127 protein-coding genes, 1 tRNA gene, 1 pseudogene and 1 riboswitch (1 of these 130 only partly in view) are annotated in these 110197 nt (G+C 61.7%); of the genes and pseudogenes, 53 read left to right on the forward strand and 76 right to left on the reverse strand.

Annotated elements, in window-relative coordinates; all coding sequences use genetic code 11:
- The 5 genes in view from HV670_RS08790 to HV670_RS08810 are tightly spaced (at most 6 nt apart) and all read right to left on the reverse strand, a layout consistent with a single transcriptional unit that may run on beyond the window.
- Positions 1–139: the start of a baseplate J/gp47 family protein gene (locus HV670_RS08790; protein ID WP_175104388.1), read on the reverse strand. It extends 995 nt beyond the left edge of the window; the window shows 139 of its 1134 coding nt (coding positions 1–139); it begins with the start codon at positions 137–139; its stop codon lies off the left edge, out of view.
- Positions 140–547 carry a phage tail protein gene (locus HV670_RS08795; RefSeq protein WP_175104389.1) on the reverse strand — a complete coding sequence of 136 codons (408 nt, stop codon included), beginning with the start codon at positions 545–547 and terminating at the stop codon, positions 140–142. It abuts the gene before it with no gap.
- The gene (locus tag HV670_RS08800; protein ID WP_175104390.1) at positions 547–1236 is read right to left on the reverse strand and encodes a phage baseplate assembly protein V; all 690 of its coding nucleotides are present in this window, start codon (positions 1234–1236) and stop codon (positions 547–549) included. Before HV670_RS08800 ends, HV670_RS08795 begins: the two co-directional genes overlap by 1 nt.
- Positions 1237–1238: 2 nt before the next feature.
- Positions 1239–2387, reverse strand: a complete 1149-nt coding sequence (locus HV670_RS08805; RefSeq protein WP_175104391.1) for a hypothetical protein — start codon at positions 2385–2387, stop codon at positions 1239–1241.
- A gap of 6 nt (positions 2388–2393) precedes the next feature.
- Positions 2394–3359: a LysM peptidoglycan-binding domain-containing protein gene (locus tag HV670_RS08810; protein WP_175104392.1), complete on the reverse strand. Its 966-nt coding sequence runs from the start codon at positions 3357–3359 to the stop codon at positions 2394–2396.
- A 29-nt stretch (positions 3360–3388) separates the two neighbouring features.
- On the opposite strand from HV670_RS08810, the gene HV670_RS08815 reads away from it, so the two are divergent.
- Complete coding sequence (locus tag HV670_RS08815) at positions 3389–3745, forward strand: hypothetical protein (protein ID WP_217478392.1); 357 nt, start codon at positions 3389–3391, stop codon at positions 3743–3745.
- On the opposite strand, the gene HV670_RS08820 is transcribed toward HV670_RS08815, so the two are convergent.
- The 16 genes from HV670_RS08820 to HV670_RS08890 all read right to left on the reverse strand — a co-directional run bounded on the left by HV670_RS08820 (position 3742) and on the right by HV670_RS08890 (position 17414).
- A complete protein-coding gene (locus tag HV670_RS08820) occupies positions 3742–5553 on the reverse strand; it encodes a phage tail tape measure protein (protein WP_175104394.1) in 1812 nt (603 codons plus the stop codon). The two genes, HV670_RS08815 and HV670_RS08820, sit on opposite strands and share 4 nt — an antisense overlap.
- Positions 5554–5951: 398 nt before the next feature.
- Entirely contained in the window at positions 5952–6434 is a 483-nt protein-coding gene (locus HV670_RS08825) for a hypothetical protein (RefSeq protein WP_175104395.1), read from the reverse strand.
- Entirely contained in the window at positions 6431–6577 is a 147-nt protein-coding gene (locus tag HV670_RS30545; RefSeq protein ID WP_217478393.1) for a hypothetical protein, read from the reverse strand. The genes HV670_RS08825 and HV670_RS30545 overlap by 4 nt, the downstream gene beginning before the upstream one ends.
- A 26-nt stretch (positions 6578–6603) precedes the next feature.
- Positions 6604–6996: a hypothetical protein gene (locus HV670_RS08830; RefSeq protein WP_175104396.1), complete on the reverse strand. Its 393-nt coding sequence runs from the start codon at positions 6994–6996 to the stop codon at positions 6604–6606.
- Complete coding sequence (locus HV670_RS08835) at positions 6996–7433, reverse strand: hypothetical protein (protein ID WP_175104397.1); 438 nt, start codon at positions 7431–7433, stop codon at positions 6996–6998. The genes HV670_RS08830 and HV670_RS08835 overlap by 1 nt, the downstream gene beginning before the upstream one ends.
- Before the next feature lie 60 nt (positions 7434–7493).
- Positions 7494–9491 (reverse strand): hypothetical protein, encoded by a 1998-nt coding sequence (locus HV670_RS08840; protein ID WP_175104398.1) that lies wholly within the window; start codon positions 9489–9491, stop codon positions 7494–7496.
- A 59-nt stretch (positions 9492–9550) separates the two neighbouring features.
- Positions 9551–9721: a hypothetical protein gene (locus tag HV670_RS08845; RefSeq protein ID WP_175104399.1), complete on the reverse strand. Its 171-nt coding sequence runs from the start codon at positions 9719–9721 to the stop codon at positions 9551–9553.
- Positions 9722–9730: 9 nt separating this feature from the next.
- Positions 9731–10573, reverse strand: coding sequence for a hypothetical protein (locus HV670_RS08850; protein ID WP_175104400.1), 843 nt, complete (start codon positions 10571–10573; stop codon positions 9731–9733).
- A 12-nt stretch (positions 10574–10585) separates the two neighbouring features.
- A complete protein-coding gene (locus tag HV670_RS08855) occupies positions 10586–11227 on the reverse strand; it encodes a hypothetical protein (protein WP_175104401.1) in 642 nt (213 codons plus the stop codon).
- A gap of 2 nt (positions 11228–11229) precedes the next feature.
- Positions 11230–11625 carry a hypothetical protein gene (locus HV670_RS08860; RefSeq protein WP_175104402.1) on the reverse strand — a complete coding sequence of 132 codons (396 nt, stop codon included), beginning with the start codon at positions 11623–11625 and terminating at the stop codon, positions 11230–11232.
- Between the two features lies 1 nt (position 11626).
- The gene (locus HV670_RS08865) at positions 11627–11818 is read right to left on the reverse strand and encodes a hypothetical protein (RefSeq protein WP_175104403.1); all 192 of its coding nucleotides are present in this window, start codon (positions 11816–11818) and stop codon (positions 11627–11629) included.
- A gap of 54 nt (positions 11819–11872) precedes the next feature.
- On the reverse strand, positions 11873–13144 hold the full coding sequence (locus HV670_RS08870) for a major capsid protein (protein ID WP_246257171.1): 1272 nt from the start codon (positions 13142–13144) through the stop codon (positions 11873–11875).
- A gap of 112 nt (positions 13145–13256) precedes the next feature.
- Entirely contained in the window at positions 13257–14066 is an 810-nt protein-coding gene (locus tag HV670_RS08875; RefSeq protein WP_175104404.1) for a DUF6651 domain-containing protein, read from the reverse strand.
- Positions 14067–14196: 130 nt separating this feature from the next.
- The gene (locus tag HV670_RS08880) at positions 14197–15594 is read right to left on the reverse strand and encodes a DUF4055 domain-containing protein (RefSeq protein ID WP_246257173.1); all 1398 of its coding nucleotides are present in this window, start codon (positions 15592–15594) and stop codon (positions 14197–14199) included.
- Between the two features lie 16 nt (positions 15595–15610).
- Entirely contained in the window at positions 15611–16858 is a 1248-nt protein-coding gene (locus tag HV670_RS08885; RefSeq protein WP_175104405.1) for a terminase large subunit domain-containing protein, read from the reverse strand.
- Positions 16839–17414, reverse strand: coding sequence for an HGGxSTG domain-containing protein (locus HV670_RS08890; protein WP_175104406.1), 576 nt, complete (start codon positions 17412–17414; stop codon positions 16839–16841). The genes HV670_RS08885 and HV670_RS08890 overlap by 20 nt, the downstream gene beginning before the upstream one ends.
- Before the next feature lie 149 nt (positions 17415–17563).
- Between HV670_RS08890 and HV670_RS08895 the strand changes: the two genes are divergently transcribed.
- Positions 17564–17878 (forward strand): hypothetical protein, encoded by a 315-nt coding sequence (locus HV670_RS08895; RefSeq protein ID WP_175104407.1) that lies wholly within the window; start codon positions 17564–17566, stop codon positions 17876–17878.
- On the opposite strand, the gene HV670_RS08900 is transcribed toward HV670_RS08895, so the two are convergent.
- Both HV670_RS08900 and HV670_RS08905 read right to left on the reverse strand, forming a co-directional pair.
- The gene (locus HV670_RS08900) at positions 17872–18237 is read right to left on the reverse strand and encodes a hypothetical protein (RefSeq protein ID WP_175104408.1); all 366 of its coding nucleotides are present in this window, start codon (positions 18235–18237) and stop codon (positions 17872–17874) included. The genes HV670_RS08895 and HV670_RS08900 overlap by 7 nt on opposite strands.
- Positions 18238–18396: 159 nt before the next feature.
- The gene (locus HV670_RS08905) at positions 18397–18813 is read right to left on the reverse strand and encodes a hypothetical protein (protein ID WP_175104409.1); all 417 of its coding nucleotides are present in this window, start codon (positions 18811–18813) and stop codon (positions 18397–18399) included.
- Between HV670_RS08905 and HV670_RS08910 the strand changes: the two genes are divergently transcribed.
- Positions 18812–18985: a hypothetical protein gene (locus tag HV670_RS08910; RefSeq protein WP_175104410.1), complete on the forward strand. Its 174-nt coding sequence runs from the start codon at positions 18812–18814 to the stop codon at positions 18983–18985. The genes HV670_RS08905 and HV670_RS08910 overlap by 2 nt on opposite strands.
- On the opposite strand, the gene HV670_RS31850 is transcribed toward HV670_RS08910, so the two are convergent.
- The 22 genes from HV670_RS31850 to HV670_RS09020 form a co-directional block, all read right to left on the reverse strand.
- Positions 18982–19110 carry a hypothetical protein gene (locus HV670_RS31850; RefSeq protein WP_281362379.1) on the reverse strand — a complete coding sequence of 43 codons (129 nt, stop codon included), beginning with the start codon at positions 19108–19110 and terminating at the stop codon, positions 18982–18984. The two genes, HV670_RS08910 and HV670_RS31850, sit on opposite strands and share 4 nt — an antisense overlap.
- A complete protein-coding gene (locus tag HV670_RS08915) occupies positions 19107–19259 on the reverse strand; it encodes a hypothetical protein (protein WP_175104411.1) in 153 nt (50 codons plus the stop codon). The genes HV670_RS31850 and HV670_RS08915 overlap by 4 nt, the downstream gene beginning before the upstream one ends.
- A 428-nt stretch (positions 19260–19687) precedes the next feature.
- On the reverse strand, positions 19688–20149 hold the full coding sequence (locus HV670_RS08920) for a hypothetical protein (protein ID WP_175104412.1): 462 nt from the start codon (positions 20147–20149) through the stop codon (positions 19688–19690).
- 450 nt (positions 20150–20599) lie between these two features.
- The gene (locus tag HV670_RS08930; RefSeq protein WP_175104414.1) at positions 20600–21064 is read right to left on the reverse strand and encodes a hypothetical protein; all 465 of its coding nucleotides are present in this window, start codon (positions 21062–21064) and stop codon (positions 20600–20602) included.
- Positions 21065–21077: 13 nt separating this feature from the next.
- Positions 21078–21350, reverse strand: coding sequence for a Y16D family protein (locus tag HV670_RS08935; RefSeq protein ID WP_175104415.1), 273 nt, complete (start codon positions 21348–21350; stop codon positions 21078–21080).
- Between the two features lie 165 nt (positions 21351–21515).
- The gene (locus HV670_RS08940; RefSeq protein ID WP_175104416.1) at positions 21516–21677 is read right to left on the reverse strand and encodes a hypothetical protein; all 162 of its coding nucleotides are present in this window, start codon (positions 21675–21677) and stop codon (positions 21516–21518) included.
- Entirely contained in the window at positions 21674–22807 is a 1134-nt protein-coding gene (locus HV670_RS08945; RefSeq protein WP_175104417.1) for a DNA cytosine methyltransferase, read from the reverse strand. Before HV670_RS08945 ends, HV670_RS08940 begins: the two co-directional genes overlap by 4 nt.
- Positions 22804–23235 carry a nuclease domain-containing protein gene (locus tag HV670_RS08950; protein WP_175104418.1) on the reverse strand — a complete coding sequence of 144 codons (432 nt, stop codon included), beginning with the start codon at positions 23233–23235 and terminating at the stop codon, positions 22804–22806. The genes HV670_RS08945 and HV670_RS08950 overlap by 4 nt, the downstream gene beginning before the upstream one ends.
- Entirely contained in the window at positions 23232–23516 is a 285-nt protein-coding gene (locus HV670_RS08955; protein ID WP_175104419.1) for a hypothetical protein, read from the reverse strand. The genes HV670_RS08950 and HV670_RS08955 overlap by 4 nt, the downstream gene beginning before the upstream one ends.
- 336 nt (positions 23517–23852) lie before the next feature.
- Complete coding sequence (locus HV670_RS08960; protein ID WP_175104420.1) at positions 23853–24311, reverse strand: DUF1367 family protein; 459 nt, start codon at positions 24309–24311, stop codon at positions 23853–23855.
- 202 nt (positions 24312–24513) lie between these two features.
- Positions 24514–24861, reverse strand: coding sequence for a hypothetical protein (locus tag HV670_RS08965; protein WP_175104421.1), 348 nt, complete (start codon positions 24859–24861; stop codon positions 24514–24516).
- Entirely contained in the window at positions 24858–25175 is a 318-nt protein-coding gene (locus tag HV670_RS08970; protein ID WP_175104422.1) for a hypothetical protein, read from the reverse strand. Before HV670_RS08970 ends, HV670_RS08965 begins: the two co-directional genes overlap by 4 nt.
- Positions 25172–25510, reverse strand: a complete 339-nt coding sequence (locus HV670_RS08975) for a PDDEXK family nuclease (protein WP_175104423.1) — start codon at positions 25508–25510, stop codon at positions 25172–25174. Before HV670_RS08975 ends, HV670_RS08970 begins: the two co-directional genes overlap by 4 nt.
- Complete coding sequence (locus HV670_RS08980; protein WP_175104424.1) at positions 25510–25764, reverse strand: hypothetical protein; 255 nt, start codon at positions 25762–25764, stop codon at positions 25510–25512. The genes HV670_RS08975 and HV670_RS08980 overlap by 1 nt, the downstream gene beginning before the upstream one ends.
- A complete protein-coding gene (locus HV670_RS08985) occupies positions 25764–26723 on the reverse strand; it encodes an AAA family ATPase (protein WP_246257175.1) in 960 nt (319 codons plus the stop codon). Before HV670_RS08985 ends, HV670_RS08980 begins: the two co-directional genes overlap by 1 nt.
- A 1-nt stretch (position 26724) precedes the next feature.
- Positions 26725–27132 (reverse strand): hypothetical protein, encoded by a 408-nt coding sequence (locus HV670_RS08990; RefSeq protein WP_175104425.1) that lies wholly within the window; start codon positions 27130–27132, stop codon positions 26725–26727.
- Positions 27132–27854: a hypothetical protein gene (locus HV670_RS08995; RefSeq protein WP_175104426.1), complete on the reverse strand. Its 723-nt coding sequence runs from the start codon at positions 27852–27854 to the stop codon at positions 27132–27134. Before HV670_RS08995 ends, HV670_RS08990 begins: the two co-directional genes overlap by 1 nt.
- A 15-nt stretch (positions 27855–27869) precedes the next feature.
- A complete protein-coding gene (locus HV670_RS09000; RefSeq protein WP_175104427.1) occupies positions 27870–28049 on the reverse strand; it encodes a hypothetical protein in 180 nt (59 codons plus the stop codon).
- On the reverse strand, positions 28046–28222 hold the full coding sequence (locus HV670_RS09005; protein WP_175104428.1) for a hypothetical protein: 177 nt from the start codon (positions 28220–28222) through the stop codon (positions 28046–28048). Before HV670_RS09005 ends, HV670_RS09000 begins: the two co-directional genes overlap by 4 nt.
- Positions 28219–28938, reverse strand: coding sequence for a hypothetical protein (locus HV670_RS09010; protein WP_175104429.1), 720 nt, complete (start codon positions 28936–28938; stop codon positions 28219–28221). The genes HV670_RS09005 and HV670_RS09010 overlap by 4 nt, the downstream gene beginning before the upstream one ends.
- Before the next feature lie 338 nt (positions 28939–29276).
- Positions 29277–29651 (reverse strand): XRE family transcriptional regulator, encoded by a 375-nt coding sequence (locus tag HV670_RS09015; RefSeq protein WP_175104430.1) that lies wholly within the window; start codon positions 29649–29651, stop codon positions 29277–29279.
- A gap of 173 nt (positions 29652–29824) precedes the next feature.
- Entirely contained in the window at positions 29825–30112 is a 288-nt protein-coding gene (locus HV670_RS09020) for a helix-turn-helix domain-containing protein (RefSeq protein WP_175104431.1), read from the reverse strand.
- Between the two features lie 83 nt (positions 30113–30195).
- On the opposite strand from HV670_RS09020, the gene HV670_RS09025 reads away from it, so the two are divergent.
- Together HV670_RS09025 and HV670_RS09030 are read left to right on the forward strand one after the other, a co-directional pair.
- Complete coding sequence (locus tag HV670_RS09025) at positions 30196–31059, forward strand: LexA family transcriptional regulator (protein ID WP_246257179.1); 864 nt, start codon at positions 30196–30198, stop codon at positions 31057–31059.
- A 10-nt stretch (positions 31060–31069) separates the two neighbouring features.
- Positions 31070–31372, forward strand: coding sequence for a hypothetical protein (locus HV670_RS09030; protein ID WP_175104432.1), 303 nt, complete (start codon positions 31070–31072; stop codon positions 31370–31372).
- Positions 31373–31406: 34 nt separating this feature from the next.
- On the opposite strand, the gene HV670_RS09035 is transcribed toward HV670_RS09030, so the two are convergent.
- Entirely contained in the window at positions 31407–31664 is a 258-nt protein-coding gene (locus HV670_RS09035) for a hypothetical protein (protein WP_175104433.1), read from the reverse strand.
- 151 nt (positions 31665–31815) lie between these two features.
- Between HV670_RS09035 and HV670_RS09040 the strand changes: the two genes are divergently transcribed.
- The 30 genes from HV670_RS09040 to HV670_RS09175 all read left to right on the forward strand — a co-directional run bounded on the left by HV670_RS09040 (position 31816) and on the right by HV670_RS09175 (position 45231).
- A complete protein-coding gene (locus tag HV670_RS09040) occupies positions 31816–32601 on the forward strand; it encodes a phage antirepressor KilAC domain-containing protein (protein WP_175104434.1) in 786 nt (261 codons plus the stop codon).
- Between the two features lie 42 nt (positions 32602–32643).
- A complete protein-coding gene (locus HV670_RS09045) occupies positions 32644–32967 on the forward strand; it encodes a hypothetical protein (protein ID WP_175104435.1) in 324 nt (107 codons plus the stop codon).
- A 401-nt stretch (positions 32968–33368) separates the two neighbouring features.
- Positions 33369–33488 (forward strand) — tRNA-OTHER (locus HV670_RS09050).
- Positions 33489–33695: 207 nt separating this feature from the next.
- Complete coding sequence (locus HV670_RS09055; RefSeq protein ID WP_175104436.1) at positions 33696–34034, forward strand: hypothetical protein; 339 nt, start codon at positions 33696–33698, stop codon at positions 34032–34034.
- Between the two features lie 157 nt (positions 34035–34191).
- Positions 34192–34368: a hypothetical protein gene (locus tag HV670_RS09060; RefSeq protein ID WP_175104437.1), complete on the forward strand. Its 177-nt coding sequence runs from the start codon at positions 34192–34194 to the stop codon at positions 34366–34368.
- A 70-nt stretch (positions 34369–34438) separates the two neighbouring features.
- Entirely contained in the window at positions 34439–34813 is a 375-nt protein-coding gene (locus HV670_RS09065) for a hypothetical protein (protein WP_175104438.1), read from the forward strand.
- Between the two features lies 1 nt (position 34814).
- Positions 34815–35111 carry a hypothetical protein gene (locus tag HV670_RS09070; protein ID WP_175104439.1) on the forward strand — a complete coding sequence of 99 codons (297 nt, stop codon included), beginning with the start codon at positions 34815–34817 and terminating at the stop codon, positions 35109–35111.
- Positions 35108–35341 (forward strand): hypothetical protein, encoded by a 234-nt coding sequence (locus HV670_RS09075; RefSeq protein WP_175104440.1) that lies wholly within the window; start codon positions 35108–35110, stop codon positions 35339–35341. The genes HV670_RS09070 and HV670_RS09075 overlap by 4 nt, the downstream gene beginning before the upstream one ends.
- Positions 35338–35544: a hypothetical protein gene (locus tag HV670_RS09080; RefSeq protein WP_175104441.1), complete on the forward strand. Its 207-nt coding sequence runs from the start codon at positions 35338–35340 to the stop codon at positions 35542–35544. Before HV670_RS09075 ends, HV670_RS09080 begins: the two co-directional genes overlap by 4 nt.
- The gene (locus tag HV670_RS09085) at positions 35541–35813 is read left to right on the forward strand and encodes a hypothetical protein (protein ID WP_175104442.1); all 273 of its coding nucleotides are present in this window, start codon (positions 35541–35543) and stop codon (positions 35811–35813) included. Before HV670_RS09080 ends, HV670_RS09085 begins: the two co-directional genes overlap by 4 nt.
- Complete coding sequence (locus tag HV670_RS09090; protein WP_175104443.1) at positions 35810–36013, forward strand: ribosome modulation factor; 204 nt, start codon at positions 35810–35812, stop codon at positions 36011–36013. Before HV670_RS09085 ends, HV670_RS09090 begins: the two co-directional genes overlap by 4 nt.
- A complete protein-coding gene (locus HV670_RS09095; protein ID WP_175104444.1) occupies positions 36010–36402 on the forward strand; it encodes a hypothetical protein in 393 nt (130 codons plus the stop codon). Before HV670_RS09090 ends, HV670_RS09095 begins: the two co-directional genes overlap by 4 nt.
- 690 nt (positions 36403–37092) lie before the next feature.
- Positions 37093–37230, forward strand: a complete 138-nt coding sequence (locus HV670_RS09100; RefSeq protein ID WP_175104445.1) for a hypothetical protein — start codon at positions 37093–37095, stop codon at positions 37228–37230.
- Positions 37218–37340, forward strand: a complete 123-nt coding sequence (locus tag HV670_RS31855) for a hypothetical protein (RefSeq protein WP_281362380.1) — start codon at positions 37218–37220, stop codon at positions 37338–37340. The genes HV670_RS09100 and HV670_RS31855 overlap by 13 nt, the downstream gene beginning before the upstream one ends.
- Before the next feature lie 10 nt (positions 37341–37350).
- Positions 37351–38304, forward strand: a complete 954-nt coding sequence (locus HV670_RS09105; RefSeq protein WP_175104446.1) for a YqaJ viral recombinase family nuclease — start codon at positions 37351–37353, stop codon at positions 38302–38304.
- A gap of 24 nt (positions 38305–38328) precedes the next feature.
- Positions 38329–39285 (forward strand): recombinase RecT, encoded by a 957-nt coding sequence (locus HV670_RS09110; protein ID WP_175104447.1) that lies wholly within the window; start codon positions 38329–38331, stop codon positions 39283–39285.
- 88 nt (positions 39286–39373) lie between these two features.
- Entirely contained in the window at positions 39374–39859 is a 486-nt protein-coding gene (gene ssb, locus HV670_RS09115; protein WP_175104448.1) for a single-stranded DNA-binding protein, read from the forward strand.
- 92 nt (positions 39860–39951) lie between these two features.
- Positions 39952–40362, forward strand: coding sequence for a hypothetical protein (locus tag HV670_RS09120; protein ID WP_175104449.1), 411 nt, complete (start codon positions 39952–39954; stop codon positions 40360–40362).
- 190 nt (positions 40363–40552) lie between these two features.
- Positions 40553–41905: a hypothetical protein gene (locus HV670_RS09125; protein ID WP_175104450.1), complete on the forward strand. Its 1353-nt coding sequence runs from the start codon at positions 40553–40555 to the stop codon at positions 41903–41905.
- Positions 41902–42426 (forward strand): hypothetical protein, encoded by a 525-nt coding sequence (locus tag HV670_RS09130; protein ID WP_175104451.1) that lies wholly within the window; start codon positions 41902–41904, stop codon positions 42424–42426. Before HV670_RS09125 ends, HV670_RS09130 begins: the two co-directional genes overlap by 4 nt.
- The gene (locus HV670_RS09135) at positions 42423–42767 is read left to right on the forward strand and encodes a hypothetical protein (RefSeq protein ID WP_217478395.1); all 345 of its coding nucleotides are present in this window, start codon (positions 42423–42425) and stop codon (positions 42765–42767) included. The genes HV670_RS09130 and HV670_RS09135 overlap by 4 nt, the downstream gene beginning before the upstream one ends.
- The gene (locus HV670_RS30550) at positions 42760–43038 is read left to right on the forward strand and encodes a hypothetical protein (RefSeq protein ID WP_217478396.1); all 279 of its coding nucleotides are present in this window, start codon (positions 42760–42762) and stop codon (positions 43036–43038) included. The genes HV670_RS09135 and HV670_RS30550 overlap by 8 nt, the downstream gene beginning before the upstream one ends.
- Before the next feature lie 27 nt (positions 43039–43065).
- Positions 43066–43302 carry a hypothetical protein gene (locus HV670_RS09140; RefSeq protein WP_175104452.1) on the forward strand — a complete coding sequence of 79 codons (237 nt, stop codon included), beginning with the start codon at positions 43066–43068 and terminating at the stop codon, positions 43300–43302.
- Positions 43295–43552, forward strand: coding sequence for a hypothetical protein (locus HV670_RS09145; RefSeq protein ID WP_175104453.1), 258 nt, complete (start codon positions 43295–43297; stop codon positions 43550–43552). Before HV670_RS09140 ends, HV670_RS09145 begins: the two co-directional genes overlap by 8 nt.
- The gene (locus HV670_RS09150; protein ID WP_175104454.1) at positions 43549–43686 is read left to right on the forward strand and encodes a hypothetical protein; all 138 of its coding nucleotides are present in this window, start codon (positions 43549–43551) and stop codon (positions 43684–43686) included. The genes HV670_RS09145 and HV670_RS09150 overlap by 4 nt, the downstream gene beginning before the upstream one ends.
- The gene (locus HV670_RS09155; RefSeq protein WP_175104455.1) at positions 43683–44126 is read left to right on the forward strand and encodes a hypothetical protein; all 444 of its coding nucleotides are present in this window, start codon (positions 43683–43685) and stop codon (positions 44124–44126) included. The genes HV670_RS09150 and HV670_RS09155 overlap by 4 nt, the downstream gene beginning before the upstream one ends.
- On the forward strand, positions 44123–44371 hold the full coding sequence (locus tag HV670_RS09160) for a hypothetical protein (protein WP_175104456.1): 249 nt from the start codon (positions 44123–44125) through the stop codon (positions 44369–44371). Before HV670_RS09155 ends, HV670_RS09160 begins: the two co-directional genes overlap by 4 nt.
- The gene (locus tag HV670_RS09165) at positions 44368–44577 is read left to right on the forward strand and encodes a hypothetical protein (RefSeq protein WP_175104457.1); all 210 of its coding nucleotides are present in this window, start codon (positions 44368–44370) and stop codon (positions 44575–44577) included. The genes HV670_RS09160 and HV670_RS09165 overlap by 4 nt, the downstream gene beginning before the upstream one ends.
- Positions 44574–44915 carry a DUF6283 family protein gene (locus tag HV670_RS09170; protein WP_175104458.1) on the forward strand — a complete coding sequence of 114 codons (342 nt, stop codon included), beginning with the start codon at positions 44574–44576 and terminating at the stop codon, positions 44913–44915. Before HV670_RS09165 ends, HV670_RS09170 begins: the two co-directional genes overlap by 4 nt.
- Before the next feature lie 70 nt (positions 44916–44985).
- Entirely contained in the window at positions 44986–45231 is a 246-nt protein-coding gene (locus HV670_RS09175) for a hypothetical protein (protein ID WP_175104459.1), read from the forward strand.
- Here HV670_RS09175 and HV670_RS09180 read toward each other — a convergent pair.
- Positions 45216–46259 carry a tyrosine-type recombinase/integrase gene (locus HV670_RS09180; protein ID WP_175104460.1) on the reverse strand — a complete coding sequence of 348 codons (1044 nt, stop codon included), beginning with the start codon at positions 46257–46259 and terminating at the stop codon, positions 45216–45218. The two genes, HV670_RS09175 and HV670_RS09180, sit on opposite strands and share 16 nt — an antisense overlap.
- A gap of 722 nt (positions 46260–46981) precedes the next feature.
- Between HV670_RS09180 and HV670_RS09185 the strand changes: the two genes are divergently transcribed.
- Positions 46982–47782 (forward strand): phosphodiesterase, encoded by an 801-nt coding sequence (locus tag HV670_RS09185; RefSeq protein ID WP_175104461.1) that lies wholly within the window; start codon positions 46982–46984, stop codon positions 47780–47782.
- Between the two features lie 197 nt (positions 47783–47979).
- The gene (locus tag HV670_RS09190; RefSeq protein ID WP_175104462.1) at positions 47980–49155 is read left to right on the forward strand and encodes an MFS transporter; all 1176 of its coding nucleotides are present in this window, start codon (positions 47980–47982) and stop codon (positions 49153–49155) included.
- On the opposite strand, the gene HV670_RS09195 is transcribed toward HV670_RS09190, so the two are convergent.
- The 5 genes from HV670_RS09195 to HV670_RS09215 all read right to left on the reverse strand — a co-directional run bounded on the left by HV670_RS09195 (position 49128) and on the right by HV670_RS09215 (position 51492).
- Positions 49128–49535 (reverse strand): response regulator, encoded by a 408-nt coding sequence (locus HV670_RS09195; protein WP_175104463.1) that lies wholly within the window; start codon positions 49533–49535, stop codon positions 49128–49130. The two genes, HV670_RS09190 and HV670_RS09195, sit on opposite strands and share 28 nt — an antisense overlap.
- 23 nt (positions 49536–49558) lie before the next feature.
- Positions 49559–50191 carry a response regulator gene (locus HV670_RS09200; RefSeq protein ID WP_175104464.1) on the reverse strand — a complete coding sequence of 211 codons (633 nt, stop codon included), beginning with the start codon at positions 50189–50191 and terminating at the stop codon, positions 49559–49561.
- 145 nt (positions 50192–50336) lie between these two features.
- Positions 50337–50870 carry a ferritin-like domain-containing protein gene (locus tag HV670_RS09205; protein ID WP_175104590.1) on the reverse strand — a complete coding sequence of 178 codons (534 nt, stop codon included), beginning with the start codon at positions 50868–50870 and terminating at the stop codon, positions 50337–50339.
- Between the two features lie 256 nt (positions 50871–51126).
- The gene (locus HV670_RS09210) at positions 51127–51288 is read right to left on the reverse strand and encodes a DUF1328 domain-containing protein (RefSeq protein ID WP_175104465.1); all 162 of its coding nucleotides are present in this window, start codon (positions 51286–51288) and stop codon (positions 51127–51129) included.
- Between the two features lie 27 nt (positions 51289–51315).
- Positions 51316–51492, reverse strand: coding sequence for a DUF1328 family protein (locus HV670_RS09215; RefSeq protein ID WP_175104466.1), 177 nt, complete (start codon positions 51490–51492; stop codon positions 51316–51318).
- Between the two features lie 158 nt (positions 51493–51650).
- Between HV670_RS09215 and HV670_RS09220 the strand changes: the two genes are divergently transcribed.
- From HV670_RS09220 to arfB, 7 genes are all read left to right on the forward strand, one after another.
- Positions 51651–53045, forward strand: coding sequence for a histidine kinase (locus tag HV670_RS09220; protein WP_175104467.1), 1395 nt, complete (start codon positions 51651–51653; stop codon positions 53043–53045).
- 269 nt (positions 53046–53314) lie between these two features.
- Positions 53315–53449 carry an entericidin A/B family lipoprotein gene (locus HV670_RS09225; protein WP_175104468.1) on the forward strand — a complete coding sequence of 45 codons (135 nt, stop codon included), beginning with the start codon at positions 53315–53317 and terminating at the stop codon, positions 53447–53449.
- A gap of 340 nt (positions 53450–53789) precedes the next feature.
- Positions 53790–53892, forward strand: a riboswitch (TPP riboswitch).
- Between the two features lie 70 nt (positions 53893–53962).
- On the forward strand, positions 53963–55879 hold the full coding sequence (gene thiC / locus HV670_RS09230; protein WP_175104469.1) for a phosphomethylpyrimidine synthase ThiC: 1917 nt from the start codon (positions 53963–53965) through the stop codon (positions 55877–55879).
- Positions 55880–56090: 211 nt separating this feature from the next.
- On the forward strand, positions 56091–56603 hold the full coding sequence (locus tag HV670_RS09235; RefSeq protein ID WP_175104470.1) for a hypothetical protein: 513 nt from the start codon (positions 56091–56093) through the stop codon (positions 56601–56603).
- A gap of 203 nt (positions 56604–56806) precedes the next feature.
- Positions 56807–58429 (forward strand): L-lactate permease, encoded by a 1623-nt coding sequence (locus HV670_RS09240; protein WP_175104471.1) that lies wholly within the window; start codon positions 56807–56809, stop codon positions 58427–58429.
- Positions 58430–58836: 407 nt separating this feature from the next.
- Positions 58837–60159, forward strand: a complete 1323-nt coding sequence (locus HV670_RS09245) for an EAL domain-containing protein (protein ID WP_175104472.1) — start codon at positions 58837–58839, stop codon at positions 60157–60159.
- 158 nt (positions 60160–60317) lie between these two features.
- Complete coding sequence (gene arfB / locus HV670_RS09250) at positions 60318–60725, forward strand: alternative ribosome rescue aminoacyl-tRNA hydrolase ArfB (protein ID WP_425511403.1); 408 nt, start codon at positions 60318–60320, stop codon at positions 60723–60725.
- Here arfB and HV670_RS30940 read toward each other — a convergent pair.
- The 3 genes from HV670_RS30940 to HV670_RS09270 are packed head-to-tail and all read right to left on the reverse strand — an operon-like array spanning position 60722 to position 70682.
- Positions 60722–63031: an AAA family ATPase gene (locus HV670_RS30940; RefSeq protein ID WP_246257181.1), complete on the reverse strand. Its 2310-nt coding sequence runs from the start codon at positions 63029–63031 to the stop codon at positions 60722–60724. The two genes, arfB and HV670_RS30940, sit on opposite strands and share 4 nt — an antisense overlap.
- Positions 63028–67029 (reverse strand): UvrD-helicase domain-containing protein, encoded by a 4002-nt coding sequence (locus tag HV670_RS09265; protein WP_175104473.1) that lies wholly within the window; start codon positions 67027–67029, stop codon positions 63028–63030. The genes HV670_RS30940 and HV670_RS09265 overlap by 4 nt, the downstream gene beginning before the upstream one ends.
- A complete protein-coding gene (locus tag HV670_RS09270) occupies positions 67026–70682 on the reverse strand; it encodes an exodeoxyribonuclease V subunit gamma (protein ID WP_175104474.1) in 3657 nt (1218 codons plus the stop codon). The genes HV670_RS09265 and HV670_RS09270 overlap by 4 nt, the downstream gene beginning before the upstream one ends.
- Before the next feature lie 191 nt (positions 70683–70873).
- Here HV670_RS09270 and HV670_RS09275 point away from each other — a divergent pair, with 191 nt between their 5' ends.
- Positions 70874–73261: an FUSC family protein gene (locus HV670_RS09275; protein WP_175104475.1), complete on the forward strand. Its 2388-nt coding sequence runs from the start codon at positions 70874–70876 to the stop codon at positions 73259–73261.
- A 53-nt stretch (positions 73262–73314) separates the two neighbouring features.
- Here HV670_RS09275 and HV670_RS09280 read toward each other — a convergent pair whose 3' ends face one another.
- Positions 73315–73557, reverse strand: a complete 243-nt coding sequence (locus HV670_RS09280; protein ID WP_175104476.1) for a hypothetical protein — start codon at positions 73555–73557, stop codon at positions 73315–73317.
- Positions 73558–73736: 179 nt separating this feature from the next.
- Here HV670_RS09280 and HV670_RS09285 point away from each other — a divergent pair, with 179 nt between their 5' ends.
- The gene (locus tag HV670_RS09285) at positions 73737–73910 is read left to right on the forward strand and encodes a type II toxin-antitoxin system HicA family toxin (protein WP_175104477.1); all 174 of its coding nucleotides are present in this window, start codon (positions 73737–73739) and stop codon (positions 73908–73910) included.
- Between the two features lie 94 nt (positions 73911–74004).
- The gene (locus tag HV670_RS09290) at positions 74005–74424 is read left to right on the forward strand and encodes a type II toxin-antitoxin system HicB family antitoxin (RefSeq protein WP_175104478.1); all 420 of its coding nucleotides are present in this window, start codon (positions 74005–74007) and stop codon (positions 74422–74424) included.
- Positions 74425–74550: 126 nt separating this feature from the next.
- Here HV670_RS09290 and HV670_RS09295 read toward each other — a convergent pair whose 3' ends face one another.
- Complete coding sequence (locus tag HV670_RS09295; protein ID WP_175104479.1) at positions 74551–75015, reverse strand: Lrp/AsnC family transcriptional regulator; 465 nt, start codon at positions 75013–75015, stop codon at positions 74551–74553.
- Positions 75016–75145: 130 nt separating this feature from the next.
- On the opposite strand from HV670_RS09295, the gene HV670_RS09300 reads away from it, so the two are divergent.
- Positions 75146–75745 carry a cysteine dioxygenase family protein gene (locus HV670_RS09300; RefSeq protein ID WP_175104480.1) on the forward strand — a complete coding sequence of 200 codons (600 nt, stop codon included), beginning with the start codon at positions 75146–75148 and terminating at the stop codon, positions 75743–75745.
- Here HV670_RS09300 and HV670_RS09305 read toward each other — a convergent pair.
- The 4 genes and pseudogenes from HV670_RS09305 to HV670_RS09320 all read right to left on the reverse strand — a co-directional run.
- Positions 75742–78441, reverse strand: a complete 2700-nt coding sequence (locus tag HV670_RS09305; RefSeq protein WP_175104481.1) for a mechanosensitive ion channel family protein — start codon at positions 78439–78441, stop codon at positions 75742–75744. The two genes, HV670_RS09300 and HV670_RS09305, sit on opposite strands and share 4 nt — an antisense overlap.
- Before the next feature lie 225 nt (positions 78442–78666).
- On the reverse strand, positions 78667–79131 hold the full coding sequence (locus HV670_RS09310; protein WP_175104482.1) for an Rrf2 family transcriptional regulator: 465 nt from the start codon (positions 79129–79131) through the stop codon (positions 78667–78669).
- Between the two features lie 192 nt (positions 79132–79323).
- Entirely contained in the window at positions 79324–79833 is a 510-nt protein-coding gene (locus HV670_RS09315; protein WP_175104483.1) for a hypothetical protein, read from the reverse strand.
- A gap of 176 nt (positions 79834–80009) precedes the next feature.
- Positions 80010–80324: pseudogene (locus tag HV670_RS09320) on the reverse strand (helix-turn-helix domain-containing protein); the annotation flags it as partial.
- Between the two features lie 529 nt (positions 80325–80853).
- Between HV670_RS09320 and HV670_RS09325 the strand changes: the two are divergent.
- Positions 80854–81375 carry a DUF2147 domain-containing protein gene (locus HV670_RS09325; RefSeq protein WP_425511404.1) on the forward strand — a complete coding sequence of 174 codons (522 nt, stop codon included), beginning with the start codon at positions 80854–80856 and terminating at the stop codon, positions 81373–81375.
- A 151-nt stretch (positions 81376–81526) separates the two neighbouring features.
- Here HV670_RS09325 and HV670_RS09330 read toward each other — a convergent pair whose 3' ends face one another.
- The 6 genes from HV670_RS09330 to typA all read right to left on the reverse strand — a co-directional run bounded on the left by HV670_RS09330 (position 81527) and on the right by typA (position 91360).
- On the reverse strand, positions 81527–82051 hold the full coding sequence (locus HV670_RS09330) for a transposase (protein WP_175104484.1): 525 nt from the start codon (positions 82049–82051) through the stop codon (positions 81527–81529).
- Between the two features lie 143 nt (positions 82052–82194).
- Positions 82195–83292, reverse strand: coding sequence for a cell division protein ZapE (zapE, locus tag HV670_RS09335; RefSeq protein WP_175104485.1), 1098 nt, complete (start codon positions 83290–83292; stop codon positions 82195–82197).
- A gap of 121 nt (positions 83293–83413) precedes the next feature.
- On the reverse strand, positions 83414–84844 hold the full coding sequence (gene lpdA / locus HV670_RS09340) for a dihydrolipoyl dehydrogenase (protein ID WP_175104486.1): 1431 nt from the start codon (positions 84842–84844) through the stop codon (positions 83414–83416).
- A gap of 21 nt (positions 84845–84865) precedes the next feature.
- On the reverse strand, positions 84866–86131 hold the full coding sequence (odhB, locus tag HV670_RS09345; RefSeq protein ID WP_175104487.1) for a 2-oxoglutarate dehydrogenase complex dihydrolipoyllysine-residue succinyltransferase: 1266 nt from the start codon (positions 86129–86131) through the stop codon (positions 84866–84868).
- A gap of 98 nt (positions 86132–86229) precedes the next feature.
- Positions 86230–89085 (reverse strand): 2-oxoglutarate dehydrogenase E1 component, encoded by a 2856-nt coding sequence (locus tag HV670_RS09350; protein ID WP_175104488.1) that lies wholly within the window; start codon positions 89083–89085, stop codon positions 86230–86232.
- Positions 89086–89533: 448 nt separating this feature from the next.
- Complete coding sequence (typA, locus tag HV670_RS09355) at positions 89534–91360, reverse strand: translational GTPase TypA (RefSeq protein WP_175104489.1); 1827 nt, start codon at positions 91358–91360, stop codon at positions 89534–89536.
- A 225-nt stretch (positions 91361–91585) separates the two neighbouring features.
- Here typA and HV670_RS09360 point away from each other — a divergent pair, with 225 nt between their 5' ends.
- The 4 genes from HV670_RS09360 (at position 91586) to HV670_RS09375 (ending at position 96685) form a co-directional block, all read left to right on the forward strand.
- Positions 91586–92074, forward strand: coding sequence for a MarR family winged helix-turn-helix transcriptional regulator (locus HV670_RS09360; RefSeq protein ID WP_175104490.1), 489 nt, complete (start codon positions 91586–91588; stop codon positions 92072–92074).
- 181 nt (positions 92075–92255) lie between these two features.
- Positions 92256–93836 carry an efflux transporter outer membrane subunit gene (locus HV670_RS09365; protein ID WP_425511406.1) on the forward strand — a complete coding sequence of 527 codons (1581 nt, stop codon included), beginning with the start codon at positions 92256–92258 and terminating at the stop codon, positions 93834–93836.
- Between the two features lie 76 nt (positions 93837–93912).
- Complete coding sequence (locus HV670_RS09370; protein WP_175104492.1) at positions 93913–95094, forward strand: HlyD/EmrA/EmrK family protein; 1182 nt, start codon at positions 93913–93915, stop codon at positions 95092–95094.
- Positions 95095–95128: 34 nt separating this feature from the next.
- The gene (locus HV670_RS09375) at positions 95129–96685 is read left to right on the forward strand and encodes a DHA2 family efflux MFS transporter permease subunit (protein WP_175104493.1); all 1557 of its coding nucleotides are present in this window, start codon (positions 95129–95131) and stop codon (positions 96683–96685) included.
- Positions 96686–96738: 53 nt separating this feature from the next.
- Here HV670_RS09375 and truB read toward each other — a convergent pair whose 3' ends face one another.
- The 9 genes from truB to HV670_RS09420 form a co-directional block, all read right to left on the reverse strand.
- Positions 96739–97650 (reverse strand): tRNA pseudouridine(55) synthase TruB, encoded by a 912-nt coding sequence (gene truB / locus HV670_RS09380; RefSeq protein ID WP_175104494.1) that lies wholly within the window; start codon positions 97648–97650, stop codon positions 96739–96741.
- Between the two features lie 103 nt (positions 97651–97753).
- Positions 97754–98143, reverse strand: a complete 390-nt coding sequence (rbfA, locus tag HV670_RS09385; protein WP_175104495.1) for a 30S ribosome-binding factor RbfA — start codon at positions 98141–98143, stop codon at positions 97754–97756.
- A 138-nt stretch (positions 98144–98281) separates the two neighbouring features.
- Complete coding sequence (gene infB / locus HV670_RS09390; protein WP_175104496.1) at positions 98282–101251, reverse strand: translation initiation factor IF-2; 2970 nt, start codon at positions 101249–101251, stop codon at positions 98282–98284.
- 81 nt (positions 101252–101332) lie between these two features.
- Positions 101333–102805: a transcription termination factor NusA gene (nusA, locus tag HV670_RS09395; RefSeq protein ID WP_175104497.1), complete on the reverse strand. Its 1473-nt coding sequence runs from the start codon at positions 102803–102805 to the stop codon at positions 101333–101335.
- Entirely contained in the window at positions 102802–103260 is a 459-nt protein-coding gene (rimP, locus tag HV670_RS09400) for a ribosome maturation factor RimP (protein WP_175104498.1), read from the reverse strand. Before rimP ends, nusA begins: the two co-directional genes overlap by 4 nt.
- Positions 103261–103679: 419 nt before the next feature.
- A complete protein-coding gene (gene rluB / locus HV670_RS09405) occupies positions 103680–105455 on the reverse strand; it encodes a 23S rRNA pseudouridine(2605) synthase RluB (RefSeq protein WP_217478401.1) in 1776 nt (591 codons plus the stop codon).
- A gap of 834 nt (positions 105456–106289) precedes the next feature.
- A complete protein-coding gene (gene scpB / locus HV670_RS09410; protein WP_175104499.1) occupies positions 106290–107291 on the reverse strand; it encodes an SMC-Scp complex subunit ScpB in 1002 nt (333 codons plus the stop codon).
- A 333-nt stretch (positions 107292–107624) separates the two neighbouring features.
- Positions 107625–108830, reverse strand: coding sequence for a pyridoxal phosphate-dependent aminotransferase (locus HV670_RS09415; protein WP_175104500.1), 1206 nt, complete (start codon positions 108828–108830; stop codon positions 107625–107627).
- Positions 108831–108980: 150 nt separating this feature from the next.
- Entirely contained in the window at positions 108981–109895 is a 915-nt protein-coding gene (locus HV670_RS09420; RefSeq protein ID WP_175104501.1) for a LysR family transcriptional regulator, read from the reverse strand.
- Positions 109896–110197 lie beyond the last annotated feature (302 nt).

The following is a 110197-nucleotide window of genomic DNA, read 5'->3' on the forward strand; positions in this document are numbered from 1 at the left end:
CTACGCCGGCCGTCGCTTCGTCAATCGCAAGCAGGACGGCGCCAACCGTAAAGTCGACCAGCGACGCCGCAGCGCCCTGTACTGCTGTCGCGAAATTCGAGACTAGCGAGCTAAAGGATTGGGTATTGAGGTTCGCCATTTATGGTTCTTGCGAAGTGTCGAACTGGACAAACTGCGGCGTCGCCGTGTTGGCGTCCGTGTACTGAATCGTTGCGCTAACTGCGTTGTTGGTTTGCGTCAGGCCGATCTGCGGTGCGGGCTGCCTGGCGACCGCCTGCTCGAGCAACATCTGGCCGCGGATCAATGCGGTCGTCGCCGGCACGTTCCCGGGCGAGCCCACCTTGCGCGGAACGCCTGCGCCGTAGGTTGGATGCCATGTGTAGTCGGGCGATGCGACAACGCCGCCCGCCGTATTCAGCAATTGAGGATTGGTGAGAAGGCGCCGATAGACGCGCTGCACGCCTGTCGTCGGCTGATCGGCAAGCAATAGATCGCCCGAGGCAGAGACACTTAAGTCGCCACCCCAATAATGATTCAGGTCTGTCATCAGCCGCCCTTAACCGTGCTCGTGAGTTGCGCGCCCGACATCTGCTGCGTAGGGGGCAAGGAATTGCCGCCTTGGGGGTCCGGGTGCGTGTGACCGTTGAACAGAGCGACAAACGCAGATGTCACGAACTGAAGGAGCGTTTGACCGGTCGCGCCAAGGCTGATTGAAGGAGCCGTGACGGTCGCTGTGCCTGTGGCCGTCACCGATGCGTTTGCAGCGGTCGTGCTGGCGTTTCCTGTCACGCTTGCCGTCATATCCCCGGCTACGATTGCATTCAGGTTGCCCGCGGTATTCACGTCGACATCGCCACTCGTGACTAGCTTGACGAAGCTGCCGGTGGAATGAAGCGCCCAAATCTCGCCGCTCGGCACAGGAATCGCCTGTTGCGCGACTGAGAAAATGCGCGCGACGATCGTGCCGGAACTGAAATCGCCGTGCTCATAGATGACGAGCACCTGATCGCCAATCTGCGGGCCGACAGCCACGCCCCAGCCGTTGCCAATACCGATCGCGCCCATCGGCATCCAGTTCGATTCGGTGTTTTCCTCGCCCGGGTCGGTCGGCTCGAGTGTGACCTTGACCGAATGCGTCGACGCGTCGTAGCTGCTGACCGTGGCGAACCGCGGTGCGGACTTGTCGTTGCCGACCATGCTGGCTTGCTGGCGGATCGCATTTGCAAGTCGAGCCATACTCATACGATCACCGTCGAGTCAGGTGCGTGATTTTTAGCGCTGATGGTCATCTCATATCCGCCGTCGAAGTTCATCGAGCGACTGATGCTGTCGGGGAAATACTGCTGATCGAATGCCGTTCCCGTCCCGCCGAACTGAATGATTGAGGTGATATCGAGATTGTTGTCGCCGGGCATCGTCAGCCCTTCGATCTTCATCTCATGCGCGACGAGCTGGTCATACCAACTCTTTGCGCGCTGAATCGCCTGCTCTTGCGTGAGGTTCGGGATCGTCTTCGAGTAGATCTGGCCGCCTGCCCCGACAGATGAGGATCCGACCTTGATCGTCCTTACGTTCGACGGATACGAGACCACGTACCCCTTGGCGAACTTCTTGTTCCACGAGCGGATCTTGACCTGAATGCCACGGGAAACCGTCAGTGCGCGGGTCAACTTGATCGACTCGAAATTCGCCTTCGGGCCGGAAGTCGTCGATACCGGCTGCCACACGATTTGATACGGCATGGTCGCGGTCGGGTCCGGCGCAGGTTGAAAGTAAAGCGTCTGCCCGCGGACCCAGACTTTGAAGTTCTCGAGATCGGCCAAATAGTTGAGCAAGTCCCATTCGGACCGCTCGTCGGCCACGTTGACGTGATCAATCTCGTAATACTTGCCTACCTGCGTGGTCGTTGCTGTGATCGCTGAGCTCAGCCCGTGCGCCCGCGCCAACTGCGCGGCGATCTGGCTCGACGTCTGATTCGGCCACTTCTGCGTGGTCTTGGTATCGATGAATACCCGCGTGAGGTCGCGGCCCGTCACTTCGATAGTGTTCGTGACCGGGTCAATCTCGATCGCATCTACCTGCCCATAGATCCAGCTTTCGAGGTCGGCCGCGCTGTACAGCAATGGGTTGCTCGGAAAGCCGATGAACAACTCCACGAACATGTCCTGCTGATTTGAAAACCAGATGGCATTGCGGTCCGATGGCAACAACGCCCCAGCAAACTTGCAGCGGAACGTGTCGGCCGAATAGAACGAATTGTTTTCGAGCTCAAACTCGACCCACCCTGTAATCAGCGCACCACTATCTCGGTTCCCGTTGGCATCGACCGAATACACCTTCACCGCCCCGCGCGGCTGTCGCCCGGTCGGCTGGAGAAAAGAAGTCATGGTGAATTACGAGGCGAGAATGCCGCCAGTCGTCTTCGGGTTGTATGGCGGGATGACGAGCGTGTTGATGCCAACCAGTGTCGGATCCGTGAAGCCGTTCGCGTTTGCGATCTGCGTCCACGCGGTCGGATCGCCATATTCTTTCGCGGCGATGTCGTACAGGTTGCCGCCGCCGACCGTGACCGTGCGCACGCTCGAATTGACCTGGCCGAGGTTCGTTTGCATGCGGCCGAGTAGCGCGCCAATCGAGATGTAGTTCACCTGTAGCGTCGTGGCGTTCACGATGGATGAAAACACGCCCACGTTCTGCAGCACCGGCAACGAAGGCAGGACACCGCCTGGAACGCCCACACTCGCCAGTATTTGATCAACCCCACCGATGGCGGACGTCAGATACGAGACCGCCTGATGAATCGGCCCCAGCACAGACGCGATCGTGCTCAACGAGGCGCCGACGAACGTCTTGACGCTTGCCGCCGCCGACGAGACATTTGCCATCAATCCCGAGAGCGCGCTGTCCCCCGTCGCAGCGGTCAGCGTGTTGGCTGAGTTCAGGTCGCCATTGATCAAGTCGTCCGCATTCGGCTGCGGGTCGATGTAGACGGGCGCCGTGAGGTCTTGCAGCACCTCGCAGGTGATCCGGTACGGGATCCGCGCGAATCGATAATCGGGCTCGAAACTGCTGATGTAGACGAGCAGGTAAACCTGATCGAACGACAGTGCGACCGGTACGCCGGCATCCTTCATCTGCTGGATGGCCTGTGCTCGATCAAACGGCGACTGACCGTCCTGCGTCGGAAAGAAGATGCCCGACCATTCAGCCGGCCGCGGGTCGGCGCCCATCGCGTCGATGACGCGCACGCCGCCGACCAGTTTTTTAACCGAAAGTCTCTGCGAGCCACCGAACGGGATGGACTCCGGAATCTCCATGTCCTGAAAGGTGAAGTCTCCAAGGGCGAGGGTGATGCTCATAGAAGCTCCGGCGAATTCGATGGAGATGTATGCGGGCGCGCTATCATTCAGTTATTTCGTCCGATATCGCCATGAAAATGAGAGACGTTTTCGGCTTTTTGCTTTGCATTTCGGCCATTCCGGCAAATGCCAAACCCGCTCTACTCCCCAATTACGTCGCCTGCCAGTCGCAGGAAGCGTTGCGGCAGATGGGACAGGCCATACGCAATCACGATGACAACGGTATTCGGTACCTGTCGCGTCAATGCACGCTGACAACGTCTCTCAAAGGAAGGCCGTTTTCAGTGATCGATTCGACTTTGCTCGGCGAGACCCGAATCCGTGTTTATGACGGGAGTGCTGCGACCGAGCTATGGACGCCGAGCGAGGCTGTTGAAGGGCGCTAGTACTTCAGACCCGGCATAGGCAGGCTTACGCCCGGATCGATGCCGCCAGTGTTGGTGGAAAGGCCGGTTTGTTGCGCCAGATAGCCAGCGACGTGCTTGCCGACCTTCTTGCCGTCGAGATAGACGTCGCCAACGGTGCCGCCGCCAGCGTTGCCCCCGCCACTCGCAACAGAGCTATCGGCGTGCCCCGGAGTCTTGGAGCCGGTGAAGTGGCTCCAAGCTTGCTTCGTGAGATCAACAATCATGCCGCCTGGGTCGACCACTCCGCCGTCGTGCGCCGCGATAGTCCCGAGCGCCTTGATTAGATCGGGGTGGTCGGAGGCGAAGCTGTTAATGCTCCGCAAGAGGGCGGTGCCGCCATTCAGCATGTCCGTTATCGCGGGCAGCATATGCTGGCCGAATTCGTTCTTGAAGTCGGTCCATGCGGCAGTAAAGTTATCTTCTGCTCCGCTAGCTGACTTCTTATACGTGCCGATCACGTCATCCGAGCCCATCGCACCCTGGGCGAGCTTGTAGTCCCGTATCAGCTGAAACTGCTGCGTCGTCATGATCGACGCTTGATTCGACGCGGTGCGGTTCGACAAAACGTCGTTGACGACCTTCAGGACCTGATCCTGCGATGTGATGCCTTTCTTGGCGAGCGCTGGCAGCAGCACTTCGTCCATCCACTTGGCCGGATCGCTTTGCAATAGCGAACTGCCTTGGATATCCGTCATCACCAGCGACTTCATCGGCTTGCCGCCAACGGATCCGTGTTCCTGCATCTGCAGCGTAGCGAGACCTAGATCCTGCAACAGACCCATCGTCTTCTTCGGCGTGCGGCCGGCGACGAGGTTCTGGTAGATGCTCATCATCGAGGTTGCGGCACGCGCGCCGCCCTGCTCGATCATCAGCCCTTCCATGTGCATCAAGCCCTCGTCGCTCAAGCTTCGAAATGCCGTGCCGCCTTGCTGCGAGAAGTTTCCGAGATCCTGAAACTTCAGGAATCCGCCCGATCCCGTCACCAGCCTTTCAGCCAGATTCAGGTTCCGAGTGAACGACGCCTCATCCTTGGTGCCACCGCGCCGGTCGATGAATTTCATCAGGCTCTTGAGCCCTTCATCATCCATTCCGCCGAGCTTGTCGCCGTAAATCGCTGCGTTCGCCTTGCCGAGCGTCACCAACTGCGGCGTGAACCGTTTCACCTCGTCGAAGTTGTTGAACAGGCCGGCCGATTCGGCCATCGCGCTCATCAACTCAGTCTGCGAGACGCCATACGCCTGAGTCGCATGAGCGAACTTCTCCGCCTCTGCGTTGACTGCATCCCCAAGGTTCAGCGCCTTGAAACGCATGGTCGCGTCTTGGTAGTCCTTGGCGCTCTCGTAAAACTGGTGCCCGACATACGCAGCAACGAAGCCGGCTGCGGCTGGCACCATTAGGCTATCGGCCAAACCCATGCCGACGCCGCCGATGCCAATACCGTGCGATCCTGCGTGGATGTTGCCGCCATGAAGACCGCCGCGTCGACCGCCATGCCCGCCACCTCCGCCACCACCACCCCCGGGAGGAAGCATCGGAGGTATCACACCGCCACCGCCCGGAACCCGTGACCAGCGCATGGCGTTAAGACGAGATTCGAGCCGGACCGCTTCCGCATTGGCTGCGATCAACTCCTTCTCGATGCCCAGACCGCCAGCCGGAATCGAGCCTTTGATGCTGCCGAGCGCTTTTTCGGCCAGCAATGCTTGATCCTTAACGCCCTTCAAGCCGATATCGAGCTTGCCGGCAGCCGCAGCCAGATTCCTGACGCCCACGACTTCCGCGCCCATCTTTTGCAGGCGCTTGTTGACCTGAAGCGCGAGCGCGTCGACCTTCTCGAACTGCTCCGACAGCTTCATCAACTGCGGCGTGATGAGGTCGGTCAGCTTGAGCGTGGTGCCAATCGAATAGACGTCAATCATTTGGCGTTACACTCATGTTCTGGAGGTCAATATGGATTTCATCTACCGCGCACACGAATGGCTGGCAGACCGGATTTCATGGGTTCAATACCCGAAACCGCGTGTGCGGAGCGTCAGCGGCCACGCGCTCGGGTTTAAAGCGCGGTGGCAAACGAGGCCGCCGATGAACAAGGCGTTCGCCATATGTCTACCGACGTTGCTGCTGTTCGTCTCGGATATCGGCGTCTATCTGTCGATCGCCAGCGTGATATTCCTGTTCGCCTACTTCAATCGCCGCTGGTAATGCGCGGCTTGCGCCATCCCATGCCGGCGAGCCATGCAAACATCGTCTTACCGATGATGGCTCCGACGCGCTCCCGGCTGTGAAGTGCGGCAGCACCCAATACCGCGCGAGGCGGCTGCTTGCTGGTTCCGATATCGAACCAAACGAGATTCTGATCGTTTGAGCCGATCGCAGCCTCGGCATCAATCACCGTGCGCTCGACCGACTTCTGCATCTCGCCCGTGCGAAACCCGGGGTCGTTCTCCGAGAATCCAAGCCGCGCGCGCTCCTGCTGCGTCCTGTCGGCCAATTCTTCCCATGCCGGGTAAGGGCCGATCGCGCCTTGGTACTCGCCTATCATCCCCTTCGCGGTCTTCTGGATCTCTTCAGCCGCCTTGTCCGCAATGTGATGCGTGACTTCCGGGCCAGCAATGGCAAGACGCTCAAGGTGCGCCGCGAAGGCAGCGAAGCTCTTGAATTCCGTCATGTGCTGGCCTCGAAGGTGCGCGATGCGAAGTTGTACTTCTTGCCGGTCGCCATCTCCGAGAAGATGATTGACCAAGCTGTACGCTTCACGTTATCGACGGAAAACGCCACATCAAACGGCACGTTGTTTTGGACGAGCCACAACGACTGCCGAATCGGTGTGGCGTTAACTATTTTTTTACGGCTTCATCGCCCTCGCCGTCTTCGTCTTGCGGGAAGCGTTCGGCAATCCCCTTTTTGATGGCTGCAAAGCCTTCTTCACCAAGACGGGAGATCAATGCCCGCATCTGCGCCTTGTTGCTCGGCGCAGGAGCGATGACGCCGTCGATCGAGACGACATAGATCGCGGGGATGCACATAATCCGGTACACATCGTTCTTCGCCAGATCGCCCAATGCCTCGATCAGGTCGAACTGAGCCAGCACATCGGGCTTTTTCAGCACGAGAGTTCGTCCGCGCTCGTCCTGCACCGAAAACTCTGCCTGCACGTCCTGTATGACGCGCTCGGACGGCGTCATGGCCTGCAATTCGCCGCCATGCGGCTTGACTGTAACTTTGGTCATTAGCTGATCTTGATCCGTGTGCCAGCGTCAAACGTGAAACGCTGGGTTACCTTGTCCTGCCCCTTGTACGTGCCGGAATCTTCCGGATACAGCGCCACGTCGAGGAACTGGAACTGCGACACCGAGCCATCGAGCTCATTGATAGTCTGGGTGATGATGACGGCAGTCGGCGGCAACTGCGCGTAGTAGCTCGCCTCAGCATCAGCGAAATACGCGTCGAATGATGCGTCCTGACGGTCGATTTCGAACGTGCCCGAGTGGCCATCCGGAACCGGACGATGCTTGATGCGCCCGTTGATATCGACGCTCTTGAGCTTGACCATTCCCGGCTTCGATTCGAAGCTGGTAATGCCATTGATCGTGACCTGGCCGACGCTCGAGTCGAAAACCGTGACCTGCGCGCCGTCGCGGCCTACGTTAAAGCTATTGATGCCCATTTACGGCTCCAGAAATGAAAACGCCCGCGCGAGGCGGGCATTGGATGCGGTAGAAGCCGTTTAGGCCGGCTGGACGGTGACGTTGACGGTCGATCCGCCTTGCAGCGAGATCACGAATACACGGACGATCGACAGGTACTTGACCTTGACGAGGGTTTGCATCAAACCCAGCGCCACTTGCGGGTCCGGATTGTTTGCTCCGTTCGTCTGCACCGAGAATGGAATCGACTTCGGGTTGTTGACGTCGCCGATGTACTGCAGCGTCGGGTTCTTCCAGAGGTTCATCAGGAAGCCGGTAATGGCGTCGTTCACTTCGCCGCGGAGGTCTGTCGTCTGCGGATTGCCCACGACCCAGCCGAAGTTCGACGCCAGCGTCAGCGCCAGGAAGTTCGTCATGGTCGTGTACGCCTCACTGTTCGTCGCGGCGAACGAGGACGTATTCATGTCCGTCTGGAACGAGAAGTAATTGCCTCCCGGCGACGGGTTTGCGAGGTAATCGACGCGACCCTGCGTTGCTGCGAGCGCTTCGGGGCTCGAGTACACCAGACTCTGAATGGAGCGCTGCGTGCCGATGATGCCGTTGACCGGCTTGTTGAGCGTCGACTGGTTAGGCGAAAGGTTCGCGCGCATCGGCGCCCAGAACGTGGCCGGCCCGAGCAGGCGTTGCACGCCGTTGACCGTATCGTTCCAATACACCCAGTCGCCGACCAGATCCTTGAAGCTGTAGTTGTCGACGCCGGCCGTGGCGAGGTTCGCCGCGACCGTAGCGATCGACTGGCCCGGCGAACCCTGGCCGGCACCGAAGATGCCGTACGTGATGCCGAACTGCGCCATCGTAGACCACTGGGACGAGGTCGAGTGGTCGACTAGATTCATCGTCAGCACGCCGGCGTTTTGTAGGGCAGACATGCCTGTCGGTGGCGTCGTGTTCGCGCCGACCAGCGTTGCATCGGTCACGCCGGCTGCGCCATCCGTACCGCCGCTGAATGCGGTCGTCGCCAACGCAGGAGCTGCAGCCGAAGTGCCGAGCGTTGCGACCACGTACTGCGACGGGCCGCGCACGCCGGACTGGCCGTTATTGATAGCGCTGACGAGGTTGGTCCAGCAGCCGGTTCCGAGGGTGTACGCGCCGCCCGTGCCAGCGCCACCGCCTGAGAGCGTCGCGGTGGCCGAGGTATAGCCTGCGCCGGGCTGAATCACGGCCGGAGCGCCGAGACCCCATACGAGGTTGATGATCGCGCCCGCACCGACGCCGGAGGTCTGGATGGGAACGTTGCCTGCTGTCGGGGCCGAGCCGCCGCCGAGTGAGCCGGCGTTCGTGACGGACAGCGCGGTAATGACACCGGCCGATGCAGTGGCCGTCAGCACAACGCCATTCGCAAGCGTGAGCGTGTCACCAGTCACGTAACCAGTGCCGCCCGTTGCGCCTCCACCCGTGACATTGGCCGACAGCACCTTGAGCGTGGCCTGCATAACAGCCTGCGTGCCGCCAGCGGTCTGCGGAGCCGAGACCGCGACGCTCGGAACTGAGGTGTAGCCGGTGCCCGGCGTGGTCGAGCCAGGGATAATGCCGACACCCAGGTTGTCGTACACCTCCGACGTGAAGCCGGGAAGCGCGACCGTGCACTTGAAAGTGTTCGGTTTCGTGCCGGCCGCTGGCGTAGCGGTTAGGCCATTTCCCACGACGCCCGTATAGAAGCCGGTCAGGGTGGCGCCCGTCGTGCCCGAGCCGTCCTTGAGTGCGCAGGTTGCGGCAGTATCGCTGCCGTCAGTCACGCGAACCGTCGTGTTGTTCGTTTGCTTGAGACCAAAGGCAACCGCGATCGCAGTGGCGAGATCGGATTTACGCACAGTGACAGGGCCAAGCATCAGCGCAGCCATTTGCGGCGATCCGACCGGCACCGGGCTATTGACCGGGCCCCACGAGGCGACGCCGACGTGCCCGAGACCGTTGGTCGATACGCCAGCGACGACCGCGGGTGGCGCGACGACTTGCGTGTAGACGCCCGGGGCGAGCGTGCCGGCCAAATTGAGCTGGTCAAATTGAAAAATGGGCATCTACGAGCTCCAAACGAAAAAAGCGCCCGTAGGCGCCTTTGAAGGAATGAGAAAGTGGGTTACTGCGGGAAGGTCTTGCGACAGAAGTGCGCGTTTTCGCCAGCCATCACCGCGGCGATCTCTGCCGCATCCGTGATTTGCTTGCCGCGTGCGTAGTCGCCAAACGGATGCACCACGATCAGGTTGAAATCGGGCTTGCCCGGAGCGACCGGCAGTTTCTCGTCAGCCATTGCGGCTCCTTAATATGTGCGCGAGGCGATCACATCGCCCTGCATGTCTTCGAAAATTACTTGAGCAGCCACGACCGTTGCGACTGTCTGGCTTACCGTCGTTGCGTACTCGACGCAGTAGAACAAGTCATGCCGGTACAGCTTTTCCTTCTGCATCGAATCCAGAGGGATGCTGCGCTGGTACTTGATGTTTGCCCCAAAGCCATCGGCCATCGTCAGATCGTGGATCTGCGAGAGTGCATTGCGGATCGTGCTGCCGATCGCCTTACGCGAGGCCGGATCGTTCGCCCACACGATGATCTGAAAGGACTGTTCCTGCCGCTCCCATTCGGTCGTCACGGTGCCGGTCGTGCCGACGCGTGCCGCGGTGACGCTTACGCCAGCGGGCAGCGTGATAACCGGCCCTGCGCTCGTCGTGCCGGGATATTTCGCCGCGATGAGCGTTGCCAGCCCCGTTGCGATGCTCGTCAGCGTGTCATTCGACTGCGCGGGGTAGATAAACGCGACCCCCGCAATCAGTGCGGCCACGTTGTGCGGCGTGAACGGCGAGGGCATTGCGCCGCCGACCGTCAGTTTTGAGCCTGCTGACGTCAACGTGATCGTCGCGGGCTTGATCGACATCACATGCTGTTTCGGGGCGTAGCGCGTCGTGTTGCGCTCTTCCGGTCGCGGGTAGACGGTGATGTGCGCTTTGCCGATTCTCAGGTCGTCATCGAGTTGCGATTCGGTTGGCCATCCCGGATATACCTTGCAAACATTCCCGACAATCGATGGTTGACCGGTTCCGTTCGGATAAAGCGCCGAGTTCACACGCCCAGCCAGCACATCAGCAACATCCCATACGCTTGCCATCGGGCATCTCTCTCATGTCTGAGCCTGCTGCGAAGTGCACCGCCACCCCAAATCCGTGAGTTCAGCGCTCGAGATCACATAGCGGCGATCCAGATCATCCGTGATGATGTCCGCGGTGCGCAGGTTGACGCCCAGGAAAGCCGGGAAAAGCATCTGCCACCAAGGATTGCGCACGTCACCAGGCAAATTCACTTCGCCCTTCTCACCCTTCGTGCCCTGAAGCACCGAAGCAGGCCAGCCCGTCATCAACGGCGTCTCGTTTGCATCCGTGTCGCCACCATATCCGAGCAAACCTTCGCCCGTTTGTTGCTGCGGGCGAAGCACATTGATCGTGCGATTACAGTCGACCGCCAGAATCGGCAGGATCGGCTGCATCGCAGCGATGAAAAACGTCTGCGAATCGTTGATCAGGTAGTCACCGACCTGGGTTTGCGTGCCGTCGACCAGACAGAACCACGTCGGCTTGCCGTACTTGTTCGGCCGGCCGTAGGTCATGTCCTCGGCGTTGAAACTGGCGTTCAGCGAGGCGACAGGTCCGTACTGAAACGGGTTGATAGGCGATGAGGGGCGGTATAGGTCGAAGACAGGGCCGATGCGGAGGGCCGCCTTGCCATACCCGGCATATACCTTCTGCTGAAGCTTGGTGGAGTCCAATTTCAGCCCCGCACTAGCGAGATGCCGCCGTTACCGAGCCCCGGACCCGGTGCGAACCCGATAAACCCGCACATGCGACGGCGCCACGAATCGAACAGCCGATCGCGGTCAGCCAGTTCGCGCGCGTTGTGTTTCCAGACCGCGGCTTGATCGGTATCGAGGTTGGCGCTCACTGCGGGAATTGCCGTCTCAAGCGCGTAGAGATTCGTCAGATACGTGTTGATGAGGACGGATTCCTCGCTCGCGGAAAGCGTCGTCAATCGCGCGTACAGCGACATGATGACCATCCCGAAGCGGCCATAGACGAGATCCTGACTGCCCGTAATAGGCATTGTTGTACCGACGAGCTGATAACCCATGAATCGGCGCACGTCCGTCATTTGGGCATCAGTCAACATTTCACTTGTCCGTTTTCTTCGTGTATTTACGCTTTGCGGGTACCTCGCCAGCCGGCTCGCCGTCCGACGTTTCGGATGCGGCTTCCTCAAACACTTCGTGATCTTCGGTCAAGTCCGACTCGTTGATCACGATGTAGCCATGCGGGTTATCGTCTGAAACTGGCGACGCCACTTTTACTGTCGGACATTCCATGGAAGCTCCAATAGAAAAGGGCGGCCAAAAAAGCGCCGCCCCGATACCGCCAGTTTATCCAAGCAACGTGGCGATGTGATTGCTCTTGATCGCCTGTGTGCCCCAAGCCAAGCGAACATGGTAGACAAGTTGCATGAACTGGCGATACACGGCCACGTCGAACACCAGACCGCTAACCGGGTCCGTGATCTGCGCCACGTCGTCGGCCATATCCATCGCCTTGCCATCCGGACCGACCGGCATTTTCGGCGCGCGCGTGATCAACTGAATCGCGGAGCGGCTGAAGCCGATGTTCGGGGTTGCAGTCGCGCCGACCGTCGCAGCGGTTGCCGACGTGGCGATAGCGACTTTCAGGCCCGGCGCCGCGATGGTGATCGCGCCCGGAGCAGCAATGCCCCCCGTCACGACGTATTTGTTCGTGTCGCCCGCGAACGTGACCGTATCGCCAGCCAGCACAGTGCCCGTACCGGTGATCAGGTTGATCATGGTCGCGCCGACAGCATAACCAGCGGTGTCGGTCGTGTAGCTCGCACCCGTACCCTTCGTGACTGCCTGAATGGCGTTCGAGTTGTGGAGCATCTGGCCTTCCAACTCGCCGATAACGCCGCGGCGCAGGAGTTCGTCCGTGCCCGCTTCGTTCACCTTGAACAGCACGTTCTGCTTACCACGCAGGTTCGCGATTGCAGCCGAGCCAAGCACCAGTTGCAGATCGGTTTGCGGCGCGCCGTTGTCGTCCAGGATCTTGCGCTGCTGGGCGATGTCCGACAGATCACCAGCAACGCCGAACGGTGCTGTGCCGGGCGTACCGTAAGCGCGCGAGGCGTTCTGATACGCGGTCGTGAACAGATCCACTTCGACTGCGTTACAGATCGTGCGGAACGCTTGCGCGAACTGATTCATCAGCAGGCCGCCGTAACTGCCGGCGTTGATCAGGCCCGTTTGCTCTTCGCCGTTCCAGCGAATCGGGTAGTGCTTCGACTTGCTGATCGTCATCGTGACGTTGCCAACCGTTTCGTCGCCTTCGTTCGGCGCAGTAACAGCAGGCGTGTTGTCGGCCAAGCTGGCTTGCGGCGCGATCGGGATCATGATCGTCTGGTTGAGAGCCGCGCGTTCGCCCGAGCTATTGCGGGAGACCGCGGGGATGAAGCCGACCTGTTCGCGCGAAACGACATCGAGCGCTTCGTAAATGGTCGGAATCAGGCCAGTCAGGGTATTGGCGCCGAGAACGAGGCCTTGGCGCGCCATGAAGTCGAACAGATGAGCATGCGCGATCAGCGCATAGGCATGAATGCGCAACTTGGCTTTGGAAAGGAAAGACGTTTTCACAGGAATTAATCCTATAGGTGAGTGAAGTGAATTAGCGAAACAGGTAGGCCATCCAGCCCGAAGCGCCTTTCCTCATCCAAGGTCTGGCTATGGGTAATGCGGTAATGCGTGTTCAATCGGCGAGCGATGCTTTGCCGGTTCTCACTTCAGCAGCAACAGAGGCCTGCCTGGCGGGGTCGAAGGCATTGAATTCGGCGCGCGAATAGGCTTTCTTGCCCCCCGAGCCGGCGCCACCGCTCGCACCCGAACCGCTCGCACCCGAACCTTTCATGATCTGGTCGCGATGCGGGTAGCTTTCAACGAGCGTTTCAAGCGCTTCATCGAAGTTGGCGAGTTCGCCGATGCGCGTGCGGGAGAAAATCTTGTTGCCAGTGGCGTCATAGGCCACCGTCTTGCCGTCCTCGATCTTGAATGCGCGACCGAAGGCGGCCTTGGCCATGTCGCCCGGGATTGCCAACTTCTCGGCGATAAACTTCGAGCGGTCGAAACTGCCGCCGATCTTTTCGTCGTAAAGCTGGTTTTGCAGCGTGTCGCGCTCACCCTTGGTCTTGGCGAGTTCGGAGACGAACTGCTTGTTGGCTGCCTCGACCTGTTCTTCCGCTGTGCGCCTCGCTGCTGCCTTGATTTCCTCGACCTTGCCGGCCGCGATCAGGTCGCCGTCCTTGATGTTCTTCACGGTCTCGAGCGCTTTGCGTGCTGCTTCAGCGTCCTCGATGCCTTCGAACGCTTTTGCGATCTTCTCGGCTGCTTCTGCGCGCTCGCGATGACCCTTTGCCTCGCCATTGAGGCGCGTAATCGTGCCGATCGTGCCGTCCCCGTCGAAGGGTGATTCTTTGCCGTCCGCGTGAACGAAAACGGGCAACTTCGAACCGTTGACCTCCTGAACAACAATGCGACCTTCAGCGTCGTACTTAAATGGCATGGTGTTTCCCTGGTCATCCGACCGTTTTGCGAGCCATCCGGCTCAAGACGCCGTGCCTATCCAGGCGAGCGGCAATAAAAAAGCCGCAGGACCGTGAGGCCGTGCGGCTTGCGACTGCATATGAAGCGAATTACGTGTCTTTGATCTGAACCTGGGCGGCCGTAACCTTGACGGCGTTCTGCTTGATGCGCAACTTCTCGTCTTCCCACTTGCGCTCTGGACTGATCACGCCGCGGCGCTGCGCCTCGGCAAAGAGTGACTCATCTGAGAATGTGCCGTCGACGTTCATGTCGCGCAGCAGCTCAAGGGATGCCTCAGCTAGGGATGCAACACCGAAATCGTTGAATATCTCGATGTGGCCGCCTTCGGGCTCCTTCACCCATTCAGCGGCCAGTGCGAGCGCCGCGTCAGTCGCGTCCTCCAGATCCTGGATGATCCGCTGCAGCGTGCACATACCGGCTTCGTTGTCGGCAACCGTGTGCGCGACGGTCATGTTGCCGGGCTTGATCACCAGCAACTCGGCGCCAACCTGGCGCATACGGTCTTCGAGGGCCAGTAACTCGTCAGATCCGGCTTTGATTGCCTGCCCGGTATGCTCGACGAATTTCAGATCACCTTCCGGATCATCCGACTTCACTGCAGTTGCGGCGCCGACCGTGATCGGGTTGTCGCCAAGCATCTTCGCGAACAGGATTGGCACACGCGCAATGTGCAGGATCGTCTGTTGATCAGATTTGCTCTGCCAGTGCTCCACGTTCATGTGGGCGAGCTCGACGAGGGGCGGCGCAGCCTGCATGAAACCAGTTCGTCGTCCATACACCGGCACGAATGGGATTTTCTGCAGAGTGGTCTCGCCTTCGTCATACAGAACCCAGTCTTTCTTGCCTGATGCATCGGCTTTTTCGGACTCACGCCAGACCTGCCACCTGCCAGGGTATAGCACGCGAACCTGCTCAACCTCTTTCTCGCCGAATTCGCCATCCGGCTCAGAGACGACCTCGAGGAACCGGAATTGCGTTAGCGTCTGGACACCGTTAATCCGTTCCGCGCGCCAGCCAAGAATGCTTTGGGCGTGAATGTGGACGAAGTAGGGGCGCACGCCGGCCGCGACTTCCTCGGCTTTTGTGCGCAGGGCGCCTGCATTCGGGAAATCGACCAGAATGCCGCACATACCGTATGAAATCACATGAAAACAGACGGCCGCGGCGAACGCATGCAGGTTATGCCCCTGCAGATCAATGTCGTCGCACCACTCAACAATGCGCGGCGGAACATCTTCTCCCAGCGTGACTGGCTTCGAAAACGGCTTCCCAGTCAAAACCTCACAAGTGCGCCCGAAGGCAGGGAAAAGCGTGGCCGTCTTCACGCGGTTGGCGTAGGCGTCGTCGTCCTCGTTGGGCCACTGAGGCAGATAGGTTGATCCAGCCTTGCGCATGGCCGTCGTACCACCAAGCAGCGCTGCGACGATCGGATAGTCTTCCGCCATCGTCTCGACTGCAGGCGTTTGATCTCGTACGGTCGATGTCATGCGGGTTTGGCTCTTGCTAGGCGTTGAGGCTGGTTACGGTGGCGGTGCGCTTGACGATCGGCCACCGCTTCACGATGAAATAGCCGTTGGCGTCGTTCGGGTGGTCATGGCCGCTCGTCTTGTCGGGCTTGCCATCGGGCGCCCAAACCTGCTGCTCGAGCGCCTCGGTCGTAACCGGGCAGGCATCCGTGTTGATGAGAAAGCGGCGCTCACCAGCGGCATTCAGGATCATCGCGCTGTAGGCGTTGACCCGATCTTTCACCGCTGGATTGGCTGGGTTCACTTCGACCTTGAATCCGGCTTGCTTGAGAATCGACAGGTCTGATTCGCTGGCATTCTTGCTTGTCGTATTGCCGCCCGATGCGTCGGGGTAGATCACGACTTGATGCCCTGCGTCGACAAAGTCTTCCTTCAGAATCTTCGCCATTGCCGGCGTGTCGCGCACCTTCACGCGCTCCGCAAGCGTCCTCGGCAAGCCGTTGCGGACCACATTGACTGTGGCCGTCATGTTCAGGACGTTGAAGTCCAGCCCGACGTGAAGCGTTTCTCTCGGCGCGATCGTCTCAGCCGTGTGATTCAGCTTTCGATCGAAGTCGGCATAGACGCTTCCGCTTGCCAGATTCACGAACTGGCCTTTCAGGTACGCCTCGATCAGCTGCGGAGGGTAATCCTCTCGTAGCGTCTCAACGTAGTCATCAGGCAGAAACGGATTCGATTCCGTCTCGGCCTGGATCATCTCGTAGCCGGGCTTCGGACTCTTCGCCCACTTCTCGTAGACGAAATTGAAGCCTTCCGGCGTCGTGTAAACCGATACGCGGTTATACGGGTTCTTGATGCCTCGCGGCTTCTGCCGATTCCGCGCGATGATCTTTCGCCACGCCAGAGTAGCCAGCGCTTTCTTCAGCGTGTCGATCTCATCCACATGAGACCGGTAGGCCTCGTAACCGATGATGCGCGCTGGATTCTCAAGCGTGCGCATCACGAAGTCGCCGCAACTCGGCGAGCTCACGTAGATGATGTTTTCCTGCTTGTTGTACTTGTAGCGCAGTCCGAGGTCAGTGAGCTTCTCTTCCATCCGAGGCGCCAGGATTAGGCGCACGAGGTCGTATGTTGGCTCGTAGAGGGCGATCAGTGCATTCGGGCCGTCCAGTGCATCGCGGATCGCGCAATTCGCGAGCGTCTCCGTCTTCCCTGCTCCGAACCCGCCAACGAATGCGGGGAACTTGCAATCCTTCTGGAAGAACCTAGCCTGCGGGTCCGTCATCTGAAGGGTTAGTGTTCTTCCTTCCACCGATGACCTCAATCTGAATTTTCGTGACTGGCAGATCCTCTGGCGGGTTGTCCTTGAGCATGTCCTTGCGCGCCAGCTCCAGCTTCCGGATCAAATCAATCTGCCGAATGATCAGATCGGCGTAGTCAGGAGCCGCGGCCTTGAATTCTTTCTTGTCGTACGGCGCCATGTCCTCGATCAACGGGTCGTACGCCATGCCGATCTTGCGCGTGACTTCAAGTGCGCCATCAACCATGTCCTGCAACTCAAGCGAACCTGACAGCCGTACAAACCGATGCAGCTTGACCCGAGCCAGACGAATCTCGTCGTCCAGGCTGCCGACTTCGGCGCGTTCGTATAGCAAGCGCTCTTCGGGGAGCAGGGCGTCGGAGTAGAAGCCGTGCTTGACGGCGTTCGTGTTGCCGGGGCGGGCTGCATCAGTCTTCGGCCCGGTGCTCTTGCCGCCGTGCACTCGGCACCTACCGTTAGCCATCGCCGGGGCTTTGCATTGACCTCCCGCGCGCGTCTTAGCGCCGCACCAGTTGGCCATGCCCGTCTCCGCTTATGGGGTTGCGTTTCAGCAATCCGGCACAGATGGCGGATAAACCCCGTGAAATAGTACTTGCGTTAGGCACATTGTGCCGCTATGATTCTTTCCATGCCGCTGCGCTTCGCAGAAGGCGAACCCGGAGAAACGAAATGATCAAGCGCACCCAACAAGACTGGACCATCGGCAGCGTCGTCAAGGTCGGCTTCCTGAGCCTCACCGTCAAAGCGGCTATCGCCACACCGGGCGACTTCAAGCCGGATGCCTACATCCTCTCCAACGCAGCAGGCACGCAGCTTTACCGCTTCGTTCCTCACAATGGCGTCGAGAAGATTAGCCTGGTCGAGGCTCGCGAAATGATCGCGGACAACATGCACCGCGCCGAGCAACTTGCCGCGAAGGTTCTCGCTAAGGCGCAAGCTGATGCGAAGGCAATCGCGGCGATCAACGACATCCTCTTTCAATGATCCCTGACGCCACAAAACACCGGAAAGACCCTAAATACGTCCGCGCGCTGTATGAGCGCATCGGCAAGTCTCAGAAGTGGATTGCGGATCGCATCGGCATCAGCGAGCGCCGCTTCCGGTACTTGATCGCTGGATCGCGAGAGGTTGAGGGCAAGACCGTCGATGTAGTGCTGTCCTACCCTGAGCAATTCGCGCTCGAGTGTTTGGCAGAAGCAGCCGACATGGCTGGCGCTATGTCCATCAAATAAAAAAGCCACCCATCGGGCGGCAATCAGGCGGGGCACCTGAAGGAGGAAATAGAGGGTGCCGGTGCTAATCCCCGGCTTGATAGCCTCACTGGCCGCAATCGATGATCTCAACCGCGCGCGTCACCGCTATCCGACGAACCGGGAGCGACGCGGCATCCGTGCAGGTCAGCATCCTGCAAACCCTCTGCGAAGCCGCCAACCCGTTCTCCGACGATGGGGGATGGAGCGCTTAGCCGACCAAGTCGGCGGTCTGCGGCTTCGCGGAAGGTTCTAGGGGTACTCCCCATCGAATGCCGCTTGATCTATCTTTGATTCGTGCGTATATTTCAACTTATCAACAACGCAGCACGAACAGGGGATCGGGAAATGTTCATTCTGGCCGGCAACTTCGAAAACGGTTCTTGCAACGCGCTTCATGCGGGCTTGTTCGATTCCCGCGAGGAAGCAGACTTTTGGATTGATCGGGCTCGCGGCGGAATGGATCTCGTGCTCACGCGATTCGCAGATGCTCGTGTCGTCGAGACGACCGCTGAACTGGATGCTGCCGTCACAGAGGCTCGCCAGAACCCCGACTATTTTGCGGGCTGGTTCGAACGGAAGTTCACATTCGACGGCGACCGTGTATCCGTTTTCCCGAATCTTCCCGAAGATACGCCGATGCCCGCTTTTGACTAAACGCGCAGCCATGAAGCCAGCCAAACCAACACACGGCGGCGCTCGCGAGGGCGCGGGCCGCAAGACCTCGGATGGCGCGAAAGGCGTTGTGCCCGTCAATATCACCCTTACGCCCGAGGAGCGCGAAAAGCTCAAGGCGCTCGGCGGGAGTGCTTGGGTGCGCGCTCAGTTGCGCGGGGCCTAAGCCGTCAACGCCCGAAGCCGGTCCAACTTCGCGACGAGCGACGTCTTCAGCGGCCCGTCGATACGCATGCGTTGGATGTCTTCTTCGATGCTGTCGATCAGCGACTGGATTTCTGCGTTAGTCATGCTGCCCGCCAGTATTGAGCCAACGCCATCAGCAACTCCGCCCATGCCTCAGCGCACTCGGCCATATCAGCGAGGATTGAGGTGTACATGGTGGGCTCGGAAACGGAAAAGCCCTGCTCGGAATTAACCGGCAGGGCTTTTTTAGACATGGCGCTAGGACCACGGTGTCTACTCTGCCACACGTTTCACTGGGTTGCAATGAATTTTGTATGCTCGATGCGATTTAGCCTCGGCATATGGATCGTTCCTCCCCCAGTACCTATCGGCTTGCTCCTGCTTGCGCTGCTTCTCGGCATTGCGAGGCGCATGGTAGTCGCGAGCGTTTCCTAGATGCGTGGTTAGGTAAACATTCCCGACTTTGTACGACCCCATGTCGCCAGTTCTCGCCATGCAAAGGTCATTTGTCCCTCGACCGCGCATGTGGAAATATGGCTCCCAGATCGTCCACCATTCATCGAATGTCATATCCCATTCGATACCGCGCTCTTTCGCGTTGTTGCGCTGCGACTTAAACGCGTGACCTGGGTCTCTCAGCCCGCGCTCCTTGCAATATGCTCTCGCCTTCTCTACTGGCACCCTACTCATGCACGCCTCTCCACGCCATGCTGACCGCGCTGGATGCTGATCCGCCAACGCTTTTCACGATGGGCTCAGGCTTAATGAGTCCTCTCGAGAAAAGCATCGGGAACAACAGGTCCTTCGCTTCCTGATACAGGCGGTGCGATTCCTCGGCCGACAACCGCGCGTTGCCCCAGACCGAAACGCCGACGCGCTTGTTCTTCATGGAGACTTGGATTGCCGCGCGATGCTGCCAAGTCAGCGTGTCCACGCACACCTCCACGATCTCGCTATTGGCCTTCCAAATCTTCGCGTCCGCAATCTCCGCGCGCTCCTTCGCGTCGAGCCATTGATTCCCTGAGCGATACTCGCGGCACGTTGGATCGCAGCGGCCGGCGCCGAGCGCCGGGAAATAGGAGCTCTGCCACCTATGCCACTCGATCAGTAAAGTCTCGACCTGTTCGGATTCATCAAGCGTCATTCGCCACTCCTTTCGTAAAGATCGCACTTCCGCATCCGCCAAACATCCGGCTTCCATTGCTCCGTAACCGCGCATGTGACGTATTCCACTCCAAACACCCTCGCGAAAATCACGTTGCGACATCCGATGCAGCTTCCGTTTTGGCGCTCCTCGCAGATCAACATCGGATCGCGGCAGTAGTCGGAGCGGCGCAACCCACTCATGTCAGCGTCCGGCTTGCCCAATCGTTCCATGCCTGACGCGGGGTTCCTCCAAACCCGGGATACCCCGATCCATTCGTGCAGACCCAGCTTGGAACCAAGCCTTCGATTGAGTAATAGATGCGGGGCTTTTGGATTTCGAAGGTCCGACGAAGGGGCCAATATTTCCCGATGGTCACACTCATCATTTTTGGCGGCGGCGGCAACCATACACACCCGGATTCATCGAAATAGGCGCGGTTGAAGGGCTTCATGCTTTCACCTCGGCTCGTGCCGCATCGATGGCGTCGGCGTATGTGTCGCCCGACGCGATAAGAATGCCGCCGCGGTGAATGAGGCATCGGCTTTCTATGCCCACGAACATGATCGCCACGCGTGGGTTATTTCGGAGCCTCATTTCGGTACGCCAGCGCTCCGCATCCTCCCGCAGCGCCTCGTTTTCCTCCGTCAGCAACGCATTCATGGCGCGCTCGGATGCGATCACCTCGGGCGACGACTCGGCGCGGGCCTGCTCGGCTAGCTGCAACTGAATAGTGCTGGCGCGCTTGGCGGCATCCATGCCCATGTGAGCTGCGGCAGCCTGGCGCTTAATCTCCTCCCGTAGTCTCCGAGCCTCTGCGAGAAGCGCCTCATAGTCTTCATGCTTGACCCAATCGCCGCCACTCACAGTAGGCACGATCGCGCCAGTGAGTAGGGCGTATCGTTGAATGGTCATTTCGTCTCCCGGCTCAATAAAGGTTCTCGGAGTACAGCGTGCCGCCGGCTGTGTCATCACCACCCACGCGACGGATGATCTGCCCCGCGGCTTCTGCGACTTTCCATGCCTCGACGCGACTGAAGAAAGTACCGCGGTTGTCGATAAAGCCTTGGTCGACCGGATCGCCTTCGGTTTCCAGTCCGCGCATGAAGGCATCCCAATGGCGGATGCCGAGCACGACTTCGCCTGTGAATCGCTTGCGGTTCGCGGCACAGACAATTCGGTGAATAGCCCCCTCACTCATGGCTCTCAACCCTCCTCGCGCACTCGCAAACAAAACTCCCGCGCGTATCGGGCGCGCTCCCGCAATCCATACAGCGTCGCTCCGGCTTCTCCGCAGTGCGCTCGATTTCGGCGTGGAGGGCATTGGCGCGGGCGCTGGCGGTGTGCCAGTGGGTGGGGTCTTGGTTCATGGTTGCTCCTTTTGGCCGACGTTCTTTTCCAGTTGATCGCGAATTAGTTGGACGCAATGACCAATCTCATCGGCTGGAGCATTCCCGAACGCGAGGCCGGCAAGATGGCCTAGCGCGTAATCAGCGTCTTCAGGCCACTCATCCTTCGGCGTGGTCATGCTGCTATCTCCATTGAAATGAGGTCGTCGACAAGTTGAATGCGCCGGCCGATCCAAGCCATGCACGGAACGGCCATTGAGTTGCCGAGCGCCTTGTATCGCGGTCCGTCTGCGGCAGGCTTGCCGCGCACAGTGATTCGCGTGTAGTCGTCGGGAAATCCCTGTAGGCGCTCGCACTCCATTGGGGTCAAGCGCCGAACGGCACTGTCGTGCATGACGGCCTGGTGACCACCGCCGTTCTGATGCGAATTTGAATGCCCCATGCTGCGCATCGTCGAGGCGATCTCGCCAATGCCGAAGCCGTTCTGTCCGGATGACTTGCAATCGAATGCCACCGGCACGAGCGGTGTGCCGCGCCCAGTTCCATCCTCGCTAGCGTCAAAACCTTCTCCGCGAAGCGAATGCGCAACAAGCCGATTCGTGTATGCGTCTTGGCCGCTATATCCGCCAGGGTGCGAGTCAGAGCACAACGTGCCAGCGATCAGGCCGCCATCGCACTCGAAGTCGGTTCCGAGTCCGCCACCGCCTTTAGTGCGAGCGCTAAGGGTCGGGGCAATTCCTTCCCGCGATTTCCTGCTCGGCGCAGAATCCCCGCGCATGCTCTCGCGCTCAAAAAGTACTGCGGCGGCAGGTCGCCAGTCTCCAAGATGTCCGATAACGAACACACGGCGGCGTCGCTGGGCCACTCCGAAGTACTGAGCGTCAAGAACCCGGTAGGCGAACCCATACCCGAGTTCTGCCAGCCCTCCGAGGAGGGTTCCAAAATCCCTTCCGCCGTTTGATGACAGGACGCCGGGGACGTTTTCCCAGACCAGCCAGCGGGGAGCGTAGCGCTCAGCAATGGCAAGATAGGTGAGCATGAGGTTGCCACGCGGATCAGCCAGTCCCTTTCTGAGTCCGGCGACGCTGAAGCTTTGGCAGGGAGTTCCGCCGACGAGAAGATCGATAGCTGCATCAGGCCAATCCTTGAATTTAGTCATGTCGCCCAGATTCGGCACATGCGGGTAGTGGTGAGCCAGCACGGCTGACGGGAACGGCTCGATCTCACTCAGGAATTCAGCGCGCCATCCGAGTGGATGCCAGGCGCAGCTCGCCGCCTCGATGCCGCTGCAAACGCTACCGAAGATCATGCTGCCTCCCGTTGTTGTTCGATCTCAATTCCAAGCTTCGCCGCCCGCGCCGGCTCCCACCGCTCATATGCGTCATCCCAGACCTTGAACTTGAATTCGCGAGTCGCCGGCCCTTGGTCGATAAAAACATGGCACGCACGGCATCCGGGTACGGAATATTCGTGCTTCGCTTTGATCCCCATGCCCTTGCCGTGGCGACTCTGATTCGAATGACAGGGAACTACCGTGGCTGAGTCGTGCAGGCACACGCCGAACACGCTCAGGAAGCAAGGCTCACCGCGGCACGCCGCGAGATACTTCGACCCGTCGGCCACGGTCGGCTTCTTCCGCTTCGGCTTCCCCGAGAACGGCTTCCCGGGCTTGAATGACGAGAGGGGCGCACCCTGCTTGCGCTTGAATCCCGTACGCGCGAGTCCTGAGCGCCTCACCCGATCACCCGATAGTGCTTGCCAGCGATGTGCTCCAACACCGGCTGCGGCTCTTCTTCCCAAACGCAATCGATACCGTTCAGCCGCTTACCGCCCTGATCCCATCGCGTGACGGCGTGCCAGAACGGCGATCGCTCGCCCGGTTGCGTCGGTACGGGGTCAAGCGATTTATTCAGCACAATCGGCCCGCAGTAGTAGTGCATCTCGAATGTCCAGCGCTCGCCCTTGGCGTCGGTGATCGTGCGCGTCGGGCCGGCAAACGATATGTGGATCAGATTCAAAGCACACTCCACGCATGTTGCGCAACGATGACCCCAATAGCACCGCATACCGCGCCATATGCTATCCACAGGAATATCCACGACGGGCTGCGCAACGAGTCTCGCTCAGCCGTTACGATGGCGGCTTCATAGGCACACGCGCTTAGCTCTGGGTCGTGATATGCCTCGGCGCGGTGTTGGATGCGGCCTTCGAGTGTTTGGGAGGGGTTCATAGATTCTTCCCGGCAAGGAAGATCGAGGCCACTGCCAGGGCCAGTCCTATGACTCCTGCCACGGGATGCGGAACCGTAGGAGCTATCCAAATTGCGCCCAAGAGCGCTAGAAAATCGCTTCGTTTCATAGAAAGCTCACCATGCGGTCGACAACTTCATCCAGATCCGCCCGCGAGTAATTCCGCAGGACCTTTTGCAGTAGCACGTTTGCTACGGCTGAATAGACGCGCTCGAATTCCTCGTCGTCCATGCTCGCGAAGCTGATGCTGTGCGCCTCAGCGCGAACTTCGCCCTTCAGATTGGCCACAGCGTCGTAGAAGCCGGCTGCGATGATGCAATCCTTGCGGAACCGCTCGCGGCTCTTTTGCACCGGTAGCCCTCGATGCTCGGTCTCGGGCGGCTCGAAGGCATCGAAGCCGATATCCAGCATCGCGAAGAATTTCCGATGGAACTTCGAATTGCGCATGAACGAGACTTCAGCGCGCACCGTGGCTCCGACTTTGAAGCGGCGGCACTTGTCGGCCTCGCCTTCACCGAGCGGGATCAGGTAGCCTTGGGGCGTCTTGGTGAGCAGGACTTCCATCAGGCCTTCGCTCCCGTGAAGAAACGAAAGACACGCTGGTGGAAGGGCTTGCGCGGCTCCCACAATCGAAGCTCAGCCCCGCGCGAACAGCGGCCGCCGTATTGCAGCTCTGTCGAGCAGTAATACCCAGTCACCTGGCAGCGCCAATACTCGCGGGGATATCCATACCGATGCGCGCATGTGTTGCAATTGCGTTCGTCGCTCACGATTGAATTCCCCTCCCCTTGGCGACCATTTGATTCACTGCAGCCCACAGCGCGGGATAGACATCTGCCTGTGGAGTGCGATAGCGGGGCTTGGCCTGCTCGCGCTTAACTTCTTCTGTGCGCCAGTCAAGCGGCTTGCCGGTCCACTTGTAGAAATTCTTCGCGGGGCTGCCCTGTCGAGCTTTCACGGTGCGCGAAATCTTCAAATACCCCTCGGTCAGGAGCGACATCGCCGCATTACCCGCACCGCTTACGCTGCACCCGATCTCCTCGGATAGCGTGACAGCGCACCATTCGCTACCGTTTTGTACAGCGGCGAGGACTAGGCGTTTGAGTGGGCTCATTGCGCATCCCCCACTTCCATCTGCGCGGTGTCGAGGTGGCGCAGGATCAGTTGGTCTGCGAGCTCTGCGGCGTATGGTTCGTCAGTCGTGATCTCGTCTTCAATGGGGGCGCCGCTGATCGGGCGGAGTGCAAAATCCTCCCCGTGAACCAGATCGGGCTGGCTGGCAACGCTTTGCGGAACAACACCGGCAAACGCGATGTGCCATGCCGAAGGCGGGACAAATTCGCCTATCTCCACAATGCGACCGATGCAGTCGGAATATTCGGGAAGCGCCCAAGTGACATATGCGAGATCGCCTTTCTTGACGTTCATACAGCCTCCAAAGCTTGTTCGATGACCCGAAGCGCTTCACCAGACCGGATCATTCTTCCTGTGAATCTGAAAACCTTGAAACCCATCAAGGTCGCCGTGTTGTACTTGATTGCGTCAGCCTCGAAACCTATGCCGCGCGTATGCCGGCCGCCGCTGAAGATGCCACCCTCAATCTCAGCCAGCACGCGTTGATCGGGCCAAGCGAAGTCGGCTCGCCAGCGACGGGGCGGGGCAAAGCGAAACTCACGCGTCGGCTCCGGAAGCTTCGCGGCGCGGACGTGGATATCGAAGAGTTCTTCGATGGGGCTGAGGCGGGATTTCGGGACGGCGGCCATCAGTCGTTCACCCCATCCAAACCGCCCACGTACGGATACGGCAACCCGTGTTGGACGCAGTACATCGAAAGCCCGGCGCATCCGCTTCCTTCGTAGCCGTTGCGGTGAGCCGAAGCGAGCACCCCGAAAAAGTGTGTGAATTCGGTAGGCGATTCGTTGATCGCAAACTTGATCCGCTGCTTCATGTCGTCGGTCCACTTGTAGAGCCAAGCGAGGTACTTCAGATCCGCGAGAAACTGAGGGGAAACGTTCATCAAAACTCCTCGAGCGAAACAGCAACACCATCGACCGGGTACTTGCGCGGATGCTGTCCGCGGTGCTCCACGTACTGCATCGAAGGGCCATCGAACCAAAGGCCGAAGACGCCCTCAAAATCGCCGTTGCGCTGCTTCTCAAGAGACAGGAAGCAATCTGGCTCTGCCTTCACGTCTTCAGCTTCGGACGCCTTGAGCTTCAACTTCTCGCTCATCACGGCTTCCTTGCGCTTGTTCCGGAAGACGATGAACAGGTTGTCCGCGAGGTCGGTGATCGACCCACTCCCCTTCACGTCGAACTTGCCAGGCCTGTCGTACTCACTGCCGGCCTTCTTCACGTGCGCGATCAGGTGGATGTGACATCCGGTTTCCTGCGCGATCGACGTGAGCGAATTCACGAAATCCTTCTGGCCGTTGTAGTCGTCATCGCCCGGGACACACTTCATGAGGTTGTCGATGAAAAAATGCTGGATCGCAAAGTTGTCGACCGCATACCGCACGACCGCGAGCATCGTCTTCGGCTTGATGCTTCCGGTATGGTCGTAGAGCCAAAGCCGCTCATCCGTCCACGAGTGCATCAGGTTGATGAAGTCGCGTTGCGGCATCGCATCACCCGAAGCCTGCTTGGTCATGCGAAGCATGGTTTTCTCAGGCTTCATTTCGAGCGACGCGATGCAGACGCGCTCGCCTTGCACGCACAGGTCAAGAGCGACTTGGCTTGTGAGCATCGACTTTCCATGACCATTAATTCCGCCCCAGATCGTCACCTCGCCCTTACGCATTTCGAACCGGCCCTCGCACTTCTGCCAGCCGAGTTGAATCGCAGGAGCCAAGCTGCGCTTGTAGAGCGCGTCGATAACCATGCTCGCCCACTCGCTTGCGGGGCGAATTTTGTGCGCCTCTTCGGACTCCGCCATGTAGTCCGTGAGGTCAATCTTTGCGCCTCGAATGGTCTTCACGTCAGAACCCCCTGCGCGCGAATTCTTCGCACTGCTGCGGCGACCACTCGATCAGTTCAATGCCGAGCGTTCCGGTCCGGGCGCGGCGATGCGCCTCGGCATGTGCGGCAGGGAAATCAAAGCCGATCGACGCGCCAGCCTTCAGGTCCACATCCCACAGGTCAAGCGACTTCGGGGAAGCATTGCGAATGCGCTTGAGCGAGTCCGCTACGCCGCTTCCTTTGCGAGCAAAGGCAACCAGATCCAGCCCGACGACCCACCGCCAGTCGTACTCGGCATCGGGTTGTGCGTAGACCGTAAAGCCGTCGTCCTTGTCGCCAGCACGCCCAACGAACGAGATCAGAACCCATGAGGCCGGGTGTTGACCTTCCTTCCGTAGCTCGGCAATGCGAGCAGCATTCGTAGCCATCACAGGTATTTTTCCCCCGATCCAGATGCGCTTTCACTGCGCGGTTTGCTCGGCTTGTCCTGCTCCTTCGCCAGCCAGGAATTCGCAAACGCCATCACGCCCCGGCGAGTCTTGCGCTTTGTCGGATTGGCGATGCTCCACTGCCGCATCTGGCGAAGTTGCTGCGTCACGTCAACGTTCGGGTAGGTCGAGCTCCACTCCTCAACCTGTGATGCAGAAATGCCATGCTCGGAGCCGTCGTTCAGCGGAATCGCGACGACGGGAGGCGGAGCATCAGCGCCTTGAGCTTGAAGTTCAAGCTCGGCGCAAGTTTCTTTAATTCCTTTCCCTTCCCTTCCCTTCCCTTCCGTCAATGAGCCATCAATGACGAGATCAGGAGTACTCACTGAGCCATCAGTGAAAACGGGCTTAGGAAGGCCGGTCTTAGATGGCCGGTTGATTACTTGATGCTTCTCAAAACCCTTTACATGCAAGTACTTATCGCCACTCACTGAGTACTCCATGAGCAATCCGTGAGTCATCAGCTCTTGAATCAGCGGCTCGCACTCGATCGCATCCGCCGGGAAGATTTGCATCTTCAGTTTCTTTGCTGAGCGCTGGGTATTTCCGTTGTCGTCAGCAAAATTCCAGCACCCGATGAAAAACAACCGAGCACTCACGGAGCACTCAGTGATCTTCTCATCGGTCCAGAAGTCCGGTTTGATGGTGCGGATACGGGCCATGTCTTGCGCGGTTCCCTAGTGCTGTTGCTCAGGCGACTTCATGACGTCCGGGTGCATCTCAACAAAATGCTGCAGCTTCGTAATGGCATTGCGGGCCATCCACTGAACCGGCTCGCGTGTATTGCACTCGGCCATGCGATGCAGCAGCTCAGAGAGTTCAGCAAGGTCGGTGTCAGCGATGGGGAAGTTGTTCATGCCGGCCCCAACTCATCCGTGCGCTCACTCGCCACGCAATGCAGCCGCGCAGCTCTCGGCGCATCTGTGACGCCAGCGAGATATTCATGGACGTCGCGTTGGTCGCGCAGGAGCGGGCTGAGCTTGGCGAGGATGCTGTCTGCTGTAGCGGGGGTGTTGATAGCGGGGGTCATTGCGGGGCTCCGGTGGGGGAGTGGGCAGGCGCGGCGGTCAGTAGTCCGAGAACAAAATCAGCCACGTCCTCATATGCGTTCTTTTCAGAGATCGGATAGGCCAGCCATTGCGCAAGAATCTCGTCTCTCGTCAGCGCAACAGGGGCTTGCGCATTGGCTGCGAGAACTGTGCGGGCGAACTTGATTAGGCCGGGTGCGCCAGCGTGGTATTGCGTTCCGTGACCGGCCTCTGGAAACCGTGTCGGCGTTTCGCTGAAAAACACTTCCCCGGCATTGAGCGCGATGATTTGCTCATCTGTCAGCGCAGCGGTGCTCGTGTTGACAGCAAGCAGGCCGCGCGCCTTGATGCGGAACTGCGTGATATCGCCTTGAGCCGCGTAGAACAGGTCTACGAGCAGGGTATCGGGGATGGCGGCATGCTCAGGTGTCAAGCATCCCTTGACGGCTGGAGCGGCGCTCGTGTTGGCTGCGAGGAGCGCGCGAGTGTCTTTAATCGCAAGCGCGATGGAAAGGCTGATGGTGTTGATGCGGTGAAAGTGACCCGCTGCGCGCCAGCGTTCTTTCTCGTCGGCGTCTTTGGGATATGCGGCGTCAAGCGCTTTCCGCAGATCGGCAAGGCGGCTATCTGCTTGCCCGAGCTCGTGCGTCGCATCCTCGATCCAGTCAGCGCGGGGCTCATCGACTCCGCTCACCGGCTGGCGGGCGGCTTGCCACATGAGCCAGCCATCCTGAGCGCGCGTGCTGGCATAGCACTCGGGATCGAATCCGCTGCGCATGAAAGTCGTGCTCGGATGCAGCGGATGTTCTTTCGTCCATGCCGCTTCGAACGCAGCACGGTCGCTTGAATCAGGTTGCGGGGCGGTCATTGTCTGCCTCCTAGTTATGCCCTACTTCACGTTTATGGCGGCCAGCCCGACGATCACAAATGCCTCTCGTACTGTCCGGTCCTGCTCGCAGCGTCTCGTTACTTCCTTGAGCACCGCTTCTTCAGTCCATTTCGGAATCCTGCCCCCGTGTAACACCTCGAGACATATTCCCCGAGCCTCTTCTTCTGTCATGCGACCGCCTGTGCCTGTTGCGAGATCATTTCTTCCATCAAATGCAGTGATGCTTGTCGGATCAGGAATTGCGTCACTGCTCTGTTTCCGACCACGGCTTCGAAAGTTGCGATCCGCTCGGCCGGAAGGCATCGTCGTCGCTGGCCCTTGGGATTCACGTCGTCGGGGCTCAGGTAGTCCGACACGTGCTGCGGATACCACTCGCACAACTCGGAGAGGCCGCGCTGTGTCATGCCCTTGCTGCGACGCTGGCGCCATGCAAGGCAGACGGCATCGCGATAGCTCCGGCATTCCGTCATCAGATCGTTCGCGAGAAAGGCGGGCCCACTTACCGATCCGCCAAGCATTCGAAGCTCGTTTTTGGTGTTCATATAGTGAAATTCAATCGAATCACCGGTTTCATCACCGGTTCGTGAGCAGTCAAATTAGAGGGGTCCGAAGACCCCTATCTCAAGAGAACATGCCAACGAACCGCACGCCCTCGCTTTGCAAATCAGTCCGGCAACTTCGCCGGGAACGCCGCGCTCTAAGCAGTACTAAAGCCCTACCTCGACTTCTTTTTGCGGCTCGACTGGCCGACTGGCGGCTGTGTGTCGTCCGAGGAAATCATCCGATCGAGCTTTCCGTTACCTGTGGGCGCGTAGATGGAATCGAACGAAACATCGAGGCCCTTGGATCTCGCGAACTCAACGAGCTTTCGGACGACCTCGGGGTTTGGAACGATCTCGCCCTTCTCGTATTGGGAGATGGCCGACTGGGTGACCTTAAGGGCCGCGCCAAGCTCGGTCTGAGAGACCTTGAGGCGCTTTCGAATTCGGAGGATCGGGTTCATGTGGCAAATATTAGTCCGACTGTTTGGATAAGTCAACAGTCCGGCTGTTTGCCAAAAATTAGTCAAACTTATAAGGTGCGCGCATGCCAGCAAGCCCACTAACCGAAGCCCGCATAGCAGACGCAAAACGCCTGCGGGAAGCGTTCGCCAAGTGGCAAAAGGATCGAAGGAAGCTTGGGGAGCCGTCGTCGCAAGAGGCTGCGGGGGAGACGATCGGGTTCAGCCAAAGCACGATGAGCCAGTACTTGCTGGCGAAAATCCCGCTGAACCCAGAGGCCGTTGCGAAATTTGCGGCACTGCTCGGGTGCTCGGGTCGGGACATTAGCCCCGAACTGGCAGGCCAAATTCGATCGTTGGACAAGAAGCTTTCCGCGCCGGAGGATCGCAAGCACGGTTCCGCGCCGGATGATCCCCCGAGCACCGGACAGAATGCCGACGTTATTAAGCGACTGCTCCCTAATGACAAGGGTAACGTGGTCGCTTGGGAGAACGAAGGCGATCTACCGCATGACCCTGAAAGGGTGTGGATTGACCGCTACGACTATCATTTCAGTGCGGGGTCCGGTGTGATTCAGTGGGAAGTGAGAGAAAAAAAGGCGCTACCGTTCGACGCAGGCTTTTTCAAGGCGATCGGTTCGAAGCCGAAAGATTGCAAGCTCGTTGTAGTGCGGGGAGACAGCATGGAGCCGTTCCTGTTCAACAGGGACATGATGATGATCGACTCGTCGCGCACGGCCATAAAAGAGGGGCACATTTACGCGATCCATTTTGAAGACGAGGCCCTAGTTAAGCTGATCTTCAAGCAGGCGGGCGGCGGCCTGCTCCTTCGCTCGTATAACTCAGCGAAGTATCCGGACAAGATCATTGGCCCGGACCAGTCGGAGTTCGTCACGATTGCGGGCGAGCTGATCTATAGGTCCGGCTCTGGGCCGGCAGGCGGCAATTAATGGAGACCACATGCATAAAAAGCACGCCGCGCTTCTGCTGTTTGCGCTGACCGGAATAGCGCACGCAGACACCAAAACCATTACAGAGAACAGCTTCGGCTGTGTGAGCGAACAAGCGTTCAAAGACGGCGAGAGCTACCTGTTCAACCACGAGACGGAATTGCTCCAGCAGGAGTTAAATTCAGGCCAGTGCGTCATGCTGCATAAGGGGCAGCAGGTTATTTTGGTTGACGTCTCCTTCCTGTCGTACGCCGTCGTGCGCATCCCCAATGACCCGACAAAACTCTACACGTTCTTCACAACGATAAAGTAAGCGCCGCCTCAAAGAACCCGTTCCTGCGGGTTTTTTATTGCCCGCGCGCCCGGCGCAGCAGCTCGAGCATTTGCGCCGACGACTCAGCCTCCTTCATCTCCGCTCGCCAGAGCAGCCCGCCGACATAGGCGATCGTCTCCCAATCGTCAGGGTCCATCGTCGGGTGCGCGCGCGTCAGCATCTCGGCCAAGGCTAGCAGCGCCTCGGCCGGCGACATGTCTTCGTCTGCCATCTTCGAGAACTGGCGGAACACCTGAAACACCAACTCCTCTGAAATTCGGCTTTGAGCCATGGCGCCCTCCCTCTGTTGGCTGAAGTCTAGGAAGGCGGGCCCCTGTACGCCAAATATTTCTCTCTAATTATTAGTCGGGCTGTTGACACGTATCAACAGTCCGACTACTATCCTTCCATCCGCACAGCAAGTGCGCCAGGTGGAGAGAGCGATGCAAGCCGAAGCCGTCAATCAGTTGGTGCCGTTCCAGTTCGAGAGCATGACCGTTCGCGCCGTGATGGGTGACGATGGCGAGCCGTGGTTCATTGCGTCAGACATTTGCGCGGTGATCGACGTGGATGCTACCGCCGTCCGCAAGCTGGATGACGATGAAAGGGGTCTGCGCTCAGTGCAGACCCTTGGCGGCGCACAGCAAGTGTCTATCGTGTCGGAGTCCGGCATGTACACGCTGGTGCTGCGTTGCCGCGATGCGATGAAGTCGGACACGCGTCCGTACCGGTTCCGCAAGTGGGTCACGGCCGAAGTGCTGCCGACGATCCGCAAGACGGGTTCGTACAACGCCGCGCCCGCCATCGACCTGAACGACCCCGCGTTCCTGCGCTCCACTCTCCTGACCTACACGGAGAAGGTGATCGCGCTCGAAGCGAAGATCATCGAGCAAGAGCCCAAGGTCAACGCACTGCGCCGCATCGCTGAGGCCGAAGGTTCGTTCTGCATCAGCGACGCCGCAAAGATGCTTCAGATGCCGCCGAAACAGTTGTTCACTCGCCTGAATGAAATGCGCTGGATCTTCAAGCGCCCCGGCTGCGCAGTCTGGCTCGGCTATCAGGACAAGACGCAAGCCGGATTGCTGGTCCACAAGTCGACACTCGTCACGCGCGAAGACGGAACCGAGAAAGTGGCTGAGCAAGTGCGCATCACGGGTCGCGGCATTGCGCGAGTGGCGACGATGCTTGGTGCGACCGTGGTCGAGGTTGCTGAAGCTGCTGTCGCTTAATACCCGAATTTCGGGCATTTCAAAAAGTAACCCGGAGACACCATGAGCGAGCACCTGAAAGCGTTTTTGACTGCGTGGCTGGAATGGGTTGATACGGGCGCGGTGGATGGTGAGCCGTTCGAACGTCGCCGCGGTCTGTGCTCAAGTTTCGAGTATTGGATGGACGCTCGGAATATCGATTGCGAACACCAGGAAGAAGAATGCGACGGACTCACCAGAGCCTTTCGCGCGGCCGGCCTCAATAGAGTCTATCCGTTCGGCGGAGCGGAAGAATTTTATGAAGACTCGGATGCAAACGAAATGCACCTCAACCCCGCCCGCATCGCCTGGGTCCGCTCGAAGGTTGCGCAACACGAAGCAGCCTAACTGTCTGTAGCGCAGAGCTTACGGGTTCTGCAGTGCAGATAGATGAATAGCTAAGGAGTGGGATGTTCAAGGTTCAATACCTCTCGATTTTGACTCCTGAACTATGGGTCGATGCATCGTGGCTCGGCGCTTTTAGCTCTGAGAGGCGCGCCCAGAACGCGGGCTGCCAGATTCAGGGATACGAGATACGGATCGTCAGGGTGTAAGCACCGAAGTACCGCAGCAATGCGCATGGCCGCGCAAAACAAGACGCCCGTGAAGTCCGCCCGCGTGAGAAGGAAATGCGACCACTGGCTGTAACAGTGGAGACCTGATGACCCAGTGAAGGAACTGGCGAGGCGACAGAGCCGATGGGCGCCGTGTCGATGAGATGCGGTGCCCGTGTAGTTCAGTTTTGATGAATGACGGTGGCGAAATTGGTAGACGCACTCGTGGACTAGGTATCGCGCTATATCCCGAGAACTGAGGGTGCCGACAGTGCGACGTCGGGCGCCGTGCGGGTTCGAGTCCCGTCCGTCATTCATGAAAGCTGTTGCAGTTTTACGGGAAGGGAATGCGCAGGCTGATGCGCGCTGAGGTGCACAGGTGATGCAGGCGGCAATGTAGTCGTAACTGTTTCATGCCGGAGATTGCACCGGCCCCTTCCCGTAAGGCTGCAATCAACCCCTCCTGCGCCGCTATATGTAGCGTACAGAGGAATCCTACTCACTAACGCACTGGAGACTCGCATGGACTCGATGGCGGCCTTCGCAATGGGCGAAGCAAATCGCGGCAATGAGCGGATGGTTTTCGATTGGGAGAAGGCAGCGCGCCTGATAGCAGAGCGTAAGCCCGAAGAAGCCTCTGCCGGCCTGCAAGGCGATTGGGATTGCACCGGCGACGTGATCTTTCGCGACGGCAAGCCGTATCTCGGCGGATACACCTATCTCGCTTCGACGTGGGCGACGCCAGAACTCGACATGGATGGCGATGTTGTCCCTTGCTATCGCATGGAGTCAGAAGTTCCGGATTGGGACGAGTCCACCAAGTGGCCGGAACAAGTCCTCCCGCTGCTCACCGCCGCCTGAAATGCCCTACGAACAAGCCTTCCCGTACCCCAAATGGCTCGCCCACCTTGAGCGCTTGATCGGCCCTGTGCCTGAGGGTGCACGCGAGATGTACGAAGCCAATCTGAGTGTGGTTGAGGCGGCTGAACTGCTGCGGAAAGCGGCATAGGAGATAGAGATGGCGATCACTTATCAAGCCGATGAGTTCAAGACCGATGTGCGGCTCGACGGCAAGAAGATTGGCGAGATCCGCAAGGTCCCCGATGGTTTTCAGTACTTCCCCAAAGGTCAGAAGAAGGGCGGCTTCATTTACTCCACCCAAGACAATTGCCGCAAATCGCTGGAGGAGTCCTGAGCCATGACCCTTCTCGCAATCTATGCAGCCTGCGTTGTGCTGGCGCTGGTTTTTAACCGTGGAGCCCACCATGAAGCCGTTTGATCTCGAAGCCGTGAAGCGTGGCGAGCCGCTGGTTACGCGAAAAGGCAAGGCAGCGAAATTTATCGTGCACGTTCCCGAATGCGACCCCGCATATCGCGTCATCGCCCTGGTCGAGGGTCAGCACCTCACAAACTCGTACTACGAGGACGGCAGGATCGGTCGTCCGGGAGATAGCGATATCGACCTCTTCATGGCCCCGAAGAAGCGAACGGTCTATGTGAACGTGTATGGCAATCGGAACGATCTGGACAGTGGTCCGAAGTTGGGCGGTTTCGACACCGAAGATCTGGCGCGCGAGAACTCGATCGGAACCGTATTCCGGGTTGTCGCCGTCGCCGTCCCCATCGAAATCGAGGACTGACATGCTCGCCTTCACCCAACAGCATTCCCAGGTCGAGTTCGATACCTCTCTCGCAGTCGGCGCCGAACTAGTTGACCTACATGTGTGGGCCACTGTAACCGGCGAACTGACAGATGAAGGCGCCGTCTACACGGCCGAGATCGAGCGGATTGAGCCGATGCGCAAGAACGTACTGCGGCGAGATCGCGCGATGTTGGAGGGTGAAGCGATCGACGTCCACCTCGGCCGGTACAGAACGAAAACGATGAGGCTCGGAAACGTGGTCCTCGGCGATGAGATTGAGAGGAGAGCAGCGTGAGCGAAGTTACTGAGTGGTTTGCGGCAATGACCGATCCAGTTCACGAGGGCTGGTATGAGGTCCGATATTCATGGGAAGAGCCTGAATGCACGCACCTCTGTCGTTACTACTGGAACGGCAATGGGTGGTCGTTTGGTGAATTGGGTATCGAGGGCGGCCTCGCTTGGGGCGATAAATCCGATAGGTACATCACCAGCGAATTCTGGCGCGGCCTTCGGAGTCCAGCATGACCACCGAACAAAAGCCCTGGATGAATCGCACGCCCTATCAAGTGTACTTCGAGGCACTGTGGTCCGCACCCGAAGGCTATGCGCTGGTGCCGATTGAGCCGACTCCCGACATGTTCAATGCGGGCCAAGCCTGCGGCGGATATGCGGATCGCGTCTACCGCGCAATGCTCGCCGCCGCTCCCTCACATGCGGAGACAAGATGAACACCGAAATAGAACGCGCAATGTGCCAGCGCTACCTCTCCGGACTAGCCGCCCGCGATCACGCCTCCCCGCTCGTGCTGGCCGAACTGGCTTGGCAGAGGCGCGCTGAGATCGAGGCGAGGCATCAGAAGGAGTTAGTCGAGGCGCTGACCGAGCTTGTCGGATGGGTTCCCGGCCGCGCCGGATGGCATACGGATGCGCCGTTGAAAGCGGTCGAGCGTGCGCGGGAAGTTCTCGCCAAATTTTCAGATCAAGAGGTAACGGCATGAGCACAAAAGACGCATACCAACGCGGCTATGACGCGGGCCGGCAAGGTTTCAGCTATTTCGCCTGCCCCTACTCGCCTTCGCATCACCGCTTCGACTATGACAAGTGGATGCGCGGCCACGCAGATGGCATGCGCGACGTGAGCATCCACGAGGAGCCTGAGTATGGGCTTGGCTACATGCAGGGGCGAGGTGCGGCATGAGCGATATCGAGAACGGCGGCCAAGCGTTCCCATGGTGTGGCGACTTGAATGAAACGCCATTTATCAGCTTAGGCGCGACGCTGCGCGACTACTTTGCCGTGCGTGCGCCGGCGGAAATCCCCGACTGGTTCAAGCATGCACCCGCTACGTCGCGTCCAGTCATACCGGTTCCACATGCATCCCTCACCAGCGAGCAGTACAAGGAGTGGGATGGACTGGATGAGTGGCTTGAGTTGAGCGACGTAAGCAATGAGGTGCGCGAGTTTCACGCGAAATACAAGGCCGCGATTGACGCAGCGTATGCGTGGGACCGCGATCAGGAGATAGCCCGCTACTTCGCGTGGCGCTGGCGCTACGCCGACTCGATGCTCAAGGCAAGGCAAGCATGACCTGCCCCGCCCGCGCCGAATCCCTCGCCGCCTGCATTCGATTCGCAGCCGCGTTTGCGGCGCTAGTGGCTGGGGTCTTCCTGCTGCGCCTGCACTGAATTTCAACGGAATGGCGAATCCGGGTCGGCCGAATATCCCGGGCATTAACTAAGGAGAGCGATATGCGAAGTTGTCAATCCCCCACAAATTCGAGAGCGTAAATCGTCGGCGGCCGTCCAGGCATAGGTGAATTGCGCTAGCTGGAACAGTCCCGCTAGCGCCGAAAGCAGCAAAGCGAAGCCGGGGCGCTTTGTCCCGGGCCTTGATGGCTGGGTAGCGTGGAGCTTAGGCGGGTGAAGTCAGTACGAGTAAGCCGTCGATCTATGAAGCGCTTGAAAACTTAGGGACATGACAGGCCCTAGGTCCCAGCCATGAGGGCGAAAGCTGATGCTGTCAAACGATCCTGAGCCGCTATTGCGCCGTTGACCGTAGGCGGAACTACTCAGGTGAGAGGCAGTGGTGCGAGTAGTTCTCCAAAACAGCTACCGAACTCAACGCGACACCTGCCGGGCCTGTAGTGGGCGCAAGGAGTGGTGTGACAGCCGGAGAGTACGGCCCCCCCCGCCAGGGTGACGGCGTGTTGCTTGTCCAGCCAGCGCGGTCATAGCGCCTTGTCGGGTGGGATGCCCGATCCAAACAAAAGGAGCCGCTATGCGCTACGGCAACAAGACGCTTAAGCAGTCCGAGACGCTGCACGAGATCGTTGCCGCCATAGCGTGTGCGGGCATTGTGATCGCGTTGACAACCATGCTGTTTTTCACTGCTACGGGGACACGATGGCTTCGCTGATCGACAAGGGGATTCGCCGGCTGGATCGCATCGGCAGGAAGTATCCGAACCGCACGGCGGTAATCATGGCGCTGGCTGCTGTGGTGCTGATCGTTATCAAGAATAGCTAAAGGAGGCGCTATGGGCGCAGATGAATCGAAGGGGCTGGGCCGGCCGGTGGATCGCTCGCTTTTCGTCGGTGGGTCGGACGTAGCCGCGATCTTAGGCGTGAGCCCGTGGAAGACGCCCTACGAATTGTGGCTCGAGAAAATGGGCCGCGCGATCAAGGAAGAGATCGACCCGGCACGCCAGAAGCGCTTCGACCGTGGCCATCGTCTTGAGCCGATTGTGCTCGACATGCTGATCGACCGCCTGAAAGACGAGGGTCGCGACGTGGAGTTGATCCGCCGCAACGAGTATTACACCGACGCCGAGCACCCGTTCATGAAGTGCGAGATCGACTTCGAATTGATGCTCGACGGCGAACACGTCAACGGCGACTGCAAGACGGTCCATCCTTTCGCGGCTAAGAAGTGGGGCGAGGAACTGACGGACGAAGTACCGATCGAGTATGCCGCACAGTTCATGCACGGACTCGGAATCACGGGGCGCCGCCGCTGCATCGTGGCGACCCTGATCGGCATGGACGACTTTCTGATCTACGAGATCGAGCGCGACGACGAGACGATATCCGGCATCCGTAGCCGCGTGGTCCAGTTCTGGAATGAATGCGTGCTGGCTGACATGGCACCCGATCCGATCGACTTTGACGACGCCCGGACGATTTACGCCAAGGCCGACGGCACGAGCATCGAAGCTGATACCGAAACGCGTGATGCCGTGTTCCAACTGGCCGATGTGAAGCGCCGTATCAAGTTGCTGGAAGAGCAGGAAGAAGACCTGTCGTTTCGCATTGTCGACTTCATGCGGCCGCATGCCTTCCTGAAGGTCGGTGGCCACGATCTCTGCTCATGGAAGAACCAAAACGACACTCGCCTAGACCAGAAGGCCCTCGAAGCCGAGTTACCCGAAGTCTTCGCAAAGTTCAGGCGCACCAAAGAGATTCGCGTGCTTCGGCTGAAGAAGCAGAAGTAAGCACCCTAACCCACAGGATCAACTATGACTTCCGCCGCATTGAAGCAAGTCGCCACGGGCAAGAAAGAAAACCCCGTTGCATCGTTTAGCAAGTTCCTCGACACGTTCAAGCCACAAATGGCGCTGGCATTGCCCAAGCACTTGACCGCTGACCGCATGGCGCGTCTGGCATTGACCGCATTCAGCACCACGCCAAAGTTGCAGGGGTGTGAGGCAAAGTCTATCGCCGGAGCGATCATGACGGCGGCGACACTCGGACTCGAGATCAATGTGGATGGCCAGGGCTTTCTCGTCCCATACGGCAAGACCTGCAATTTCGTACCTGGCTGGAAGGGCTTGGTCGATCTGGTGTCGCGAAGCGGCCGTGCAACGGTCTGGACAGGCGCCGTGTTCGACGGCGACGAGTTCGACTATGCGCTGGGTGACTCGCCATTCATCCGGCACCGTCCGGGCGAAGAGAACGACCCGAACAAGATGACGCACGTCTATGCGGTCGGCCGCGTGAACAACTCGCAGCACCCGGTGATCGAGGTCTGGACTGTCGGCAAGGTGAAGAAGCATCGCGACAAATACAACAAGGTCGGCGGCAGTCACTACAGCTTCCGCGATTGGGAAATGTACGCCCGCAAGGTGCCGCTGCTTCAGGTGCTCAAGTACATGCCGAAGTCGATTGAGTTGTCGAATGCCATTGCGGTTACCGAGGCGACCGACCAAGGAAACCACGCGATCATCGACGGCGATTTCGTCCATGTGACCGAGCCGGAAATGAGCAGCCCGAGCAGCCCGATCGGCGCTGTTGATCCGAGCACGGGCGAAATTAGCAGCGAAGCATATCAAGACATGCTCGACCGGGTGATGCGCGCCACGGATCTGGACGATCTCGGCGTGATCGCAGACGAGATTCGATCTTTCCCGGACAGCGATCGCGTCAAGCTCGAGGAAGCGTACCGCGAGCGTAAAGAGACGCTGGAAGCCGCCTAGTTTCACCGCCGCTGCCCGCCCGGATTGGCGAAAGCGTATTCCCGAGCGCCCCAATAGGCAGCGGCATCCAACACCATAAGGAAGTGTCATGGCATCAGTGAATAAAGTGATTTTGGTGGGGAATCTCGGCGCCGATCCTGAAACTCGCTACCTACCGAGCGGAGACGCCGTGACCAATATCCGGCTCGCAACAACGGACCGGTTTAAGGACAAGGCGAGTGGCGACATGAAGGAGTCGACCGAGTGGCATAGGGTCGCGTTCTTCGGCCGGCTTGCGGAGGTGGCCGGCGAGTACCTGAAGAAGGGCTCGTCGGTTTACGTTGAGGGCCGCATTCGCACGCGCAAGTGGACTGATCAGGCTGGCGTCGAAAAGTATTCGACCGAGATTGTCGGGGAGCAGATGCAGATGCTCGGTGGCAAGCAGGGAGACGGCTCTAAGCAAGAGCGTTCTGCTGCGTCGGCTCGGACGGGTCGATCGGAACCCGCGGCACCGGATGATGGCGGGTTCGGCGGCATGTCAGAGGACATCCCGTTTGCCCCAGCCTACGCACGCGCCGCTTGGTCTGCGATCTGAGCCCCTTCCTGCATAACGAATCGAGGCACCGCTGCCGAGCCGTGGTCTGAGTCAATGGCTTAATCGGCGGCACCCCTATTACTGGAGATACCATGAACGCAAAAGAACTTGCCCAGAAACTCAACGGTTCTCAGTACCCTTTTGAAGTTGGTTCGGTCATCCGGGCTGAAGCCAAAGCGGCAGGCTTGGTTATCGTCTACGGCGCGAGCGACGACCTGATGGAGTTCGACGGCGCGATCCGCGATGAGTTGGGCGCGTACGAAGGAACGACGGCTCATCTGGATTCGACGGGCCTACTGGAAAACGGCTGTGACAACGACGAGTGCCCGCACTTCGAGAAGCTGAAGGCGAAGGCGGCGACTATCGAGGCGGTTTGGGATGATGGCACGTACTCGTGGACCTACCAGACGGCCATTCCGCACGAGACGTTCGAGGTGCTGGAGGGCGACGAGAAGTATTGCCGCGGCATCGTGTTCGCTCTGGCTGATGTGGTGGCAGCATGACCAACACCACTCCCACCCAAGCCGCGCCAGCTAAGTGCCCTTACTGCACTCAGGCTATCACGACCCCGCACACGATGAAGATTATCGATCGCGCTTACGACCACGTCATGCGCAAGCAATACGTGCGGACACGGGCGATGGATTTCTGCTCGTCAAAGTGTGGCGGCAATTACCAAATGGGGTGCGAAGGATGAGCGCCGAACTTTCATTCAGCCGGATGTGCGAAATCCTGCCGCCTGAGTTTTCATGGGGCGACGCACTGACGCCCGATGTCATGAAGCACATCACAGGCGCCCTACTCGCCACCCGTGCCAGCGATGCAGCGCCCGCAGCGGTGGATGGTGCGACGCGAGGCGTGACTGATCAGATGATCGATGCAGCTCTGCGATCGATCAGAGCCAGTGAATCCGCGATCAGGGATTCGGAATCGCGCTCAATGATGAAAAAAGCGATCGAGGGCGCTCTCGAAGCGTCAGTCGTCAAGCATCCCTTGACACCTGAGCAGTCGCACAGCATGCCGGGCGACGCCAGCCCATCGCAGCACGCGGCTGTGGGTGCGACGCGCATGGCACACCTTGAAAAGGCGCTTGTCTACGTTGCACATCATCTGCATGCGGAGCCGCAATATCACCTCTGCGAAGGCGTGATGTTGATCGACCACGATGGTGTGCGCGTGAAGATAGAAGGCGTCGACGTTGAGGTAGGTCCTTGGGTCGCTCCCCTTCCGCGCGCCAGCGAAGCTGTCAAGGAAAGCTTGACAGCTGAAAACTTTGCCAGCGATGCGCCAGCCACCGCAGCGCATGCAGGGGCGACGATAGCGCCAGGCGCGCATTTGTGGCACCCCGCTGATATTCCGGCGATCACGGAAATCCCCGCCGACTTTTTGCAAGGCGACCGGAAAGCCTATGCGTTCAAGAACCCCGGTGCTGGTGAGCACGATCCCTGGTATGTCGTATTGCCGCGAGGCGAGTCGCTGAAGCTCGGCTACCACGCCGACGATGCAATCGATAAAGCGCACGCCGTATTCATCGCGAGCGCGATCAATGCGGCTCTCGCCGCCGCCCCTACATCCGTAGCTGATAGTGGGGCGACGTTGACGGACGGCCCGCGCCTGCCCGCAATGCCGGAACACGTTTTATCGGACATTCAGGCCGCCACCAAATACATGGAAATGTGGGCCAAGGGCGAGGCCTTCTACGCTCCGAAGAATGGTTATGACGAACCCGGTATCAAAACCGCGACCATAACTGACGTGAAAAAGACCGCTGCGTACATCGCACCGCGTCTGCGAGCGTCCAGCATTGCATTGCAAGACTATTTCGCCGAGATCGACCTTCTCGCCGCCGCAAAGCCGGTCAGCGTGGATGAGCTGTCTGCGCTGATGGAGCGGTACCGCATCGCTGTCACCCCCGAGCACGAAGCCAGCCTATGGCACGCGGACCTGTACGGCGACGTATCTGAAGAGCCGATCGCATACGGCCAAGGATCGACGCCGATCGAAGCTGCCCGCGCTGCTCTGGCCGCTACTGGAGATAAGTCATGAGCGAACAAGACTACAAGGCCGCGTTCAAGAGCCTCTGCGCTGACATGGGTGTGATCACTGCGCTGCTCGGGCTCGAAGGCTACACCGGTGTCGATCTGGTATTGCGCGCCATTACCGACTTGGTAGCCAGCCGCACCGCTGCCGAAGCTGAAAGCGCGGTGCTGGTTGCTGAAGTCGAGTCATGGACGAACGGAAGCTATCACCGCAACTACAAGATCAAGTGGTTGAGGGACGTCCCGGCCGGTACGATGCTTTACACCGGACCAGTCAGCGTTGCTGGTAAAGAGGCGGTGGCGCTGAGCGATGAGGTGCGAGCTAACATCGAATCCGTCGACGTGAAGACGGCGCTTGAAGTCTACCGAAAGGAGAGCGAGAAAAATCAGCGTTGGTGGACGAATTCTGACCCGTCAAGAGAGGCTGGATTCGTTTATGGATTCCGGTGCGCGCTGGCCGTCGTAAAGGACCGGCTGGGCATCGACGCTCAACGCGACGCCAGTAAAGCGGAGGGGCAATCGTCATGATGACCCTATCGCAATACTTCCTCGTCAAGATCGCAGAAGAAGCGGCCGAGGTTGCACAGATCGCGCTGAAGGCCGCGCACTTCGGTCTGTCGGAAGTCCAGCCGGGCCGCGACGAGTCGAACGCACAGCGCATCTATGCCGAAATGAACGACCTGCTCGCCATGGTGTATGAGCTTGGTAATGTTGCCAATGGCGAATTCGATTTCATCGAAGACGACTCCGCCCAAGTGAACAAGATGGAAAAGGTAGCGAGCTATCTCGGCTACTCGCAATCGCTGGGCCTGGTCGCCACCCCTTCTACTGACGCCAGTGGTGCAGACAAAAGGAACGGCAATGTTTAAGAACACGTCTAGCGGTATCCGCCTCTCGCCGCCACCAGGAGGCAAGAAGAACGCTGACTGGATGGGCCTCCGCGTCCGCCTCGTGACTGAGGTGAAGACTCAATGCCAGTCTGTTCCGATCGGCGCGGAAGGTGAGGTTTCAGACACGCGCGTCGGGAAGGGCTTGCGCGTGACGTTCGATGCATGCCCGCACTGTGGCGTATCGGCAATTGTCGGCGGCCTAGAGGCGAGCGATGTTGAGATTATCGAACCTGCGGGCTATCGATCATGATCGCACCCACACAGCAAGGAGAGCGCAATGAAAATTGACGTCGATGAGGCAATCGCGACGATCCAGGAATGGCGCGCGCTGAACAAGCCCGAACTGGCCGACATGCAGTTTGTGCGGAATGGTGAGCCTGTGGTTATCGATCCCGAGATCGTCGAAGAATTCCGGTTCATAGGCCTCAACAACACGGACTTCATTCGATCCCATTTTATGGGCGAGGAGTTCTATACGACGCTGACTTTCGAGAAGGGAAAGCGCGATGCCTGACACCAAATTCGAGTCCCACATCCGCACTACCGCCTGGCATCGGGTGCTATCCGAATCCGCCAAAGACGGCGACGATGGCGCGAGCGTCTTTCGAATGGCGCGCATGGCAGCTAGTGAGGCATGGCAAGCATCCCGACGCGCCGCGCTGGAGGAGGCGGCCCGCGAATGTGAGAAGCGCGTGGGGCATGACTTTTCCGCCACCGAATATGCCGAGTTAATTCGTGCCCTTGCCAATGGAGACACGAAATGATCCGCACCGCGCTAGCCATTGTTGGTGCCGTCACCGTTGCACTGTATGCACTCGGGTCCTTCGGCATCGGCAATTTCCGCATCTACTACGGCAGCGATTTACCCGCGCAATGGTGCGCAAAGGGGCAACTGTGACCACCCATGACCTGATTAAGCGCCTGCGCGCGCAGGAAACGGTAGACGGAACGCCGCAAGAGATCGAGCAGATCACCGACGAAGCTGCCGATGCGATCGAAATCCTCCAGCGCGAGCGCGAAGCGATCCTCATGCAAGCCCGGATCTGGGCGCAGGAAGCGAAGACCCAGAAATCGACGGTTGACGAAGTGGGCGCCATCCTCGGCGGCATTCCGGATTGGGGGCCAATAGCGGCGGGCGTCGAAGCGCTCCAGCGCGACGCGGCGCGGTATCGGTGGTTGAAGGACAACTGCTTCGATTGGGCGGCCCCTGGAGATGGCGACTCGTTCGACTATATCGCCCTCCATTTTGAACACGAACTTCTGGGCCGGGATGACTCTACGGTAGACGCCGCCATCGACGCCGCTCTGTCAGCCACCAATGCAAAGGAGCGGGGATGAAGACCGCAATCTACATCGAGGACGGCGTGGTGCAACTCGTCCTGACGCCTGAGGGCGAGTTTGAGAAGAACACGATCCGGTCATTCGAAGACAAGCCCGTTGATGCCAAGGTATTCGCTGGCTCGTTCTATGACTGCCGTGGCGGCTGGACTCGCCAGAAGGAGCATTTCACGTCGCCCTATGGTAACGATAACGAGGTCCGCTCGTTGATCTTGCGGATTGATTCAGCGAAGACGCCGACATGAAACGCAAACCATCCGATATCCGCCCCGCAGCCGAGCGCTACGCCGACAAGGTTGAACTAGCGCTCGTGGAGAAATTCAACCGCTCGCAAGAATGCGCCGGCCAATGGGTTTCGGAAGAGATCGATTGGGCAATGGAAATGCTGGACGAGGGAGCGCCTGCCGATCGAACGGCGCATGAACTGTTTATGAAGAGGGCTGAGATATGAAGACGTGGAAGCTGAAGCGCACGGCGCAGTGCGAAAAGTGCCCATGGCTGAAGGACGTCGATCCGCACGACATCCCGAATGGATATTGCGAGACCAAGCACCGGAACCTCGCGGATACGATTGCCGAGGAAGGCGACCTGTCGGCGCTATCCGGCCCACTAAGGGCGATGGCCTGCCATGAAACCGAGGGTGCTCATTGCATCGGATGGCTCATGAATCAGGCGGGACCTGGCAACAATATCGCATTGCGCATCCATCTGATGACGTGCGAGAACTTCGAAAAGATTCGACTCCGCGGCGAACAGCATGCGCGGTTCGAAGACACGTTACCGGGTTAGGTGGATTGAGACTGATGGAAGCAGCAGCAGAACGAATATTGGCTACTACGCGCAGATATTGGGGTGTGAAATGAGCGAAATCGAAGAACTGGCGAGCAAGATTGCGGCGGCACTGAACCCGAACGCCCTGTGGGATATCGCGGCCGTGGCCGTGTACCTGCACCGCAGCGAGCAGCACACGAAGCAATGGATCGTGAAGCAAGACGGATTCCCGCACCCGCTACGCATTCCGTCCGGGAAGGGCGCAGAGAAGCCGCGGCCCCTCTGGCGCGCCAAAGACGTGACGGCGTGGGCTGAGTCTCACGTCGAAGTCTGATGCAGTTTATCGGCCAGATCGGCGGCAGTCGGGGCAAAGTACACGGATTGCAATATCCGCACGTCCTTGTGTCCGCTGATCTTGGCAAGCTCCATGACGTTGAAAATCTTGGCGAGTCGGGTAAGCGCCTCGCGTCGGGCATCGTGGAAGTTGATATCGGGCAGCATGGCGGCCTTTTTCGCCTTGCGGAACAGCGCGTCCCGAAGCGAATTGCTCACGCCGAAAACATGGCCGTCAAATTCTTTCTTGAGCGGTTCGAATTGCTCGAGAATTTTCAGAGCGCGCGCAGACAGCGGAACGTCCCGGGGAACATCGGTCTTGGTGCGCGGCAGATGGGCGAAGCGTTTTTCGGTGTTGATCCGATCCCACCGGAGATCAACGATTTCGCCAGAGCGCATCGCGGTCTCGATCGCCCAGACAAGCATGGCCCCGATTCGAGCCGATTTTGTCTTTGGAGTTTGGTCGTGCTCATAGCCGAGCGCACTCAGGAGGCTTTCAACCTCCTTGTCAGTGATGCGGCAGACCCGGGGATGCGGCTCAGTCGGGCGGCGCACCCCCTTGAACGGACTCTCCGAAATCCATTTCCACTCGTCGCGAGCCGTCGTGAAGACATGCGAGAACAGGTTAATGTCGCGCAAGACCGTTGCCGATCCTACTGGCTTGATTCCCCGCGCTGGCACGCCGGCTAGCCTCGCATCGCGCCACTTTCCCATGTGCTGGGGGCTTATGTCTGTCAGTTTTGTCGCGGCGAGGTCCGGGAAGTCTCGAATGAAGGCGGCGAATCGGATCGCCTCCCACCGATTGGCCCGCTTCGTCGGAGACACGCGCTTTTCGTACTCGTGCATGGCATCGGCTACGGTCCGGGAACTGCCGACCTTGTGCTTGCCGACGTTGATCTCATGCTCGATCTTGGTCGCCCAGGCTACCGCGTCGGCCTTATTCTTGAACGACTCGGACATGCTGATGCCGAGCGCCGGGCGGCGGATAAGCGCCCGCCACACGTCACCGCGCTTAATGAATGAAGCCATCTCGTCCCCTTGGCGTACTCTTTGGCGTATTTCTGGCGTACGGAGGATCGAAAACGGCTTGTTTCGGCTCCCTACGGCTCAAAACCCAGAACCCCAAAAATATCACACAAGTTGATGATTAGCTTGCATTTACTACTCAAAAATACGGTACACTAAAACTGCTAGTGGTGCCCGAGACCGGGATCGAACCGGTACGACCGTGAAGTCGAGGGATTTTCTTACCACTTCGGCTTTCGCCGCCAGCGCGCGCTGTTCGTGGTCTGGAGCACGCCTTCACCCTAGCCTCGCGGCCTTAGGTGCCCGCCGTCTGCTCTCTACACCTTCCCCACGTCTTGCGACGCGGGGCTTGGCTCGGTATCAGCGCGGACTCGAAAGTCCAGGGCCTTCGCCGACTTTGACGGGCTTCACCTCAGGAGTTTCCCCCGGAGGGCTCAAATTAGTTCAAGTCCCTTGTGTCTACCAATTTCACCACTCGGGCAAAGCGGACCCGGATTCTAACATTGCACGCGCTCCTTTTCGCGTCCTGAACACGTGCGCGGCAATCCTCCTTCAGGGGGAAGAAGGTTCGCGCGGAGGGCAGAGCCGTCCTTGTCAGCGCTCAGTGGGTGTCCTGCCTGCAAACGTCCAACTCGTCCTCTTCTTTGCACCTTGCACCCTCGCTCGCCAGCCGGCATGCAGTATGCAATCATCAACTCTCCCCTCTTCACCCGCGAGGACGCATCATGCGATTCGCCCAGATCAGCGATCTTCATATCACCCCGCCCGGCGAACTTGCTTATGGAAAGGTCGATACGGCAGGTTTTCTGGGCCGCGCGATCGACCGCCTCAACGCACTCGGCGACTCGCTCGACGCGGTGCTTATCACCGGGGACCTCGTCGATGGCGGCCTGCCCGAGGAATACCGGCACCTGCGTACCTGCCTGGACCGCCTGCAAGCGCCCTGCTATCTGATGGTCGGCAACCACGACGATCGCCTCGCATTACGCGAGGTGTTCGCCGATCGCGCCTACCTCCACGAGGGCGGCGCGTTCGTACAGTATGGAGTCGACATCGGCGCGCTGCGCATCATCGCCCTCGATTCGCTCATCGAAGGTGAAGACGCCGGCACACTCTGCGACGAGCGGCTCGCGTGGCTCGACACTGAGCTTGCGCAATCACGCAACCGCCCGGTTGTCGTCGCAATCCATCATCCGCCGTTCAGCACGGGCGTAGGACATATGGACGACATCCTGCTCGAGCGCGACGCCTCACGACGGCTCGCCGACATCGTGCGCGCCCACCCGAACATCGAACGCGTGCTCTCAGGTCACCTGCACCGGCCGATTCACGCGCGGTTTGCCGGCACGATCGCCTCGACCTGTCCGTCGACCGCGCATCAGGTGATGTTCGACCTGCGCGCAGACGCGCCAATTGCCTTCATCATGGAGCCACCTGCCTATGCGCTGCATCAGTGGACGGTGGATAGCGGGCTAGTCACCCACCATCTCTATATAGATTCGTTCGACGGCCCCTACCCGTTTTGAAGTAATGACGCGCCGGCCGCATGACCCACGGGCGCACGCTCGCTTGACCACCGCGCCGGCAAGAGTGCGCTCGATACGCCAATGCAAAGACTGAATCCATCGAAAGAAAATAGTAAGACTCGAAAAGAACGCGCCAAGCGCAAGCACCGCGCGTCCGGTATCATCAGCCGCTCTTCCGATTCCTTGCCCCATCAACGATGTCGACCGTCAGCACGCCCGCGCTTCCGCGCAGCACTCTGCTCCTGCTAGCTACGTCTGCCGGCCTCTCGGTCGCCAATATCTATTACAACCAGCCGCTGCTCGACAGTTTTCGCCAGAGCTTTCCGGACCAGGCGCACTGGGTCGGCGCGGTCCCGACGCTCACGCAGATCGGCTATGCGATCGGCATGTTCTTCACCTCGCCGCTTGGCGATCGCATCGAACGCCGTTCGCTGATCCTGATGATGGTGCTCTGCGAATGCATCTCGATGGCGGCCGCGGCGGTCGCGCCCTCGCTCTGGGTATTGTGCGGCGCCAGCCTGGCGATCGGCCTGCTAGGCACGATTGCCCAGCAAATCCTGCCTTTCACGGCTGAACTCGCCCCACCGGCGGAACGCGGGCAGGCGGTCGGCACCGTCATGAGCGGCCTGCTGCTCGGCATCCTGCTGGCCCGGACGGCCTCAGGCCTGATCGCGGCGGTGGCGGGCTGGCGCACGGTATTCGCCTGCGCGGTCGGCGTGATGATCCTGGTCGGCTTCGCGATCCATACCAGGCTGCCGCGCAGCACACCGACCTCGACCCTCAGTTACCCCAAACTGCTCGGCTCGATGTGGCATCTCTGGCATGAATTTCCGCTGCTGCGCGAGGCCTCGCTGACAGGCGCGGCATTGTTCGCCGGGTTCAGCGCGTTCTGGACAACGCTCGCGCTGCTGCTCGCCTCGCCCCCCTTCGGCTGGGGCCCGGAAGCGGCCGGCATGTTCGGTCTGGTCGGAGCGGCCGGCGCCCTGGTCGCTCCGCTCGCCGGGAAGTCGGCAGACCGCCGCGGACCGCGCATCGGCATCACGATTGCCATCGGAGTCTGCGCGGTCTCCTATATCCTGTTCGCCTTCTCGGCGACAAGCCTCGCCGGTCTGATCGTCGGCATCGTGCTGCTCGACGCCGGCGTGCAGGCCGCGCAGATCTCGAACCAGTCGCGCATCTTCGCGCTAAAACCCGAGGCCCGCAGCCGCATCAATACGATCTTCATCATGTTCTATTTCGCGGGAGGTGCCGCGGGCTCGGCAGCCGGCGCATATGCATGGCGGCTGCACGGTTGGCTCGGCGTGAGCATGGTGGGCCTCGGCTTCACGCTGCTCGCGGCGGCCAATCACTTGCCCAGGGGCCGGCGAGCCTGACTCGCGAGTTGCTCGAGGACTTCGATCACGCGATCGAACTCGAGTGACTTGTCGAAGAAGTGATGCGCACCGTACTGCGCGCAGCGCTGGCGGTAGGTCGGCAAGGCGTGATTGGTCAGCACGACGGCCAGGGTTGAATCGAGCATCTTGCGTCGCTGCAGATGCGCAAGGACTTCGATACCCGAGCCCTCGCGCAACTGGAGATCGACGATCACCGCATCGAACGGCTGATCGTCGAGCACCCGCAGCGCGGCCGCCGCGGAATCGGCGAATGCCCCGACACGCGCACTACCTGTGGCGTCGATCGCCTCGATCAGGCTGCGCCGGATCAGCGGCGAGTCTTCGATCAACAACACATTGAGCATCGGAGCGGCGGACATCGTCGTATGCGTCCCGGCCGTGCTTATTCGAGCAGGCCATTCTTGACAGCGTAATAGGTAAGGTCGGCATTGCTCGTCATGGCCATTTTTTCGAGCACGCGTGCGCGATATGTACTCACCGTCTTGACTGACAGGTTCAGGTCGTCCGCGATCTCGGTCGGCAACTGCCCGGCCGCGAGCTTGCAGAACACCTGGAATTCCCGCTCCGACAGACATTCGTGAGGATGATCGTGCGCGGGCCGCGTCAGCTTTTGCGCAAGCGCGTCGGCTGCCGATTCGGACAGATAGCGATGACCGCGCGCCACCGTGCGGATGGCGCGCACGATTTCGCCGGGTGCCGCATCCTTGCTGATATAACCGCTCGCGCCCGCCTTGAGCAGGTTCAGCGCGTACTGGCTCTCGGGATAGCCCGACAGCATGAGCACGCCCTGTTCAGGGCGAATCTGCTTGATGACGCGCAGCGTGTCGATGCCGTTCTTGTCAGGCATCGCGATATCGAGCAACACGACATCGAAGCCCTGCTCGCGCACGAGCGCGATCGTCTGCTCGCCATTGGCGGCTTCGGCGGCCACCTCCATATCGGGCTCATCGGCGACGAACTCCTTGAAGCCGCTGCGCACAATGGCATGATCGTCTGCGATCAGAACACGAATCATCGGCAATGGGCCAGGGTGAGCGCGAAAGCCCCCGAGATGCGGCTCCCGCAAATGAGCGCAAGAGTACGCCACCGGGCCTGAGTCCGGTGGCGTACTCCGAGAAGTCTTTATTCTACCGCCCGCACGCAACACGGCCCCGCCCGATTCACTCACGCCCTTCGAGCAGGTCCGCCATATCGTCCGCATGCTCTTCTTCGACTGCCAGAATGTCTTCGAAGAGGCGCCGCGTCGTGACGTCCTTGTCCCCGAGGTAAGCGATGATCGCCTTGTAGCTGTCGATCGCGATCCGCTCCGCGATCAGGTTCTCGCGGATCATGTCGGTCAGGGTCTCGCCTTCCGCATACTGCGAGTGGCTGCGCGCCGCCAGACCATCGGGTGCGAAATCCGGTTCGCCCCCAAGTTGGACGATGCGTTCTGCGAGCGTGTCGGCATGTTCCTGCTCCTGCCTCGCATGCTCGGCGAACTCCGCGGCGACGCCTTCGGAGTTAATGCCCTTGGCCATGAAGAAATGGCGCTTGTAGCGCAGCGTGCAAACGATTTCGGTCGCCAGCGCGTCATTGAGCAGCTTGAGCACGGTCTCCTTGTCAGCCTTGTAGCCTTCGGTGACGGCGCCTTCCTTGATGTGCTGCCTCGCGTCGCGGCGAATCTTGTCGAGATCCATCACGAAGTTGCGGCCCATGGCGGCGCCATTCTTCGGGGGGGATGTGCCGGACAAACCGCCCGCTGCCTTCGTGCGGGGTGCTTCCTGTGTAGTGTGGGCCATCTAATTGCTCCGCTTCGATACTCTATTCATAGACAAGACACCGGGTCGCGACATGGACCGCTGGCCGAAGCGCTGGGCGCTCAAGCTGCTATCGAGCAGAGTCGTCGAACACTTTGGGCAGATGCTTCCATCAGATGTATCGGCCCGGTGCCACTTCATCCTCAACCCTGCATCAAGCTCGGAACACACCGAGCAGCAGCGTGACGACAAACACGACGAGAAAGATGTAGAACAGAATCTTCGCAATCTCGGCCGCGCCGGCAGCGATGCCGGTGAAGCCGAACACGGCCGCGATGAGCGCGATCACGAAGAACACCACGGCGTAATGAAGCATGGCTGACTCCCTTTTCTTGTTGAGGGTCTAGTCGATGACCTTTTTCGCCACCACGAAACCCAGAATGAGAAACACGACGAACAGGACCACGAACACGAAGAACAGCAACTTGGCGATCGCCGCCGCGCCGGCTGCTACGCCGGTAAAGCCGAGCAGGCCCGCGATGATCGCGATCACGGCAAAGATCGACGCCCACTTCAACATGATGAAAAGTCCTCGCGGTATGAGCCTGACGCCATCCTAATAAAGGCCAACAACGGGCGCATTCGGTGGCTCGCTGGTTTTCTTGTCGGAATCCACCGACAGGCAGCGCCGCACGGGGGCGGCATACTACGGCTCTGTGCTGACGGATACCCCCACCCATGAGCTGGATGCGCCGCTGGAGCTGGGCCGTAGCGATGGTCGTCGCGATCGTGATCACGGTCGGCGGCCTGATCGTGCTCGAATCGGGCCGCGAGCGAATCGCACGCGAGTATGAAACCGCGCTCGACGCAAAGACCGCCGCCGGCGAACTCGATGCGCTGACGGCGCGACTCACGTCGATCGTCGCCTCGGCCCGCGGTTATCTGCTTACGCGCGAACCGGGCGAAATCGACACCTATGAACAGGCGTTCATGCAGGCCCATGTGCTCGCGGCCCATATCGAGGCCTACTACATCCGCATCGGCGATACTCATGCCTCGGCCCGCCTCGCCCGCGTGGTCGCAGGCCTCGATGCGCGCAAGCGCGAAATCGACGCGATCATCGCGCTCGCGCGCACCGGGCCGCTCGAGACGGCACGGTCGCAGGCGCGCGACAGCGCGGCGCTCGCCACAGGCGACACGCAGCGCGAGGGGATCAACGATCTACTGATGAGCGAGGAACAGCGCGCCCAGTCCGCACTCGACGCAAGCCGCACCGACCAGCGGATCTCGACGTTGTGCGTCGGCGCGGTGTCGGCGCTCAACATCATTCTGTTCGTGCTGTTGTTCCGCAACCTGGGCACGCAGCTCGGTGTGCAGAGCCGCGAGCAGGAACGCCTGCTGCATACGCAGAGCGAGCTCGACCGGCTGGTGCGCGAGCGCACGCGGCAGCTCGAGGCACTCGCGCGTCATCTCCAGAACGTCGGCGAGGAAGAGAAAACCAAACTGGCGCGCGAACTCCACGACGAACTCGGCGCCATCCTCACCGCGACAAAGATCGACGTCGCATCGGCACAGCGGCGTTTGAGCGGATCGGACACGGTCGCCGCCGAGAAACTCGCGCGTGCCCAGGGCCACCTCGACCAGGGCATCGCGCTCAAGCGCCGGATCGTCGAAGACATGCGGCCGACCGTCCTCGCGCACTTCGGTCTGGTCACCGCCTTGCGCACTCTTGCCGAGGAAGCGGCTCAGCGCAACGGATGGCGGCTGTCGCTCGACTTGCCCGAGGATGACATCCGGCTCGACGAAGCACTGGCGATCGCCTTGTTCCGAGTCGCTCAGGAGGCGCTGAACAACGCGGCCAAATATGCCCATGCGAGCCGCCTGGGCGTCGCGCTCTGCATTTCGGAGAGCGACGGTCCGCTCGAGGCGGGGCAGGCGTCAATCGAACTCGATATCGATGACGACGGCATTGGAATCGCCCCGGCGGACCTCGATCGCGCCCGTACGCATGGCTTGCTCGGCATGCGTCAACGGGTCGCGGCGCGCGGCGGCACGCTCGACATCGGGCCGGGCTCGCACAACAGCGGTACGCACGTTTCGGTGCGCATGCCGGTGACATCCTCCCCGCCCTAAAGGACTTTGCCCTCATCGAACCTTTCACCTGTAAGACGCCACCGACAAGAAAGCCCGAATCCACTCACACGCCGATGGCAGCGCCGCTGGCAGAACGCCTGCCGGTCGATCGCTAGGATTGATTACAGTGGATAGGCGCGATAACGGCCCGTCATGCAAGACTGCGGTGTGATGCCGCGGCAGATGTCACGCGATACCACGCACTATCCGGCCTGCGAATCTCCGGCGGTTACCGGAATCCACCCAGCCCGAAGCGAAGGAGAATAACCATGACACGTCTTATCGCGCTTGTCCTGTTGACCAGTACCGTCTTCCTGAGCGCCTGCAACACCGTCGCCGGTGCGGGCCAGGATATCCAGAAGGGCGGCGCCGCGATCGAAAACTCAGCCGACGAGCACAAGTAGGTGAGCGCTGTCCGTCGTCGGAGTACTGAACAGGGGGCGCCGAATAGGCGCTCCTTTTTTGCATCCTTACGGTTTCCCAACCTTGTCCGATCCGTTGCGGTCGTCTCCTCGACCTGCCGGCATACCTCTTTACCGGGCTCCCTTCTTCCCCCCTTGGTGCGCCTTCCTGTTCCACCTTTGGCAACGTGACCTGCGCTTTAGTCCTGCCCAGCCCACTCTCCTCCTCCGCGGCCCACCTTTTCCTGTTCCACCTTTGGCACACGTGGCCTGTGCTATCGCGGTCGAAGTCCTGCCCAGCCCTCGTCGCTTGCCGTGCCTGCCCACGCCGTGTATCGTACGAGCCTCGACGCAGGGGTCCTGCAACGGTTGAATGTTGCGGGTGAGAGATACCCTTTGAACCTGATCTGGATAATGCCAGCGCAGGGAGCGTGGTGGTCACTCCCCTCCCGGCCGCCTGCCCGTTCCCGCTTGCCGAACCTAGATCTCCTGCGTGGTCCCCTTCAGGAGATACTCATGAACGCCAATCCGAAATTCGCTTCCGCCGACGCCCACGTCGATGCGGCCGCCGTCCAGCCCTTGCCGAATTCACGCAAGATCTACGTCACCGGCTCGCGCGACGATCTGCGTGTGCCGATGCGCGAAATCTCGCAGGCCGACACACCGACCGGCTTCGGCGGCGAGAAGAACCCACCGGTCTACGTCTACGATACATCGGGCCCGTATACCGACCCCGAAGCAACCATCGACATCCGCTCGGGCCTGCCCGCCCTGCGCGCGCGCTGGATCGCCGAGCGTGGCGACACTGAACAACTCGCTGGCCTGTCGAGCGCCTTCGGTCGCGAACGCGATGCCGATCCCTCGACGGCCGGCCTGCGGTTCCCGAACCTCCAGCGCAAGCCGCTGCGCGCACGCGCGGGCCGCAACGTCTCGCAGATGCACTACGCGCGTCAGGGCATCATCACGCCCGAGATGGAATACGTCGCGATCCGCGAGAACCAACGGCGCGTCGAATATATCGAGGGTCTGCGGCAATCGGGTCCACAGGGTGCGAAGCTCGCCGAGCTGATGGGCCGCCAGCATCCGGGCCAGAACTTCGGCGCCGCGACAGCGCGCGAAATCACGCCCGAGTTCGTGCGCGATGAAATCGCCCGCGGCCGCGCGATCATTCCGAACAACATCAACCATCCCGAGTCGGAGCCGATGATCATCGGCCGCAACTTCCTCGTGAAGATCAATGCGAATATCGGCAACTCAGCCGTGACCTCATCGATCGGCGAGGAAGTCGACAAGATGACCTGGGCGATCCGCTGGGGCGGCGATACGGTCATGGACCTGTCGACCGGCAAGAACATCCACGAAACGCGCGAATGGATCATCCGCAACAGCCCGGTGCCGATCGGCACGGTGCCGATCTACCAGGCCCTCGAAAAGGTCAACGGCAAGGCCGAGGACCTGACCTGGGAAATCTTCCGCGACACGCTGATCGAACAGGCTGAACAAGGCGTCGACTACTTCACGATCCACGCCGGCGTGCTGCTACGCTATGTGCCGATGACGGCAAACCGGATGACGGGCATCGTCTCGCGCGGCGGCTCGATCATGGCGAAATGGTGCCTCTCGCATCATCGTGAAAGCTTTCTCTACGAGCACTTCGAAGACATCTGCGAAATCATGAAGGCCTATGACGTCGCATTCTCGCTCGGCGACGGCCTGCGTCCGGGTTCGATCTACGACGCGAACGACGAAGCGCAGTTGTCCGAACTCAAGACGCTCGGCGAACTCACGCAGATCGCCTGGAAACACGACGTCCAGGTGATGATCGAGGGCCCGGGCCATGTTCCAATGCACCTGATCAAAGAGAACATGGACCTGCAGCTCGAGTATTGCGACGAGGCACCGTTCTATACGCTCGGGCCGCTGACCACCGATATCGCACCGGGCTACGATCACATCACCTCGGGCATCGGGGCGGCAATGATCGGCTGGTACGGCACGGCGATGCTGTGCTATGTGACGCCGAAGGAGCATCTGGGCCTGCCCGACAAGGACGACGTCAAGACCGGCATCATCACGTACAAGCTCGCCGCACATGCGGCCGACCTCGCCAAGGGCCACCCCGGCGCGCAGATACGCGACAACGCACTGTCGAAGGCACGTTTCGAGTTCCGCTGGGAAGACCAGTTCAACCTCGGCCTCGACCCCGACAAGGCCCGCGAATTCCACGACGAGACTCTGCCGAAGGATTCGGCGAAAGTCGCGCACTTCTGTTCAATGTGCGGACCGCACTTCTGCTCGATGAAGATCACGCAGGATGTGCGCGACTATGCGGCGAAGGAAGGATTCAGCGAAACGGAAGCGCTGCGCAAGGGCATGGAAGTGAAGGCTGTCGAGTTCGTGCGCGGCGGCTCGGAAATCTATCGGAAGCAGTAAGGGAGCAACGAAGCGAAGTGCGTGCGGAACGCCGGGGGAAACCCCGGTGAAAATCATAAGGACGCTCGGGAACACGGCTTGCGCGACTCAGGACGTATGGCCTGAAATCTATTGAAACACGTCCCTTGGAATTTGCTGTGGCCTGAGCGCCGCGCTTTTCATATCCTAAAGGATAGTGCGTAAATCAGATTATCCGTGTGGGAGTCATGTCATGAAAGCGTCTTTGTCCGGCGTGGTCGCCTCAACCCTCGTGCTATCGGGGTGCTACTACCCGGGGCCGTACACCTACTATCCGCCCGTCGTGCCGGCGTCCATGGCGAACATCGAAACCATCCCGTCGAATTCGCCCGACGCCGCTTCAGGACAGCAACCCGTGCCGCAGCCGGGCACTGCACAGAACGGCGGACCTGCCGGCGCAGGGTATTCACAAGGCAGCCATCCGCCCGTCCAACAAGGGCAACAAGGCCAGTCCCAACAGCCGCCGCCCGGCTATGCAGCGGGCCAATCCTACTATGCCTACCCCGCCTACCCTGGCTATGCGGCCTACCCTGTTTATCCGGCCTACGGGTATCCGGTCTATGGCTACGGTTATCCCGGCTACGGTTATCCCGGCTATGGTTATCCCGGTTACGGCTATCCGGGTTATGGCTATCCATTCTGGGGCGGTCCCTCGGTCGCCTTCGGCTTCTCGTTCGGCGGCGGAGGCGGCCACCACCGTCATTGAATCCCGCCATCACTGAACCCGGCGTCTCCCGACCCACTGGAATCCGGCTCTGAAGGCGGTCCTTCATTCGACTCTGAGCGTAAGTTCCGATTGCGAACTAATGAAGTCCTTCCTACGCTATGGGGAAGACGTCCGGCGCGAGATCGAAAGCTGTACCACTATCTGGACGTCGACTCTTCGCATACGTATAACAAGGAGACGAGATGTTCCAGCAACTTCTAACACCTGTCGGGGACGCGCTGCTGCCGTCCTTCATCGTCGCCGCGATACCGATCATCATCGTGCTCGCGATGCTGGGCTGGCTGCGCCGGCCCGCCTGGCAGGCTTCGCTTGGCGGGCTGATCGCGGGGATCATCATTGCCATCCTGTTCTGGCAATTTCCAGCCAATCTCGCTTTCAACTCGATCGCCAATGGCATCGTGTTCGCCCTGTGGCCGATCATGTGGATCGTCTTCGCCGCGATCGTGCTTTATAACGTCGCACAGCGCTCGGGCCGCTTCGACGCGTTCCGCGCCTGGATGGTCGACAACCTGCCGAACGACCGCCGCATCGTGCTGGTCGTGATCGGTTTCTCATTCGGTGCGCTGCTCGAAGGGATCTCGGGCTTCGGCACGCCCATCGCGATCACGAGCTCGCTGCTGATCATGCTCGGCTTTCCGGCCCTCGAAGCGCTGACCTTCACGCTGATCTTCAATACCGCGCCGGTCGCATTCGGCGCGCTTGGCGTGCCGATCACCGTGCTCGGCGCGGTTACACACTTGCCCGCCGCGGCGCTCGGCCAGATGGTCGGCCGGCAACTGCCGCTGTTCGCGTTCTTCCTGCCGTTCTATGTGATCGGCGTCTACGCGGGCTGGCGCGCGATGCTCAAGGTCTGGCCTGTGCTGCTGGTGGCGGGTGCAAGCTTCGCTGTCACGCAGTTCGTTGTCTCGAACTACATCAACTACAGCCTGACCGACGTGCTGTCGTCGCTCGTCTCGTTGATCATCACGATCCTGTTCCTCAAGGTCTGGCACCCCGAGCCCGAAGCGCGCTTCGCGCTCGCGATCGACCGAGGCGCCTCGGCGCGCTCCGCACGGGGCGCCGGTGCCGAACACATCAGCGGCATCCAGGGCTGGTATCCGTGGATCATCGTCTCGGTCGTCGTGATCATTTGGACCATCGCCAAGATCTTCCTGATCGGCGACGTCAAGGTTGCGTGGCCCGGCCTCGACAAGGCAGTCTTCATTACGCTGTATCACCAGCCCTACGGCGCGATCTGGGACTTCCAGCCGCTCGCGACCGGCACGGCCATTCTCGTTGCGGCAATCATCACGGCGCTCGTGGTACGCCTGCCGGTCAGCGAATTCTTCGCGGCGATCCGCGATACCTGGGTCCAGACGCGCATCGCCATCCTGACCGTCGCGATGATCCTGGGCCTTGCCTACCTGATGAACTACTCGGGCATGACCTATACGCTTGGGCTCGGCGCGGCTTCGGTCGGGGCATTCTTCCCGCTCGTATCGGCCTTCCTCGGCTGGGTTGCCGTGTTCCTGTCGGGCAGCGACACATCGGGCAATGCGCTGTTCGGCAATCTGCAGGTGGTCGCCGCGCACCAGCTCAACCTCAACCCGCTGCTCATGGCCGCCTCCAATTCCTCGGGCGGCGTGATGGGCAAGATGATCTCGCCCCAGAACATCTCGACCGGCGTCGCGACGACCGAGCTCAAGGGCCGCGAAGGCATCGTGTTTGCGAAGACCTTCAAGCACAGTGTGTTGCTCACGATCGTTCTCGGGATTCTTGTCTGGCTCCAGCAGAATGTCCTGACCTGGATGATTCCTCCGTACTGATCGCGTTCGTTTGTTCCCGGGGAGGTCAACGCGCGATGCGGGCCTTCCCGCTGCCGATCACGCGCTTTTGGGCATAGGCCTTGCCGGTATAGCCAGCAAGGCGCATCCTGAGCCCTGCGCAGCCTTGCGGCGAACTCGAGCCAGCCCGTCGCGAATCGGCCGGCCGGTCGTGCTCAGCGAGCATGCGTGCGGGACAGTTGCCGCCGACTCGCCACCGGGCCTGTTTAACGGCACAAAAGCCCTTTGACTTAAGCGGGATTTTCCCGGGCTATCAGGGTCTGCCCGAGGTCTGATAGATTGTCGTACAAAAATGCATCCGGGGTTCCGATGGACGATGTGATGACTTCGCGCGCCTCTCGCTGCCGTCCTGCGCGGTCCGGCCCGCCCGAGCGCCGGGGCACGGGGTCATGAACCGCGCGCATGTTGCCGTCTCGCCGCGCCGCCTGGCGCCGCCGCTCGACGTCGTCCTCTCGATGATGAAGAAGGACGTCAGCAGTTGGTATGCGACCTACCGCGGCATCGAGATCCGCAGTGCTTTCCAGCCTGTCATGAGTATTTCGCATTCCCGTGTGATCGGCTTTGAGGCGCTGATGCGCGCGCGTACACCCAAAGGCGAGGCCTTGCCGCCGCCGCTCGTGTTTTCGCTTGCTCGGCGTCACGACGATGCCGTCCTGCTCGACCGCGTCTCGCGTGCAGTGCATGTGGCCAATTTCGCCGAGCAGGGGGGCGATATTGGCTGGCTGTTCCTCAACGTCCTGCCGCAGATTCTCGAAACGAGCTACGAAGACGCTGCGTTTGCCGACGAGCTGATCTCTCATTTCAACCTGACCGCCGAGCGGATCGTACTTGAAGTGCTCGAGCAACCTGCGGCTGACGAACGCACGCTCACACAAACCGTCGACGCCTTTCACAGCCGCAACTTCCTGATCGCGATCGACGACTTCGGCAGCGGGTTCTCGAATTTCGACCGCATCTGGTCGACCCGGCCGGATATCGTCAAGCTCGACCGCTCGCTCGTCGGCCGCCTGACCCAGCGCAACAGCGATCACGAACTGATGCGTCATCTCGTTTCGATGCTCCACCAGGCCGGCACCATGGTGCTGGCCGAAGGCGTCGAGGCCGACGGCGAACTGACCGCGCTCATGGAAGCCGATGTCGATTTTGTGCAGGGCTACTGGCTCGCGCGTCCGCATTTTTCACTCGCCCGCGCACGCGCTGCGGCGCTCGAACAGGTGCCGCTGCTCTGGCCTCTGTTCGGCGATCATCTGGCGCGCGCACGTCATGCGCCGGTGTTGCGCTTCGAATCGTTCGAGCAAACCATGAGCGCCGCTGCGCAAACGTATGCGCGTCACGGGGATCTCGCGCTCGCCGCATCGATTGTGTTCGAACTCTCGAGCGCGCGGCGAGTCTTCGTCGTCGACGGAAACGGCATTCAGAGCGCGCCTGCGATTCAGGTGCCGGTCGCGCCGGGTGCTGCGCTGGAACGGCGCGATGCCGCGCAGCGGCGGCTCGCGCCCCTGCTCGATACGGTTTCGAGCAACTGGTCGCGCCGCGCCTACTTCAAGCGTGCGATCGCCGCACCCGGACGCGTTGCCGTGATGGGTCCGTATTTTTCGCTCAGCGAAGGCAAGGGCTGTCACACGGCCGCGGTCGCGCTGACGATCGAGGGGAGGACGGTGGTTTTCTGCGCGGACTTCGTGCCGGATGAAGACGGGCAGGTAGCGGCCTGACTGGGATCGGGACCGGCGAACGTATCGGAGCGGCCGCGGATGCGTTAGGATGCGCGCTTGCCGGCCCGCTTTCGATGGCCAACCCGATGGCTAACCCGCTGTCCAAGTCCTTACCCAACTTGCGGCCCGACCCGCCGCGCTGTGCTGCCCGACCGATCATGTCCCGGACCCCTTTCACGCTATCGCCTGAAGAGATCGAATTCACCGCGATTCGTGCGCAAGGCGCAGGCGGCCAGAACGTCAACAAGGTCTCGAGCGCGATCCATCTGCGCTTCGATATCCGCGCTTCGTCGCTGCCTGAGTTGCTCAAGCACCGGCTGCTGGCCCTCAATGACCAGCGGATCACTCGAGACGGTGTGGTTGTCATCAAGGCGCAGAATCACCGGACACAGGAGCGCAATCGCGATGAAGCGATGCTCCGGCTAAACGAGCTTGTCGAAAGCGTGAGCATCACACCCAAGACCCGCCGAGAGACGCGCCCGACTTTCGCATCGAAGGTCCGCCGGCTCGACGGCAAGACGCGGCGCGGCGCGATCAAGGCCGCACGCGGGCGCATCACCGACTAGGGCGGGCCCGCTTCGGCGAGCCGCAGTGCGAGCCCCGATGCCCGACGGGTCGGCGTCTCGATCGCCTCCGCGAGCACGGCGGCGCTGCCAATGATGTCAATCGAAAGCTTCGCGCGCGTCACTGCCGTATAGACGAGTTCGCGCGTGAGCGCCCGGTTGGCCTGGGCCGGCAGCACCAGTGCCGCGCGCTCGAACTCCGAGCCTTGCGATTTGTGGACCGTCAGCGCGAGTGCCGTCTCATGCGGCGGTAAGGCCGCCGGCGAAATCGCTCGCCAACCCGTGCCTTCCGCGTTCGGAAACACGACGCGCAGCGTGCCGTCGCCGCCCGGCAATGCGATGCCGATATCGCCATTGAACAGGCCGAGCGCATAGTCGTTACGCGTCACCATCACCGGGCGGCCCGCGAACCAGCTCGTGGCTATCGTCGCCTTGCCGGATACTGAAACGCTCACTCCGATCAAGTTGCGTAACTGGATCGACAGCAGCCCGTTGAGACGCTCGACGCCGCGCGGACCGCTGCGCACCGCACACAGTACGCGAAACCGGTTGAGCGCATCGAACAGCGCCGAGAAATCACGGGAGTATTCGATCTGAGAGGGGCTAGACGTGAACGCTCGTTCGTCTTCATCTGTATCGACGTCCGTATCAGTTTGCATCGTCGCAGCCGCCACCGTGCCTGCCACGACACCGACACCGACACCGACACCGGACAGTACAGTCGATAGCGCGCTTGCGTAGGCCGCGAAACCCTGACCGAGATCCGAGACGATCGCGTGACCCAGTTGCATGCCGGCATCGTTGACCAGGCGGGCCGCGGCACTCTGCTCGCTCGAGAGTGCATTCAATGCAGCAGCGGTGTCACCCGCACGGATCGCGAGCGAAAGCCGGCCGATGGATGAGTCGAGGCCGAAGCGATAGTTCTTCTCAAGCCACACTACACAATCCGCCAAAGGCGCGCGCCTGCGCAATAGTTCGTGTGCTTCGTGCTCCGAATACTCTCCGCGTGTTTCGGGCGCGTGTACGTCATGCGGCTCTCGCGGCGCTCTTGTGAACATGTCCTCTGTAACCGGCGGGGTATCAAAGAGACTCAACTGGGCCGTCGTAGAAGCGTCGGGATTCCTGTCGCGCACCGTGCGCGATACCTTGCGCGTGCTCCCGCCCGTATGGCGCTGAGCGGCGTCGTCCGAGACGTCGCGCGCGACGCCGCCCGAGTCCACGATCCCGGGCCACTGTTCGCGAAGCATTCCATCCGGCACACCGAGCGCGCCGGCAAGCACTTCGAGCCGTGCCTCGCTGAGCACCGGCCGCGCGCTGAGTTCGGCGAACACCGCACCAGCCTCGACCGCCGCGAGTTGGTCCTTGTCACCGAGCATGATCAGCCGCGCATGCGGCGCAATCGCATCGAGCAGGCGCGCCCCCATCGCGACATCGATCATCGAGGCCTCGTCGACGACGATCGCATCGTAGGGCAAGGGCTTGCCGCGCCGGTAGCGGAACTGGCCGCCCGCGCCCGCGCCAAGCAGCCGGTGCAGCGTCGAGGCGCGCGTGGGCAATCGCGCGACAAGCGAGGACGGCAAGGCCCCGGCACGCGAAAGCAGCGCTTCCTGCATGCGTTGTGCAGCCTTGCCGGTCGGCGCGGCGAGCGCGATGCGCAGTGCCGGATTGTCGGCCAGCAGGCAGGCGAGAATGCCGACGACCGTGGTGGTCTTGCCGGTGCCTGGACCACCGCTGATGATCGTGAGCCGGCGATCGAGCGAAAGCGCTGCGGCAACACGCTGCCAGTCGACCTCGCCGGCCGGCGCCGCCCCCGGAAACGCATCGAGCCGTGCGCGCAGCGTGGCCGCATCGAGCGGGGTACGATTCGCGGCGAGCGTGCCGAGCGAGCGGGCGAGGCGCTGTTCGTAGTCGTAGTAGCGGGCAAGGTAGAGCCGGTCATGCGCGTCGAGCACCAAGGGCTGACTCGCGTCGCGGCCAACGAGGCCGCTTGCGAGGAGGCGCTCGCGCCACTGCCCCACGGATTCGCCGCCACGGTCCGCCAGCATCGCAAGATCGATGCAAACATTGCCGTCCGCCGTCGCCCGGCTGACTTCCGCTGCCGCACGTGCCAGCGCGCGCACGGCGTCGGCCGGCGCGCGCCGCTGCATTGCCAGCCAACGCAAGCGGCGGGCGAAGCCGTAGGCAAGCGTGCCCGCGAGGTCGTCGCCCAAGGCGCGCGGTTCGCCGCCCGGATAGGAGGCCGACGCGCCATCCTGCGCAGGTTCGTCTTGCAAGGCCGTGATGGCTGCGTCGAATGCGTCGATATTCATGGCGCCCCTCCCTCGAGCAAGGCGTCGAAGCGCTCGATCAGCGCGCGCGGCGGGCGATCCTGATGGACGCCCGTGGGCCGTTCGCGGTCGCGCCATTGCGGCCGCACGCCGCGGACAAACAGATAAAGCGACGCGCCGAAATGACGCTCGTAGTCGTAGTCGGCTATCCGGCTGCGCAAATACCGGTGCAGGGCGACGCAATAGATCAGCGATTGAAGCGCATAACCATGTTCATCCATCGCCGCCGCCATCGAAACACGATCGTAGCCGGTCTCGGTATCGCCGAGATGATTCGATTTCCAGTCGATGATCCAATAGCGCCCGCGATACTCGAACACAAGATCGATAAAGCCGCGCAGATAGCCGTGCAGCGTCGACGCATCGAGCACGAGGTTCGGATAGCCATACTCGAGTAGCAGGCGCGTCATCGCATGAAGATCGAACGAACGCGCCGACAGCATGAACTCCAGCTCGGTCAGCCGCCGATGCAGCGCAATCGCGGACAGTGTGATACTCATTGGCTTCGCGTGTTCCAGGGAGCTCGAGGCGAGTCCCGGACCCGAGCGGACATCCACGAAACACAAACCGTCCCCCCCCTCGCCCTCATCGAACGCAGTCAGCACGGTCGCGCAGACATCCGTGAGGAGACTCGACATCATGGCCGGCATCCGCCTCGCGAGTTCGGGTGCTGCCGGCACGGGACGCTCGGCAAGCGCACGCGCGATCGCCTCGGGCCAGTCATCGGATGAGGTGAAGTCCGCAAGCTCGAACAGCCGGTGCAGACATTCGCCCGCCGCTGCACCGCGCGGGAAATCGACGATATCGCCTGCTTCGCGCAAACGTGCCAGGCCTGCCGGCCGTACCTGCACCTCGTCGTCACGCTCGCTCACGCGTTCGTCATGGTCGGGACGCGGATCGCGCAGTGCCGACGGCTCCCCGAGGTATCCCTCGTGTCGCTGCTCGATCAAGGCGCTGAAACTCGAGATCCTCCATGCTTCGCGCAAGTGGCGCAACGCGACGCGTGCAATGAAGTCATCCGCATCGTGTGACTGCGAGGACACACCCGTGGCCCGCTCGATCAGCGGCATCGGCTCGAGGACGATCGAGCCACCTGCGAGTGCCTGCCAGGCACCCGCTATTTCCGCCGGTTCGGGAGGAGCATCGAGCCACGCCGCAAAGCCGCGGCCAGCACCCGCGACCAGCCAGTTCAATACACTGCGTTGCGCTTCCTTCGTCGACTTGCCGCTGCGGTAGATACCCGCGACGAGATAGCACCGGTAGACCGAACGGGTCAGCGCGACATAGACGAGCCGCGCACGTTCCGCCGCCTGCTCGATGCGGCTCTTCAAGTCGATCGACTCGCTGAGCGCCTCGTCGAGCATTCGATAGTCGATCACGACCTGGCCATCGTCGTCGTGGTATTCATCGGGCACCGGCAGCTTGCCGCCGCGATCGGACTGAAGCAGTCCGTCGGCAAGATACGGACAGAACACAACCGAATATTCGAGGCCTTTGGACTTGTGCACCGTGACGATCTGCACGAGATTGCGATCCGACTCGAGCCGCAACTGGACATCGTCGCTCGAGGGAGGCATGGCGCGTTGTGCCGCGAGCCAGCGCAACATCGGCGCGGCGCCTGCTTGTTCGGCCGCACGTGTCTGCAACAGTTCGGCCAGATGCGAAAGGTCCGTGAGGCGCCGTTCCCCGAGCGGCAGCGCGACGATCCGCTGCGCGATGCGCAGCTCGCGCAGCAAGGTGCGCCACATCGGCGCAAAGCCCCGTTCATGCCAGATCGATCGGTAACGCGTGAGCCGTTCGACCCACGGGGTCGCATCGCTTGCCTGCTGCGCGGCGAGTCGCGAAGCAGGCGTCAGGACAGCCGGCGGGGCAAGCGGCGAGGCAGCCAACGAAGCGGGTTCGGCGAGGTCGTCGTCCCGGTCGATATCGTCGAGCCGCGCAATGGCGGCCGCGTCGAGTCCCATCCAGTCGATCGCAAGCGCGGCACGCAGACGGCGCAGATCGCCCGGGGCCTCGATCGCGAGCAGCAAGCGCTCGATATGCGCGGCATCTTCCGTCGCGAATACCGACTCGCGTGTGAGCTCCACGCTCGCGATGCCCCAGCGTGACAACACACGCTTGATCTCGGCCGCCTGCCGGCGTGTCTGCACGAGTACGGCAATCTGTCCCGGTGTCAGCGGCCTCTCGCCGACCCGTGCGCCCGCGCGCCGTGCATCGCCGAGCAAGCGGACGATCTCGGCTGCACACGCATCGGCTGCAGCCGTCCCGAAGCTCGACTTGTCGAGCAACTCGTCGGTGGGCAACTGCCAGATATGAAGTGCGGGATCGAATACGCGTTCGACGTCGTCGTATGCGAGACTGCTGCCACTATCGGCATCGGCATCGAATTGACCGCCAGGCGCGATATCAGATTCAGTGCTGTACACGCCCGGCTCGCTACCGCGAGCGTCGACAAACGGCTCCCGTTTCCGCTGTCCGGGCCGTACCGGCACATAGTCGAGCCCCTCGAGCACAAAGGCACGTGGATTCGCCGTAAACAGGCGATTGCATGCATCGATCATCGCGGCCGTCGAGCGCTGGTTCACCGCGAGCGAATAGCGCTCGTCCGCGACCTCGCGCGCCCTCAGATACGTATGGAGATCCGCGGCCCGAAAACTATAGATCGCCTGCTTCGGGTCACCGACCAGGAACAGCGGCCCATCGGGCGCGTAGATTCGATGGAAAATATCGAACTGAAGCGGATCGGTATCCTGAAACTCGTCGATCAACGCAGCCGGATACCGATCGCGCAAGGTCGGCGCCAGCCATTCATGCTGGTTCAACGCGCTTTGCAGATTCGACAGCAGATCGTCGAACGACAGCGCCCGTTGGGCTCGCTTGACCTCGGCCAACGCGTACGGCGCCCAGTCCAGCCAGCGATGGATAAGCGCGAGCCAGCGAGTCCGGTACTGGTCCTGTGCGGCCTCCATCGCATCGAGCACCGCATCGACCTGTTCAAAGAAGCGATGTGCAGGCGGTGTCTTACCCTTGTTGGTCTTGCCGGCGAGCATGCTCGCGCGCAACAGGTCGAACTTGTCGGGCAGCGGTGCATGCGGATCACGCTCGGCCGCATGCATCGCCCAGGCATCGAGCACGGCACGCAAGGTGTCGGTCTTGTAGCTCGTCTTGTTGAGAACCGCGAGGCCCGCTTCGACTGTTTGCTCGATATCCGCCTGCTCGGCACCCCAAATCTCCCAGGCTGCACCGATCGTCCTTTCGAAGACTTCGTGCGGCGCTTCGGTTTTCGATGCGCGAGGCCGGTCCGAGGCCTCGAGCGCGGCCTCGGCGGCCGCGAGCACCGCCGGGTCCCAGCGGAGTTCGGCGAGCGGCTTCTTGAGCCGGCGCCGGAGTTCGTCGTCGAGCGACGCGGGCGTCGCGCCACGGCTGACGAGCCACGCGGCGAAGCCGTCGACCTGGGCGGCTTCGGGCTCCACCCGTTCTCTCCAGAAACGCGTCGCGATATCGAGGCGCATCTGGGCATCGTCGCCATCGAGCTCGAACTCGAATGGCAGCGCCGCCGCGAACGGGGCTTCCTCGAGTGCGCGCCGGCAGAAACCGTGGATGGTCCGGATCGACGCCTGATCGAATGCATTGAGCGCGAGACGCAGCCGTTGCAAGGCCTGTTCGTGCGTCAACGATTCACTCAAGGTCGTTTCCTCGAGGCGCTCGATGAACGGATCGTCGATCACATCGCGATCGCCGTATTCGAGCCAGTGGGCGAGCCCCGCGATGCGGGCGCGTATCCGTTCATGGAGTTCGGCGGTTGCCGCATCCGTGAAGGTCACGACGAGAATCTGCTCGACCGTGAGCGAGGTCTCGAGCAACAGGCGCACATACAGCGCCGCGATATTCCACGTCTTGCCGGTGCCCGCCGATGCCTCGATCTGGTTGATCCCCTCGAGCGGACAGACGAACACATCGAGTTCGTTCGCGATGTTCATGCGTCCTCCTGGGTCGCCTGGCCACCGGCCGCACCGAGGTGCGCGCGCAGCGGTTCAAGCACGGCCCGAGCCAAGGCATCGAAATGCGCGTCCAGGCGCAGCGGCGTGCCACGCCATGCGGTGCTCACATACGGGTCGTCCTGCTCGCCGACCCGGTCGAAGCCGCCCTGCCATGCCGTGAATGCAGCGCCTTCGCCCTTGTCGACCCATGCCCATGAAGTCTTCGGGAAGAAAGGCAATGGCGCGCACAAGCCTGCTCGGTACAGGGTCACGAGTTCGCACAGATGGCGATGCGCATGCGGATCCTCGCGAAATTCAAAGCGCGCGCCACGGCCGATCCAGTAGGTCGCACAAACCGCCCCCTCCGGCTTCATCACGCATAGCACGAGATGGTGCAGCCAGGTATTCAAGTAGTCGCGAGCCGTCGGGGCCGCATGACGAAAGACCACGAGGCCGAGCGAGGTCAACGCAGGGAGAGCCCCTTCGAGCACGACGGGCTCTCCGGAAGCCTGCACATCGTGCGGGAGCTGCGCCGGCCAGCACACCGGCAGTTCAAGTGCGAAGTAAGGCGGAGCGACAACCGGCTCGCCGCGTGCCGCACGCACCGCGTCCGCAAGCCGAGCGAGTGAGCTCACTTCGCGTTCGCGCCAGATCGCACCGGTCGCGCCGCCCGGCAGTTCATGGCTTGCGCGCGCGATCCGCGATGCGCGCGCCAAGTCGGCCGCGTCGTCGAGCAGCATCGGCAGCAACCGGTCGGCCAACGCATCCCGGCCATCCCAGTCGAGCACGAACGGCTCGCTGTCGTCGAGTTCGGCACGCGCACTCCTGAAGTTCAGGCCGAGACGGTCACGCAGCAATGCGCGCGCGGGCTGGCTCCAGAACGTCAGCAAGGCATCGAAGGACACGACCGCCTCTTCCGGCGGCGGCAGCGACGTGCCGAAAAAGGGACGGGACTGGATGTTCTCGCCTCTCGGCGCAAGCAACGCGCCGGCAATCTCCGCACGCGTCGAATCGTACGTGAAGAGCGCACCCTTGCCATGCAGGTATTCAGCCGCGTACGACTGCAGAGGATGTTCGACGACAAAACCCGCGCGTGCCTGCGCAATATCCTGGGGTGGCGCGGATGCGCCGGCCAGCGCGGCGCCCAGATAGTCGAGCAGTTCGTCGACGGGCGCCGCGGGCGGCTTGACCGCGTTGTCGCGGATGCTGCGGCCCGTATAGGCGACGACAAAATGGTCGCGCGCGGCAAGCAGGTAGTCGAGGAACAGATTGCGGTCGTCGTCGCGGCGCTGACGATCGCCGAGTTTCGGAAACGCGGCAAGCAGGTCGAACTCGGGGGCGCGTGCCGCATTCGGCAGCACGCCATCGTCGAGGCCGAGCAGGCAGATCACGCGAAACGGTACGCCACGCAGGCTCGTCAGGGCCGAGAACGTGACACCGCCTGCCGGTACGCCGCCGCGCGCGGGGTCGTCGAGCGCGGCGGCCAGCGCGTCGCGAAGCACTTCGACGGGAATCTCGAGCGCGCCCGCGCCGTCCCCGATCGCACAAGCCAGTGTGTCGATCGCGTCGCGCACATCGGCAAGATCGTCGGCGAATGCCCGACCCGCGTCGAAGAAACGCGGCAACGCGTCGTTGAGGAGCCATTGCCAGCCCTGCGCATCGCGTATCTGCGCGCATGCGCGACCAAAGCCATCGAGTTCGTCGACGAACGCACTCAGACGGCCGAGCAACTCGGCCTCGGCGCCAGCCGGCCCTACCGTCGGTAACCAGTCTTCGACGGGCTCGGCATCGTCGGGCAATGCGTAACCGAGGTAGAGACGCAGTAAGGCATCGGCGAATGTGTGGCGGCGGCGTCCTTGGTTGGCTTCTTGCTTGACTCCTTGGTCGACTCTTTGGTTGGCGTGTTGGCGGGTCCCTGGGCCGGCGTCCTGCTCGGCATTCCAATCGCTATCGTCGTGGGCGTGGATACCTTGGCGGGTATCCGGGTCGGGTCCGGCGAAGCCGTTGTCGAAGCCCAACCCTCGCCGCGCGCCCGCGGCGGCAAGCCACTCCTGCAAGGTATCGAGCGCGGCCGAATCGATGCCGAAGCGGGCCGCGATCGCATCGACACGCAGCCACTCGACGAGTTGCGACGCACTCACCGACGGGTCGGACAAGGCGAGCCAGTCGAGCATCACACGGGCCACCGGGTTCGACTGAGACGGAGGGAGTCCGGTGATCCGGTAGGGAATGCGCGGCCCGTCACCACCGCCGAACACCGCATCGATCGCCGGGGCGGCCGTGGGAAGATCCGGCAAGGCGACCAGTACATCGGCCGGCGTCAACGAGGGATCTGCCTCGAACCACGCGATCAGCCGGTCGTGCATGGCTTCAAGCTGCCGCGTCAGACTATGGCAGACATGAACTTGTATGCTGTCGTCCGCACCGCCGAGGTTTGCTTCAGCGTCCTCGCCAGCGCCTTCGTGCGCTTCGCCCCCCTCGTCCTCCTCATACTCCTCATACTCTTCCTGCTCCCCGTAGTCATCACGCTCCTCGTGAGCTCCGAGCTCCGACTGTTCTCCATGGTGTCCACGACCGCTAAACAATCCCCCACCCGCTTCGGCGTGGCCGTTTTCGGCCCTTCCCGCACGCGAGTGAGCCGGCCATCGCCTGAGCTCGAGAATGGCGTTCTGGACTCCCGCGAGCCAGGTGGATGCGGGGCTGGGCTCGAACGAGTCGGCGTCCTCGTCGACCATGGCCTCGGTCATCTCGTGCACGATATGAAGCAAGGCCTGCGTCTGGCGCCCCCACTCCGACAACAAGGGATTGCCGACCTCCTGATAGTCGGCCATGCCGGCCGCCTCGATACGACCGAGCTGACGCCGTGTCACGATGTCGTGCCAGAACGCCTCGCACGGATTGAGCAAATAGAGATCGACATCGATAAAACGCCCGAACTCGCGTAGAAGCGCTGCATGCAACGGCGCGATCGTCGGCGGCGCGAAGACCGATACCCGTGCGGGCCAGACCGACCTCACCCGCGCAGGATCGAGATCCGCCACAAGGCTCAGGAAACGCTGCGCAATGACAGGTTCGCCGCGCGGATCGCCGAGATCGTCGAGCACGCGGCGCCAGAGCGCCGATTGCCAGCGCTCGTCGGCGCGGTTGACCTCGCTGGCACGCAGGTCCGGTGCACCGCCCTGCTCCCCGAACAGCGATTCGCCGCGCTGCCATGCGCCCAGATAGTCGGGGCGGTACGTCAGGTAGTGATCGAAGACTTCCGCGATACGCACCGCCAGCGCATGCCGCATTGCCGCGTCGGCACGGTCGAGGTAGCGCGCAAGGCGCTCGTGGCCGGGTGCCTGCCAGGCCGACGGGTCGAGCAGCCGGTACAGACGCCAGCTCAATCGGTCGGGCGCGAACGGCGATTGCTCGGGAACAGGCACGACCTTACCGATCTGCTCCCAGAGCCAGCTCGCCAGATAGGCGAAACGCAGATTCGCGGCCACGCCAAAGGTGCCCGCGATGTCGAGTTCGAGGCGCCGCCGCAAGGCTGCACTGGGCACGATCAGATGTTCTGGCGCGAATGGATCGCGTGCCGGCGCACGGGCCAGCGTCGTGCACAGAGTCGCGGCCAGCGCGCTTTGACGATTCGACTGAATGAGATGAAGCATCCGGATGCTTGGAACTGAAGTCGGGCTGCGGTGAAATCGGGTTAGGCGATCGGCCCAAAAACTTCGGGGCGTCTCGGTCGCGGATCGACCCACATTCCGACCGGTGAGACGGACACTGCCATTCTCGCACGAGACACGCTAGACTTTCTCCCATTCTGTGCAGGCGACTGCGGAGCCGATCGATCCCATCGATGCGATATCCAACCGAGATCAAGAAGTTTCTCTACAGCCAGTACTTCTATGGCGGTTTGCGCATCGCGTTCGGTATATCGTTGCCGGTCGTGCTTGCCCTGCTGGTGTTTCAAAACGCCGAACTCGGCTTCACGATCTCGGCTGGGGCACTCGCGGCCTGCGCGGTCGATATGCCCGGGCCGCTCAAGTACAAGCACAACGAAATGCTCACGTGCTCGGTGCTCGGCTTCCTGTCGGCGCTCGTGACCGGTATCGCGACCGCGTGGCCCGCGGCGCTGTTCTTGACCGTGGTCTTGCTGTCGTTCGCCTTGTCGCTGATCGTGCTCTACGGCGTGCGCTGGCCGCAGATCAGTTTCGCGACGCTGTTCATGATGATCCTGACGATGGATTCGCACTTCACCCTCGTCGGCGCACTGGTCAACGCGAGCTGGATCCTGGTCGGCGGCCTCTGGTACACCTACTGGAGCACCACGGTCAGCCGGTTCCAGCGGGACCGGATCGAGCAGCAGGCGATTGCCGAGAACCTGTTCGCGATGGCCGAGTATGTCCGCGCACGCGCCGCGTTTTACGATCTTCATGCCGATCTCGACGAGTGCTACCGCAACCTCGTGCAGCGCCAGATCGCGACGGTCGACAAGCAGGACGCCGCCCGCGACATCGCCCTGCGCAATCTGCCCCGGCTGCGCGACGGCAAACTCGATGCACACCGCATGGTGTTGTTCAACCTGTTCATCAACTCCGTCGACCTACACGAGGGCATCCTCGCCGCGCAAACCGACTACGCAATGGTGCGCAACGCATTCGGCGATTCGGATCTCATGATGTTCTTTCGCGATCTGCTCGAGAAGCTTGCGGGCGACCTCGAATATGTGGGCCTCTCCGTGCTGCGCGACACGCAGGCCGCTGAGCGCGTGCATACGAAGGCGGAATTTCGTGCGATCGAGTACGAGATCGACCAACTGCGGAAGAAGAACTTTCCGAACGAGCATCCTGAAGCTTATGCGTCGATCGTCGCCTCATACCGGCGCATCTGGAGCGCGGCGCGTGTGCTCGACAAGATGCGTGCGAACACACACCGCGACGTCGCCGTTCAAAAGCCCGAGATGCCGATCGACAAGGCGCTTGATCGCTTCCTGCAAAAGCGCAGGGTGCAGTGGGGGCTGGTGTTCTCGAATCTCACGATGGCATCGCCGAGCTTCAGGCACGCGCTGCGCGTCGCGATCGGCGTCGCGCTCGGCTTCTGGCTCGGGCGCATCCTGCCGCTCACACACAGCTACTGGATCTGCATGACCACGATCATCATCCTGAAGCCGGGGTTCTCGATGACCCGGCAACGCAATACCCAGCGGATCGTCGGGACCGCGATCGGCTGTGCGGCGAGCGTCGCGCTCGTGCTGATCGTCCACAATCACAGTATCGAGCTGCTCATCATGATGATTTGCATGGTGATGGCTTATAGCCTGACGATCTTCAACTACACCGCGAGTGTCGCGTTCACCTCGGCGTTCGTGCTGATCCTGTATCAAATGCTCACGCCCATGAGCATGGGTCTGATCGGTGAGCGCGCAATCGACACCGTGGTCGGCTGCGCGCTCGCGATCGGTTCGAGTTATTTGTTCCCCTATTGGGAATACCGCTTGATGGGGCCGCTCGTGAAGGAGCTGGTCAGATCGATGCGGCGCTATCTCGACGCGATCTGGCCGCGCGGCGTCGCGCTCGCAGGCCAGGGATCACCGCAGGCAGCTTCGCCTGGAGCGCCCACCGTGACGGCCAATACACCCCTGCCGACGGTCGCGCCGCTCATGCAAGGTGGCCAGCTTGGCGAGGCGGTGCCGAAAACACCGAGCGGTACGAAGAGCGGCGCCTGCGTGTCGAGTGCACCGATCCCGACGCGCGCAACCGACACCGTGGTCGACTCGGACTTTGCGCGCCGGCTGGCGAGCAAGAATATGCAGGTTGCGTACGCGAACCTTGGCAATGCATTCCAGCGAATGATGCTCGAACCGAAATCGCAGCAGCGCTTCGTCGCGGAACTCCACGGTCTGCTGGTGCAAAGCCACGTGCTCGGCTCGCAGATGGCCGCGGCGTCTCCCTTGCTGAGCCAACCGCTCGTCGAGCCTGCCAAGCTCGGCGGTCTCGACCGGGCACTCGGCGACGTGCGGGAAAACCTCTTGCAGATCGAGCGCGCCGGCACGGCCTCGCCGACCGTGGACTTGCGCGAGCTCACGCGCGCGCTCGATTCGATGGTTGTCGCGGTCGAGAAAGAGGGAATGGCCAGTGCCGATGCGATCCAGGATCTCAAGCTGCTGGCCTATCAGAGCAAGCAGATGATCGCCGCGTCGCGATTCATCCGCAAGGATGTCACCTCGATCAGGCTGCCGGTCTGACGCACCTCGCGACCGGATCCCCGGGACTCGGCCGCTGCCCCGGTCGTCGACGGTCAGTTACCGGAAGCGGACGAAGCCGGTGAAACCGATGAAGACAATGCAGCCGATGCGGGCGATGCCGCCGCGGGACCCGCGGCCGTGGGCGTGCTCGCCTGCTCTGCGCGCTGCTCTGCTTCGTATTCATCGCGACCGGAAATCGCTTCGTACAGCAACATCGCGATCATCACTGCAACCGCGGCAAATACAAAAACTCCGATCCACGTGACCGGGTCGAGCTTTTTCTTCTGAGCATTCATGGATGGCGCGTTCTGAGACAGCGTGAAAAGTGCTACGCATTTTACGCGTGTCGCGCTGCGGTGCGCTTGGGACGTCAAGGTGGCCAGGCCACGGCGTTGCTCGGGCGGACACAACATTTATGTTGACATATGCAACATAAATGTTGCATTCTTCATCCGCTACAACAAATAGGAGGCGCATGAAGTACAGCGAGTTCAGAAAGTGGCTCATCAAGCAAGGCGCGACATTCGTGCCAGCCAAAGGCAGCCACTTCCGGGTCACGTTTGGCGACAAATCGACTATCTTCCCTGATCACGGATCAAAGGAAATCGGTACAGATTTAGTCGAAACGATAAAAACCAACTCGGATTGAAATGATGAAGTGGCCCGAAAGGGCTGCTTCCTGACTCGCATTCATGCACCTTGGCTGACTTACCGAGAAGCTCGTCTTACGAAAGGACGAAACTATGTACGCATACCCTATAGCTCTGACGCCAGACGACAACGGAACGTTGCTCGTCCAGTTCCCGGATATTCCGGAGGCAATCACGGTCGCAGAATCGGAAGAAGATGTCGCGCGCTTCGCGCTTGAGGCTCTTGAAAGCGCCTTCGATATCTATTTCGATAGCCGACGAGAAATCCCTCTCCCATCGAAACCCAAGCGGGGACAACGCACGATCGCGCTATCCGCTCTCGTTACGTCCAAAGTCCTATTGGCGAACGAAATGGTCCGACAAGGCGTGCGCAAGGCAGAAATGGCTCGTCGTCTAAACGCGCATATGCCGCAAGTCGACCGCCTGCTCGACCCCCGTCATTCATCGAAGATCGATGCCATCGAAACCGCATTCTGGACCTTGGGGAAACGCCTGGAGATTTCCATCTCCTGACCTGCAACACGGAAAGCCCAATCCCGCCTGGCTGCAAACCAGGCGGCCTTTTTTTGCGGATACCATCCGAATAGAACTGAGCGGACTTCGCGCAAAGCCCGATTCGACAAACAAGGGCAAGGCCCGTCATTCATCGCGCGGCCGTACCGGCAGCGCGGTCGAGTATTTGATCTGTTCCATCGCGAAACTCGAGCTCACGTCGTGGAGCGGCACGCCACGGATCAGTTGCTTGTAAACCCGGTCATAGTCATCGATGTCCGACACGACGACACGCAGGAGATAGTCCGTCTCGCCGCTCATCCGGTAGACCTCGACGACCTCGGGAATCACCGTGACCGTCTCGGTGAACTGCCGTGCCCAGGCCTCGCTGTGCTGGTTGGTTCGGATCGACACGAAGACGGTGGTCCCCACGCCGAGCTTGCGCGCATCGCATAGTGCGACCTGCGAGCGGATCACACCGCTTTCCTTGAGCCGCTGCACCCTTTTCCAGCACGGCGTCTGCGACAGATTGACCTGTAGGGCGAGTTCGGCGACAGGCAATGTCGCATCTTGTTGTAGGAGTTCGAGCAATTTTCGGTCGATCAAATCCATGAGGGCTAGTCCGGAGAAAAAAATGCTATCGATACGGGTTCGGCAAGAACAATAGAGAAAAGTTTTCGGTGATTGAACTGATATAAACCCAGGTACGGATGACAAATCGCTTGGTTATCGGGACAAGGACATGGACGCCAACCTGCCGCGCGAACCCGCGCCTGCCTTTTTTGATTGCAGCACGAACCGTGCGCACCCGGCGTTCAGTGCCCTGTCGGCACGCTTCGCCGCAGGCCTCGAGTTGGCATGCGGGGCGCCAGCGGCGCAATTCGGTGCGCGCATCCGCGCCGTGCTCGGCGATGCCCAAGCGCTCACGGCCTGTCTGCCCCCGGAGGTCCTTGCGGGACGAGCTGAAGGATATTCGCGCCATATGCTCGCCTGCGATCCGGCCGGGCGCTTCGCAGCAGCCGCGATCGTCTGGCGTCCCGGCCAATGCACGCCGGTGCACGGCCATCAGACCTGGTGCGGTTTCAGGATCGTAAAAGGCGTGCTCAGCGAAGCGCGATTCAAGTGGGATTCCCGAGCCGAGCGGGCGACCCTGGTCGAGCAACGGCGATGTGCGGCCGGAGAATCGTCATTCGTGCCGGCCGGCTTCGGCGGCATCCACCGAATCGCGAATCACAGTGCGGACAATGCGGTTTCATTTCACGTCTACGGGGTGCACGCCGACGATATCGCGACGCGCGTCAACCGGCTGGTCGAGTTGGCCGAACCGCTGGATCGGGTCTAGGTGCCGCCCGGCCCGTTCCCGGCGGTCGGGATTTGCGGCGGAACCTGATTCGATACCTGGCTGGCTTCAGGGGCAGCTTCCGGGACGCTCGCGGGCTTCACGACCGGCTTCAGGTTCGCGGGCTCAGCAGGTCCCGAGGCTGCACGGTGCAGTCTCGCCTCTGTCGCCGCCTCCCGCACGCGTGCTTCGTCCGCAGGCGAGACGACCCGCACCTCGTCGTGTTCGTTTCGCAGCCCATGTGCGCCTGCGTGCGTACCCCACTGAGCACCTGATTGAGCACCCAGTGGCATACTCGACGGCACCCCGCCCGCAGCCGGCTCCGCCGGTTGACGCAGCATCAGCTGCGGCACGGGAACCTCGATGCCGTCGTCGTCCATGCGCCGCTTGAGATGCTGGTTGAAGGCACGGACGATAGGCCATTGCTGCAGTGGCCGCGTCTTGATTTGCCCCTTGATGACCATCCAGTTCGGATCGAAGCGATCAAGGCCGAACACTTCGACCGGGCCGAGCATATCGCGCCGATAGCGGAAGTCCTCATACAGCTCCCTGCCGACCTCATGAATCAGGCGGGTGATATGGTCGACATCGGCCGAGAACGGCACGCGCACGTCGAACACGGCGAACGCGAAATCGCGCGACAAATTCTTGACGGTCTTGATCTGCGAAAACGGAATCGCATGGATCGCCCCCTGTGAATCGCGTAGACGGCAGGTCCGGATGCTCAGCGTTTCGACCACACCCGCATGGCCACCGTCGACCTCGATCGAGTCGCCGACTGAAATCGTGTCTTCGATCAGGATGAAAAGGCCTGTGATCAAGTCCTGCACGAGCGACTGCGCGCCGAAGCCGAAGGCAAGGCCGATCACGCTCGCCCCAGCGATCAGGGGGGTCACGTTGATGCCGAGATTCGCGAGGGTCGAGATGATGACGATCACGAGAATCACGATGAACGTGAAATTCCGGATCAGCGGCAGCATCGTGCGTGCGCGGCTGCTCGGGCCGGTCTGCTTGCCGCGATGCGTCGAGGGATTCAGGGCTTCGGAAACCGCGGTATCGAGGCTGATCCAGATCAGCCACGAGAAGAACAGCGTCGCGCAGATACTGAACATCGCATGGCTGATGCCGCGCCCGCTTGCCGACTCCTGGGCGAAGTGCACGACCGACCGATCCCAGAGCCGCGCGCTGAGCTCGATGAAGCCGAGCCAGAGGAAGACGGTCAGCAGGGAGCCGAAGAACCGTACGAGCCGGATCAGGTAGACCGACTGGCCATGCCGCAGGCGCCGCTTGCCGCGATCGGACGGACGCGTGAGGTGGCGCACGATCGCCGTGAGAAAAAAGGCGACGACCATCAGCAGCGCGCTGCCGATGGCCTTCTGCAGCACATGCTCGGACGAATCCGTGCCGAGCAGCGTGGCCACGATCGAAGCTGCCGACAGCAGCAGCATCGGCACATGCCAGAGCGAGGCGATGATCGAGAATGTCTCGTTCATGGCCTTGTGCGCGTGTCGGTATTCATAGGCACGATTGCCGAGCAGGTGAGCGACTGGCCGCCGGTACGCAATCGCGAATACGCCCGCGAGAATCGCGGCCCCCATATTGCAGGCCGTCGACAACAACGACGAAAGATTGCTGCCGAGCATCGCGACGACACGTTCGTCGACCGCCGCATCGCCTAATGCGCCAAGCACACCGATCAGCACGAGCAGCCGCCGCGCGTGGACCAGCAGCGCCTGCACGGCCGCGCGCCGATGACCCGACGAGAACAGCGAGAACATGATCAGGCAGAGCGCCGAAAACACCGCGCCGGCCACGATTGCATAGGCGGCCACCACCGCGAGCATGCGTCCGAGCGAGTCGTCGAGCATCCGCGACAGAAGCAGGCTCAACAGAAACGCCGCCATCAACGGCGCGATCCTGCGCGTCGCGAACAACAGCAGCGCGGGTGTCGTCGGATTCGGCTGCAAATGGACCGTGTAATGAAAGTAGCGGCCCGCGCGCCGCTCGACGAACGCGAACACGAGTACCGTGATGGCCCAGATCGCAAGCATCGAGAAGAAGTCGAGCACGAGTTCCTTGAACGGCGTACCCGTGCTCCCATAGAAGATGCCGACGAGTTCCTTGCCGGCCGCACGCACGCGCGCCTGCCAATAGGACAGCGGGGAACGCCCGGCTCGTGCGTTGTGCTGAAGCTCGGTCAGGCCGGTAGCGATCGCGCCGAGCAGTCCCGCGCTTGCGGCTGGCGGCGCGGGCTGGCTCGCATCCGGGAGACGGTTGACGTCGCGCAATTTCTTGAGCTGCCTCACGAGCGCGGCCCGCTCCCGATCGTTGTCGAGCGTGTTGATGACGGAATCGAGCGAGCGGTCCAGTTCCGCGCGGCTGGCCGGCGTGGGGGCGGAGGCCGAGGCAGCCGATGCCGGCTCTGCAGGCGAGATCAGTTTGGCGAACGCGGGTAGCGACGGAATCGCCGCGGCGGCACCGGTCGGCGCGACGGCAGCCGGACTCAAGGCTGGAGCCGGTGGAGGCGCCGCGGCCGAAGAAGCGGCGGCAAATGCATCGGGGGCACCGAACAGCGACAGGCCGCCGGCAAGGAGCAGGCACAGAAGGGAATAAAGAAGCGCGCCAGGCACCAGAGAAAGAAACGGCGGACACACGCGACGGGCGAGCTTCGGCCGGACAGTCGAATCCTGCGGACTCATCTAGGCCTCGATGCAAAAAGTTAGACCATGGCCATCGCCGTCCTCGCGGACGGGCGGTAACCTCGGTCGCTATTTTGCCTGCTCGCAGCGCCGATCGAGGCGATTGCGCACCCGTTTCAACCCGTCGATTGAAACAAACTGTATCTCGCCGATGACTCGCCGCGGGCTTTCCCTTGGTCCTGCTTTAGCTTTGGCCGTACGCCTTGCGTACCCGACCGAGCGCCTCTAGCCGACCTTGCGCTTCGCGGCGACCTTGCGCACGCGTGCGCGCTCATGCTGCTGGAGCGCACCTGCGACATCGGCAAGCGTCCGCTCGGCGAGGGTCTGGTCGATCGCATGCTCGATACGCTCGGATACATCGAGCAAAACTGTCCGGATATGCCGGCCGACGACCGATCCCGCGGCCGGCTTTTCGCGATGCAGCGCAAAAACCGGTGCATCCTCGAGCGCGCGATAAATATCGTCGAGCCGGATCTCCGATGCATCGCGCGCCAGCAATGCACCACCACCCGTGCCGAGCTGGGCCGTCGTGAGGCCCGCCTGCGCAAGCATCGATAGAAGGCGCCGGATCAGCGCAGGATTGGTGTTGACACTTGCGGCAATCCGCTCCGAGGACAGTGGCGACCCGTCATGCAGGGCCAGCATTGCCAGGATGTGGACGCCGACGGCGAACCGACTGCTGGTATTCACTGTCTCTCCTCGTTGGTCGCTCTGATCAGCCAAACCGGATCAGAATCATTTTCGTTCTTCAGGATCACGATGATTCAGAAGAAACTGAAACGAGAATAGGTACAGATAGGCGGCCGGTCAAGGGATAAGTGGTGCACGAAGCAAACCAGCCCTGGCACCCGGTTACAAGTCCTTACCCGAGCGAGCCGTCCGCTACTGGCTCGCCGCCCCGCTCGCGGCATCGGGCGCGCTCGCAGCGACCGTTCCGCTCGCGATGTCCTGGAGCTTCTTGCCGGCCGCCGCAAGGCCCGCGCCGGCTGCGGCAGCGGCCTTCGAAGCGGCCACACCCATGGCGGCATTGGTCGCGCTCGCGACCTCGCCGAAACTCGCACCGGAGGCCGGCAGGCCCAACGCGGCCTTTGCGGCATCGACCAGCGAGGCGGCCTGCGCGCCGACGGCGGCAGCCGCGCTATCGATGTTTGGAGCGGCTGCTGAAACCGCCGAAGCCCCCGCAGCCATCGCTGCGCTCGCGCCGCTCGCGAAATCGGCGATTGCGCCGGAAGCCGCGTCTGCGGCACTGGTTCCGCTCGCGGCCTGGTCATTCTGGCTCGACTGCTGATGGCAGCCGCCGAGGCCGGCCAGGATCGGAAAGGCAAGCACCGCCAACCATGCCGCGATACGACACTCGAGCACACGCCGGCTCGAGACCGGGGTAACGTCCATACACGCCTCCATGCGGGTCATCCAATTTCCGAGTGTATGACGATCAGGCCGGTAGTAGCACAAACGGTTTGGAAAAGAGCTTTCAAATTGCTGACACAATGGCCCGCCGTCCCCGCCGCCACGTCCAACCGCGTCTCCACAGGCTCGCTGCCGCCCGATAGGGCTTCCTTGCTGCCCTATTCGAATTCACGCGCCTCAGGCTCGTCGTCGAACATTCGGTACTTGCGCATCTTTTCCCAGAGCACCTTGCGGCTGATGCCGAGGAACTGTGCGGTGTCCTGACGGCTCCAGCCGTTCGCGTCGAGCGCCTCGGCGACGCGTCCGCGCTCGGTCATGTCCCATTTGCTGCGGTCGACGATTTCGATCACCGGGTCCGTGCGCGGCGGCTGGACATTGCGTGCACGCAACAGAATGGCCTGCAGGCGTTCGGCATCCCAGCCGAGCTGGCGCACCGTCACGCCGATTCGCTCAGCGAGATTGCGTAGTTCGCGCTCACGTTCATCGGCAAAGCAGGGACAAGCGAATGCTTCTGGTAGTCATATGTCATCCGAACGGTTACACATTGCATCCCCCCCGCGCAGGCCATGCACGTGCGCTACAGCCGAACTTCGGCGGAGGTCCTCCACGCTCGAGAGGCGTTCACTCGCGCTTCAAACAGCATTCCTGTTGTTCAAGGTCGAGTTCGCGAGTCTTCACGATGCGCGTTTCGTTCCTAGAAGCCCGGTACCCAGGACGGTTGCCGGCTCACGATCACACCGAGCGCCGCCAGGGAGCGCGGGACAAGGCCAAGACGAGGTCAGCTGTACGCATGAGACGCCCCCTTTAGAAGTGACTCTCCGAGATACGGGAGCCGCTTTCGCTTATGCTGAATCCCGACCCTGGGGAAGCGCGTAACGATAGCGTCGTCGTGAGTTCAACCCCGGCAAGACGCCGAGCTGTGGCAAGCAGCATAAGCGGCACCCAAGCGACACCCAAGCGGGTCGACACAATAAGACACAGACACTCGTCAAGGAGGACGGCATGGACACACGCGGCGCGCACGTCATGCGTATGGCACACCCAACCCGGCTGCTATGCATGGCCGCAGCGGTCTACTGTTTCATCTCACCCGCGCATGCGGACACATCGGGCGCATCCAGCTCTCAAGACGCCGTGGACACTGCGAACTCGCCGGTGGGCGTCTGGCAGACCATCGACGACCATACCGGCCAGCCGAAAGCGCTCATACGAATTTCTCAGGAAGCGGACGGCACGCTCTCGGGCAAGATCGTCAAGGGCTTCGGCGCCAACGACCAGCCGGACCGCAAATGCGATAAATGCACCGACTACCGCAAAGACCACCCGATGCTCGGCATGACGATCGTCGACGGGATGAAGCGCGACGGTGACAAATACGAAGGCGGCAAGATACTGGATCCGGAAAACGGCTCCGTCTACAAGTGCCAGATGCATACCGAAGACAACGGGCAGAAGCTCGTTGTGCGCGGCTATCTCGGCATCTCGCTGATCGGGCGATCACAGACGTGGAACCGGCAGAACTAGACTCGCGGCGAGCGGCACGGGCTGCCAGATTCGCAGGCGAACACGTGCTGCCGGCCGGCGCCCCCCTGCTGCCGGCACGCGAACGCCCATTGCTCGCCTGCTGACACCCGCTGCCGGCGCGCCCACACGCGCCAGCAGCAGGGTGCACCGGTCATTCGGCGCGCGTTTCGCTTTCAGCATCCCGATCCTGCTCGCTCGACCCGGTTTCGACCGGCAGGGAAAGCGCGGGCTGCGGCACCTGCGGGGCGAACGCACTGTGCAGCGGCGCGGGATCCCAGTGCTGGCCGACAAAGGGCGCGGGCAACGCGGCGTGCGCCTCGTCCTCACGCGCCTGCAGGCGCGGCGAGCTACCCTCGGCCGGCGCGTTACGCATGCGCGCCACGATCGCCGTATGGAACTCATCGCCCGCGACCCCGAACAGCTGATTCAGCACGCGCTTGAGCACGCCCGTGCGCTGCCAGACCTTGAAGCGCCGATGGCACGTCTGGTACGACGGAAACCGCCGCGGCAGCATCGACCACGACGAACCGCTGTGCATCACCCACAACACACCATTGAGCACTTCGCGCGTATTCGTCAGCGGACGTCCGCGCGTCTCCGTGCGCGGTTGCAATTCAGGCAGCAGTGGCGCTACGGCAAGCCACTCCTCATCGTTCAGAACGCGATAAGGTTTCATACACTCTCCTTGTTTTAACGGCTACGCCAACCGCAACCGTGCTGCTGGGCAGCTCCCCGAAATGAGTTCAAAACGGGGACAAGGAGAACGTTATCGAGATGCTTGAGGCTGGCAAATCAGATAAATCTGAAATGAAGGTCAGGTTATGTCAACGAGGTGTTTACGACGCGTCTAGGAGCTTCAAGGTACTCCTTGGACTGCATCTCGACGATGCGCGATACGGTCCGCGCGAACTCATTGGCCATCTTCCCCTCGGGATAGAGATCCACGGCGGGCACTTCGGCCGACATCAGCAGCTTGACCTTGTGGTCATAGAGCACGTCGATGAGCCAGGTAAAACGGCGAGCCTCGGATGCCATGCGCGGCGACATCTGCGGCACATCTGAAACGATCACCGCATGAAAGCGTGAGGCGAGTTCAAGATAGTCATTCTGCGAACGCGGGCCGCCGCACAGTGTCGCGAAGTCGAACCAGACCACGCCGTCGGCCTTGCGCAGTGCGCGCAGCTCCCGCTGCTCGATGTGCAGCAAGGGGCTTTCATCGGGTACCGCGGCGAGCGAGGCGAAGGCTTTGCGCAATGCCTTGTCGGCATTCGCCCCAAGCGGTGTCAGATATGCCTGAACCTGGGCCAGGGTCTGCTGGCGATAGTCGATGCCCGCGTCGACGTTCAGCACGTCGAGCCGGCCGTTCAGGAGCTCGATGGCGGGCAGGATCCGATCGCGGTGCAAGCCATCCGGATAGAGGTCGTCGGGCGCGTAGTTGGACGTCATCACGAACTGCACGCCGTTCTCAAAGAGTCCCTGCAGCAGCTTGTAGAGAATCATTGCGTCGGCCACATCGGATACATGAAACTCATCGAAGCAAATCAGCCTGTACCGCTTTGCGACCCGGCGTGCGAGTTCGTCGAGCGGATCGGCGCGGCCCTTGAGTTCCTGTAGTTGCCGATGCACTTCACGCATGAACTCATGGAAATGCAGGCGCGTCTTACGCTGAACGGGTACACAGGCGAAGAAGCTGTCCATCAGGAAACTCTTGCCCCGCCCCACCCCACCCCATAGATAAATGCCCTTTGGACGGTCCGGGTGGAGAATCAGCTTGCGCAGCGCCGACGAGCGCGTCGCCTTGTACTCGACCCATTCGTCATAGCAGCGTTGCAGCCGCGCCACCGCGGCCAGCTGAGCGGGGTCCGACTGGTAGCCGCGCGTCGCCAGTTCCTGTTCGTAGTATTCGGTGACATTCATTGGATAGGGCCCGCCAGAATAGACAAAGGCGAGTCGAAGCTCGCCTTTGTCCGAATGCCGCTTGCGCATTCAATCGCGTGGGTGAGGAGGCCACGTGCGACACCCTCACCCGCTTCATTCACTACATATTGATCGCACGCTTGTCGGCCGCGAGCGCCGCTTCGCGCACGACTTCCGACAACGATGGATGCGGATGGCAGATGCGGGCGATGTCTTCCGACGCGGCCTTGAACTCCATCGCCACGACCGCTTCGGCGATCAGGTCCGATGCGTTCGCACCGATGATATGTACGCCGAGCACCTCGTCCGTCTTCGCATCGGCGATGACCTTGACGAAGCCTTCAGGTGCATTGATCCCGAGCGCACGGCCGTTGACCGAGAACGGGAACTGGCCTGCCTTGATCTCGCGGCCGTCCGCCTTCAACTGCTGCTCGGTCTTGCCGACCCAGGCGATTTCCGGCGAGGTGTAAATCACCCACGGAATGCAGTTGTAGTCGATATGCGGCTTCTGACCGTCGATCTGCTCGGCGACCATCATCCCTTCGTCTTCAGCCTTGTGCGCGAGCATCGGACCGCGCACCACGTCGCCGATCGCATAGAGATTCGGCAGCTTCGTGCGGCAGTGGTCGTCGACTTCGACAAAACCGCGTCCGTCGGCTGCCAGACCGATGTTCTCGAGACCGAGATTGTCAGTGTTCGGCACGCGGCCGACCGAGACGATCAGGCGGTCCGCGTCCAGCTTCTGCTCGTTGCCATCCTTGTCCGCATAGCTGATCGACACGCCCTTGTCCGTGGTCTTCACATCGCTGATCTTCACACCCAGATGGATGTCGAGACCCTGCTTCTTGAAGAGCTTCGCAGCTTCCTTCGCGACGCCCACATCGGTCGTCCCGAGGAACTCGGGCAAGGCCTCGAGCACCGTCACTTCCGCACCGAGACGCCGCCAGACCGAGCCGAGTTCGAGGCCGATCACGCCGGCGCCGATCACGGCAAGCTTCGCCGGCACGGCGTCGAACGACAGCGCGCCTTCGTTGTCGGCGATCAGCTTGCCGTCGACCTTCGCAAACGGCAGATGACGCGCCTTCGAACCCGTCGCGATGATCACGTTGCGCGCGCTCACCGTCTCGGCCTCACCTTCGCCCGACACTTCGATCTGGTAGCCGGCATCGCTCTTCGAAACGAACTTGCCGTGCCCCTTGAGCCAGGTGACCTTGTTCTTGCGGAACAGGAACTCGATCCCCTTGGTCATCTTCGTGACGATGCCTTCCTTGCGCGTCAGCATCTTCGCGAGGTCGATCTTCGCGCCTTCCACGACGATGCCGTGGTCAGCGAGATGATGATTGACCTTCTCGAACTCTTCCGACGAAGCCAGCAGCGCCTTCGAGGGAATGCAGCCGACGTTCAGGCAGGTGCCGCCGAGGGCGAGCTCGCCCTTCGGATTCTTCCAGTTCTCGATACACGCAACCGACTTGCCCAGCTGGGCGGCGCGCACCGCGGCGACATATCCGCCGGGGCCCGCACCGATGACAACAACATCAAATTCCTTAGCCATGTTCTTTTCCGTCGCGAGTGATTACAGGTCGAGCAGCAGGCGCGCCGGATCTTCGAGCGCTTCCTTCATGGCGACGAGTGCGAGCACGGCTTCGCGGCCATCGATGATCCGGTGGTCGTACGACATCGCGAGGTAGTTCATCGGACGGATCACGATCTGGCCGTTTTCGACCACGGCGCGGTCCTTCGTCGCATGCACGCCGAGAATCGCGGACTGCGGCGGGTTGATGATCGGCGTCGACAGCATCGAGCCGAACGTACCGCCGTTCGAGATCGAGAATGTGCCGCCGGTCAGGTCGTCGAGCGAAATCTTGCCGTCCTTCGCCTTCTGGCCGAATTCGGCAATCTTCTTTTCGATGTCGGCGAGGCTCAGCTGGTCGGCATTACGCACGATCGGCACCACGAGGCCGCGCGGCGAACCGACTGCGATACCGATGTCGAAGTAGCCGTGATAGACGATGTCCGTGCCGTCGACCGATGCGTTCACGACCGGGTATTTCTTGAGCGCGTGGACCGCGGCCTTCACGAAGAAGGACATGAAGCCGAGCTTCACGCCATGTTCCTTCTCGAACTTGTCCTTGTACTTCGCGCGCAGGTCCATGACCGGCGCCATGTTCACTTCATTGAAGGTCGTCAGGATCGCGTTGGTCGCCTGCGACTCGAGCAGGCGTTCAGCGACGCGCGCACGCAGGCGCGACATCGGCACGCGTTGTTCCGGACGATCCTGGAGCCAGTCGGCACCCTTGGTCGGCGCAGCCACGGCCTGCAGTGCCGGTCGCGCGGCCTTCGGAGCCGCTGCGGGCGCGGCGGCCGGCTTCGCACCGGCGCTCAGCACATCGCCCTTCGTGATACGGCCGTCGCGGCCCGTGCCGGCGACATCGCCCGCGCCGAGGCCCTTCTCGTTCATCAGCTTCGCAGCCGACGGTGCAGCCACCGCGCTCGACGAACCCGTTGCCGCAGCAGCAGGCTGGGCCGGGGCAGCGGCCGGCGCGCTCTTCTCGGCGACGGGCGCCGCCTTGACTTCGCTCGGCGCGGCGCCAGCCTTGCCTTCCGTGTCGATCGTCGCGATCACCTGTTCGGCGGCGACCGTCGCGCCGTCTTCCTGTTCGAACTTGACGAGCACGCCCGCTGCGGGCGCCGGCACTTCGAGCACGACTTTGTCGGTTTCGACTTCAATCAGAATCTCGTCGATCTCAACCTTGTCGCCGGGCCGTTTCTTCCAGGTGAGCAGCGTCGCTTCCGAAACCGATTCGGACAGTTGTGGGACCTTGACTTCAACAATAGACATTTCTTTAATCCTGACTTTGCTAAATGTGGAGGCAGGCGTGTGCGTGTGCGCACACCGCCGGGCGGGGAGCCTTGCTCCCCGCACCGCGTTTAGCCTGTTTATTTCGTGGTGATGGCGCCCTTCAGACGGCCGAACGCACCTTCGATCAGCGCCTTGAGCTGCTCGTAGTGCTTTGCGTAGTAGCCGACGGCCGGCGATGCCGATGCCGGGCGGCCGCTGTACGCGAGCTTCTGGCCTTCCTTGAGACCCTCGAGCAGATGATGCTCGATGTAGAACCACGGGCCCTGATTCTGCGGCTCGTCCTGCACCCACACGACTTCAGTGAGGTTTTCGTACTTCTTCAACTCGCCTTCGAACGCCTTGTGGGCGAACGGATAGAGCTGCTCGATACGGATGATCGCGATGTCCTTGACCTTCGTTTCGCGGCGATGCGCGATCAGGTCGTAGTACACGCGCCCCGAGCACACGATCGCGCGCTTGACCTTCTTCGCTTCGATGCTCTCGTCGACTTCGCCGAGCACCGGATGGAAGCTGCCCTTCGCCAGTTCCGACAGGTCGCTGACCGCTTCCTTGTGGCGCAGCAACGACTTCGGCGTCGCGACGATGAGCGGCTTGCGGAACAAGCGGATCATCTGGCGGCGCAGCAGGTGGAACATCTGCGCAGGCGTGGTCGGCTGGACCACTTGCATGTTGTTGTCGGCACACAGCTGAAGGAAGCGTTCGATACGCGCCGACGAGTGTTCCGGACCCTGCCCTTCATAACCGTGCGGCAGCAGCATCGTGAGACCCGAGGCGCGGCCCCACTTCACTTCGCCCGACGAAATGAACTGGTCGATCACGACCTGCGCACCGTTCACGAAATCGCCGAACTGCGCTTCCCACGCGACGAAGGTGTTCGGTTCAGCGCTCGAGTAGCCGTATTCGAAGCCGAGCACGGCTTCTTCGGACAGCACCGAGTCGATCACAGTGAACTTGGCCTGGTTCTCGGCCACGTTCTGCAGCGGGATATACGTGCCGTCGTTCCAGCGTTCGCGGTTCTGGTCGTGCAGCACCGCATGGCGATGGGTGAACGTCCCGCGGCCGCTGTCCTGGCCGGTCAGGCGCACAGCGTAGCCCGAGGCGACGAGCGATGCATAGGCGAGTGTTTCACCCATGCCCCAGTCGAGCGACGACTCGCCACGCCCCATCGCGCGGCGATCGTTGACCACGCGCTCGACGAGCGGGTGCAGCTTGAAGTTCTGCGGAACCGTCGTCACGCGTTCGGCGAGGCGCTTGAGTTCCGCGAGCGGCACGGCCGTGTCGGCGGCGTCGGTCCACTTGCGGTTCAGGAACGGCACCCAGTCGACTGCGTACTTGCTCTTGTAGTTCGAGAGCACGGGGTCGATCGTGTGATGACCTTCGTCCATCGCCTTGCGGTATTGCTTCGCGTACCCGTCGGCTTCTTCGGCGGTCAGCACGCCCTGCGCGACGAGCTTCTCGGCATACAGCGCACGCGTGCCGGGATGCTTCGCGATGGTCTTGTACATCAGCGGCTGGGTGACAGCCGGCGTGTCCTGCTCGTTGTGACCGAGCTTGCGGAAGCAGACGATGTCGACAACGACGTCCTTGTGGAATTCCTGGCGGAAATCGAGCGCGAGCTGCGTAGCGAGCACGACCGCTTCGGGATCGTCACCGTTCACGTGGAGCACCGGCGCCTCGATCATCTTGACGACGTCCGAGCAATACAGCGTCGAGCGCGAGTCGCGCGGGTCGGAGGTCGTGAAACCGATCTGGTTGTTGATCACGATGTGGACCGTGCCGTGCGTGCCGTAGCCGCGCGTCTGGGCAAGGTTCAGCGTCTCCATTACGACACCCTGACCCGCGAAGGCCGCATCGCCATGCACCTGGACCGGCAGCACCTGCAGGCCGTTCTCGTCGCCGCGGCGCTCCATGCGCGCCTTCGCCGAGCCTTCGACGACCGGGTTGACGATTTCGAGGTGCGAGGGATTGAATGCGAGCGACAGGTGGACCGGGCCGCCCGCAGTCGAGATGTCCGAGGAGAAACCCTTGTGATACTTGACGTCGCCGGCCGGCAGGTCGTCGACGTGCTTGCCTTCGAACTCGGCGAACAGGTCCGCCGGCATCTTGCCGAGCGTATTGACCAGCACGTTCAGGCGGCCGCGGTGGGCCATGCCGATCACGATTTCCTGGACACCGCGCTCACCCGAGTGATGGACCAGTTCGTCCATCGACGCGATAAAGCTTTCACCGCCTTCGAGCGAGAAACGCTTCTGGCCGACATAGCGGGTATGGAGATAGCGTTCGAGACCTTCGGATGCGGTCAGGCGCTCGAGGATGTGCTTCTTCTTCTCGACAGAGAAATTCGGCGTGGCGCGCGTCGATTCGAGGCGCTCCTTCCACCAGCGCTTTTGCTCGGGATCGCTGATATACATGTACTCGGCGCCGATCGTGCCGCAGTAGGTATCGCGCAGGGCCTTGATGATCTCGCGCAGCGTCGCCTGGCCAAAACCAAAGTACAGATTGCTTGCGTCGAACACCTGGTCCATGTCGGCTTCGGTGAAGTCGTAGAACGCGGGTTCGAGCTCGGGGATATGGGGACGTTCCTGGCGCTTGAGCGGATCGAGATTCGCCCAGCGTGCACCGAGGAAACGGTAGGCACCGATCAGCGACTGCACGAAGACCTGCTTGCGCGCGGTCGACATGTCTTTCGCGCCGGCCCGGGGCAGGAAGCTGTTGGAGCGGGCACGCTGTGCAAACGATTCGACGATCGGAGCGTGCGCGACGTCGTTGGCGGCGGAGCCGTCGACCGCGGGCACGTTCTGAAGCGCGTCGAAATACTCGCGCCAGTTATCGGGCACGGAGCCCGGGTTGTCCAGATAGGCTTCGTAAAGCTCTTCGACGTACGGAGCATTGCCGCCGAACAAATAGGAGTTCGACTGAGATTCTTTCATCATTTTGACGCTCACCTTTCTTCGAGTTTCTCGAGAAACGCGGGTTACTCAACCTTCCGCGACACGGCCTGACCGTTTAGCGGATGCGCAGACATCAAGTTGTGCAGGAAGGACCAAAAAAAACAAACTCACAACGCTACGAGAATATCACGTAAGCACACCTCACGCAGGGCAAAGCACCGTCGTCGCACAGGCCAAGCCTTATGGGACAAGGCTCGACGGCCTCCTGCACAAAGACCGTGCAACTCGACTGGCTTGCGCACGGCGCACTGGATCGCCACGCAGCAATTGTTTCGTTCACTACTTTACGGCGCGGCGCGACGGTTCTTGAATGGCGCCGGTGAAACAGGAACAAAAACCACTCCCGGATCCAACGCCGTCGCCGAACGCGACCCAGGCCGATGCAAAAAAAAAGGCCGTGCGATCAATCTCGCACGGCCTCTTCTGATACTTACTCCGTCACGGCCTCACGGCCCGCACGACGGCGTTCATGCTCTTTCAGGTAACGCTTGCGCAGACGAATCGACTGCGGCGTCACTTCGACGAGTTCGTCGTCGTCGATGAATTCCACCGCATATTCGAGCGACATCTGGATCGACGGCACGAGGCGCACGGCTTCGTCGGTGCCCGAAGCGCGCACGTTGGTCAGCTGCTTGCCCTTGATCGGGTTCACGACGAGGTCGTTGTCACGACTGTGAATGCCGATGATCATGCCTTCATAGAGCGCATCACCCGGCACCACGAACATGCGGCCCCGATCCTGAAGTTTCCAGAGCGCGTAGGCAACGGCCTGGCCGTCTTCCTGCGAGATCAGCACGCCGTTGCGCCGTTCACCGATGCTGCCGTCCTTGACCGGTGCGAACGAGTCGAAAATATGGCTCGCGAGGCCGGTGCCGCGCGTCAGCGTCAGGAACTCGCCCTGGAAGCCGATCAGCCCACGCGCCGGAATCCGGTACTCGAGGCGCGTACGGCCGCGGCCGTCGGACGCCATATCGAGCAGTTCACCCTTGCGGCGGCCCAGTTCTTCCATCACGGCGCCCTGGTTTCCGTCTTCGAGGTCGACCGTCAACAATTCATAGGGCTCGCAGCGCACGCCATCGATTTCACGCGTGACTACACGCGGACGCGATACGGCGAGTTCATACCCTTCGCGGCGCATGTTCTCGACCAGAATCGTCAAGTGCAGTTCGCCCCGGCCCGATACTTCGAACACCGTCTCGTCGCCGGTATCGCGCACGCGCAGCGCGACGTTGTGGTTCAGTTCGCGGTTCAGGCGGTCGCGGATCTGGCGGCTCGTCACGAACTTGCCTTCGCGGCCGGCGAGCGGCGACGAATTGACGAGGAAGTTCATCGTCAGCGTCGGTTCGTCGACGGTAATGAGCGGCAGTGCTTCCGGATTTTCGGGCGAGCAGATCGTCACGCCGATGCCGATGTCTTCGATACCGTTGATCAGCACGATGTCGCCGGCTTCAGCGTACTCGACCTGCTGGCGCTCGAGGCCGTGGAAGGTCAGCACCTGGTTGATCTTGCGGTTCAGGATCTCGCCTTCCGGACCGGCACGCATGACCACCGGCATGCCGACCTTGACGCGGCCGCGCGCGATGCGGCCCACGCCGATACGGCCGACGTAGCTCGAATAGTCGAGCGAGGTGATCTGGAGCTGGAGGGGACCGTCCGGGTCAGCCGGACGAACCGGCACGTGCTCGAGGATCGCCTCGAACAGCGGACGCATCGTGCCTTCGCGGTTTTCCGGATCGAGGCTCGCATAGCCGTTGAGCGCCGAAGCGTAGACCACGGGGAAATCGAGCTGCTCGTCCGACGCACCCAGCTTGTCGAACAGGTCGAACGTCTGGTTGACGGCCCATTCGGCGCGTGCGCCCGGACGGTCGACCTTGTTGACGACGACGATCGGCTTGAGGCCGAGCGCGAGCGCCTTGCGCGTCACGAAACGGGTCTGCGGCATCGGGCCGTCGACCGCGTCGATGAGCAGCAGCACGGAGTCGACCATCGACAGCACCCGTTCGACCTCGCCGCCGAAGTCGGCGTGGCCCGGTGTGTCGACGATGTTGATATGGGTACCCTCATATTCGACCGCGCAGTTCTTCGCAAGGATCGTGATGCCACGTTCCTTTTCGATGTCGTTCGAGTCCATCACGCGTTCGACGACTGCCTGGTTCTCTCGAAAGGTGCCCGACTGGCGGAGCAATTGGTCGACGAGTGTAGTCTTGCCGTGGTCGACGTGGGCAATAATGGCGATGTTGCGGAGAGCGCGGGTCATATAGGGGGAAATTGGCAGCGACGAGTGCGGAATGCCGCGCCTTTGCCTTTTTCGATTATCGAAAACCCGTAAGTGTAGCACGGCAAAGAGTCAGGAGTTCGACTCTCCCGAGGGTAGTCGAACGCTGACAACGCGGCCCGAATCGTCTGACATATGCTTGCCGTGTCAATTAAACTTCCGTATACTGCTGCCTAGACAAATATTGCAGTCGCATGTATCCGCCCAATGGATCCGTTGACGCACGCCTCGTCGGTAGACTTTGCCGCCCGCATGGAAGACAGCATCGGCTATCTATTGGCACGCGTGCGTTCGGCGCTGTGGAATGCCGTCACGCAGATGACCATGCAGGAACTCGGCGTCACCGCGACTCAGGCCTCGATGCTGTCGATGCTGGCGAGTGGGCAATGTCTGGCGGCGGCCGAACTGGCCAAGCAGTACGGCATCGATGCGAGCGCGGTGACGCGACTCATCGATCGCCTCGAAAAGCGCGGTTTACTGGTGCGCGTGCGCAGCGAGGACGACCGGCGAGTCGTCAAGCTGCGGCTCACCGGGCAAGGCAGGATGTATGCCGAACGCATGCCCGCGTTGTACGACGAAGTGTTGGACAAGCTGTTGCGGGGCTTCAGCCCCGAAGAGGTCGGTCTCCTAAAAGGCATGCTCAGGCGCATGCTGGCAAATAACAACGAATATCCGCGAGCCGGCCTGGAGCAATGAAATGCTATCGATTATTTCGCCGGAAGCGGCGGCCGTGCACGGGTTCGTTCGCCCACCGTCGCATTGCTCCCGCGACACGGTTCTCTTCGAGATAAATTTGAGTCGAGCAATGAACGCTTCCCTTCCCGCTTCTCCTTCTACGTCGGTCAAAGGGTCGATCGCGGGGTCGATCGCCGTGTCGCTGCGATCGCGCAAGCTGCGTACCCTCGCGGCCGCGGCCGCCACGACCATGCTGGCTGCGTCCTTGGGCGGCTGCCTTGGCTACGGCGACATCGGCAGCAACAAGACGACCGTCGACACTCAGCAACTCGACGCCCATCTGACCATTCCCGCCGAGGGCGGCAAGTGGCCTGATTCGAGCTGGGCCGACCGGTTTGGCGATCCGCAGCTTTCGCAACTGATCGCCGAAGGCCTCGAGAACAGCCCGAGCATTGCGCAGGCCAAGGCCCGCATCGAGCAGGCCGTGTCCTACGTCCAGTTGCAGCACGCGGCCCAATTGCCGTCGTCGAGCATCACCTATTCCTGGAGCCGCGAACTCTATTCGGCCAACGGGCTCTACCCGCCGCCGTACGGTGGTTCGTGGTACAGCGAGAACAAGGTGCTGCTGAACGCTTCGTGGAATCTCGACCTCTGGGGCAAGTATCGTGAAGCGACGCGCTCCGCGATTTCGCAGCAAAAACTGGCCGAAGCCGATGAGCAGGAGGTCCGCCTGATTCTCGCGACTTCGATCGCTCAGGCCTACAACGAGCTCGCGCGCGAATATGCGCTGCGCGACGTCGCCGAGCGCGAAATCCAGGCCCGCCGCGAAGTCGGCCGCATCACCGTGGGCCGCGTCGCGGCCGGTCTCGACACGCAGGTCGAACGGCGCACCTCGGACGGCAATATCGCCTCGAGCCAGGCCTCGCTCACGCAACTGGACGGCCAGATCACGCGTACCCGCTACCAGCTCGGCGCCTTGCTCGGCAAAGGTCCGGACCGTGGCCTGTCGATCGCGAAGCCGACCATGACCCCGGCCGCCGATGTGCCGATGCCCGACAACGTGCCGGCCAACCTGCTCTCGCGCCGGCCCGATCTGGTCGCCGCGCGCTGGAAGATCGACAGTACGCAGCACGACATCACGTCGGCCAAGGCGGAGTTCTTTCCCGACGTCAACCTTGCGGCCCTTGCGGGCTTCGATTCATTCGGCTGGTCGAACTTCCTCCAGTTCGGTAGCCGCCAGTTCGCGGCCGGCCCAGCGGTCAACCTGCCGTTCTTCGGCGGCGGCGAGCGTCGCTCGCAGTTGAAGGGCCGGTATGCGGACTTCGACCTCGCGGTCGCGGACTACAACTCGACCCTCGTCGATGCACTCAACGACGTCGCGACGCAGATCGCCTCGATCCGTTCGACCAACAAGCAGCTCATCGACGCCCAGGCCGCCTACGATGCGACCAGCCATGCCTACGATCTCGCCGTGATTCGCTACAGGGCGGGACTGTCGCCGCAGTTGCAAGTGCTCAGCGCCGACGAGAACCTGCTCGCGCAGGAGCAGTCTGTCGTCGCGCTGAAGATGGACCGCCGTTCGCAGCAGATCGCCTTGATCAAGTCGCTCGGCGGCGGTTTCGATTCGGATGCCGCGGAGCTCACACCGCCGCTCGCCGGCGCGGTGCCGTCGTCGAACAGCCCGGTATTCCTGCCCGCGCTGCGCGAACATGAGGCGTCCCCGCCCGGCCCGGCGACCCCGGCCCCCGCGGACGTCACGCCCCCGCAAGCACAGAACAAATAAGAACAACTAAAGCCAACGACCATCGGGCCCCACCGCGGAGCCCGGGCACGAGATCAGAGAGAGTACGGAGCAGACCATGAGCACACCCCAGAGCCCAGCGCCGGTTGAACAACCGAAGAACAATAAGCGCGCGCGGATGATGTTGCTGCTGACGCTTGTCATCATCATCGCCGCAGTCGCCTACGCGTTCTACTACTTCACTTACGCGCGCTATCACGAAGACACCGACGACGCTTACGTCAACGGCAATGTCGTGCAAATCACGCCGCAGGTCGTCGGCACGGTCATCGCGGTCAACGCCGACGACACGCAAACCATCCAGGTCGGCCAGCCGCTCGTCGTGCTCGACCCGGCCGATTCGAAAATCGCCCTCCAGCAGGCCGAGGCCAATCTCGCCCAGACGGTTCGTCAGGTGCGTACGCTGTATGTGAACAACAACGCCTACCAGGCCGACGTGACGCAGCGCGAAGCCGACCTTGCGCGCGCGCAGGACGACTACAAGCGCCGCATGAGCGTCGCGCAGACCGGCGCCGTCTCGCTCGAGGAAATCTCGCACGCACAGGATGCCGTGAAGGTCGCGAAGGCCGCGCTGGTCGCAGCGGAGCAGAATCTCGCATCGAACCGCGCCCTGACGGAACGTACGTCGATTGCCGAGCACCCGAACGTGCTCGCCGCCGCCGCGAAGGTCCGCGACGCCTACCTCAACTTCGCGCGCAATACGCTGCCCGCGCCGGTCACCGGCTATGTCGCGAAGCGCTCGGTGCAGGTCGGCCAGCGCGTCTCGCCCGGTAATCCGCTGATGGCGATCGTGCCGCTCAACAGTGTGTGGGTCGATGCGAACTTCAAGGAAGTCCAGCTCAAGGGCATGCGCATCGGACAGCCTGTCGAACTGACCGCCGACGTCTACGGGTCATCCGTCGTCTTCCACGGCAAGGTCCAGGGCTTCTCGGCGGGCACAGGCAGCGCGTTCTCGCTGCTGCCCGCGCAAAACGCGACCGGCAACTGGATCAAGGTGGTCCAGCGCCTGCCGGTGCGCATCGCGCTCGATCCGAAGGAACTCGAAGCCCATCCGCTGCGCATCGGCCTGTCGATGCAGGTCGACGTGACAGTCAAGGCGGACAACGGCGCGCAACTCGGCGCGGCGCCGAACACGACCTACGAAACCAACGTGTTCGACAAGTACGGCGAACAAGCGGACGCCGAAATCGCCCGTATCATCGCGGCAAACACCGGCTCAACGTCACTCGCGACGCAGTAAGCGACGAAGTCAGCAACCGGGGCAAAAAAATAATATGGCGGACAGCAAGCCAGTTGAACACGGCCCACTGAGCGGCAGCGCATTGGTGATCGGCACCATCGCGGTGTCGCTCGCGGTGTTCATGAACGTGCTCGACACATCGATCGCCAATGTGTCGATTCCCTCGATCTCGGGCGACCTCGGCGTCTCGTCGGACCAGGGCACCTGGGTCATCACTTCGTTCGCCGCGGCCAATGCGATCTCGGTACCGCTCACGGGCTGGCTCACCAACCGGATCGGGCAGGTGCGCCTGTTCATGTGGTCGATCGTGCTGTTCGTGATCTCCTCGTGGATGTGCGGACTATCGCCGACGCTCGGCTTCCTGCTCGCCGCGCGGGTGCTCCAGGGCGCCGTCGCGGGCCCGATGATCCCGCTCTCGCAGACGCTGCTGCTCGCGAGCTATCCACGTGCGAAGGCACCGATGGCGCTCTCGCTCTGGGCGATGACGACGCTCGTCGCGCCGGTCTGCGGACCGATTCTCGGCGGCTGGATCTCCGACAATATCTCCTGGCCCTGGATCTTCTACGTCAATATTCCCGTCGGCGTTCTCGCGGCGGGTGCGACCTGGTTCATCTTCCGCCATCGCGAATCGACGCTCCACATCGCACCGATCGACCGTGTCGGGCTCGGCCTGCTGATCGTCTGGGTCGGCTCGCTGCAGGTGATGCTCGACAAGGGCAAGGACCTCGACTGGTTCAACTCGCCGACGATCGTAATTCTCGCGCTCGTCGCGCTCATCGCGTTCGCGTTCTTCGTGATCTGGGAACTGACGGCCGAGCATCCGGTGGTCGATCTCTCCCTGTTCAAGCGCCGCAACTTCACGGGCGGTACGATCGCCCTGTCGATCGGCTATGGCCTTTACTTCGGCAACCTCGTGTTGCTACCCCTGTGGCTGCAGACGACCATCGGCTATACCGCGACCCAAGCAGGACTCGTGATGGCACCTGTCGGGCTGTTCGCGATCCTGCTTTCACCACTGACCGGCAAATTCCTGCCGAAGACCGATCCACGCTATATCGCAACGGCTTCGTTCCTCGTCTTCGCGTTCGTGTTCTGGCTGCGTTCGCTTTACACGACCGATGTCGATACCTACTGGCTCGTGATGCCAACGCTGATCCAGGGTGTCGGCATGGCCGGCTTCTTCATTCCGCTCGTCTCGCTCACGCTCAACGGACTGCCGGGCAACAAGATTCCGGCCGCCTCAGGCCTTTCGAATTTCGTGCGGATCATGTGCGGCGGGATCGGCTCGTCGATCTTCACGACAGTATGGGACAGGCGTTCGACGCTGCATCACGCGCAGTTGATGGAGCACGCGAATGCCTACAATCCGGTCTTCGACCAGCAGATCCAGCAGTTTCATTCGAACGGCAGCGATACGCTCGGCTACGCGTGGTTTAACAACACGGTCTCGCAGCAGGCGGCGATGCTCGGCGTGGACGACTGCTTCTGGATTTCGTCGGCGATCTTTGTCGCGCTGATCGCGCTGATCTGGATTACCAAGCCTGAGAAGACCACGCCGGCGGCGGCGGCGGCGGCGTCAGCGGCTCACTGAGCGGCACAGTGTGCCGCTCGGTGGCGGGTTCACCGCGTGGCCCTGCACGCGGTCTACGCTGAAGCGATCAACCGTTCAGGCGCGAGTACGCCATCATGAAGTTGTGCCGTTCCGAGCAGACGCGCATCGGGCGAATAGATCCGTACGCGCGCAGGCTCGCCTGCCGCGCGGTCCGAGATGCGCAGGCGCTGTCCATGCAGGAAGCGGCGCGTCTGATCCTCGTCGAGCGTGATTGCCTCGAAGCTGCCGAGCAGCGCGTCGACCGGCGCAAGCAAGGCATCGCGCCCTTCAGGCGCGAGAGCATCGAGTTGTTCGAGCGTGACGGCATGATCGAGCGTCAGCGCGCCGACACCCGTGCGGCGCAGCATCGTCAGATGCGCCCCGCAACCCAGTGCCTCCCCGATATCCTCGCCAAGCGTACGAACATAGGTGCCCTTGCTGCACGTCACGCGGATCGTGACATAGGGCAGCGCACAGCCGATCAACTCGAGCGAGTGGATCGTGACGGCCCGTGCCTCGCGTTCGAGCGTCTCCCCTGCCCGCGCGTACTCGTAAAGCGGCTTGCCGTCGCGCTTGAGCGCGGAATACATCGGCGGCACCTGGCGGATCTCGCCCCGAAACTGCGCGAGCACCTCGGCCACCGCGCGCTCGTCGCATTCGACCGGGCGGCTCGCGACGACCTCGCCTTCCGCATCGCCGCTCGCCGTGCGTTCACCCAGTTTCAAGGTCGACTCATAAGTCTTGTCGGCTTCGAGCAGGTCCTGCGAAAACTTGGTCGCTTCGCCGAAGCACAGGGGTAGCAGGCCGGTCGCAAGCGGATCCAGCGTGCCCGTATGGCCCGCCTTCCTTGCATTGAACAGGCGCTTCGCACGCACGAGCGCATCGTTGCTCGACAGGCCGAGCGGCTTGTCCAATAGCAAAACGCCGTCAATCTGACGGCGTTGGATTTTCTTTTGAGGATTCATTCAGGCAGTGCGCGTGGCATGGGCGAATTGGACAGAGATCGGCCGGGACAAGGCACAAAAGCCGCGAGGGTCGGGATACAGCGATCGCGACGCCGCGGCCGCTTCACTCCGGAGTCGCAGGGGTATCGTCGTCCTTCGCACGCGTGGAATTGGCGTGGTCGATCAGACGCGACATCTCGACCGCGCGTTCGACAGTCTCGTCGAACACGAAATGCAGTGCCGGCACCGTGTGAATGTGCAGGCGCTTGAACAGCAGATTGTGCAGATGGCCCGCCGCATGATTGAGGGCGGCCTGAGTCTCGACAGCATCGCCGGTCAGGGTCGTGAAGAAGATCTTCGCGTGCGCATAGTCCGGCGTGAGCTCGACGCTCTGGAGCGTGACGAGTCCGATCCGCGGATCCTTGACCTCACGCGCGATCAGTTCCGACAGATCACGCTGGATCTGATCGGCAATCCGCACATTGCGGTTGGGGGCAGCTTTCTTTCTGGGCATACATGACTCCGGTCAATCGCAGCCGTCGCTGACATTGTCGCAAACGACATTCGCAAATGAATTCGGCGGCCGGGGCCGCCGAACTCTCCACGAAGCCGCGCACTTGCCAGCGGCTGCTCCGGTCCTACTCCACAAGACTTACAGCGTCCGCGCGACTTCCGTGACTTCGAAGACCTCGAACTGGTCGCCTTCGACGATATCGTTGAAGTTCTTCACCGACATCCCGCACTCGAAGCCCTGCTTGACTTCCTTCACGTCGTCCTTGAAGCGCTTGAGCGAATCGAGCTCGCCGGTATGGATCACCACGTTGTTGCGCAGCACCCGAACCGACGACGAGCGCTTGACGGTACCGTCGAGCACCATACAACCCGCAACCGCGCCGATCTTCGGTACCTTGAAGACCTGACGGACTTCGACGAGGCCCGTGATGATTTCCTTCTTCTCCGGCGCCAGCATCCCCGACATCGCCGCCTTCACCTCATCCACAGCGTCATAGATGATGTTGTAGTAGCGAATGTCGATACCGTTCGACTCGGCCAGCTTGCGGGCCAGTGCATCGGCACGCGTATTGAAGCCGATGATCACGGCCTTCGAAGCGGTCGCGAGATTCACATCCGATTCGCTGATGCCGCCGACCGCGCCATGCACGATCTGCACGCGCACTTCGTTGGTCGACAGCTTGGTCAACGCATGCACGAGCGCTTCCTGCGAACCCTGTACATCGGCCTTGACGATCAAGGGCAGGTACTGGACCTCGCCTTCGGTCATCGAGTCCATGAAGTTCTCGAGCTTCGCGGCCTGCTGCTTGGCCAGCTTCACGTCGCGGAACTTGCCCTGGCGGAACAGCGCGATTTCACGCGCCTTGCGCTCGTCCGGCAGCACGATGACTTCTTCGCCCGCGTTCGGCACTTCCGACAGACCCTGGATTTCGACCGGGATCGACGGGCCGGCTTCCTTCGTCGGCTTGCCGTTCTCGTCGAGCATCGCCCGCACGCGGCCGTAGGCGCTACCGGCGAGCACCATGTCGCCACGCTTGAGCGTACCCGACTGGATCAGCACCGTCGCGACCGGGCCCTTGCCCTTGTCGAGCTTCGCCTCGATCACGAGACCCTTGGCCGGTGCGTCGACCGGCGCGGTCAGCTCGAGGACTTCAGCCTGCAGCAACACGTTTTCGAGCAGGTCGTCGATCCCCATGCCGGTCTTCGCCGACACCGGCACGAACGGGGCTTCGCCGCCGTACTCTTCCGGCACGACGCCTTCGGCGACGAGCTCCTGCTTGACGCGCTCGATGTTCGCATCGGGCTTGTCCATCTTGTTGATCGCGACGACGATCGGCACATTGCCGGCCTTCGCGTGGGCGATCGCTTCCTTCGTCTGCGGCATCACGCCGTCATCGGCGGCCACCACGAGAATGACCACGTCGGTCGCCTGCGCACCGCGCGCCCGCATCGCCGTGAAAGCCTCGTGGCCCGGCGTGTCGAGGAAGGTCACGACACCGCGCGGCGTCTCGACGTGATACGCGCCGATATGCTGCGTGATCCCGCCCGCTTCGCCCGCGGCGACCTTGGCACGACGGATGTAGTCGAGCAGCGAGGTCTTGCCGTGGTCGACGTGACCCATGACCGTGACAACCGGCGGACGCGGCAACGCTTCCGCATCGTGCGCTTCGCCTTCGATCCCTTCGACGAGCATCGCTTCCGGATCGTCGAGCTTGGCCGCAACCGCGCGGTGGCCGAGTTCTTCGACGACGATCATCGCCGTTTCCTGGTCGAGCACCTGGTTGATCGTGACCATCTGGCCGAGCTTCATCATCACCTTGATGACTTCCGAAGCCTTCACGGCCATCTTGTGCGAGAGATCGGCAACCGAGACTGTTTCCGGCACGTGCACTTCGCGCACGATCGGTTCCGGCGCGGTGAAAGCCGTGCCGCTGTCCTGATGCTTGCCCCCGCGACCGCGCGGACCGCCGCGCCAGTTGCGATCGACACCGCCGCTCGAATCGCCGCGCGTCTTGATACCACGACGCTTCGATGCGTCGTCCTGCCAGCCGCCCGGCTTCGCGCCCGGCGCACCGCGCTTCTTGTCGCCCGCGGGCGCGCTCGGCGACGTGGTCGACCCCGGTGCGGCCTTCTTGACAGCCGGGCGCGCCGGCGCGCCTTCCGGACGTGCGGGCTTGTGCAGCGTACCCTTCGCTTCGGCAGGCTTGGCCGTTGCCGCGGTGGCGGCAGCCGCAGCCGCTACCACCGGCGCTTCGACCGGCTTCGGCGCTTCGACGACCTTCGCCTTGCGCGGCGTGTTCATCATTTCGCGGATCGCCCGTGCCTCGGCCTCGGCAGCGGCACGGCGCTTGCCAATCTCGGCTTGCTCGACACGTGCGCGGTCCGCCGCGACCTTCGCCTCGGCGACAGCCTTCTCGGCTTCGACACGCTTCGCCTCGCGCAGGGCATTCGCACGCGTTTCGGCTTCCTTGTCGGCGGCGTCCTTGCGGGCTTGCGCCGCCTGCTCGTCGGCCGACTCGGCGCGTACCGGTTCACCGTGAGCGACCGCGGTCTTTTCCGCAGCGGCGCGCGCCTGGCGTTCAGCCGCCTCGGCCGCACGCTTCGCGGCTTCTTCCTCGGCGCGGCGACGTTCGGCCTCGGCTGCTTCTTCGCGCAACCGGCGTTCTTCCGCTTCGCGCGCCAATTGTTCCTGACGAGCCTGGAGAGCCTGCGCCTCGAGTTCGAGCTGTTCGGCGCGTTGCGCCTCTTCAGCCAGCCGCGCGTTTTCGGCGTCGTCGTTCTCGACCGTCACCGGCACTTCCACGCCGTCTTCGCGCTTCACGAACGTACGCTTCTTGCGCACCTCGACTTGAATCGTGCGAGCTTTACCCGTCGCGTCGGATTGCTTGATTTCCGACGTTTGCCGTCGCGTCAGCGTGATCTTGCGCTTGTCCGCATCGCCACCGCCGTGGGCACGGCGCAGGTGGTCGAGCAGACGCGCCTTGTCCGCCTCGGACAAGACATCCGCTTCACTCGCTTTCTGCACGCCAGCCGCCTGCAGTTGTTCCAGCAGCACGCCGGCCGGCATTTTAAGTTCCGCGGCAAATTGGGCTACATTGTTGCTCGCCATTCAAACCTCATCGAGCAGGGCCATCATTGTCCCTGCGGTTAAACAATCTCGACCCGCAATCTCTAAGCTCGCATACTGATCTCACTGAAACCAGTGCTCGCGCGCCTTCATGATCAGCGCCTTTGCGGATTCCTCGTCCATCGCGGTCATTTCGACCAGCTCATCCACCGCCAGCTCGGCCAGATCGTCACGCGTCTGAACCTTGTGTTCGGCGAGTTGCGTGAGCAGCTCGGGAGTCATGCCGTCCAGGCTCTTCAAGTCGAGGGCAACATTCTCCACCTTTTCCTCGTTGGCGATGGCCTGCGTGAGCAGTGCGTCGCGTGCGCGATTGCGCAGCTCGTGCACGGTATCGTCGTCGAATGCCTCGATTTCCAGCATTTCGTTCAACGGCACGTAGGCAATCTCTTCGAGACTGGTAAAGCCTTCGTCAATCAGGATGTCGGCGACTTCCTCGTCGACATCGAGACGCGAAATAAACAAATCGCGGTAGACCGTGCGTTCCTCGGTCTGCTTCGCGACCGACTCGTCCGGCGTCATGATGTTGATCTGCCAGCCGGTCAACTCGCTCGCGAGGCGCACGTTCTGACCGCTGCGGCCGATCGCGACCGCCAGCTCGTTCTCGTCGACGACCACATCCATCGCATGCTTTTCTTCATCGACCACGAGCGACTGCACCGCGGCCGGCGCGAGTGCGCCGATCACGAACTGCGCGGGGTCTTCCGACCACAGCACGATATCGACGTTCTCGCCGCCGAGTTCGTTGCGAACCGCCTGCACCCGTGAACCGCGGATGCCCACGCAGGTGCCGATCGGATCGATCCGCTTGTCGTAGGCCACCACGGCGATCTTCGCGCGCACACCCGGATCGCGGGCGGCGGACTTGATCTCGAGCAGACCCTGTTCGATTTCAGGGACTTCGAACTCGAACAGCTTCATCAGAAACTCGGGCGCCGTGCGCGACAGTTCGATCTGCGGGCCGCGCGCGGTCCGGTCGACCTTCGTAATGTACGCCCGCGCGCGGTCGCCGACCCGCAGGTTTTCCTTCGGAATCAGCTGGTCGCGGCGCAGCAGCGCTTCGACACGGCCCGATTCGACGACCAGATTGCCCTTGTCGAGCCGCTTGACCGTACCGGTCATGATCTTTTCGCCGCGATCGAGGAAATCATTGAGGATCTGTTCGCGTTCCGCGTCGCGCACCTTCTGCAGGATCACCTGCTTGGCGGCCTGCGCGCCGATACGGCCGAACTCGATCGACGCGATCGGTTCCTCGATGAACTCGCCGACATTGATGTCCGGATTCTGCTCGCGCGCCTCGAACAGCAGAATCTGCTGATCGGGCTCCTGCAGGCCTGCCTCGTCGGGCACCACGAGCCAACGGCGAAACGTCTCATGCTCGCCTGATTCGCGGTCGATCTGAACACGGATATCGGCATCGTCGTAAAGCTTCTTGGTGGCCGAAGCCAGCGCGGCTTCGAGCGCGGCGTAGACGACGTCCTTATTGACGTTTTTCTCGCGCGCCAGCGCGTCGACCAGCATCAGTACTTCGCGACTCATTGTTTGCGGCTCCTAAAATCTACTTGAGGAACAAGACGTGCCTTATCGATATCGGCCAGCGTGAAATCCAGCATGGCCGGGCCATCCTTTCCTTCGAACTCCAATCCTATCGTCTCGCCGGCCGGTGCATGCAGCACACCGCGGTACTGCTTGCGGCCATCGAGCGGCTTTTTCAACGTAATCGTCACTTCGCTGCCGGCGAAGCGCGTGAAATCCGCGAGCTTCCTGAGAGGACGGTCGAGACCGGGCGATGAAACTTCAAGCCTTTCATAGTCGAAGTCTTCAACGGTCAACACGTGTTGCAACTGGCGAGTGACCTTTTCGCAATCCTCGATCGCGATACCGGCCGGCTGGTCAATAAATATGCGCAGAAAACCGCGCCCCGATCGTTCAAACTCGACCAGCTCGTAACCCAGCCCGCTCACCGTGGTTTCTATCAGTTCCGTCAGTTGCACCTTAACCCCAGGAGTTGTTGCGTAAGCCCGGAAGTGGTGAACCCGTCCGGCTGCCGTCGTCGTTATTGGTCGCTTGGCCGCCCGAAAAATCGACCTTGAACCAGGCGAAAACATGTCGGGCGAAACCGTTTCGGCAAAAAAAAATGGGCGAAACGCCCATCTTCCATTACCGCTGGTCGCTCGTCGGGCAGCGCAATTAAGCGTTAGAGCAAAGACCCAGCGACTGCAAGATTTTATACTTAATTCAAGGCATTGGCAACGCCGGACTCAGGCTCCGCACCGTTCGGATGGTCGCGGGAGCAAGTCCTGCAAGTCGTGCGCGAGCCCGTTCGACCCGGCCGGCGGGTCACCCTTTGAGCCGATACGCGTTCGATCCGTGCCCCGACCCGTGTCCTGGCCAGGGCCCCATTTCGTGTTTATCAGCGAGTACGGGAGCGGTTGCGTTGACCGCCACGAGGATTCCCACCACCCTCGCCGGTGCCGCCTGCCGGACCGCCGGCATTGCCCCGGTTGTCACGACCGTTACCGCGCGCATTGCCGTTGCCGCCACCGCCCCCGCTCGAACGACCGCCGGCGAAATTGCCATTGCCACCCGGGCGACCGCCGCCGTATCCCCCGCCTGCGCCTGTACCGCCGCCGCCGCGTGCGCCATAACCGCCGGCGTTGCCGCGCGAACCGGCTCCCGGGCCGCCGGCGCCTTCGCCCTTGCGTGGCGCGCGGTTGCCGATGTTATCCGGCAGGTTCGCAGTGTTGCGCGGCGTGCCCGTGAATACGCCGGCGAAGGTTGCCTGATTCGCGCGCCGCGGGCCGCGCGGACCGAAGCGGTTCGCACCCGCATTCGCCGTTTCGGCCGCAAAGCCAAGCGCCGTCTGCATCGGATCCGGCTGGCGCCGGGGCTGCGCGGCGCCACGCGGACCACCGCGTTCCTCGACCGGCGCCTTCAGACCGACGGCGCCGAGCAGCGCGCGCACCTGATTGTCCTCGAGCTCTTCCCAGCGGCCGCGCTTGAGGCCCCGCGGCAACGTAACCGGGCCATGGCGCGTGCGGATCAGCCGGCTCACGGTCAGGCCAACCGCTTCGAACATGCGCCGGACCTCGCGATTGCGGCCCTCGGCCAGGGCAACGTGATACCAGCGATTGGTACCTTCGCCACCGCCATCGGCGATGCGCAGGAAATTTGCCGGGCCGTCTTCGAGCTCGACGCCGCTCAGCAGCTTTTGCCGCGAGCCTTCGGCCAGTTCGCCGATCACGCGGACCGCGTATTCACGCTCGACGCTGTAGCGAGGATGCATGAAGCGGTTGGCGAGATCGCCGGAAGTCGTGAGCAGCAACAGGCCTTCGGTATTGAAGTCGAGACGACCGACCGCCAGCCATTTCGCCGTCTTCATCGTCGGCAGCTTGTCGAATACGGACGCGCGCCCTTCGGGATCCGAGTGACTGACGATCTCCCCCGTTGGCTTGTGATAGATCAGCACGCGGGGCGGCTTGTTCTGGATCTTGCGCTTGACCGGCTTGCCGTTGATCCGAACCTGGTCGGTCGGCATGATCCGCTGCCCGATATGGGCCGGCTCGCCATTGACCGATACGCGTCCCGCGATAATCAGCTCTTCCATCTCGCGGCGCGAACCCATGCCAGCTTCGGCGAGTACTTTGTGCAGCTTCGGCGCATCATCATCCGGCGACAGTACGCGCTTGGGTTTCTCGGCCGGCTTGCGGCCGCGGCGCAACATCGGCGCACGGACACCGCTGCCGCCACTGTTGTCGGCATCGAATGCCGGCGAACTCACGTAGGCGAACAGATCTTCGGCATCGACACGTCCTGCCGCGTCGCCGGCCGACGTTGCTTTGCCGGTACCGTTGCCGCCGGCTTGCCTGCCGTTGTTCGAACGAGGGCCGCCTTCGCGCGCCTCGCCGTTCGCGGCACCCTGGCGCGGACCGCTGTTACGGCCACGGCCCTGACGATCGCCTGCGTTTGCGTTTGAATCACCTCTGTTGCCGCGTCCCGCGCCCGCGTCGCGGCTATTGCGCCGGCCACGCGGTTCGGCACCCTCACCCGACGTTTCACGCGCGCCCGACGCATCAGCGCCCGGCTCGATCACATTGCCATTCGTACCGAAATCGGCATCGTCATCCGCGTTCGAATCGAAAGACTGGGGCAATCCCGAAGATTGCACGGGCGATGCACTGTCCTGCACCGCTGCGGCAGCGGCGTTACGGCCGCGGCGCGGGGCACGGGGCGTGCTATTACTACGACGTCCATGGCCTTCGCGTGATTCGGCGGCGACATTGCCGTCGGCATCACCGGCATGCTCGCCAGATTGAGACGAGGCATCATCGTGCGCGCCGCGCCGTGTCGACTGTGTATCAGAGGCAGAAGCAGATCCGGAGGCTGAGTCAGACGTGAAGCCGGCCTCGGAACGGGACGCTTCGGCCGTGACATCGCCGCCTTCGGCATCTTTGGCCTTACTCGCACGGCGTCGGGCGATCAGGCTGCGCGGACCGCGGCGCAAACCGCTGCGTGCGCCTCGTTCGCCTCGTTCGCCCGCTTCGGTTCGTTCGCCGCCGGTCTGTTCGCCCTGCTCATTCGATTCACCAGAGAAGCGGTCGCTCGCTTCGGCCGAACTCACGGTCGAGATTTCAGCCGACTGTTCAGCCGATCCAGCCGCAGCGCGTCCACGTCTCTTGACTGCTTCAACGACCGCCGGTTCGTCGCGCCTTTCAGCGGCGTCGACAACAGGCTGCTCGCTGGCAGGAGCCGGCTTGACGGCGGCCCGTCGGGTTTTCCTGGCCGGCGCAGCAACCGGGCTTTCGCCCGCCCCGGCCGATTCGCCCGCACGCTGCTCGCCGCTTTCGACAGGTACCGCCGCTTCAGCCTTGACGGGCTTGGCGCGCGATGCCCGGACGCGAACCGGACGTGCGTCGTCATCGCGATGCTCCGGCGAATCGTTTTGTTGATCGTCTTTCAAACTAAACCTCAGAGAGTCGTGGCAGGCGCGCTCGCATGGAGCAGGCCGGCCGTCCTTCACCAATCAGACGTCGCGCGGAGTATCGTCCGGGAGCGCCTTCGGCGGATCGTTCGGATCGCTGTGCACAGACTCGGACACGACTGGTGCATCCGGGTGCAAGCGTTCGGTCGGTCGATGCTCGTCGGCATCGATCGTTGTGACTTCATCTGCGGCATCCGCCACAGGCGCTTCATTCTCTTCATTCGTCCCGCCCACATGGGCTGGCAGGGCAAATTCCCTTTCTTCCTCGACCGCGCGAACTTGCTCGCGCGACCCGGCAGCAACCTCCTCAACCAGCTCCGCGCTCAGCTCACGTGCGACCTCCACGGTTACCGCCTCGATGGATTCCTCGGCCAAGCCTTCGAATATCTCGCCGTTTATCGCATCACGCTGAGCCGCGGCCGCCTCATCCACCTCGACCGCCCCAGCCTGCGCGACCAACGCAGCCGCAACCTCGGGCAAATCGTCGAAGGCGATCGCATGCTGTGCCAGCAGGTCCGATTGAAGCGCCGCATCCGGGCTCACCAGCGAGGGCAGCCCATCGAGCGCCTTCAAACCGAGATCGTCGAGGAAATGCTTGGTCGTCGCATACAGCGCCGGGCGCCCGGGGACGTCGCGATGACCGATGACCTCGATCCAGTCGCGGTCTTCGAGCTGCTTGACCACCTGCGTGCTGACGGCGACGCCGCGGATTTCCTCGATGTCGCCACGCGTGACCGGTTGCCGGTAAGCGATGATCGCGAGTGTCTCGAGCACCGCGCGCGAATATTTCGGCGGTTTTTCCGGGTGCAGCCTATCCAGATAGGACCGCATTGCCGGCTTGCTTTGGAAACGCCAGCCTGTGGCGAGCGAAACCAGTTCAACACCTCGTCCTGACCATTCCCCGCGAAGTTCTTCGAGCAGGGCGCGTACCGTGTCCGCCGATACGCCGTCGACGAACAATTTACGCAGATCGCTCAGCCTGAGCGGCTCCTGTGCACAGATCAACGCAGTCTCGAGGACGATCCTTGCCTCTTGAGTATTCATGCAGCTAGTCCCGACCTGAACGGTCAGCGGAACGGGATCAAAAGAAACTGGGAGTGGGAGAAACGCTCGCCCGATTGTGATCGGTCATATTGATGGGAGCGCATCCCGGGAAGACCAACGCGAATCGTCAACAGTCGGCCACATCAATTCATGCCATCGGCGTCCGGCTCATCCGCTCGGACACAAGGTGCAGCACACCCGGCGAGCCAGGCCCATACGGTTCACACGGGTCTTGGCAGCGAGCCTCCCCATCGACGCAAAGGGAAATCGCTTATTCACAACGCATCTTACGCAAAAATATCTAATGCGTAAACGGCTCAAACCATCGCAAAATCAATCCCGGCCGATAAACCGTGCAAGACGCCTGACTCCTTCGTCTAGCCGATCGGTGCTGCACGCGTAACACCACCGGACAAAACCCTCGCCTTCCGGGCCAAATGCCACGCCTGGCGCGAGGCCCAGCCCGGCTTCGCGAACCAGCCGCTTGCACAGCTCGAGGCTATCGGCCGCCGCGGCCAGCCGGAAGAACAGATACATCGCCCCCTCGCCCGGCATCACGTCGACCCCCGGCAATCCGCGCAGCGCGGTTACGAGATGGTCGCGCGACTGGCGCAGCTGCGCGACCACGCCATCGGCAACCGCCCCGCCGTCACGCACGGCGACGATTCCCGCCCGTTGGACGAAATCGGGCGCGCACGACGTATTGTATTCGACGAGCTTGCCGAGGTCGCCCATGAGCGTGTCCGGCGCGACGATCCAGCCGAGCCGCCAACCGGTCATGAGCCAGGCCTTCGAGAACGAATTGACCGCTATCACACGCGCCTCGCGTCCGGCGAGGTCGAGGAACGACGGCGCCACGCGACCCGCGCCGTAGAAGAGCCGCTCGTAGACTTCGTCTGCGATGATCCAGATGCCGTGGCGCTCACAATGGGCAAGCACGGCATGCTGCTCGTCGCGCGTCATGACCCAGCCGGTGGGATTGTTCGGCGAGTTGATCATTACGGCACGCGTGTCGGGCGTAAGCGCCGCAAGCAGGCGGTCGAGGTCGAGCGTGAAGCCCCGCGGCCCGTAGTCGAGCGAGACGGTTTCGACCGTGGCACCGAGAATCTTCGGAATCTCGACCAGGTTCGGCCACAGCGGCGTCAGCGCGACGACCCGGTCGCCCGCACCGACGACAAGTTGCGAGGCAAGCATCAGGGCATTGACGCCCGCGCTCGTCACAGCGACATGATCGGGTGACGTCGCGCCGTGCAGGACGGATACGTACTCGGCAATGGCGCCGCGCAACGGCGCGATGCCAAGATTGTGCGTATAGAACGTCGCCCCCTCGGCGAGCGCGGCGCTGGCCGCATCGCGAATGAAACGTGGCGTCTGCTGGTCCGATTCGCCGAACCAGAACGGCAGCACATCAGGCAAACCCATCGCGGCATTGGCCACTTCGCGGATCTTCGATGCGCGCAGGGACTGGACGGCCTGCCGCGCAAAAGGGGCGGCCGAAGGCGCCGGCTGCCCGGCCAACGACGGAGATTCAACTGCCATGGTGGTTTGAGCGGGGTTCGAGGAAAATAAGATGGTAGCAGCGCCCGGCCATTCGCGGAGCCCCGGAACCGATGCGGACTTCACGGTTCGGGCCGCCTCGCAATAGGAACCGATCCTTTCAAGAATCCGCCGCCCAGGCGCCCGGCTTGCTCAATTGCTTGGGCCCAACTTCAAGGGCACCTCTCGCACGATCTGCCAGACCGCATCCGCGGCTGGCGACAGTGACCGGTCGCGGCGGCGCACGAGGGCGACGGTGCGTTCCGCGGTCGGCACGAGGGGCCGCGATACGAGCGCCAGCCCGGCCGGCGGCGGCAAGGCGAGATCGGGCATGACCGAAATCCCGACGCGCGCATCCACGAGCCCGAACACGCTTGCCGGATGCGCCATCTCCTGAACAATCTCGGGCTCGATACCATGGTCGTGAAACACTTTCTCGATCAGCGGGCGGCTGCCCGACGCATGATCGAGCAGCACGAGGCGCTCGCCCTGCAGCGCACCCCAACCCACTTCGTCTCGCTGCGCAAGTGCGTGGTCGTCCCGGCAGACCACGCTGAACGAATCTGTCATGACGGGTTCGAGAAGCAGGCCGTCGGCAGCCATCGGATCGAGCACCGGTGCAATGACCACACCGAAGTCGACCTCTCCCGTCTTGACCTTCCGTAGTACATCGTTCTGGACTTCGTCGCGCAGAGACAGTGCAATGTAGCGGTGTCGCAGATTGCATTCGGCGACCGCCAGCGGCATGACACGCGCGGACACGGTAGGCGCCGCCGCGACCACCACCCTCCCGCGCCGCTGCTCGCCGATTTCCCGAATCTCGCGCAGTGCGCCATCAAGTTCGCCCAGCAAACGCGACACACTCGCCACCAGATTCATGCCCGCGTCGGTCAGGACCACCTCGCGTGTCGTGCGGTCGAGCAGCTTGAGTCCGAGTTCGTCCTCGAGTTCGCGAATCGAACGGCTGACGGCCGACTGTGTCAGCCCGATCTTCTGGCCGGCGCGGCTGAAACTCGCGAGACGCGCGACTTCCATGAACACTCGCAATTGCCTGAGGGTGACATTCATCTTCGTTGCTTGCCTCCAGGTCCGCGTCTCGTCTCTCATGCAATCTCGCCAGGGGAATGCGCTTGGATAGTGCATTCCGGTCGCCCGCCCGCACCGCGCTCATGCGGTCAGACGATAGACGGCGATCTTCGATGTGTGCACCGCATGATAGCGCGACTCCCCTGCGCGGGCTCGAACTTCGACGAAGCTACCAAGCAAATGACAAGGGTAATGCAAAGGGTTGGGTACGAGTTCAACCGTTCATCGTCCGGAATAATTTTTGAGACACGGGCGGGTCTCCCCTTGGTGCGCAGACGTGCGAT

The sequence above is a fragment of the Pararobbsia alpina genome, from assembly GCF_902859895.1.
GTDB classification, from domain to species: Bacteria; Pseudomonadota; Gammaproteobacteria; order Burkholderiales; family Burkholderiaceae; genus Pararobbsia; species Pararobbsia alpina.

What these genes read in the sequence shown, in the direction of transcription:
- HV670_RS08795 (WP_175104389.1), bottom strand. Translation starts at nt 547, where the DNA reads ATGACAGACCTGAATCATTATTGGGGTGGCGACTTAAGTGTCTCTGCC.
- HV670_RS08800 (WP_175104390.1), bottom strand. Translation starts at nt 1,236, where the DNA reads ATGGCTCGACTTGCAAATGCGATCCGCCAGCAAGCCAGCATGGTCGGC.
- HV670_RS08805 (WP_175104391.1), bottom strand. Translation starts at nt 2,387, where the DNA reads ATGACTTCTTTTCTCCAGCCGACCGGGCGACAGCCGCGCGGGGCGGTG.
- HV670_RS08810 (WP_175104392.1), bottom strand. Translation starts at nt 3,359, where the DNA reads ATGAGCATCACCCTCGCCCTTGGAGACTTCACCTTTCAGGACATGGAG.
- HV670_RS08815 (WP_217478392.1), top strand. Translation starts at nt 3,389, where the DNA reads ATGCGGGCGCGCTATCATTCAGTTATTTCGTCCGATATCGCCATGAAA.
- HV670_RS08820 (WP_175104394.1), bottom strand. Translation starts at nt 5,553, where the DNA reads ATGGGCGCGGAAGTCGTGGGCGTCAGGAATCTGGCTGCGGCTGCCGGC.
- HV670_RS08825 (WP_175104395.1), bottom strand. Translation starts at nt 6,434, where the DNA reads ATGACGGAATTCAAGAGCTTCGCTGCCTTCGCGGCGCACCTTGAGCGT.
- HV670_RS08830 (WP_175104396.1), bottom strand. Translation starts at nt 6,996, where the DNA reads ATGACCAAAGTTACAGTCAAGCCGCATGGCGGCGAATTGCAGGCCATG.
- HV670_RS08835 (WP_175104397.1), bottom strand. Translation starts at nt 7,433, where the DNA reads ATGGGCATCAATAGCTTTAACGTAGGCCGCGACGGCGCGCAGGTCACG.
- HV670_RS08840 (WP_175104398.1), bottom strand. Translation starts at nt 9,491, where the DNA reads ATGCCCATTTTTCAATTTGACCAGCTCAATTTGGCCGGCACGCTCGCC.
- HV670_RS08845 (WP_175104399.1), bottom strand. Translation starts at nt 9,721, where the DNA reads ATGGCTGACGAGAAACTGCCGGTCGCTCCGGGCAAGCCCGATTTCAAC.
- HV670_RS08850 (WP_175104400.1), bottom strand. Translation starts at nt 10,573, where the DNA reads ATGGCAAGCGTATGGGATGTTGCTGATGTGCTGGCTGGGCGTGTGAAC.
- HV670_RS08860 (WP_175104402.1), bottom strand. Translation starts at nt 11,625, where the DNA reads ATGTTGACTGATGCCCAAATGACGGACGTGCGCCGATTCATGGGTTAT.
- HV670_RS08865 (WP_175104403.1), bottom strand. Translation starts at nt 11,818, where the DNA reads ATGGAATGTCCGACAGTAAAAGTGGCGTCGCCAGTTTCAGACGATAAC.
- HV670_RS08875 (WP_175104404.1), bottom strand. Translation starts at nt 14,066, where the DNA reads ATGCCATTTAAGTACGACGCTGAAGGTCGCATTGTTGTTCAGGAGGTC.
- HV670_RS08880 (WP_246257173.1), bottom strand. Translation starts at nt 15,594, where the DNA reads ATGACATCGACCGTACGAGATCAAACGCCTGCAGTCGAGACGATGGCG.
- HV670_RS08885 (WP_175104405.1), bottom strand. Translation starts at nt 16,858, where the DNA reads ATGACGGACCCGCAGGCTAGGTTCTTCCAGAAGGATTGCAAGTTCCCC.
- HV670_RS08890 (WP_175104406.1), bottom strand. Translation starts at nt 17,414, where the DNA reads ATGGCCAACTGGTGCGGCGCTAAGACGCGCGCGGGAGGTCAATGCAAA.
- HV670_RS08895 (WP_175104407.1), top strand. Translation starts at nt 17,564, where the DNA reads ATGATCAAGCGCACCCAACAAGACTGGACCATCGGCAGCGTCGTCAAG.
- HV670_RS08910 (WP_175104410.1), top strand. Translation starts at nt 18,812, where the DNA reads ATGAAGCCAGCCAAACCAACACACGGCGGCGCTCGCGAGGGCGCGGGC.
- HV670_RS08905 (WP_175104409.1), bottom strand. Translation starts at nt 18,813, where the DNA reads ATGGCTGCGCGTTTAGTCAAAAGCGGGCATCGGCGTATCTTCGGGAAG.
- HV670_RS31850 (WP_281362379.1), bottom strand. Translation starts at nt 19,110, where the DNA reads ATGACTAACGCAGAAATCCAGTCGCTGATCGACAGCATCGAAGAAGAC.
- HV670_RS08915 (WP_175104411.1), bottom strand. Translation starts at nt 19,259, where the DNA reads ATGTCTAAAAAAGCCCTGCCGGTTAATTCCGAGCAGGGCTTTTCCGTT.
- HV670_RS08920 (WP_175104412.1), bottom strand. Translation starts at nt 20,149, where the DNA reads ATGACGCTTGATGAATCCGAACAGGTCGAGACTTTACTGATCGAGTGG.
- HV670_RS08930 (WP_175104414.1), bottom strand. Translation starts at nt 21,064, where the DNA reads ATGACCATTCAACGATACGCCCTACTCACTGGCGCGATCGTGCCTACT.
- HV670_RS08935 (WP_175104415.1), bottom strand. Translation starts at nt 21,350, where the DNA reads ATGAGTGAGGGGGCTATTCACCGAATTGTCTGTGCCGCGAACCGCAAG.
- HV670_RS08940 (WP_175104416.1), bottom strand. Translation starts at nt 21,677, where the DNA reads ATGACCACGCCGAAGGATGAGTGGCCTGAAGACGCTGATTACGCGCTA.
- HV670_RS08945 (WP_175104417.1), bottom strand. Translation starts at nt 22,807, where the DNA reads ATGATCTTCGGTAGCGTTTGCAGCGGCATCGAGGCGGCGAGCTGCGCC.
- HV670_RS08960 (WP_175104420.1), bottom strand. Translation starts at nt 24,311, where the DNA reads ATGGAAGTCCTGCTCACCAAGACGCCCCAAGGCTACCTGATCCCGCTC.
- HV670_RS08965 (WP_175104421.1), bottom strand. Translation starts at nt 24,861, where the DNA reads ATGAGCCCACTCAAACGCCTAGTCCTCGCCGCTGTACAAAACGGTAGC.
- HV670_RS08970 (WP_175104422.1), bottom strand. Translation starts at nt 25,175, where the DNA reads ATGAACGTCAAGAAAGGCGATCTCGCATATGTCACTTGGGCGCTTCCC.
- HV670_RS08975 (WP_175104423.1), bottom strand. Translation starts at nt 25,510, where the DNA reads ATGGCCGCCGTCCCGAAATCCCGCCTCAGCCCCATCGAAGAACTCTTC.
- HV670_RS08980 (WP_175104424.1), bottom strand. Translation starts at nt 25,764, where the DNA reads ATGAACGTTTCCCCTCAGTTTCTCGCGGATCTGAAGTACCTCGCTTGG.
- HV670_RS08990 (WP_175104425.1), bottom strand. Translation starts at nt 27,132, where the DNA reads ATGGCTACGAATGCTGCTCGCATTGCCGAGCTACGGAAGGAAGGTCAA.
- HV670_RS08995 (WP_175104426.1), bottom strand. Translation starts at nt 27,854, where the DNA reads ATGGCCCGTATCCGCACCATCAAACCGGACTTCTGGACCGATGAGAAG.
- HV670_RS09000 (WP_175104427.1), bottom strand. Translation starts at nt 28,049, where the DNA reads ATGAACAACTTCCCCATCGCTGACACCGACCTTGCTGAACTCTCTGAG.
- HV670_RS09005 (WP_175104428.1), bottom strand. Translation starts at nt 28,222, where the DNA reads ATGACCCCCGCTATCAACACCCCCGCTACAGCAGACAGCATCCTCGCC.
- HV670_RS09010 (WP_175104429.1), bottom strand. Translation starts at nt 28,938, where the DNA reads ATGTGGCAAGCCGCCCGCCAGCCGGTGAGCGGAGTCGATGAGCCCCGC.
- HV670_RS09015 (WP_175104430.1), bottom strand. Translation starts at nt 29,651, where the DNA reads ATGAACACCAAAAACGAGCTTCGAATGCTTGGCGGATCGGTAAGTGGG.
- HV670_RS09020 (WP_175104431.1), bottom strand. Translation starts at nt 30,112, where the DNA reads ATGAACCCGATCCTCCGAATTCGAAAGCGCCTCAAGGTCTCTCAGACC.
- HV670_RS09025 (WP_246257179.1), top strand. Translation starts at nt 30,196, where the DNA reads ATGCCAGCAAGCCCACTAACCGAAGCCCGCATAGCAGACGCAAAACGC.
- HV670_RS09030 (WP_175104432.1), top strand. Translation starts at nt 31,070, where the DNA reads ATGCATAAAAAGCACGCCGCGCTTCTGCTGTTTGCGCTGACCGGAATA.
- HV670_RS09035 (WP_175104433.1), bottom strand. Translation starts at nt 31,664, where the DNA reads ATGGCTCAAAGCCGAATTTCAGAGGAGTTGGTGTTTCAGGTGTTCCGC.
- HV670_RS09040 (WP_175104434.1), top strand. Translation starts at nt 31,816, where the DNA reads ATGCAAGCCGAAGCCGTCAATCAGTTGGTGCCGTTCCAGTTCGAGAGC.
- HV670_RS09045 (WP_175104435.1), top strand. Translation starts at nt 32,644, where the DNA reads ATGAGCGAGCACCTGAAAGCGTTTTTGACTGCGTGGCTGGAATGGGTT.
- HV670_RS09055 (WP_175104436.1), top strand. Translation starts at nt 33,696, where the DNA reads ATGGACTCGATGGCGGCCTTCGCAATGGGCGAAGCAAATCGCGGCAAT.
- HV670_RS09060 (WP_175104437.1), top strand. Translation starts at nt 34,192, where the DNA reads ATGGCGATCACTTATCAAGCCGATGAGTTCAAGACCGATGTGCGGCTC.
- HV670_RS09065 (WP_175104438.1), top strand. Translation starts at nt 34,439, where the DNA reads ATGAAGCCGTTTGATCTCGAAGCCGTGAAGCGTGGCGAGCCGCTGGTT.
- HV670_RS09070 (WP_175104439.1), top strand. Translation starts at nt 34,815, where the DNA reads ATGCTCGCCTTCACCCAACAGCATTCCCAGGTCGAGTTCGATACCTCT.
- HV670_RS09080 (WP_175104441.1), top strand. Translation starts at nt 35,338, where the DNA reads ATGACCACCGAACAAAAGCCCTGGATGAATCGCACGCCCTATCAAGTG.
- HV670_RS09085 (WP_175104442.1), top strand. Translation starts at nt 35,541, where the DNA reads ATGAACACCGAAATAGAACGCGCAATGTGCCAGCGCTACCTCTCCGGA.
- HV670_RS09090 (WP_175104443.1), top strand. Translation starts at nt 35,810, where the DNA reads ATGAGCACAAAAGACGCATACCAACGCGGCTATGACGCGGGCCGGCAA.
- HV670_RS09095 (WP_175104444.1), top strand. Translation starts at nt 36,010, where the DNA reads ATGAGCGATATCGAGAACGGCGGCCAAGCGTTCCCATGGTGTGGCGAC.
- HV670_RS09100 (WP_175104445.1), top strand. Translation starts at nt 37,093, where the DNA reads ATGCGCTACGGCAACAAGACGCTTAAGCAGTCCGAGACGCTGCACGAG.
- HV670_RS31855 (WP_281362380.1), top strand. Translation starts at nt 37,218, where the DNA reads ATGGCTTCGCTGATCGACAAGGGGATTCGCCGGCTGGATCGCATCGGC.
- HV670_RS09105 (WP_175104446.1), top strand. Translation starts at nt 37,351, where the DNA reads ATGGGCGCAGATGAATCGAAGGGGCTGGGCCGGCCGGTGGATCGCTCG.
- HV670_RS09110 (WP_175104447.1), top strand. Translation starts at nt 38,329, where the DNA reads ATGACTTCCGCCGCATTGAAGCAAGTCGCCACGGGCAAGAAAGAAAAC.
- ssb (WP_175104448.1), top strand. Translation starts at nt 39,374, where the DNA reads ATGGCATCAGTGAATAAAGTGATTTTGGTGGGGAATCTCGGCGCCGAT.
- HV670_RS09120 (WP_175104449.1), top strand. Translation starts at nt 39,952, where the DNA reads ATGAACGCAAAAGAACTTGCCCAGAAACTCAACGGTTCTCAGTACCCT.
- HV670_RS09125 (WP_175104450.1), top strand. Translation starts at nt 40,553, where the DNA reads ATGAGCGCCGAACTTTCATTCAGCCGGATGTGCGAAATCCTGCCGCCT.
- HV670_RS09130 (WP_175104451.1), top strand. Translation starts at nt 41,902, where the DNA reads ATGAGCGAACAAGACTACAAGGCCGCGTTCAAGAGCCTCTGCGCTGAC.
- HV670_RS09135 (WP_217478395.1), top strand. Translation starts at nt 42,423, where the DNA reads ATGATGACCCTATCGCAATACTTCCTCGTCAAGATCGCAGAAGAAGCG.
- HV670_RS30550 (WP_217478396.1), top strand. Translation starts at nt 42,760, where the DNA reads ATGTTTAAGAACACGTCTAGCGGTATCCGCCTCTCGCCGCCACCAGGA.
- HV670_RS09140 (WP_175104452.1), top strand. Translation starts at nt 43,066, where the DNA reads ATGAAAATTGACGTCGATGAGGCAATCGCGACGATCCAGGAATGGCGC.
- HV670_RS09145 (WP_175104453.1), top strand. Translation starts at nt 43,295, where the DNA reads ATGCCTGACACCAAATTCGAGTCCCACATCCGCACTACCGCCTGGCAT.
- HV670_RS09150 (WP_175104454.1), top strand. Translation starts at nt 43,549, where the DNA reads ATGATCCGCACCGCGCTAGCCATTGTTGGTGCCGTCACCGTTGCACTG.
- HV670_RS09160 (WP_175104456.1), top strand. Translation starts at nt 44,123, where the DNA reads ATGAAGACCGCAATCTACATCGAGGACGGCGTGGTGCAACTCGTCCTG.
- HV670_RS09165 (WP_175104457.1), top strand. Translation starts at nt 44,368, where the DNA reads ATGAAACGCAAACCATCCGATATCCGCCCCGCAGCCGAGCGCTACGCC.
- HV670_RS09170 (WP_175104458.1), top strand. Translation starts at nt 44,574, where the DNA reads ATGAAGACGTGGAAGCTGAAGCGCACGGCGCAGTGCGAAAAGTGCCCA.
- HV670_RS09175 (WP_175104459.1), top strand. Translation starts at nt 44,986, where the DNA reads ATGAGCGAAATCGAAGAACTGGCGAGCAAGATTGCGGCGGCACTGAAC.
- HV670_RS09180 (WP_175104460.1), bottom strand. Translation starts at nt 46,259, where the DNA reads ATGGCTTCATTCATTAAGCGCGGTGACGTGTGGCGGGCGCTTATCCGC.
- HV670_RS09185 (WP_175104461.1), top strand. Translation starts at nt 46,982, where the DNA reads ATGCGATTCGCCCAGATCAGCGATCTTCATATCACCCCGCCCGGCGAA.
- HV670_RS09190 (WP_175104462.1), top strand. Translation starts at nt 47,980, where the DNA reads ATGTCGACCGTCAGCACGCCCGCGCTTCCGCGCAGCACTCTGCTCCTG.
- HV670_RS09195 (WP_175104463.1), bottom strand. Translation starts at nt 49,535, where the DNA reads ATGTCCGCCGCTCCGATGCTCAATGTGTTGTTGATCGAAGACTCGCCG.
- HV670_RS09200 (WP_175104464.1), bottom strand. Translation starts at nt 50,191, where the DNA reads ATGATTCGTGTTCTGATCGCAGACGATCATGCCATTGTGCGCAGCGGC.
- HV670_RS09205 (WP_175104590.1), bottom strand. Translation starts at nt 50,870, where the DNA reads ATGGGCCGCAACTTCGTGATGGATCTCGACAAGATTCGCCGCGACGCG.
- HV670_RS09210 (WP_175104465.1), bottom strand. Translation starts at nt 51,288, where the DNA reads ATGCTTCATTACGCCGTGGTGTTCTTCGTGATCGCGCTCATCGCGGCC.
- HV670_RS09215 (WP_175104466.1), bottom strand. Translation starts at nt 51,492, where the DNA reads ATGTTGAAGTGGGCGTCGATCTTTGCCGTGATCGCGATCATCGCGGGC.
- HV670_RS09220 (WP_175104467.1), top strand. Translation starts at nt 51,651, where the DNA reads ATGAGCTGGATGCGCCGCTGGAGCTGGGCCGTAGCGATGGTCGTCGCG.
- HV670_RS09225 (WP_175104468.1), top strand. Translation starts at nt 53,315, where the DNA reads ATGACACGTCTTATCGCGCTTGTCCTGTTGACCAGTACCGTCTTCCTG.
- thiC (WP_175104469.1), top strand. Translation starts at nt 53,963, where the DNA reads ATGAACGCCAATCCGAAATTCGCTTCCGCCGACGCCCACGTCGATGCG.
- HV670_RS09235 (WP_175104470.1), top strand. Translation starts at nt 56,091, where the DNA reads ATGAAAGCGTCTTTGTCCGGCGTGGTCGCCTCAACCCTCGTGCTATCG.
- HV670_RS09240 (WP_175104471.1), top strand. Translation starts at nt 56,807, where the DNA reads ATGTTCCAGCAACTTCTAACACCTGTCGGGGACGCGCTGCTGCCGTCC.
- HV670_RS09245 (WP_175104472.1), top strand. Translation starts at nt 58,837, where the DNA reads ATGAACCGCGCGCATGTTGCCGTCTCGCCGCGCCGCCTGGCGCCGCCG.
- arfB (WP_425511403.1), top strand. Translation starts at nt 60,318, where the DNA reads ATGTCCCGGACCCCTTTCACGCTATCGCCTGAAGAGATCGAATTCACC.
- HV670_RS30940 (WP_246257181.1), bottom strand. Translation starts at nt 63,031, where the DNA reads ATGAATATCGACGCATTCGACGCAGCCATCACGGCCTTGCAAGACGAA.
- HV670_RS09265 (WP_175104473.1), bottom strand. Translation starts at nt 67,029, where the DNA reads ATGAACATCGCGAACGAACTCGATGTGTTCGTCTGTCCGCTCGAGGGG.
- HV670_RS09270 (WP_175104474.1), bottom strand. Translation starts at nt 70,682, where the DNA reads ATGCTTCATCTCATTCAGTCGAATCGTCAAAGCGCGCTGGCCGCGACT.
- HV670_RS09275 (WP_175104475.1), top strand. Translation starts at nt 70,874, where the DNA reads ATGCGATATCCAACCGAGATCAAGAAGTTTCTCTACAGCCAGTACTTC.
- HV670_RS09280 (WP_175104476.1), bottom strand. Translation starts at nt 73,557, where the DNA reads ATGAATGCTCAGAAGAAAAAGCTCGACCCGGTCACGTGGATCGGAGTT.
- HV670_RS09285 (WP_175104477.1), top strand. Translation starts at nt 73,737, where the DNA reads ATGAAGTACAGCGAGTTCAGAAAGTGGCTCATCAAGCAAGGCGCGACA.
- HV670_RS09290 (WP_175104478.1), top strand. Translation starts at nt 74,005, where the DNA reads ATGTACGCATACCCTATAGCTCTGACGCCAGACGACAACGGAACGTTG.
- HV670_RS09295 (WP_175104479.1), bottom strand. Translation starts at nt 75,015, where the DNA reads ATGGATTTGATCGACCGAAAATTGCTCGAACTCCTACAACAAGATGCG.
- HV670_RS09300 (WP_175104480.1), top strand. Translation starts at nt 75,146, where the DNA reads ATGGACGCCAACCTGCCGCGCGAACCCGCGCCTGCCTTTTTTGATTGC.
- HV670_RS09305 (WP_175104481.1), bottom strand. Translation starts at nt 78,441, where the DNA reads ATGAGTCCGCAGGATTCGACTGTCCGGCCGAAGCTCGCCCGTCGCGTG.
- HV670_RS09315 (WP_175104483.1), bottom strand. Translation starts at nt 79,833, where the DNA reads ATGGACGTTACCCCGGTCTCGAGCCGGCGTGTGCTCGAGTGTCGTATC.
- HV670_RS09325 (WP_425511404.1), top strand. Translation starts at nt 80,854, where the DNA reads ATGGACACACGCGGCGCGCACGTCATGCGTATGGCACACCCAACCCGG.
- HV670_RS09330 (WP_175104484.1), bottom strand. Translation starts at nt 82,051, where the DNA reads ATGAAACCTTATCGCGTTCTGAACGATGAGGAGTGGCTTGCCGTAGCG.
- zapE (WP_175104485.1), bottom strand. Translation starts at nt 83,292, where the DNA reads ATGAATGTCACCGAATACTACGAACAGGAACTGGCGACGCGCGGCTAC.
- lpdA (WP_175104486.1), bottom strand. Translation starts at nt 84,844, where the DNA reads ATGGCTAAGGAATTTGATGTTGTTGTCATCGGTGCGGGCCCCGGCGGA.
- odhB (WP_175104487.1), bottom strand. Translation starts at nt 86,131, where the DNA reads ATGTCTATTGTTGAAGTCAAGGTCCCACAACTGTCCGAATCGGTTTCG.
- HV670_RS09350 (WP_175104488.1), bottom strand. Translation starts at nt 89,085, where the DNA reads ATGATGAAAGAATCTCAGTCGAACTCCTATTTGTTCGGCGGCAATGCT.
- typA (WP_175104489.1), bottom strand. Translation starts at nt 91,360, where the DNA reads ATGACCCGCGCTCTCCGCAACATCGCCATTATTGCCCACGTCGACCAC.
- HV670_RS09360 (WP_175104490.1), top strand. Translation starts at nt 91,586, where the DNA reads ATGGATCCGTTGACGCACGCCTCGTCGGTAGACTTTGCCGCCCGCATG.
- HV670_RS09370 (WP_175104492.1), top strand. Translation starts at nt 93,913, where the DNA reads ATGAGCACACCCCAGAGCCCAGCGCCGGTTGAACAACCGAAGAACAAT.
- HV670_RS09375 (WP_175104493.1), top strand. Translation starts at nt 95,129, where the DNA reads ATGGCGGACAGCAAGCCAGTTGAACACGGCCCACTGAGCGGCAGCGCA.
- truB (WP_175104494.1), bottom strand. Translation starts at nt 97,650, where the DNA reads ATGAATCCTCAAAAGAAAATCCAACGCCGTCAGATTGACGGCGTTTTG.
- rbfA (WP_175104495.1), bottom strand. Translation starts at nt 98,143, where the DNA reads ATGCCCAGAAAGAAAGCTGCCCCCAACCGCAATGTGCGGATTGCCGAT.
- infB (WP_175104496.1), bottom strand. Translation starts at nt 101,251, where the DNA reads ATGGCGAGCAACAATGTAGCCCAATTTGCCGCGGAACTTAAAATGCCG.
- nusA (WP_175104497.1), bottom strand. Translation starts at nt 102,805, where the DNA reads ATGAGTCGCGAAGTACTGATGCTGGTCGACGCGCTGGCGCGCGAGAAA.
- scpB (WP_175104499.1), bottom strand. Translation starts at nt 107,291, where the DNA reads ATGAATACTCAAGAGGCAAGGATCGTCCTCGAGACTGCGTTGATCTGT.
- HV670_RS09415 (WP_175104500.1), bottom strand. Translation starts at nt 108,830, where the DNA reads ATGGCAGTTGAATCTCCGTCGTTGGCCGGGCAGCCGGCGCCTTCGGCC.
- HV670_RS09420 (WP_175104501.1), bottom strand. Translation starts at nt 109,895, where the DNA reads ATGAATGTCACCCTCAGGCAATTGCGAGTGTTCATGGAAGTCGCGCGT.